Origin of the sequence: Mycolicibacterium arenosum (assembly GCF_024320865.1) — a bacterium.
Taxonomy (GTDB): Bacteria; Actinomycetota; Actinomycetes; order Mycobacteriales; family Mycobacteriaceae; genus Mycobacterium; species Mycobacterium arenosum.
In genome coordinates this window covers 1-115,343 of sequence record NZ_JANDBD010000011.1, presented here as the reverse complement: position 1 = coordinate 115,343, position 115,343 = coordinate 1, and the positions used below count along the sequence as shown (strand labels likewise).

Here is a 115,343-nt window from a genome sequence, read left to right as displayed (position 1 = left end):
ACATCAGGTAGACGCCCGGCAGGACGGGCAGCGTCGTGATGTGGGTCTTCACCGGCCCCTTCTGACCGAGTGACTGCGTGATGACGTTGGTCGGCCTGCCGTCGACACCGAGAACAGCGTCGTCGTGCGAAAGTTGTTGCAGCTGACCGCCGGTGATCGAATACACCCGACTGTCGCCGACGTTGAAGACGATGATCTCGTCGCGGGCCAGGCACACCCCGGCGACCGTGGTGCCCAGGCCCTGGAACTCCGAATCGACGCCGACCGCCCGCACCTGTTCGTTCACGTAGGTAACGGTCGCGGTGACGTCGTCGACGGTGCGCCACTGCGCCGACTTCTCCGCGATCACCGTCAGCGCCAGCCGGCTGGCCACGTTGCCGCCCGCGTGTCCGCCCATCCCGTCGGCGACCGCGCACACGAAGGGGAACGTCGGCTCGAAATCCATTGTGACGAGGTTGCCGTCGTGACTCTGGCAGACCCAGCCGCCCACCATCACCGAGTCCTCGTTGCGCTTGCGCCGCAAGCCGACGTCGGAGAAGGCCCGGACGGTGATGCGCGTCATCGGTCCATCCTCGCCTACTCGGGGGCCTCGTCGCTGCACAACTCTCGCAACACGAAAACGGCGCCCACCCCGAAGGGTGGGCGCCGCTTCAAGCGACGTACCTAGATCACTTGATGATCTTGGTGACGCGACCCGCGCCGACGGTCTTGCCGCCCTCGCGGATGGCGAAGCGCAGACCGTCGTCCATGGCGACCGGCTGAATCAGCTTGACGCTGATGTCGACGTTGTCGCCGGGCATGACCATGTCGGTGCCCTCCGGCAGCGTCACGACGCCGGTCACGTCCGTGGTGCGGAAGTAGAACTGCGGACGGTAGTTCGTGAAGAACGGCTTGTGACGGCCGCCCTCTTCCTTGGACAGGATGTAGACGCTGCCCTCGAACTCGGTGTGCGGCGTGGTGGTGCCGGGCTTGACCACAACCTGGCCACGCTCGACGTCCTCACGCTTCACACCGCGAACCAGCAGACCGACGTTGTCGCCCGCCTGGCCCTCGTCGAGCAGCTTGCGGAACATCTCGACACCGGTGACGGTCGTCTTGGTGGTGGTCGGACGGATGCCGACGATCTCGACGTCCTCGTTGACCTTGATGATGCCGCGCTCGACACGGCCGGTGACGACGGTGCCACGACCGGTGATCGTGAAGACGTCCTCGACGGGCATGAGGAACGGCTTCTCGGTCTCGCGAACCGGATCCGGGATCGACTCGTCGACCGCGTCCATCAGGTCCTCGACGGACTTGACCCACTTCTCGTCACCCTCGAGCGCCTTGAGCGCCGACACCTGGATGACCGGGGCGTCCTCGTCGAACTCCTGGGCGGCCAGCAGCTCGCGAACCTCGAGCTCGACGAGCTCCAGCAGCTCCGGATCGTCGACCGCGTCCGACTTGTTCAGCGCGACCAGGATGTAGGGCACGCCGACCTGACGAGCGAGCAGCACGTGCTCACGCGTCTGCGGCATCGGGCCGTCGGTGGCGGCGACCACGAGGATGGCGCCGTCCATCTGGGCCGCACCGGTGATCATGTTCTTGATGTAGTCGGCGTGGCCGGGGGCGTCGACGTGTGCGTAGTGACGCTTCTCGGTCTGGTACTCGACGTGCGAGATGTTGATCGTGATGCCGCGCTCACGCTCTTCGGGAGCGTTGTCGATCTGATCGAACGCACGCGACTCGTTCAACGCGGGGTACTTGTCGTGCAGAACCTTGGTGATCGCGGCCGTGAGCGTGGTCTTGCCATGGTCGACGTGACCGATGGTGCCGATGTTCACGTGCGGCTTGGTCCGCTCGAACTTCTCCTTCGCCACTTCTATGTCCTCCTGGACTGTGTTGGTGCTTCGTGTTTAAAGCAGTGTTGATGTTTTCAGTTGTGTGGTCCCGCCAGGCGACGGGGTCCAGATTATTGACCCGTCGCCTTCGCGATGATCTCCTTCGACACGTTCGCCGGAACTTCGGCATACGAATCGAACACCATGGAGTAGTTCGCCCGGCCCTGAGTCTTCGACCGAAGGTCGCCGACGTAGCCGAACATCTCCGACAACGGCACGACCGCCCTGACGACGCGCGCACCGCTGCGCTCCTCCATGGCCTGAATCTGGCCACGGCGAGAGTTGAGGTCGCCGATCACTTCACCCATGTAATCCTCAGGGGTGGTGACCTCGACGGCCATGACGGGTTCCAGGATGACCGGCTGTGCTTGCGCCGCAGCCTTCTTCAGCACCTGGGAGCCGGCGATCTTGAACGCCATTTCGGACGAGTCGACGTCGTGGTAGGCGCCGTCGAGCAGGATCAGCTTCAGGTTCACCAGCGGGTAGCCGGCGAGCACGCCGTACTGCATGGCGTCCTGGGCTCCGGCGTCCACCGACGGGATGTACTCACGCGGGATGCGGCCACCGGTGACCTTGTTCTCGAACTCGTACGTCGCGCCGTCTTCGCCGCTGAACGGTTCGATGCTGACGAGCACCTTCGCGAACTGGCCCGAGCCACCCGTCTGCTTCTTGTGGGTGAACTCGACCTTGTCGACCGCGCGCTTGATGGTCTCCTTGTAGGCGACCTGCGGCTTGCCGACGTTGGCCTCGACCTTGAACTCGCGACGCATGCGGTCGACCAGGATGTCCAGGTGCAACTCGCCCATACCGCCGATGACGGTCTGGCCGGTCTCGGCATCCTGGTGGACCTTGAACGTCGGGTCCTCTTCGGCGAGCTTCTGGATGGAGAGGCTCAGCTTCTCCTGGTCGCTCTTGGTCTTCGGCTCGATGGCCACCTCGATCACGGGATCGGGGAAGGTCATCGACTCGAGCACGACCTGCTGGTTCGGATCGCTCAGGGTGTCACCCGTGGTGGTGTCCTTGAGACCGATCACCGCGTAGATGTGGCCGGCCGACGCCGTCTCCACCGGGTTCTCCTTGTTGGAGTGCATCTGGAACAGCTTGCCCAGCCGCTCCTTCTTGCCCTTGGTCGCGTTGATGACCTGAGCGCCGGAGTCGACCTTGCCGGAGTAGACCCGGACATAGGTGAGCTTTCCGAAGAACGGGTGCGTGGCGACCTTGAAGGCCAGCGCGGAGAACGGCTCGGTGGTCGAGGGCTTGCGCACGACCTCCTCGTCCTCCTTGCCGGGGGCGTGACCGATCGCGGCCGCGACGTCCAGCGGCGTCGGCAGGTAGTCGATCACCGCGTCGAGCATGGGCTGCACGCCCTTGTTCTTGAACGCGCTGCCGCACAGCACCGGGTAGGCCTCGGAGTTGATCGTCAGCTTGCGGATCGCACCCTTGATCTCCTCGGTCGTGAGCTCCTCGCCACCGAAGTACTTCTCCAGCAGGGCCTCGTCGGTCTCCGCGACGGCCTCGAGCAGCTTGGTGCGGTACTCGTCGGCCTTCTCCTGGAGCTCGGCCGGGATGTCGATGGTCTCGTAGGTCTCACCGAGCTTCGTCTCGCCACGCCAGACCTTGGCCTTCATCTCGACCAGGTCGACGATGCCCTCGAAGCCGCCTTCGGAACCGATCGGCAGCTGGATGGGCAGCGCGTTGGCACCGAGGCGCTCCTCGATGGTGCGCACGGTGAAGTAGAAGTCGGCGCCGACCTTGTCCATCTTGTTGACGAAGCAGATGCGGGGCACGTCGTACTTGTCGGCCTGCCGCCAGACCTGCTCGGACTGGGGCTCGACGCCCTCCTTGCCGTCGAAGACGGCGACGGCGCCATCGAGCACGCGCAGGCTGCGCTCCACCTCGACGGTGAAGTCGACGTGGCCGGGGGTGTCGATGATGTTGATCTGGTTGCCGTCCCAGAAGCAGGTGGTGGCAGCCGAGGTGATCGTGATACCCCGCTCCTGCTCCTGCTCCATCCAGTCCATCGTGGCGGCGCCGTCGTGCACCTCACCGATCTTGTAGCTGATACCGGTGTAGTAGAGGATGCGTTCGGTCGTCGTCGTCTTGCCGGCGTCGATGTGCGCCATGATGCCGATGTTGCGGACCTTCGTGAGGTCGGTGAGCACGTCCTGTGCCACGGCTAGGTTCCCACTCTTTCGCTTGCTGGATTGGTGTTCGGTTGCGTCCCGCGCTCAGCCCTGACCGCTGGACTGGCGATCACCAGCGGTAGTGCGCGAAGGCCCGGTTCGCCTCGGCCATCTTGTGCACGTCTTCGCGACGCTTCACAGCGGCGCCCAGTCCGTTGCTGGCGTCCAGGAGCTCGTTCGCCAGTCGCTCGACCATGGTCTTCTCGCGACGCTGCTTGGAGAAGCCCACCAGCCAGCGCAGGGCCAGGGTGGTGGACCGCTCCGGGCGGACCTCGACGGGCACCTGGTAGGTGGCGCCACCGACGCGGCGGCTACGCACCTCGAGCGAGGGCTTCACGTTGTCCATGGCGCGCTTGAGCGTCACCACCGGATCGGTGCCGGTCTTCTCGCGAGCCTGTTCGAGCGCACCGTAAACAATGCGTTCGGCGAGTGATTTCTTCCCGTCGAGCAGGACTTTGTTGACCAGCTGGGTGACCAGCTGCGACCCGTAGACCGGATCGTTGACCAACGGACGCTTCGGTGCGGGCCCCTTACGCGGCATCAGCTCTTCTCCTTCTTCGCGCCGTAGCGGCTGCGGGCTTGCTTGCGGTTCTTGACGCCCTGGGTGTCGAGCGAGCCGCGGATGATCTTGTAGCGCACACCGGGGAGGTCCTTCACACGACCGCCACGCACGAGCACCATCGAGTGCTCCTGCAGGTTGTGGCCCTCGCCGGGGATGTAGGCGGTGACCTCGACCTGGCTGGTGAGCTTCACGCGCGCCACCTTGCGAAGCGCCGAGTTCGGCTTCTTCGGGGTGGTGGTGTACACACGCGTGCACACACCGCGGCGCTGCGGGCTGCCCTTGAGGGCCGCGGTCTTGACCTTGGTGATCTTGTCGCGGCGACCCTTGCGGACCAGCTGGTTGATCGTTGGCATGTACCGGCTTCCTGTGTTCTTTCTTGTGCTGCTTCTGGTAAAAGTTCTGTCTTCAAGTCTCTGTACTGCGGTTTCCGCTCGCTCGCGTACCCCGCGACCGGGCGTGTCGCACGCGCCCGGAACACCGACCTCGTCGATGCGTCGTGGACATGCGAATTGGCCCGGCGCGCAGGCGTGCTTGCGAGTAAGAATCAACCGCAAGCGCCTTGACCAGGCACGAGCGACCACAATACCCGCCAGCGGGCATGCAGGTCAAAGCGCCCGCATAGGGGCATCACCGCAGGTGGTGGGCCGAGTTCGCGGGATCGTTGTGACCGTACCGTAGCGAAGCTCGGCCGGTTCGGCGCGAAGACCCCGACATTCAGCGTGTCGAACGGCTAGCGCCGACGTCTGCTCTTCGCGCAAGCGCTCATCGCCGCTCCATGCCGGCCGCCAGCCGCACCACCATGTCGGTGAAGACCGCGTCGGTGTCGATGCCGTTCATCACACCCGTCATCTCGAGCAGCACGAATCCGTGCATGGCGGACCAGAACTCGAGCGACGAGTGGAAGGCGTCCTCGCCGCTGAGCCCGTACGACGACAGCACCTCGATCACCGGCGCGGCGGCGGCCCGCGTCGCCTCGGTGTACTCGGGGTCGTCGCCGCCCAGCGGCATCCGCGTGAAGGCCGAGTAGCGGCCGGGGTGGTGGTGGGCGTAGCTGCGGTACGCGGCGGCCATGGTGACGACGGCGTCGTCGCGGGTGCGACCGTCGGCGACGGTGTTGAGCATGCCGATGATGTCGCCGATGACGCGCATCCGGACGGTGCGGCGCAGATCGTCGAGGCTGTCCACGTGGTTGTACAGCGACGGCCCCTTGGTGCCGAGCTGTGTGGCGAGCGCGTTGATCGTCAGCGCGTCCCAGCCCTCGCGGTCCAGGAACGTCAGGGCGGCGTTGACGATGCCGTCGCGACTGAGCTTCGTCGCGCGCTTGGTGACCGCTGGCGCGTTCGGCCTCGCTGCAGTCATGTCGTCGATTCCTTAGTGTCCGGGGCGTTGCCCCAGGGTAGGACCAACTAATGCCTCTAGTTGGCTGACTCTAACCCGGCGCGCCGGATCAGTTGAGCCGGTCCTGGCTGAGTTGCGCGAGCGTCTCGGCCACCGAGCACAGATCGGGCAGCATCGCGGGGTTCACCGTCTGGATCGACCAGGTGATGACGTCGTCACCCTTCGCGACGTAGACGCTGCAGGCGTTCTCGTCGAAGGCCTTGAACCCCTTGTTGCCGTTGACCGTCAGCTCGACGAGTTCGCGGCCCACCTTCAGCTCGAGCGCGCGTTCGGTGTCCAGGTCGCTGCCTCGGTACCACCACGTCGAGATGCCCATCCCGATCCCGAAGGTGCCGATTGCGGTGTTCTCCTGCCAGAAGCAGCCCGCCTCGCTGACGACGACTCTGGTGAAGAGCGTCGACCCGACCGCTGCGGCGACGTCGGCGTCGGTGACCGCGCCGCAGTCAGCGGGTTCGAACGTCGCGGCGGGTCCCGACCCGGCGTCCGGGGTGTCCCGCTCCTCCCCGCCGCACGCGACGAGGGCCGCCGCCGCCATCGCGACCACCGGGATCGCGGCGCGTCTCACATGTCCCCTGACAACGTCGCCGACAGCAGCTTCTCGGCGGCGGCGCACGCGTCCTCGCCGTTCTGCGGGCGGAACTGGACCCACCAGCTGAGCACTCCCGGTCCCGCGGCCGCCGTCGCCGCGCACGCCGCGGGGTTGTCCGGCCGCTGCGCCAGGAACGCGGGGTGCCGCACGATCACCGTGTCCGTGACGTCGGCGCCGCGGCTCTCCACCAGATCGCGTTCCCGCTCCAGGGCACCCGACTCGAACCAGGTGTAGACGACGTCGATGAGACCACCCGGTGTGGACAGGGTGTACTGACAGACCGCACCGCTGTAGGGCCGGGTGACGGTGTCCGCTTCCAGCATCTCCTGGACGGTCTCGTCCTGCAGCAGCCCGCAGCGGTCGTCGACGTAGCCGTAGCTGCGGTCGGGATCCGGTACCGAGGGGCGGGCCCGCTCGGCGTCGCCGCCGACGGTCTGCGTGCACGCGGCGGCGAGCACCGCAACGGTGCCGGCCGTGAAGATCGAGGCCGCTGTTGATCTCCGAGCCCGTCGCACCCGCGTACGCATCGCTGCACACGGTACCCAGCGCCATCCACCGGTGCAGTGTCGGCCGACCCGTCCACGGCGGAACGACCAAGTGCTGTCGCGCGCGGCTGCCAGCAACGTAGGCTCCGTCCAGAACCGTGTCGGAAGGGGACGATCGTGGGTTGGACAACGGCGTGCGCATCCCTCGCCACGTGTGTGCTCGCCGCTCCGGCGGCGCTGGCCATCGGAGTGCCGACGGCGGCGGCCAAGAACGGCGACACCCACATCACCGGGCAGGGCATCACCCAGACCCTCGACTGCAACGAGTCGACGCTGTTCGTGATGGGCACCGGGAACTACATCAACGCCAAGGGCTCGTGCTGGGGCATCGCGGTCCAGGGCGGGTCGAACATCGTGATCGCCGACAACGTCATCAACGACATCGTCGTGTACGGGAACGATCAGACCGTGCTGTACCACAGCGGCGCACCGTCGGTGTGGGACCGCGGCCGTGAACTCGGCATGGTGAACCGCATCGACCTCGTCCCCGCGTAGGCTGGTTTCTCGGCCGTCCCGCCGAGAACCGCCGACGAAGTGAGGGCTCGTGCAGACGCAGTGGATGCGACCGATCGCGGCAGCGGGCATCGGGTGCGCGGTGCTGGCGGTGGCCGGGTGCGGCGGCGACTCCCCCACGGTGAAGGCGAGCGATTCCGCCGTTCAGGTCGAGATCAGCAACACCATCAACTACGGGTCCACCGGCACCACCACGACGTTGGACTGCGCCGACGGTAAATCCCTGACCATCGGCGGCTCGAACAACACCGTCACGGTCACGGGCAGGTGCGCGTCGGTCAACGTCGGCGGCGCGGACAACAAGGTCACCCTCGACGCCGTCTCCGGCGACATCACCACCGTCGGGCTGAACAACTCCGTCGTCTATCGCGACGGCGAGCCGACGATCAACGACGTCGGCACCGACAACTCGATCACCAAGGGCTGACGCGTCATTCGCTCGCGCCGTGCCTGCCCGCTCCGTCGGCGAACCGCTTGGCGCCCGCCAGCGACTCCGCCGCGACGCGGCTGAGGCTGGCGAACTCGACGTCGATCGCCTCGGCCTCCGACATGCCCCACTGCTCGAGCGCGGACAACCGGTCCGAGCGCAGGCACAGTTGCGGTAGCGCCGCGAGTTCGGCGGCGAGTTGTTCGGCGGCCCCGCGCGCCTCGCCCTTGGGCACCACCCGGTTCGCCAGCCCGATCGCCAGCGCCTCCTGCGCGTCCACGGCGCGACCGGTGAGGATCAGGTCCATCGCGCGACTGTGCCCGATGAGCCGTGGCAGCCGCACCGTGCCGCCGTCGATCAGCGGGACGCCCCAGCGCCGACAGAACACCCCGAAGACGGCGTCCTCCTCGGCGACGCGCATGTCGCACCACAGGGCCAGTTCGATGCCGCCCGCCACCGCGTAGCCGCTCACCGCGGCGATCACCGGCTTGGACAGCACCATTCGCGTGGGCCCCATCGGACCCGGCCCGGTGCGGTGGGCGGGATTCATGTCGGGGGTGCCGAACGCCTTGAGATCGGCTCCGGCGCAGAAGGTTCCGTTGTCCCCCCAGAGCACCGCCACCGACGCCGACTCGTCCTTGTCGAACTCGTCGAACGCGGCGTACAGCTCGGCGGCGGCGGGACCGTTGACGGCGTTGCGCGCCGCGGGACGATCCATGATCACGGTGGTCACGGGTCCGTTGCGCTCGACCCGCACGCCGCCCTTCGTTGCAGTCATCTCGTCTCCATCATCTCGGTGTCGTCGCGTCGCGCCACCAGTTCGGCGGCGAAATCCTGATAGGCCCTGCGCAGTTCATCGCCCGGCCAGGCGTCGGGCAGCAGGTCGTCGGGCAGCATCGGGTCGGTCAGCAGGTGGCGGACGATCCCCGCGGCGGCGGTGAAGCGGCCCGGCACATCGGGGGCCCGCGCCATGTCGGTCAGCAGATCGCGTCCGACGTCAGCCCAGCCGGGTAGGTCCCACAACCTGCCCGCCAGTCCCACCGGATCGTCGTCGCGCGCCGAGAGCACCCGCACTCGGCCCCGGACGTCGACGGGCAGGTCCACCTCCAGGTTGGCGGGCCGCATCCAGACGCCCTCGCGAAGCTCCCCGAAACGCTTGTCGTGCAATGTCGTTCGCATCGACGCGCGGCTGCGGGCGTCGACCCCGACTGAGGTGATCACCAGCGTCGTCCACTCGCCGGTCCAGCGACGCACCCGAGGGTCGATGGCGCCGTCCTGGCGTCGCTGTCTGGCCAGCAGGCGGTCCGACAGCCGGTAGCCGTCGGCGGAGCGCACCAGGTCGCCCGCCGCCACCATGCGGGTCAGCGCCACCCGCAGCGTCGGCTCGCGAATGTCGAAATCTGCTGTCAGCCGGATGAGTTCGGCCGCCGACGCCCACGCGGGGTGGGCGCCGAGGAGCACGCTCAGGACGACCGACCGCGCGGTCATCCGGCGGATCATCGGGCTAGACCCCGGACGTCTTGCGGCCAGCGTCGCCGTACGGCTCGTCACGATTCCGGACCGCCTCCCGGAAGCCGTGTTCGCGAGCCTCGGCGACGAAGGCGTGACCCTCCGGCGTGTGGCGCGCGACGCCGTCGAACACGGTGCTGACCATGCGACTCGTCGCCACCCCCTGTTGCAGCAGCGCGGTGTTGCACGCCAGCTTCGCCATGATGAGCTGGTTCACCGGCATCGCCGCGATGCGATCGACGAGCCGCTCGGTGCGGTCGTCGAGGTCGGCGGGCTCCGGCGCCTCGACCGCCAGCCCCCAGTCGGCCGCCTGCGCACCGCTGATGCAATCCCCGGTGAAGAGAAGGCGTTTCGCGCGCTGATCGCCCAGCCGGTGCGCCCAGAGCCCCGCCGCGGGCACGCCCCACACCCGCATCGGCGGGTAGCCGATCTTGGCGTCGGAGGCGGCGATCACCTGGTCCGCGTGCAGCGCGATGTCGGTGCCGCCCGCCACGCAGTAGCCGTGGATCTTCACGACGGTCGGCTTGTCGCAGTGCATCAGGCTCGAGAAGCCGCGCACGAACCTGCTCATCATCTGGTAGTCGATCATCGGGTCCCACGGCCTGTCCGGCAGGTGGTTGACGCCCTGTGTTCTACCGGACAGGACCGTGTCCTGGTACGGGCTGCCCCCGCCCGCGGACGACGAACCCTCCGCGTAGGCCGACAGGTCGAAGCCAGCGCAGAAGCCCTCGCCCCGGCCGGCGACCAGGATGACGTGAACGTTCGGATCGAGGTCGGCGCGTTCGACGAGTGCCGAGAGTTCCAGCGGCGTGTCCGCGACGATCGCGTTGCCCTTCTCAGGGCGGTTGAACGTTATTCGCGCGACCCGGTCGGTGACCTCGTAGGTCATCGTCTTGAGGTCCCCGAAGTCGACGGGCCTGATCGCGTGCGTCATGCGGTCGTCCCCTTCCCCCGCGAGCGTGCGTGTCTGCACGCAACACGCCGGTCGCGGGTGGCATTCTGCGCACGCTCGCGAGACGAGATCATCCCTTCACCAACGCGCGCTCGATGATCGGCGCCAGGTCCAGGCCGACGGGCAGCGTGCCGAAGGCCCCGCCCCACTGACCGCCCAGCCTGCTGGCGAGGAAGGCCTCGGCGACGGCGGGGTGGCCGTGGCGCACAAGCAGCGAGCCCTGCAGCGCCAGCGAGATGTCCTCGGCGATCTTGCGCCCGCGGTACTGGATGGTCTCGAGGTCGTCCAGTTGCGGCCGCAGCGCCGAGACGTGCGCATCCAGCCGGGGGTCGTGCCCGGCCGTCCGGCTCAGTTCGTCGAACAGCACCTCGATGCACTCGGGCCGAGTCGCCATGGCGCGCAACGCATCCAGAGCGCTTACGTTGCCGGAACCCTCCCAGATGCCCATCAGCGGCGCCTCGCGGTACAGCCGCGGCATGCCCGATTCCTCGACGTAGCCGTTTCCGCCGAGGCACTCCATGGCCTCGGCGGCATGCGGGGTGGCGCGCTTGCAGACCCAGTACTTGGCGGCGGCCAACCCGATCCGGCGCAGCAACGTCTCACGCTCGTCGCCGCGCACCGCCTTGTCGGTGGCGCCGGCCATCCGCATGGCCAGAATCGTCGCGGCCTCCGCCTCGACCGCCAGGTCGGCCAGCACGTTTCGCATCAGCGGCTGGTCGATCAGGTAGGCGCCGAACGCCTTTCGGTGCTGGGCGTGGTGAATCGCACGGCTCAGCCCGGTGCGCATGCTCGTCGCACTACCCAGCGTGCAGTCCAGCCGCGTCAGGTTGACCATCTCGATGATGGTCGGGACCCCGCGACCCTCCTCGCCGACGAGCCACGCGGTGGCGCCGTCGTACTCCACCTCGCTGGACGCATTGGCGTGGTTGCCGAGCTTGTCCTTCAAGCGCTGCAGGAACATTCGATTGCGGGTGCCGTCGGGCAGCACGCGCGGCAGGAAGAAGCAGCTCAGTCCGCCCGACCCTCCCCCGTCGCTTCGCTCGCCCCCACGCGCCTGCGCCAGCACCAGGAACACGTCGCACATGGGCGCGGACGTGAACCACTTGTGGCCGCGCAGCGAGTACGTGCCGTCCCCGTTCGGCGTCGCCTCCGTGGTGCCCGCGCGCACGTCGGAGCCGCCCTGCTTCTCGGTCATCGACATGCCCGCCGTGATGCCGGCCTTCGTGGTGGGCACCTTCAGCTCGGGGTCGTACACGCGGCTGGTCAGCAGCGGCTCGTAGACGGCGGCCAACTCCGGGTTGTGCCGCAGCGCGGGCACGACGGCGTAGGTCATCGAGATCGGACACACGTGCCCGGCCTCCGGGGTCCACACCGATTCCTTGGCGGCGCGGACGACGTGGGCGCCGGGCCGGTCGTCCGCCCAGGGTGCGGCGTGCACCCCGTGGCCGATCGCGATCGTCATCAGTTCGTGGTAGGCGGGGTCGTACTCGACCTCGTCGATGCGGTGCCCGTACCGGTCGTGAGTGCGCAGTACCGGTTGATTCCGGTCGGCCAACTCCCCCCAGCGCTGCGCCTGCTCCGAGCCGGCTAGTGCTCCCAACTCGGTCACCTCGTCCACGCCCCACTCCCCGCCCTCGCGGATCAGGGCCTCGGCGAGCACCGGCGATGTGGCGGGGTTGTAGTCCTCCAGCGGAGGAACCTGATTGGTGACGACGTGCGTATCCGGCATGCGTCCACTGTTACAGAATCACGACAATCGCACAAGAGTCGTAATACGTCAGCCCGCAGCGGGATGGGCGGCGAAGAACGCCCACAGGGTCTGCGTCGCATCCACCGCCCCCGACGGCGGGTCGGCACCCTCGCGGACGGGTTGGCTCCCCGGCCACTGATGGCCGGCGCCGGCCACCGAGATCAGCGTGACGCCCCGGCCCTCGGCGCAGTCGGCCGCCGACGTGGTCACCGGCGGCGCGACGTCGACGACGGGAGCGTCGCACGCGTCGACCCGACGCCAGAACGCGTCGACGTCGGCGACCGGCGGTCCGTCGACGCGGGCGATGCCCGCACCGGGCGCACCGTCGGCCCGCACCGACTGGTCGGCCTCGCCGTGAATCGCGACCACCGCTGTCGGACGCGGCGAACCACAGTCGCTCACCTGCGTCGCCGCGACCGGGCCGATCGCCGCGAAGACATCCGAGCCGCACGCCAGCGCGTAGGCCATCATGCCGCCGTTGCTCATCCCGGCGGCGAACACGCGACGGCGATCCACCGGGAGCCGAGCCGCGACGTCGTCGACAACCGCACCGACGAAGCCGACGTCGTCGACGCCGTCTCTGGCCGGACGCCCGCAGCAGCCGCCCGCATTCCACGCCCGGCCCACCCCGTCGGGGTAGGCGACGACGAACCCCTCGCGGTCGGCGAGCGCGTTCCAGCCGTAGGTCCGCTCGGCCTGCTCGGCGCTGCCGAACCCGCCGTGCAGCATGACGACCAGCGGCGCGGGCGCCTGCACGCCGACGGGCGTGTACAGCCGGTAGTCGCGCTCGAGACCCGCGATCGCCAGCGTGTGCCGCGATGATCCGTCGGCCACAGCCCTGCCGGGCGCACACGCACCCGCGAGCACCAGCACCACAGCCAAGATCAGACGGGCCACGTGGGCGACGATAGAGCCGACGCCGTTGGTTCGGCGTTTGTCCGCATACTGATGCGATGCAGCCGAACTCCGTCGTCCACGCCGTCGCGCTCGATCTCGAGCACGAGCCCGTCCCCGCGGCTCAGTCGGGCGCGGGCGATCCGACGACGGGCGCGGTGTCCGTAGACGACTTCGCGGGACTCGACGTCGGCGTCTGGGAGATGAGCGTCGGCGTGATGACCGACGTCGAGGCCGACGAGCTGTTCGTCGTGCTATCCGGTTCAGCGACTGTCGAGTTCGCCGACGACAGCCCGGCGATCAGCATCCGCGCGGGCGACGTCGTTCGGCTCGCCGAAGGCGCCGAGACGGTCTGGACCGTCACCGAGACTCTCCGGAAGGTCTATCTCACCCGCGCGTGACGGTCGTGAGCGCCAGACGTCGTAGCGGTGGAAGCCGTAGATCACGACGGCGGCGAACGCCCAGCCGAGCAGGATGTCGATGACGTAGTGCTCGGCGGTGTACACCAGCGTGAAGGCCATGATGAGCACGTAGGCCACCAGCAGCGGCCGCCACCGTCGGTCGATTCGGTGCCACAGGAACGCGGCCAGCGCCGCCGACATGCCCGCGTGCAGCGAGGGGATCGCGGCGACGAGGTTGACGCTCGCCTGGCCCTGGTCGAGCAACGCGCTGGCGGAGTGCAGGTTCAACTTGCCCCAGCCCCGCGTGACGATGCGCTCGACCCAGTCGTTGGCGCCGTCCTGCGTCTGCTGCATGGCGCCCAGGATTCCGCCGTCGGGTACGTCCCGCGCCGATCGGAACATGCACCGCGGACCCGAGGGCCCGTCGGCCACGTCGGTCGCCGTGCAGCGCGCCGCCGCCCACGGTGGGGCCGCCGGCACCAGCGCGTAGACGACGAGGGCCGCGAACGACAATCCGACGAAGAGTCGGACGAAGCGCTTCCACTCGTCGCGGTTGCGCAGCCACAACACCCCGGCGATGACGTACGGGAGGATGAAGAACGACATGTAGACGGTGCTGATGCCCACCTCCCACCAGGGGGCGCGCGGCATCTTCAAGCGCTCCTGCAGCCATACCGTCGGCATGTCCCCGCCGAACAACCAGCGATCGGCGTCGGCCTGCCAGTGCCACAGCGTCGGTCTGCCGACGAAGTCCGCCGCCCCCCTGCTCAGGTCGTAGGCGATCAGCACCAGCGCGAACGGGAGCCAGTCGCGGATGACGTAGAGCATGCGGCGGCCCTGGCCGATGCTGGCCGCGAGGAGTCCGGTGGAGATGTAGAGCAGCAGCAGTTCGCGATTGAAGGCGAATCCGTCAGTGGCCGTGCGGTAGACGATGACCGAGGCCCACACGACGACGGCGATCCACCGCAGGACGAACAGCACGCGCTCGCGGGGCCACAGGCGGACGCCTAGAAGGGCGCGCGGCACGTCGTCTACAGCGGACATTCAGGTGAGAGTAATTCACCGCGGCGTCACCGACAGTTCGGAAATCGTTAAGTGACCGCACCGTGATCAGCGCGTTGAGGCCCCTCGCCGGGGTTAGCACCATTCGGCATTCGCAAACCGCGTTGGACGCGGCGGCCAGCTGGAAAATCAAGATCACGCACCCGCCGGAGGGGTAAACCGTCAAAAAGTATGTTTGCCCGTCGTAATTATTCGCTTCACACGGAAAACTGAGTTCACACCTCAGCAAACGATTTCAGACACTGACTGTGAACTTCCTGAATACCCCCTTGATCTGGTCTTTCGCACTCGAAATGCGACCTCAGCAAATATATACGAATATTTGTCAGCAACGACTAATCCGCGCTAAACTAACGCTGATGTCAATGAACTGAGAACGTAACCGGATGCCTCGCCACGCTCACTTGCGCGCGCGGGATATTCCCTCTGTGCAATTGGGGTCGTGGACAATGAAATACAGCAAATTCATCGGTCGTATCGGCGCGCTGGCAGTCGCGCTCGGCGTGGGATCGGCCATCGGGCTCCCTGCGGGCGTGGCGTGGGCCGACCCGGAAACCACCGCTGACGCGTCGTCCTCCGCTGGAGCAGAGGGAGCCGCAGGCGCCGCAGAACCCGAGGCCGGCTCGCCCGATTCCGATTCCACCGGTGCGTCCGACGCCCCCGACAGCGGATCCACCGGCGCGACAACGGCTACCACAACGAGTGGCACCGCCGATCCCGCATCGGGATCGGCGGTATCGGTACAGGTAGCGCCCGGCGTGACGATCTCCCACTCGGGCGGCGTCGACTCGTCGACGCACAGCACCGTGCAGGACCCGGACGTCATCGACGCCACCGACGACGTCGACCCCGAACCCGAGCCGGCGCAGGACACGCCCGCACCGACGACGGCGGACAGCAAGAACAGCGAAGCCACGGGGACCGACTCCTCGGCTCCCACGCCACCGAAGTCCGTCACCTCGGCGCAGGCCGTGACCGGCAGCATCTCGGCGGAACCATCGGCCGGCGAATCGACGTCGACGGCCGGCGACGGGTCAAGCGCATCGGCAACGGCCGCGACGACGACGTCGGCACTGACGCTGTCGGTCACCGCACCGCCGAGCACGCCCCCGCCCACCATCCAGGCAGCGGTCTCGTCGGTATTGCGAAGCCTGTTCTCGCCGATACTGTCGGTTCTGTTCGCCGCGGCTCAGCAGGGCGGCGCAGCATCGCCGTTGGCCTGGATGTTCGCGGCCGCCGCCCGCCGCGACCTCGACCCCGCGGCAGCGCCCACGACGGACACGACGGCCAGGCTGGCGACGCCGCAGGCGGTCGCCGCCGCGAACGAACCGCCGACGGTCGGGGCCACGTTCACCACTCCCGATCCGAAGACGGGAGCCGTCACCGGAAAACTCGTCGGCACGGACCCCGAGGGCACGAAGGTCACCATCAGCCTGGCCGCGAAGCCCACGACCGGGACGTTCACCTACAACTCCACCACCGCCACGTTCACCTACACGCCCACCATGTCGCAGCGCATCCTGGCCGGTGCCACCCCGGGGGCCGACACCATCGCGATGACGGTGACCGCCTCGGACGGCGTCAACAAGGTGCCCGTCCAGATCGACATCCCCATCGGCGCCATTCCGATCGCCGTCCGCACCGACGTCACCGGCGTCGCCGGCGGCGCGGTCGCCGCCACCAACACCCGCCTCTACGTGACCAACCGGACCGCGGGCACCGTTGCCGTCGTCGACACGATCACCGGCACGGTGATCGGCACCTACGCCGCCGGCATCGCCCCCGACGGCATCGCGGTCAAGAAGGACGGCACCCGGCTGTACGTCTCCAGTTCGACCGGCAACACGGTGACGGTGCTCGACGCGGCGACCGGGGTTGTGAAGGCGACGATCGCCGTCTCCAGCCCGACGTCCGTCACGATGAGCCCCAGTGACGGAGTCGTGTACGCCACCAGTTACGCCACCGCGACCGTCACCCGGATCAGCACGTCCACCAACAGGGTCAACGCGACCATCAAACTCCCTGCCGGCTCTCGTCCGACCGGCCTCGCGGTGAGCCCGGATACCAACAGGATCTACGTCGCCAGCACCACGGCGGCGGGCACCTCGAGTGTGCTGGTGTTCTCGTCGACCAGTACAGTCGCCACCACTCTGGCCCAACTATCCTCCGCACCAACGAGTTTGACGGTCACTCCGAACAACGCCAAGCTGTACGCCGCCACGGCGGACGGCTCCGTCACCGTGTTCGACACCAGGACCCGAGCCGTCGTCGGAACCATCGCCGTGGGTGGCGCAGCGACGGCTATGACCGTCAGCAAGGACGGCACCGCACTGGTGGTGACCGACGCCGGCGGGCGGGTGCAGGTGTTCGACGCCGTCCGCGGCGGCCTCCTCGACGACCTCTCCACCTGGGCGACTCCGGGCGGCCAGACCGCTGCTGCGGTGACGAGTCCGGACGGAACCGAGGTGTACGTCACCGATGCCACCGCGGGCGTCGTGCACGTAGTCGCGCTGACACCGCCCAACGCCCGGCCCACGGTGGGCACCCCGACCCTGGGGACTCCCAACGCCACCACCGGTGCGGTGACGGGCAGCGTCGGAGTGACGGACTCCGACGGAGATCCGTTGTCCTACAGCGTGTCCGGCGCGCCCACCAAGGGTAAGGTCGTCGTCAACGCGAACGGCACGTTCACCTACACCCCGACTGCGGCGGCCAGGCACGCCGCCGCGGCGGACGACGCATCGAAGACCGACACGTTCACCGTCACGGTGTCCGACGGCAGGCGCGGCGTCGTCACCGCCACGATCCAGGTGACCATCAGCACCACCAACAGGGTTCCGACGGTCACCACGACGGTCGGCACCCCGAGCACGACCACCGGGGTGGTGACCGGCAGCGTCAAGGGCACCGACGGCGACTACGATCGGCTCGAGTACTCGATCGCCACCGGGCCCACCAAGGGCACGGTGACCCTCACTGCCACAGGTGGTTTCACCTACACGCCCACCGCCACGGCACGGCACGCGGCGGCACGGATCGGCGCCACGACGACCGACAAACAGGACACCTTCACCGTGACGGTCGACGACGGCCACGGGGGTTCGGTCACCGCGACGGTCACGGTGAAGATCAGCCCGGCGAATGCCAAGCCCAACGGCGCGAGCGGGTCCGTCACCGGGACGGATCCGCAAACCGGCACTGTCACAGGCGCACTCACCGCGGTCGATACCGACGCGGACGCTCTCACGTACACCGCGGTCGCGCCGACGAAGGGCGCACTCGTCATCGGCGCCAACGGCACCTTCACCTACACGCCGACGACGGCGGCCCGCGTCGCGGCCTCGGCGCCGAACGCCACCGCCGCCGCGAAGGCCGAGACCATCACCTTCTCGGTGGCCGACGGTTACGGCGGAGTCGCGTCGTTCACCCTCTCGGTGCCGATCACCCCGTACAGCGCGGGCAACCAGGCTCCGACCGACGCGCGCGGCACCGTGACGAACTCGTCGTCGGCCATCGGCACCGTGACGGGAACCGTCACGGCGTTCGATCCCAACGGCGATCCCCTGACCTACACGGTCACCGGCGGACCGACCAAGGGCGTCCTGAAGTTCAACGCCGCCACCGGCGCGTTCAGTTACACCCCGAACGTCGACGCCCGGTACACCGCTCTCGTCACCCCCGGAGTCGACGTCGACACGTTCACGGTCTCCATCACCGACGGCCGAGGCGGACTGACGACCACCACCGTCACGGTGACCGTCGTGCCGCCGACGGCCAACCAGGTGGATCAACGCGCGACCAGCGTCGCGGTGCACGCGCCGGATCTGCTGTTCTACAGCCAGGCACAACTCAACACCGCATTCGATGCACTACAGGGCACGGGGATCGACACCGTCCGCATCATGATTCCGTGGGCCGCCGTCGAACCCCTACCCGGCTGGTACGACTGGAGCGCCATCGATCGGGTGGTGAACACCGCAGCCGCGCGCAACATCAAGGTGCTCGGCGTGCTCAATTCGACGCCACTGTGGGCGGCGGTGCCCGATACCCTGCCGTTGGCCGGAATGCCCAAGGACAACGCACAATTCGCAAACTTTGCGAGGATCGTCGCGACCCGCTACAAGGGCAAGGTGGCCAGCTACGAGGTGTGGAACGAGCCGAACGGAATTCAGTTCTGGCAGCCCTCGCCCAACGCGGCGCAGTACACCGAACTGCTGAAGGCGGCGTACACGGCCATCAAGACCGCCGACCCGAACGCGGTGGTGGTGGCAGCAGCGGTCGGTGCCGTCATCGACTTCGGCATTCTCACGGTGAACCCGGTGCGGTTCATCAGCGAGATGTACGCCGCAGGCGCAGCCGGCTACTTCGACGCGCTCTCGTTCCACCCGTATCTGTACAACAACCCCTTCTCCCAGGGCACCCCGTACTACGACTCGCCGCTGAATCAGGCCAAGCGGATCTACAACCTCATGGTCGCCAACGGCGATGGCAACAAGAAGCTCTGGAACACGGAGTACGGTCAGCCGGCCTCGGTGGTGTCGGAGGCCAATCAGGCGGCGTATCTCGGCGACTTCCTGCGCACCTGGCGCGACCTGCCGTTCGCGGGGCCGTCGTTCATCCACTCACTGGTCGACAACACCGGCGCCGACCCGGTGGAGGCGTCGTTCGGGCTCTTCTACACCGACTGGACCGCGAAGCCCTCCTTGACGACGGTTGAGCAGGTGATCGTGGAGAACGACGCGATCGAGGCGGCGAAGTACGGGCTCTAGAGGTTGTCGCGCAGGAACGCGATGTCGTCCTTGCGTCCCTCCTCGGCGGTCTCGCAGATGACGGGAGCGTCGGCTGCGGTCACGACCGCGACGAGCAGCTGCGGGTCGATCTGCCCGGTGCCGAAGTTCGCGTGCCGGTCGGCGCCCGATCCGGCGGCGTCCCGCGAGTCGTTGCAGTGGACCAGGTCGATGCGACCCGTGATCGCCTTGATCCGCTCGACGGCGTCGATCAGCGCTTCGCCGGCGGCCCAGGCGTGGCAGGTGTCCAGGCAGAAGCCGATGCCCTTGTCGCCGATGTGATCCCACAACCGGGCGATGGTGTCGAAGTGGCGGGCCATCGCGTGGTCCCCGCCGGCGGTGTTCTCCAGGTACACCGGCACGTCGGTGGTGAGGCTGTCGAGCGCCTTCACCCACCGCTCGAAGCCGGCCTCGAGGTCCTTGTCGTCGGCGTGACCGCCGTGCACGATCACCGCGGTGGCGCCGATCTCGGCGGCCGCATCGCACGTGTCCTGCAGGATCTTTCGCGACGGGATACGCACCCGGTTGTTCGCCGACGCGACGTTGATCAGATACGGCGCGTGCACGTAAAGCGGCGTCGCCGAGGCCCGCAGCACGTCGGCGTCCTCGCGGGGTTTGGGCTTCTTCCAGCTCTGCGGGTCTCCGAGGAAGAACTGCACCACGTCGGCCCCGTCGGTGCCGGCCGCCGCGAGCGGGTCGGTGTTGTCTACATGCGAACCAATGAGCACGCGGCCCATTTTATCTCCGCGAACAGACGTGAAATCCCCTCATTCCGGTCGGTTCAGGGGATTTCACGTCTGCTCACGGGGCCAGAGAGCAACCGCTCGATACGACTGGCCAGGCGTTCAGGGTGAACTCGCACGTCGTCGACCACCATCGGCACCGTCGTCCAGCCCCGTTCCTCGAGTCGCCCGATCTTGATGCGGTCGCGTCTCCAAATCTTCGGATTCGCATGCCAATCCTCGCTGTCGTACTCGGCGACCACCTTCGCATCAGGCCACGCGAAATCGACACGCCATCGCGCGCCGTAGCGATCGACGATCCAATACTGGAGTTCCGCTTCGGGCAGGCCGTGGTCGATGAAGACGAGCCGTGCTTCGCTCTCCATCGGCGACTCGGCCCGACCGTCGGCGTACTCGAGCAATTCGCGGACCCGCACGATTCCCCGCCGCCCAGCGTGCTCTTTCACGACGACACGCATATCGCCGACGGTGCATGCCCCGACGTGCAACGCCGCATCCAACGTTGCCAACGCCCTTGGGCGCGTTAAGGTGCGCGCTACCTCGACGGCAGTCCAGTCCGGCGCCGTGCACAGCCGGCCGTCCACCCGTTCGATGAGTGCGCCGACCCGCTGATGGACCATCACACCTTTCGTCGGCCGAACTCGAACGCCGGGGGCCAGTATGTGGAGGCGACCATCATCCTCGGTGTCGAACCCATGCAGCTCCGCCGCGGTCCCCAAGCAGGCGACCAGCGACTCGCCGACCATCAGATCCAACGCCGCGAGTCGCCCGGCTACGTCCGGTGCTGACGCCGCGTAGACGCCGTGGCAGACCCGTACGATCTCGCGCTTCCGGACGTGGGTTTGGAGCGACTTGCGCGACATGAACGTCAGGAGCTGTTCCGTCGTCGCCAGTCCGCCCGCCGCGTCGATGAAATCGTGGATGTACATGACGCCGAGGCTGCCGCGGTCGGCCATCACATGCCAGTGCGGACCTCCGATCTGTGGATGGAGGCCGCACTGTGCACAGCCCAACAGACACAAAATCCCCTCAATCGCGGGGATTGAGGGGATTTTGGTGGAGCCGGAGGCGGGCCCGCTTGCGGGTCCGCCTCCGGACTGCTCGCGCAACTAGCGGTAGTCGCTGAATCCGTAATCGTCCAGCGGCACAGCAGCACCGGAGGCCTGGCCGAAGTCCGGGCTGTAGTACTGATCCTCGTAGGACGGGATCGTGTACGCCGCAGCACGCGCCTCTTCGGTCGGCTGCACCTGGATGTTCCGGTAGCGGTTGATACCCGTACCGGCCGGGATCAGCTTGCCGATGATGACGTTCTCCTTCAGACCCTGCAGCTTGTCGCTGCGGCAGTTGATCGCCGCATCGGTGAGCACGCGAGTGGTCTCCTGGAACGACGCCGCCGACAGCCACGAATCCGTGGCCAGCGAGGCCTTCGTGATGCCCATGAGCACCGGACGACCGGCCGCGGGCTCGCCACCCTCGGCCACGACGCGACGGTTCTCGGTCTCGAACTCAGCACGCTCGGTGAGCGCACCGGGCAGGAACTCCGTCGAACCCGAGTCGATGATGGTCACGCGGCGCAGCATCTGCCGCACGATCACCTCGATGTGCTTGTCGTGAATCGACACACCCTGAGCGCGGTACACCTCCTGGACCTCCTTGACGAGGTGGATCTGCACCTCGCGGGGACCCTGGACGCGGAGCACCTCGTGCGGGTTCGCCGAGCCCTCCATGAGCTGCTGGCCCACGATGACGTGGTCACCGTCGGAGAGCAGACGCTCGGAGCCGTCGTCGTGCTTGAACACCTTGCGGCGCTGGCGCTTCGACAGCTTGTCGTAGACGACTTCCTCGCCACCGTCGTCGGGGACGATGGTGATCTTGTAGAAGCGGTCGTTCGAGTCGTCCAGCTGCACACGTCCGGTGACGTCCGCGATCGGAGCGGTGTTGCGGGGCACGCGGGCCTCGAACAGCTCCTGCACGCGGGGCAGACCACCGGTGATGTCCTCGCCGACTCCACCTTCCTGCTTGAACGTACGCATGGTCAGCTGCGTGCCGGGCTCGCCGATGGACTGCGCGGCGACGATGCCGACGGCCTCGCCGATGTCGACGAGCTTGCCCGTCGCCATCGAGCGGCCGTAGCACATGGCGCACACGCCGGTGCCCGTCGTGCAGGTCAGCACCGAGCGGACCTTGACCTCGCTGATGCCGGCCGCCAACAGGGCGTCGATGGCCGGATCACCGATGTCGTGGCCGCGCTCGACGACGACGTTGCCGTCGGCGTCGACCGCATCGCTGGCGAGCGTGCGCGCGAACGCACTGGTCTCGACGTGCGCATCGCGGATCAGCGTGCCGTCGGCCGCCCGTTCCGCGATCGGCACGATGACACCGCGCTCGGTCTCGCAGTCGTGCTCGCGGACGATGACGTCCTGGCTCACGTCCACCAGACGACGGGTCAGGTAACCCGAGTCGGCGGTGCGAAGTGCCGTGTCCGCCAAGCCCTTACGAGCACCGTGGGTGTTGATGAAGTACTCCAACACCGTCAGGCCCTCGCGGAACGACGACTTGATGGGCCGCGGGATGAACTCACCCTTCGGGTTCGTCACCAGGCCCTTCATGCCGGCCAGGGTTCGCGTCTGGTTGAACGTACCGGTCGCGCCCGAGTCGATCAGCGTGATGATCGGGTTGTCCGACGGGTAGTGGTCGCGCAGGGCGTTACCCACCTCTTCGGTGGCGTCCTTCCAGATGGTCACCAGGGCGTCGGTCCGCTCCTCGCGGGTCAGACCACCACGCTGGTACTTCTTCTCGATGACGTCGGCCTTCTCCTCGTAACCGTCGAGGATCTCCGCCTTGTTCGGCGGCACCAGCACGTCGGCCATCGAGACCGTGACACCCGAACGCGTGGCCCAGTAGAAGCCGGCGTCCTTGAGCTTGTCGACGGTCTGAGCGACCACGATCATCGGGTAGCGCTCGGCGAGATCGTTGATGATCGACGCCTGCACCTTCTTGTGCATCTGCTTGTTGATGAAGGGGTAGCCCTTCGGCAGCAGCTCGTTGAAGAGCACGCGACCCAGCGTCGTCTCGGCGGTCCAGGCGTCGCCCTGCTTCCACCCGTTCTCGAACAACTCGGCCTCGACCTCGGCGGGCGGACGCAGGTGCGTCAACCGAACCTTGATGCGAGCCCGCACCGACAGCGTCTTCAGGTCGTAGGCCATCAGCGCCTCGGCGGGCGAGCTGTACACGCCGGTCTCCGGGGTGTCCGTCGCCGCCGGGGTGTACTCGCCGGTGTCACCGGGGATCTCGGTGGTCAGGAAGTACAGCCCGGTCACCATGTCCAGACGCGGCATGGCCAGCGGGCGGCCCGACGCGGGAGACAGGATGTTGTTCGACGACAGCATCAGGATGCGTGCCTCGGCCTGCGCCTCCGCGGACAGCGGAAGGTGCACGGCCATCTGGTCACCGTCGAAGTCGGCGTTGAACGCCTCACACACCAGCGGGTGCAGCTGGATGGCCTTGCCCTCCACCAGCTGCGGCTCGAAGGCCTGAATGCCGAGGCGGTGCAGCGTGGGTGCGCGGTTCAGCAGCACCGGGTGCTCGGCGATGACCTCTTCGAGGACATCCCACACCTGGGGACGCTGACGCTCCACCATGCGCTTGGCGCTCTTGATGTTCTGCGCGTGGTTCAGGTCGACCAGTCGCTTCATCACGAACGGCTTGAACAGCTCGAGAGCCATCAGCTTCGGCAGGCCGCACTGGTGCAGCTTGAGCTGCGGGCCGACCACGATGACCGAACGGCCCGAGTAGTCGACGCGCTTGCCGAGCAGGTTCTGACGGAACCGGCCCTGCTTGCCCTTCAGCAGATCGGACAGCGACTTGAGCGGACGGTTGCCCGGTCCGGTGACCGGACGGCCGCGGCGGCCGTTGTCGAACAGTGCGTCGACCGACTCCTGAAGCATGCGCTTCTCGTTGTTGACGATGATCTCGGGCGCGCCGAGGTCGATCAGTCGCTTGAGCCGGTTGTTGCGGTTGATGACGCGGCGGTACAGGTCGTTGAGGTCGGAGGTCGCGAAGCGGCCACCGTCCAGCTGGACCATCGGGCGCAGCTCCGGCGGGATCACCGGAACGGCGTCGAGCACCATGCCCATGGGCGAGTTGCGGTTCATCTGGAACGCCGCGACGACCTTCAGACGCTTGAGGGCGCGAAGCTTCTTCTGGCCCTTGCCGTTCTTGATGGTGTCGCGCAGCGACTCGGCCTCGGCGTCGATGTCGAAGGTCTCGATGAGCTTCTTGATCGACTCGGCACCCATGGCGCCCTCGAAGTACTCGCCGTAGCGATCCTGCAGCTCGCGGTAGAGCAGCTCGTCGACGATCAGCTGCTTGGGAGCCAGCTTGGTGAACGTCGTCCAGATCTCGTCGAGCCGGTCGAGCTCGCGCTGCGCGCGGTCACGGAGCTGACGCATCTCGCGCTCGCCACCGTCGCGCACCTTGCGGCGGACGTCGGACTTGGCGCCCTCCTTCTCGAGCTCGGCCAGGTCGTTCTCGAGCTTCTGGCTGCGCTCGGCGAGGTCGAGGTCACGCTGATCCTCGACGGCCTTGCGCTCGACGACCATCTCGGCCTCGAGCGTCGACAGCTCGTTGTGGCGCATGTCGTTGTCCACGGCGGTGATGACGTAGGCCGCGAAGTAGATGATCTTCTCGAGATCCTTCGGCGCCAGGTCGAGCAGGTAGCCGAGGCGGCTGGGCACACCCTTGAAGTACCAGATGTGCGTGACCGGAGCGGCGAGCTCGATGTGGCCCATGCGCTCACGACGCACCTTGGCGCGAGTGACCTCGACGCCGCAGCGCTCGCAGACGATGCCCTTGAAGCGGACGCGCTTGTACTTACCGCAGTAGCACTCCCAGTCGCGAGTAGGTCCGAAGATCTTCTCGCAGAACAGGCCGTCCTTCTCGGGCTTCAGCGTTCGGTAGTTGATGGTCTCCGGCTTCTTGACCTCACCGAAGGACCAGTTGCGGATGTCGTCCGCGGTCGCGAGACCGATGCGGAGTTCATCGAAGAAGTTGACGTCGAGCACGTAACTCCCTTTCCCCTTGCGGGTTTTCGAATCTAATGACTACTAATGGCTGGACGGAGGTCTTAAGCAAGATCCTCGACCGACGGAGATTCGTTGCGGGACAGGTTGATTCCCAGGTTCGCAGCAGCACGCTCCAGGTCCTCGTCGTCCGTGTCGCGCATTTCGATCGCAGTGCCCTCGCTGGACAGCACCTCGACGTTGAGGCACAGCGACTGCAGCTCCTTGAGAAGCACCTTGAACGACTCGGGAATGCCCGGCTCGGGGATGTTCTCGCCCTTGACGATCGCCTCGTAGACCTTGACGCGGCCGACGGTGTCGTCGGACTTGATCGTCAAGAGCTCCTGCAGCGTGTACGCCGCGCCGTAGGCCTGCATGGCCCAGCACTCCATCTCACCGAATCGCTGACCACCGAACTGCGCCTTACCACCCAGCGGCTGCTGCGTGATCATCGAGTACGGGCCGGTCGAACGCGCGTGGATCTTGTCGTCGACCAGGTGGTGCAGCTTCAGGATGTACATGTAGCCGACCGTCACCGGGTACGGGAACGGTTCACCACTGCGGCCGTCGAACAACTCCGACTTGCCGTCGGCGTTGACCATGACCTCGCCGTCGCGGTTCGGCAGCGTGGACCCGAGCAGACCGGCCAGCTCGTTCTCGCGGGCACCGTCGAACACCGGCGTCGAGACGATGCTGTCGGCCGGTGCCGACAGCAGCTCCTCGGGCAGGTTGGCGGCCCAGTCGGGCGTGCCTCCGGCCACGTCGATGTTCCAGCCGGCCTTGGCGACCCAGCCGAGGTGCGTCTCGAGAATCTGACCGATGTTCATCCGTCGCGGCACACCGTGCGTGTTCAGGATGATGTCGACCGGCGTGCCGTCCGGCATGAACGGCATGTCCTCGACGGGCAGGATCTTGCCGATGACGCCCTTGTTGCCGTGGCGTCCGGCGAGCTTGTCGCCGTCGGAGATCTTGCGCTTCTGGGCCACGTAGACGCGGACCAGTTCGTTGACGCCTGCGGGCAGCTCGTCGTCGTCTTCGCGCGAGAACACGCGGATGCCGATGACCTTGCCGGACTCGCCGTGCGGCACCTTCAGCGAGGTGTCGCGGACTTCGCGGGCCTTCTCACCGAAGATGGCGCGCAGCAGGCGCTCCTCCGGGGTCAGCTCCGTCTCGCCCTTCGGCGTGACCTTGCCGACCAGGATGTCGCCGTCGCGGACCTCGGCGCCGATGCGGATGATGCCGCGCTCGTCGAGATCGGCCAGCACCTCATCGGAGACGTTCGGGATGTCCCGCGTGATCTCCTCGGCGCCCAGCTTCGTGTCGCGGGCGTCGATCTCGTGCTCCTCGATGTGGATGGACGTCAGGACGTCCTCCTCAACCAGGCGCTGCGAGAGGATGATCGCGTCCTCGTAGTTGTGGCCCTCCCACGGCATGACGGCGACGAGCAGGTTCTTGCCCAGTGCCATCTCACCGTTCTCGGTGCACGGACCGTCGGCGAGCACCTGGCCCGACTCGACGCGCTGCCCGGCGTCCACGATCGGACGCTGGTTGGCGCACGTGCCGTGGTTGGAGCGGGCGAACTTGCGCATCCGGTAGGTGTGCCTGCTGCCGTCGTCGGCCATGACGGTGATGTAGTCGGCGGAGACCTCCTCGACCACACCCGTCTTGTCGCTGACGATGACGTCACCGGCGTCGATGGCGGCACGCAGTTCCATGCCGGTGCCGACCAGCGGGGCCTCGCTGCGCACCAGCGGAACCGCCTGGCGCTGCATGTTGGCGCCCATCAGCGCGCGGTTGGCGTCGTCGTGCTCGAGGAACGGGATCATGGCCGTCGCGACCGACACCATCTGGCGCGGCGACACGTCCATGAAGTCGACCTCTTCGGACGACACGTACTCGACCTCGTCGCCCTTGTCGCCCTTGCGGCGAACCAGGACGCGCGGCTCGGTGAACCTGCCGTCGGCGTCGGTCGGCGAGTTGGCCTGCGCCACGACGTGGCGGTCCTCCTCGTCGGCCGTCAGGTAGACGATCTCGTCGGTGACCTTGCCGGCGTCGACCTTGCGGTACGGCGTCTCGATGAAGCCAAACGGGTTGACCCGCGCGTACACCGACAGCGAGCCGATGAGGCCGATGTTCGGGCCTTCCGGTGTCTCGATCGGGCACATGCGGCCGTAGTGCGACGGGTGGACGTCGCGGACCTCGAGGCCGGCACGCTCACGGGACAGACCGCCGGGGCCCAGCGCCGACAGGCGGCGCTTGTGGGTCAGACCCGACAGCGGGTTGTTCTGGTCCATGAACTGCGACAGCTGCGACGTTCCGAAGAACTCCTTGATCGCCGCCACGACGGGACGGATGTTGATCAGGGTCTGCGGGGTGATCGCCTCGACGTCCTGGGTCGTCATGCGCTCACGCACGACGCGCTCCATGCGGGAGAGGCCGACGCGGATCTGATTCTGGATCAGTTCGCCGACGGTCCGCAGACGACGGTTGCCGAAGTGGTCGATGTCGTCGACCTCGACGGGAACCTCGGAGCCGCCGGGGGCGGTCATCGTCTTGTCGCCGTCGTGCAGGCGCACCAGGTACTCGATGGTGGCGACGATGTCCTCTTCGGCCAACGTCGAGCTGGTGATCGGCTGGCCGACGTTCAGGCCCAGCTTCTTGTTGACCTTGTAGCGGCCCACGCGAGCCAGGTCGTAGCGCTTCTCCTTGAAGAACAGGTTCTCCAGCAGGGTCTGCGCGGATTCCTTGGTCGGGGGCTCGCCCGGACGCAGCTTGCGGTAGATGTCGAGCAGCGCCTCGTCGGTGCCCGCGGTGTTGTCCTTCTCCAGCGTGCCCATCATGATCTCGCTGAAGCCGAACCGCTCGACGATCTGCTCGTTGGTCCAGCCGAGCGCCTTCAGCAGCACCGTGACGGGCTGACGACGCTTGCGGTCGATGCGGACGCCGACGGTGTCGCGCTTGTCGACGTCGAACTCCAGCCACGCACCGCGGCCGGGGATCACCTTGACGCTGTGCAGCGTCTTCTCGGTGGACTTGTCGATGGTCTCGTCGAAGTACACACCGGGCGAGCGGACGAGCTGCGACACGACGACGCGCTCGGTTCCGTTGATGATGAAGGTGCCCTTCTCGGTCATCATCGGGAAGTCGCCCATGAAGACCGTCTGGCTCTTGATCTCGCCGGTGGTGTTGTTGATGAACTCGGCCGTGACGAACAGCGGGGCCGCGTACGTCATGTCCTTGTCTTTGCACTCGTCGACGGGCGCCTTCACCTCGTCGAAGCGCGGATCGGAGAACGAGAGCGACAGCGTGCCCGCGAAATCCTCGATCGGCGACAGTTCCTCGAGGACCTCCTGGAGGCCGCCCTTCGGATCCACGTCGCCGCGATCCACGGCACGCTGGAACCAACCCTCCGCGCCGACCAGCCACTCAAACGAGTCGGTCTGCACATCGAGAAGCCCCGGAACCTCAAGCGGTTCGCGGAGCTTGGCGAAGGAGACTCTGTTTGGTGCTCCCGGAACGGAGTTGTTGGAATCTACTGACTTGATCTGGCCTGAGCCTGCCAAGATGCGGTCCTTCCGGCACCTCACGCAACCGCATCGGGGGCACAAGTGCTGGTCCGCGTGGTCGCTGTTTCTGCTTCGGTTCGGCTGGCGTTCTCAAGTCCGAACCTCGGACACACGGCACGCAGCTAGGTCACTGAGCAGAACTCAGGCTAGGACTACGGTGTCAAGTGCGGGTGAGGGTGGGCAGGATGCAGCCAGCGCAACGTCCAACGATAGCGGACGCGCGCGCATTCCTCAACCACGGCACCTGTGAACTAGTACACGCTGGCTGACGTCTTTAACCGGTGCACACATGCTGACCAACAGATTGGCCCTTTCACGGGTTCTCGTCAAGAGATAGCGCACTGTTTGATGCGAGTGTCGCGAATGGGGCGGATCCGACCAGCGTCGACGCCGGCGTCAGCCGGGCCTGCGAGCGCTGACGGTCTGCGATGCCGCGGTGACCCGGCGTTGCACGTCGACCAGGCCGGCCGCACGCAGCGCCATCGTGATCTCGTGAACGTCGAACAGGCGCAGCGGGGCCAGCTGCGAGGCGGCGACGCTGAGCCGTCGCACGGGTTCGGGTCCGCGCGCGCAGGTCGTGAGCACCGCGATGCGGCCGCCCGGTTTGAGCACGCGGATCATCTCGTGCAGCGACGCGAACGGGTCGTCCATCAGGTAGAGCGCGCCGTAGCAGCTGACCGCGTCGACCGTCGCGTCCGCGAACGGCAGGTCGGCGCCGTCGGCCCGGACGTACGCCACCGGATCGTCTCGGGGAGTCTCCTCGACGGCCTGCGCCAGCATCGTCGCCGAGCTGTCCACGCCGACCGCGAGGCCATCGGCGCCGACATCGCCGACGAGTGAGCGCGTGGTGTTCCCCGGCCCGCAGGCGACGTCGAGGACGGCCTCCCCCGCGCTGATGTCGAGCAGGCGCCGCTTCAGGCGGTCCTCGTCAGCGGTGTTGCGCATCGTGAAGCCGAAGAAGAGCACGGGCCGCCACAGGCGTTCGTAAATCTTCGGCAGCAGCGTGGAACCCATCACGCGCTGCGCGGTACTCTGCGGAACCCGTTCTGCACCAAGCACATCGAGGTACCCGTCGACGAGTGTCGCAGGCTCGGCGAGCAGCGCTCGCACACGTGTTACCGCAGCCGACTCGGTTACGCCGGCCATAGTCGAGGAGCGCAGCTACTTCTGCAGGCTCGGACCGGCGCCGCCCTGCACCGGGATGGTGGCGGTCGGCGAGTCGTCACCGCCGATGACGGCGGTCTGCGCCTCGGCACCTGCCGAGTGTCGCGACACCACGGTGTCGGCGTGACCCGGTTCGTGGCTGGCGTACTTGTGGGTGCCCTCGAGGTCGTCGCGGATGGCTTCCTGCGCGGCGGGCGGCAGGGTGTGCATGATGTCGCGAACACGAGCCTGACGGCGGTCGACGGCTTGGCGGTGCGGCATACCGGGGGTGGCCTGGATCTGCGGCGGCACACCCTCGATCTCCTCGACACCACCGTCGTGGTGACCGGCGTCGGCGAGGGCCTGCTCCTCGGCCATCGTGCCCTCGTCCTTCTCCTCCGACATGCCGATCGGACCGAGACGACGACCGTTCAGGAACTGCTTGACGACCGGCTCATCGGAGGTCAGCAGCACCTCACGCGGGCCGAACATCACCAGGTGCTTGCGGAACAGCATGCCCATGTTGTCGGGCACGGTGCGGGCGATGTTGATGTTGTGCGTCACGATCAGGATCGTGCAGTCGATCTGGGCGTTGATGTCGATCAGCAGCTGCGACAGATAGGCCGTACGGACGGGGTCCAGACCGGAGTCCGGCTCGTCGCAGAGGATGATCTGCGGGTCCAGCACCAGCGAGCGGGCCAACCCGGCGCGCTTGCGCATACCGCCGGAGATCTCACCGGGGAACTTGCCCTCGTCACCGGTCAGACCGACCAGGTCGAGCTTCTCCATCACGATCTGACGGATCTCGGATTCCTTCTTCTTCGTGTGCTCACGAAGCGGGAACGCCGTGTTGTCGTAGATGCTCATCGAGCCGAACAGCGCGCCGTCCTGGAACATCACGCCGAACAGCGTGCGGATCTCGTAGAGCTCCTTGGCCGAGCACTCGATGATGTTGGTGCCGTCGACGATGATCTTGCCGCGCTCGGGGCGCAGCAGGCCGATCAGGGACTTCAGGAAGACCGACTTACCCGTACCGGACGGGCCCAGCAACACGCTGACCTCACCGGCCGGAATGTCGAAGGTGACGTCCTCCCAGATTCGCTGGGAACCGAAGGACTTCGTCAATCCCTCAACCTGAATACCGATGCCCACGCGAGATCCTTCCGCCCAGTGTTCATCCCCGCCGCTGTCAGCGGCCTGTGGCTTGAGTCACTGTAGCCTACGCGGCATATCGGCAACACTTTATGGTCGGTCACAGCTTGGCAATTCAGCGCGGCATATCTCACATTCCGGTTACGCAGCGTGTTTGCCAGCAGTAACGCACCCGGAAACGACTGCGGGGGCCGAGTCGCAGTGCGACCCGACCCCCAGCAGAGGTGGAACTACTTGACGGTGACCTTGGCGCCGGCCTCTTCGAGCTTGGCCTTCGCGGCCTCGGCGGCCTCCTTGTTGACCTTCTCGAGCAGCGGCTTGGGGGCGCTGTCGACGAGGTCCTTGGCCTCCTTGAGGCCCAGGCCCGAGACGATCTCGCGGACGACCTTGATGACGCCGATCTTCTTCTCGCCGGCACCCTCGAGGATGACGTCGAACTCCGACTGCTCCTCGGCGGCCTCGGCCGGGGCGGCTGCGCCACCGGCGGCGGCGACGGCGACCGGAGCGGCCGCGGTGACCTCGAAGACCTCTTCGAACTGCTTCACGAACTCGGAGAGTTCGAGCAGGGTCATTTCCTTGAAGGCATCGAGCAGTTCGTCGGTGCTGAGCTTGGCCATGATTGGTCCTTCCTTACTTACTTATGTGGTGTCGTTGGTGTCGAGCTACTCGGCCGCGTCGGCCGGTGCCTGGTCTTCTGCTGCGGCCGCGGCGGGTGCCTCGGCAGCGGATGCCTCGGAGTCCGCGGCGGGTGCCGGGCTCTCCGTGGCCTTCTTCTCCTGCAGTGCTGCGAACAGTCGTGCCGCCTGAGACGCGGGAGCGTTGAACAGCCCCGCGGCCTTGGCGAGGTTGCCCTTCATCGCGCCGGCCAGCTTGGCCAGCAGCACCTCGCGCGATTCCAGATCGGCGATCCGGTTCACCTCGTCCACGGACAGCGCGGCGCCGTCCATGTAGCCGCCCTTGATGACCAGCGCCTTGTGTTCCTTGGCGAAGGTCTTGATCGCCTTGGCGGCGTCGACCGGTTCTCCGGAGATGAACGCGATCGCCGTCGGTCCGGCGAACAGTTCGTCGAGGCCCTCGATACCGGCCTCGCTCGCGGCCCGCTTCACCAAGGTGTTCTTGGCGACGGTGTAGGTGGCGGATGCGCCGAGCGAGCGACGGAGTTCGGCCAGGTTGGCCACCGAGAGCCCGCGGTACTCGGTGACGACGGTGGCCGTCGCCTCCTTGAACTGTTCGGCGATGTCAGCGACCGCAGTGGCTTTATCAGCCTTGGCCATGCATGCCTCCTCGTAATTGGTGTACGCGTATCCACGTCGACCGGCGAAGAAGGCTTGACATACAAAAACGCCCCGACACAGACAGGTCGGGGCGCACAGAAATACTGTTACCTCGTCCTCCTGCGTGGGCCGCCGGGGGTTAGCCCGGACCTTCAACCGATTTCTCGGTGACCGACGGTCTTCGGTGGAACGTCGCCAAGAGTACCCGACCCCCGCCGATCAGCCCAAATCGCTCGTTCCCCGTGATGTCGGCGCGCTGTTCGGCCCTCAGGTCGGACTAGCGCGCCCAGATCGTTATTCCGCGAGCGTCGCCAGCTTCGCCGCGCCGATCAGGCCGGCGTCGCCACCCAGCACCGCGGGTTCGACGCGCAACTCCTGGATGAAATCCAGCCCGGCGTACCAGGTCAGGGTCTCGCGCAGGGGAAGGAACAGCAGGCCCTTCGATTTAGCCACTCCCCCGCCGATCACCACCAGATCGAGGTCGCACACCGCGGCGACCGACGCGATGGCCGCGGCGATCGCGGTCGCACCGCGGTAGTAGGCGCGCAGCGCGGTGGGGTCGCCGGTCTTGGCCGCGTCGGCGAGTTCCTTGGCGTTGGACTCGGGCGGTGCGTCCCAGCCGTGGTCGCGCGCCCACCGGGCGATGCTCGGCCCGGACGCCACGGTCTCGACGCACCCGTGCCCGCCGCACGTGCACTTGGCCCCGTCGACGTCAACCACCACGTGCCCGACGTGGCCGGCGTTACCCGTGCGGCCGTCGTACGGGGCGCCGTCGAGCACCAGCCCGCCGCCGATACCCGTCGAGACGACCATCCCCAGCATGAACCTGGCGTCCTGCCCGGCGCCGCGCCACTGCTCGCCCAACGCCATGCACAGTCCGTCGCCGCCGAGGCGCACCGGCAGCCCGGTCAACTCCGCGACCCGGTCGACGATCGGGAAGTCGTCCCACGCGTGGATGTTGATCGGACTGACGGTGCCGGTGTGGAGATCGATGGGACCCGCGGAGCCGATCCCGACCCCCGTCAGCTCCCCGGCGGTGCCCTTGGCCTCGGTGAGCAGTCTCTCGACGACGCCCCAGATCGCCTCGCGCTCGTCGGGCGTCTTCTCCTGAGCCCGGTGCATCAGGTCACCGTCGTCGCTGACGACGCCCGCGGCGATCTTCGTGCCGCCGATGTCCAGTGCGAGCGTGGCCATCAGTGGCGGTGGGTGTTGTCGGGCTGGCGGGGATCGCCGGGATGCTCGTAACCGGGCGCCAATTCGACGTCGCTGCTCACCTGCGCGTCGAGCCAGCGGCGGAACTCGCGGCGGCGCGCGGCGGCCAGCAGGTGCCCGGCGACGGCGGCCCGGACGTCGTCCAACGGAGTTGGCGCCGCCGGTCTGTGCCAGCCGCCCGCGACGGTCTGCGCGGGTGCGAAGCGTCGCGGATTGCGCGAATGATATTGCGCGACAGCCGCATCCGACACGGCGACGGCGCTCGTCACGTCGGCGAACAGCGCGCGCGCTCGCGGACTCTCGAGCACGGACGCGGCCACACTGCCGAGTTCCATGCGAGAGACGGTATCCGGCATCAGTTCCTCCTCTGTTGGCGCGTTGTCGGCTGACAGACCGCGCGCCGCCACCTCGGCGGCGACGACGTGCTCGGTCACCAGCAGCTGGGTCAGCCAGCGCCGAAGCTGGCGGCCCTCGCTGGTACCGGGCGACGGCAACGCGGATGCCAACCGCGTCGCCCTCAGACGCTCTTCTCGCTCGTCGACCTCGGCGACGAGAATAGGGGTGCCCGCCACCGTGGCGACGGTGTGCCCGCTCATCGCGGCCCTCGGCTCTTCGGGCAAGCGCTCATCGCACCCTCACCTGTACCGCCGGCGAGTACACCAGGTCGCCCGCACAGCCGACCCGGATGAGCGCCCACCACACCCCGGGTTCCACCCACGGCGGCGGCGACACGTCGAACTGCAGGTCGACGGTGCCGCGCGCAGGCACGTCGGCGCCGATGATGTTGGGGCCCATCCACTCCCACGTTCCCCACGGGGTGATGAGGTGCGCCTCGACCGACAGGTCGGCGTGGCAGTCGGTGCCGACGGTCACCCCGACGGTGGCGGTGCCCCCGGCCGCGACCTCCACCGGTTGCGGCTCGGCAACCAGCCGGAGCACGACGTCGTCGGTGGCCCCGACGGACACGACGCACACGTCCTCCACGGTCTGGCGCCAGGAGCCGGGCAACGCCGTCCCTGTCAGCGCCAGTTCGGCGCGAATCGGGTACAGCCCGGCCGCGGTCCCTTCGGGCATCGTGACGTGGAGGTTCGCCTCGAGGTACTCGCCCGGCGGCAGCATGAACGGCAGGTCGTCGGGTGCAACGGTCCACTCCGGCGGCACAACGAGCCGCACCTTGCCGTGCAGCGGCACGTCACCGTCGCTGGCGGCGGTGAGCTGAAGCTCAACCGGTGCACCGGGATCCACGCCGAGCTGCCGCGGGTGCAGGTGCGCCACGGCGGGCAGCCCGCCGAGGGGCGCCGGTCCCCGATTGTGCAGCCAGTACCTCGCGTACAGCGGTTGGGCGGGCTCGGCGTCGGGTGCGAGCTCGGTGTGGTCGGCGTCGAGCACTCGCGGCAGGTTGAGGTGCGCACGCACGGTGGCGATCTCGTAGCCGTGCAGGTGCAGGTCGCCGGCTGGTTCGGCGAGCGGTCGCTCCAGCAGGTCGAGCCGCTCGGTGTCGACGCTGCGCAGCCCGGAGTGGATCTCCACGTCGACGCCGCTGCGCCCGAGGCTCTCGACCAGACGCAGGACGATGCCGTCCTTCGGGTCGACGTGCGCCGTGCTGCCGTGTGGGGTCGGGTTGCCCAGGGCCTTGAGCGCGCCGAGGGCGACGGCCTTCGCGGGCTCGATCTCCAGCAGCGAACCCCACGGCGGCAGGCCGCCTGATCCCGGATCGTGGTGGCTGACGACGCCCAGTAGAGGTTGACCGAATTCCGCACTGCGCGGTGGCATTTCGGAGGTCCGCCAATCACCGTCGCCGACCGCGATCGCGTAGTCGAACGTGTGCGACCAGTGCTGCAGCTGGAAGTTGGAGCCGTCGGGCGCGGTCCGGCGCGGCGGGTCGATCCAGGTGCCGGACGGCCATCCGGTGCACGACCGCATGAGCGACGTGTGCAGAGTGCCGTCGGAGTCGACCGCGAAACTCGGCACCCCGCGGTTGAACATCGCGACGGTGCGGTCGTCGAACCGGCCGTCCTCGGTGCCGACCACGCGAACGACCTCGATCTCGGCGTCGGCGAGGTCGTCGATCAGGGCTCGCACCGCGGCGTCGAGGCCGTCGGCGGAGCCGACCACCAGTACGGGCAGGGTCCGGATTCCGCGCAGGTCGGCACCGGGCACCCAGACGTCGGCCAGCGGCGCATCGGCCGGAACCCACACGCGCATGTCGCTTTCCGCTCCGGCGAGCACGCCGGCGGTGAAGGTGTTCTCCGCCGAGGAGCCCAGTGATATCCGGACATCGGGGAGGTTCGAATCGACCGCGAGGTCCCCGTACCGGGCGGTCTCGGCGGTGGTGCAGGTCGCGGTCACTCCGGCGCGGGCCAGTGCGACCATCACCTCGCGGGCCAGCGGGTCGGCGTCCGGTCCCGGCGAGACGACCTCGGCCACGGAGATCGCCCTGATCCCGCCGTCGGGAAGTCGTACCCGCACCGTGGATGACAGCCCGAACCAGCCGAACGCCGGATTATCCAGTGTGTAGGGGTGTTTCGCGGTGTCGACGGCCTTGTCGGTGACGCCGTGGCGGTGGGTGAGCCCGAAGCCGCGGCCGATCACGGCGTCGCCGACCTCGCTGACCGGCATCGCCCCCGGTATCGCGCACGGCCAGCGCAGCCGCAGCAGCCGATCCTCCCCGGTGAACTCGTCGACCACGGTGCGGCAGTCGACTCGGTCGACACCCCGCCACAGGGTGATCGTCTGGGTGTAGCTCAGCAACCCCCGCATCCGGCCGGTGACGACGATGCGATCGCCCAGCGGACTGCGCTGCACCGCAACGGATGTGGCGGCCGCACTCGTCGACGACGTGACGGGGCCCTTGGGCAGAAGATGCCACGGCCCCTCGCCCGCCTTGGGATGCGCCGGGTACTCCTTGTAAACGGCGAGTTCGTTGCCGACGCGGCCCGCGGTGATGAGCTCGCGGCCGTTGCGGATCAGGGAATCGACGCCGCCGCCGCGGGCCGCGTCGACGCTCAGCCGGTAGTACTCGTTGTCGATCTCGTGGCCGTCCAGCGATTCCCAACCGACGACGACGCCGGAGCCCTTGCCGAACCGGTACGCGCGCCAACCCAGCGAGGGCACCTCACGCGCCAGCCACGTGACGGTGTGCCCGTCGTGCTCGACGAACACCGGCACCTCGCGGTCGTCGGCGTCGAGCAGCACGCCGGCGAAGGGCTCGTCGAGGTGAACGGTGACGATGTCGGTGCGGCTGTGCGCCAACGGGTTCCAGACGACGACGGATGCGTCGACCGCCGTCGACAACAGCGCCAGGGCGTTGTCGCGCGCGGTGGTCCCCAGCTGCCAGGCATCGCGCCAGCTGGTCAGCAGATCGAGGTAGACCTGATCGGACTCCGACCCGGTGATGGCGTCGTGGTGTGCGCCGTAGGCCAGCTGCACCCACGCCTTGGCCAGCGCCGCTTCGGGGTACGTCGCGCCTGCGAGCAGGCCGGCGAACACCGCGAAGCACTCGGCCTCCAGCACGGCGAATTCGGCGGCGCGATTGGCCTGCTTGGTGTCGATGTAGGAGACGTGGCAGCCCGTGTAGATCGGGTTCATGTCGCGGGTCTGCGGCGACGGGGTGGCGCCTCGCTCGTCGAGTTCGGCACGCACGGCGGCGAAGAACTCGCTCGGCAGCGCGCAGACGAACTTCGGCCAGGTGTAGCGGGCCGCCCAATCACGGTGGATGTCGGTGACCCACTTGTTGGGTGGCGTGTAGTCGGTGCCGACGGGCAGCAGCACGTTGCGGGTGAGCGCGACCTTCTTCAACCCGGCGAACAGTTCGTACGTCTGGCGTTCGGCATCCTCGAGCGACGCCGACGAGTCCATCCACCACCCCGCGGCGTAGTGGGCGGGCATGTAGTGGGTCAGCAGTCCGCGGCCCGACGGCGCCATCCACTCGAACTCGCTGGCGAACTGCATGCGCTCGGGGTCGCCGCCGTCGGCCATCGGACCCCACTGGTGGTGCGGTCCGCGGGCCCACGAACTGGACGTCAGGCCGGCGTCGGCCGCCATGCCGGGGAACTGCGGATCGTGGCCGAACACGTCGAGCTGCCAGGCGGTGGCGGGTGAGGCACCCATGACGTCGCGCTGAAAGCCGATGCCGTGCACGAAGTTCCGGATCGCGGTCTCAGGATGGGTGAGGTTCGTGTTCGGCTCGTTGTAGGTGCCGCCCATGACCTCGACGCGGCCCTCGGCGATCAGCCGCTTCAGGTCGGCGCGATCCTCGGGGTGGGTGTCCCAGTACGGCTTGAGGTAGTCGACCTCGGCGAGCACGAACTTGTACTCGGGTTCGCGCCGCGCCGTCTCCAGGTGCGCGCTGACCAGTTCGAAGCCGTTGGTCTGCCTGCAGCGGCCCGGCGGGTCCTCGGTCCACACGCTGGTGTACGCCGCCTGGGTGTTCCACCACACCGGGTCGTAGTGGAAGTGGCTGACCATGTACATCGTCCAGCCGGGTTCGGCGACGGTGAACTCGAAGCCCACGCTGCTGCGGCCCGCCGTCACGCGGGCGGCCCTGCGCTCGCCGACGCTGCCGTCGGTCACCCGGACCGGCACCTCCACGGTGTGGCCGCGCGGCGTCGCGGTCACCGTGCCGACGGTCTCGAGGCCGGGTCCCTCGACCGTGACGGGCGTCGGCCGGGCGCACAGTCGGTAGGCCACGCGAACGAGCTGCAGCGGCGCATCCTCGGGACCGGTGAACAGCTCCGTCGACTCCGCCGAGGTGACGTGCATCCCGCCACCCTAGCCACTTCCGTCCCCCGCGAACGTTGGTTACCGATACGCGTTTTTCAAAATGGCGTGACGGTAACCAACGTTCGCGCCGAGAGAACGCGGGAATCAGGCGAGGTGCCCGACCACACTCTCGGCCGCTGCGACCACCGCGCCGGACTGCACCAGCTCGACGACGGCCGCGATCTCGGGGGCCAGATACCGGTCCGGACCCGGCCCCTCGACCACCGACCGCACCGCGGCGACCACCGCACCGGTCGCGGGCGACGGGGTCAGCGGGGCGCGCATGTCGAGGGCGCGCGCCGCGGTGAGCACCTCGATGGCCAGCACCCGCGACAGCCCGTCGACGGCGCGCCGGAGCTTGCGGGCGGCCGACCACCCCATCGACACGTGGTCCTCCTGCATGGCGGACGACGGGATCGAGTCGGCACTCGCCGGGACCGCCAGCCGCTTGAGCTCGGAGACGATGCCGGCCTGGGTGTACTGGGCGATCATGTGGCCGCTGTCGACGCCGGGGTCGGCGGCGAGGAACGCGTTCAACCCGTGGTTGCGGGCGACGTCGAGGAAACGGTCGGTGCGCCGCTCGCTGATACCCGCCAGGTCGGCGACGGCGATGGCCAGGAAGTCGAGCACGTAGGCCACCGGCGCGCCGTGGAAGTTGCCGTTGGACTCGACGCGGCCGTCGGGTGTGACGACGGGATTGTCGATGACGCTTGCCAATTCACGCTCGGCAACGGTCCTGGCGTGCGCGGCGGTGTCGCGGCCCGCGCCCGCCACCTGCGGCGAGCAGCGCAGCGAGTACGCGTCCTGCACGCGGGCGCAGTCCGGGCTTCGGTGGCTCGCGACGATGTCGGAGTCGGCGAGCAGCGCCCTGATGTTCGCGGCCGACGCGGCCTGGCCGGGATGCGGGCGCAGCCGCTGCAGGTCGTCGGCGAACACCCGGTCGGTGCCCAGCTGGCCCTCCACGCTCATGGCCGCCGCGACGTCGGCCACCCGGAACAGGTTGTCCAGATCGTTGAGCGCCAGCACCAGTTGCCCGAGCATGCCGTCGGTGCCGTTGATGAGCGCCAGGCCCTCCTTCTCGGCGAACACCACGGGCCGCAGCCCGTGAGCGGCGAGTGCGGACGCCGTGTCGTGTAGCGCCCCGGTTCGATCCCGCACCTGGCCCTCACCCATGATCGCGAGCGCCACGTGTGCCAGCGGGGCGAGATCGCCACTGCAGCCGAGACTTCCGTACTCGTACACCACCGGGGTCAGGCCCGCCGACAGCAGGTTCACGTAGGCCTCGGCCGTCTCGCGGCGCACGCCGGTGCGCCCGCTGGCGAGCGTCGAGAGGCGCAGCAGCATCATCGCGCGCACGACCTCGGCCTCCACCTCGGCGCCCGACCCCGCGGCGTGGGAGCGAATGAGGCTGCGCTGCAACGCCGTACGCATCTCCAGCGGAATGTGCCGAGTGGCAAGCGCCCCGAATCCCGTCGACACCCCGTACACGGGGGTGGGATCGGCGGCCAGCGCCTCGATGTGGCGTCGGCTCGCCTCGACCGCCGCGGCGGCGTCGTCGGCGAGCTGCACGCGGCCGGCGGTCCTGGCGACCGCGACGACGTCGTCGAAGCTCACGGGACCGATGCCGACGGTGACAGTCATGCCGCAAACCTAGAGCCTGACCCGGATCCGGCGAACGGGTCCGAATCACATACCGTCTCGGATCTCAGACTCCGTCGTCGAACCAGCCGTCGGGTTCGCGGCCGGACAACGCCGAGGTCAGCTCGCGTGCCGCCGCGCGCACCGCACGCACCAGCGAGGTGCGCGACGCGCGGGTGCGGTCCTGCCGCCACGTCACGCTGATCGCCGCGGCGGGCCGCCCCGAGTGGTCGAACGCGCACGCGGCCACCGACTGCAGACCCGCGGTGACCAGGCCGACCTCCTCCGACCACCGCTGCCGACGCTCCTCGGCCAGCACCCGTCGCAGCTCGGGTAGGGTGGCCGGCCCCTGCCCCGTGCGGTCGACGAACCCGCGGCTCGACGGGAACAGCGCCCGCACCTGGGCCGCCGACAGGTGCACCAGGATCGATCGCCCGTTGGCGGTGAGGTGAGCGGGCAGTCGCACGCCGACGTCGGTGACCAGGGTGACCGGGATGCGCGCCACCGTCGGCTGCTCCTTGAGCAGGTACAGGCTCTCGGCACCGTGCAGCACGCCGAGGTGCGCGGTTTCGCCCACCTGCGCGACGAGGCGCCGCAGCACCGGTCGCGCCAGCATCTCCAGCGGCTCGTGCCGTAGGTACGCGGATCCGATCTCGAAGGCCGCCATACCCAGCCCGTACGTGCGCTCGTCGGGGAAGTGGACGACGAAGCCGCGCGCGATCAACACGTCGAGCAGGTGATAGGTCGACGAGCGCGGGATCTTCAGGTCGCGTGCCACCGCGGCGCCGGACACCGGGCCGGATTTGCCCGCGAGGTAGAGCAGCACGTCGAGGGCCCGACCGACGGCGGGCGACGTGCTGGACACGCGCACCTCCCTCGGCGACCTGCGTGTGCGAACCCGCGGTCAGCGCGGATTCGCACCCGCAGTTCACGACGTCTCGGATACGAGACACTAGCTGCCGAATGGCCCTGGAGCAACGGCGCCCGGTCGGGTGTGCTGAACGCATGTCACAGGCACGCACAGTTCGCGCACCGCGCGGCACCGAACTCTCCTGCAAGGGCTGGCAGCAGGAAGCCGCTCTGCGGATGCTGATGAACAACCTCGATCCCGAGGTCGCCGAGCACCCCGACGAACTCGTCGTCTACGGCGGTACCGGCAAAGCGGCGCGCAACTGGGAGGCGTTCGACGCGATCGTCGCGACGCTGCGCACGCTCGACGACGACGAGACCATGCTGGTGCAGTCCGGCAAGCCGGTCGGCGTCTTCCGCACCCACGAGTGGTCGCCGCGAGTCCTCATCGCGAACTCGAATCTCGTTGGCGAATGGGCGAACTGGGAGAAGTTCCGCGAGCTCGAGGCCGCCGGGCTGACGATGTACGGCCAGATGACCGCGGGATCGTGGATCTACATCGGCACCCAGGGCATCCTGCAGGGCACCTACGAGACGTTCGGCGCGATCGCGAAGAAGTTCGCGGCCTCCGGTCGGCATGAGCACAGCAACGGATCCCTCGCGGGCACCATCACGCTCACCGGCGGCGTCGGCGGCATGGGCGGCGCCCAACCCCTCGCGGTCACCATGAACGAGGGCGTCGCGATCTGCGTCGACGTCGACGAGAGCCGCATCGACCGCCGCATCGCGAAGCGCTACCTCGACGTCAAGGCCACCGACCTGGACGACGCGCTGGCCAGGGCCGTTGAGGCGCGGGATGCCAAGCGGCCGTTGTCGATCGGCGTCGTCGGCAACGCCGCCGAGATCTTCCCCGCGCTGCTCGACCGGAACGCACCGATCGACATCGTCACCGATCAGACGTCGGCACACGATCCCCTGTCGTACCTGCCTCTCGGCGTCGCACTGGAGGACATGAAGGCGCTGTCGGAGAAGGATCCGGCGTACTTCACCGAGCAGGCACAGGCGTCGATGGCCAAGCACGTCGCCGCGATGGTCGGCTTCCTCGATAAGGGCGCCGAGGTCTTCGACTACGGCAACTCGATCCGCGACGAGGCCCGGAAAGCCGGTTACGACCGGGCATTCGACTTCCCCGGCTTCGTCCCCGCCTACATCCGCCCGCAGTTCGAGGAGGGCCTCGGCCCGTTCCGGTGGGCCGCCCTGTCCGGTGACCCGAAGGACATCGCCGCGACCGACAGGGCGATCCTCGAACTCTTCCCCGACAATCAACACCTCAAGCGCTGGATCACCATGGCGGGTGAGCGCGTCGAGTTCGAGGGCCTGCCCGCCCGCATCTGCTGGCTCGGTTACGGCGAACGTCACCGGGCTGGTTTGAAGTTCAACGAGATGGTCGCCTCCGGTGAACTGTCCGCGCCGATCGTGATCGGCCGCGACCACCTGGACTCCGGTTCGGTCGCGTCGCCCTACCGCGAGACCGAGGCCATGCTGGACGGCTCCGACGCGATCGCCGACTGGCCGCTGCTCAACGCGCTCGTCAACACCGCGTCGGGCGCCTCCTGGGTGTCCATCCACCACGGCGGCGGCGTCGGCATGGGCCGCTCCATCCACGCGGGCCAGGTGTGCGTGGCCGACGGGACGGCGCTGGCGGCGCAGAAGCTGGAGCGGGTGCTGACGAACGACCCCGGCATGGGCGTCATCAGGCACGTCGACGCGGGCTACGAGCACGCCACCCGGGTCGCGGCCGAGCGCGGTGTGCGAATCCCGATGCAGGACCACCGATGACGTTCGACAGACTCTGGGAGTCCATTCTCGACGTCGGGCGCGACCCCGCGGGCGGCTATCGGCGGTTCGCCTGGTCCACGGCCGACCTGACGCTGCGCGAGTGGTTCACCGACGAGGCCGATCGCCGCGGCATGACGGTCGAGGAGGACCGCAACGGCAACGTCTGGGCGTGGTGGATGCCGAGGGGCTGGGTCGGCGATCCAAGAGGTGCGTTCGTCACCGGCTCGCATCTGGACTCCGTGCCCGGCGGCGGGGCATTCGACGGGCCGCTGGGCATCGTGTCGGCGTTCGCGGCCATCGACCTGCTCGTCGCGCGCGGGGTCGGTCCGCGGATTCCGGTGGCGGTCGTCGCCTTCTCGGACGAGGAGGGTGGCCGGTTCGGCGTCGCGTGCGTCGGGTCCCAGTTGTCCACCGGTGCAGTCACTCCCGAGCGCGCCCTGAATCTGCGGGACGCCGACGGCACATCGCTGGCCGACGCGCTGCGGAAGGCGGGCCGCGATCCCGAGCACGTCGGCGTCGATCCCGGCCTCGTCGACCGCGTCGGGGTCTACGTCGAGTTGCACGTCGAGCAGGGCCGCGCGCTGGATCTGGTGGACAAGCCGGTCGCGGTGGCGTCGGCGATCTGGCCGCACGGACGCTGGCGGTTCCGGTTCTGCGGCGAGGGCAATCACGCGGGCACCACCCGGCTCGTCGACCGGCGCGACCCGATGCTGGCGTTCGCGTCCACGGTGCGCGCCGCGCGTGATCGGGCCACCCTGCATCAGGCGGTGGCCACGTTCGGCAAGTTGACCGTCACGCCCAACGGCGCCAACGCCATCCCTTCTCAGCTGGATGCGTGGCTCGACGCGCGCGCCGCCGACGAGGACACGCTGGCGGCGATGGTGGAGGCGATCATGCGGGACGCAACCACATCCGACGACCGTATCGCAGTGACCATCGACATCGAGTCCGTCAGCCCGGCCGTCGTCTTCCCCGACGGACCGCGCGCACGGATCATGCGCACGCTGGGTGAACTGCCGGTGCTGCCGACCCAGGCCGGCCACGACGCGGGCGTGCTGTCCGAGAAGGTGCCGACCGCAATGCTGTTCGTGCGCAACCCGACCGGCGTCTCACACTCCCCCGACGAGTACGCCGAGATCGCCGACTGCAGGCGCGGCGCCGAAGCCCTCGCCGACGTGATGGCGGACTGGGTGAGCGGGTGAGCGACACCTGGTGGTGCGAGCACGCGTGGGTCGGCGGCCACGTCGCCGACGGTGTGCTCGTCACCGCCACCGACGGGGTGATCGACGCCGTGGAGCCGGGCCGTCCCGAGACCGGTACGAGGTTGTCCGGCTTGGTGATCCCCGGTCTGGCGAACGCGCACTCGCACGTCTTCCACCGCGCGCTGCGGTCGCACACCCAGCGCGGCGGCGGGTCGTTCTGGACGTGGCGGGAGACCATGTACCGCGTCGCCGAGCGGCTCACGCCGGATTCGTACCTGGCCCTGGCGCGAGCCACCTACGCCGAGATGGCACTGGCGGGCGTCACCGCGGTCGGCGAGTTCCACTACCTGCACCACGGCCCCGGCGGCGGGTCGTACGACGACCCCAACGCCATGGGGCACGCGCTCGTCGAGGCAGCGGCCGACGCCGGAATCCGGCTCACGCTGCTCGACACCTGCTACCTGACGGCCACCCCGGCCGGAAGCCCCCTCGAGGGTCCGCAGCTGCGATTCGGCGACGGGGACGCCGAGCGCTGGGCGCAGCGAGTCGACGCGCTGACCGTTCCGGGTCACGTGATCGTCGGGGCCGCAGTGCATTCCGTGCGGGCCGTGCCGCCCGTGGAGATGTCGCGGGTTGCGGCGTGGGCCGGCGCGCGCGACGCCCCGCTGCACGTCCACTCCAGCGAGCAGGTCGCCGAGGTCGAGCAGTGCCTGGCCGCGTACGGCTGCACTCCGACGGCGCTGCTGCGCGAGCACGGCGTTCTCGGGCCGCGCACCACAGCCGTGCACGCGACGCACCTGACCGATCAGGACGTCGCCGACATGCGCGCAACCGCCACCGGGACGTGTTTCTGCCCCACCACCGAACGCGACCTCGGCGACGGAATCGGACCTGCCCCAGCGCTACTCGACGGCATGTTCAGTCTCGGCAGCGACAGCCACGCGATGATCGACCTGCTGGAGGAGGCCAGGGCCGTCGAACTCGACGAGCGTCTCGCGAGCCGGCGTCGCGGCGTCGTCTCCGCGACCCGACTGCTCGACGCCGCGACCGTCGACGGTCAGCGTGCGCTCGGCTGGGCGAACGCGGGCCGGATCGCCCCCGGCGCGCGGGCCGACCTGGTCGCCGTCGACCTGGCCTCCGTGCGCACCGCGGGCGGCGGCCCCACTGCGGAGAACGTGGTCTTCGCCGCCTCGGCAGCCGATGTCACGGACGTCGTCGTCGACGGGCGTACCGTCGTCACCGACCGCCGCCACCACTTCGACGTCGGGCGCGCACTCGCCGACGTCATCGGGGAGCTCACCACGTGACCGTGCTGTACGACGACATCGGCGAACTCGTCACCAACGATCCGACCGTGGGTGACGGCAGTCCGCTCGGCGTCATCACCGACGCAGCGCTGCTGGTCGACGGCGACCGCATCGCCTGGGTGGGCCCGAAAGCCGCAGCGCCCGAAGCTGATCGGCGTGTGACGTGCGGGGGCACCGCCGTGTTGCCGGGCTTCGTCGACAGCCACGCCCACCTGGTCTTCGCCGGGGACCGGTCCGCCGAGTTCGCCGCGCGCATGGCGGGTGAGCCCTACGACGGCGGCGGCATCGCCACCACGGTCGCCGCCACCCGCGAAGCCTCCGCCGACGCACTCACCGCCAACCTGGCCAGGCTGGCGGGCGAACTGCGCCGCGGCGGTGTCACCACGTTCGAGACGAAGAGCGGCTACGGCCTGACCACCGTCGACGAGCAGCGAAGCCTGCAGATCGCCAACGCGCTCACCCCCGAGACGACCTACCTCGGCGCGCACGTCGTCCCGCTCGATTTCCGCCACGATCGCGACGCCTACGTCCGGCTGGTCGCGGGCGACATGCTCGCGGCGTGCCGCGACCACGCCCGCTGGATCGACGTCTTCTGCGACCGCGGCGCCTTCGACGTCGACGAGGCGAGGTTCATCCTGCGGGCCGGCATCGACGTGGGCCTACAGCCGCGGCTGCACGCCGGCCAGCTCGGCCCCGGCGACGGCATCCGGCTCGCCGTGGCTCTGAACGCCGCCTCGGTCGACCACTGCACCTACGCCACCGACGCCGACATCGAGGCTCTGGCCGCCGGTGACACCGTCGCCACCCTGCTACCCGGTGCCGAATTCTCCACGCGCGCACCGTGGCCCGATGCTCGCCGGTTCCTGGATACGGGAGTCACCGTCGCGTTGGCCACCGACTGCAACCCCGGCAGTTCGTACACCACGAGCATGGGCTTCTGCATCGCCGTCGCCGTGCGCGACATGGGCTTCACCCCCGCCGAGGCGCTGTGGGCGGCGACGGCCGGCGGCGCGAGGGCGCTCAGACGAGACGACGTCGGCGTGCTCGCCGCCGGTAAGCGCGCCGACTTCATCCGTCTCGACGCGCCGTCGTACGTCCACTTCGCCTACCGGCCCGGCGTCCCGATCGTCGCCGATGTGGTGATCGCCTAGCCCCGCGATACACCCCGCCGAACGTTGGTTACCGCCACGGTGAATCGCAATTCACCGTGGCGGTAACCAACGTTCGCGCATAAGTCTGGTTCTCAGCCCGCCGCTCGCGCCAACCGCTCCGCAACCACTCGCACCGCCTCGACGACCTCCGGCGGGGAGAGCACCTCGAAGTCGCAGCCGGGCAGCGCGAGGTACGGGACCATAACCTCGGCGCTGTCGGCTCCGGCCGTGACGATGCAGGCGTCGTCGCCGTCGGGCTCGATCTGCACGGTCGACGCGGAGAACGTCTGCGCTACAACGTCCTTCGGTGCGAAGTACCGCACCCTCGCGACGTAGCGGTAGGGCGACGACGTGATGGCGCGCTGCACGTAGGTGGCCGCGTCCGGCGCCGCACGCGGTGTGAACGTCGAACCCAGCGCCCGCACGTCGCTCATCCGGTCCAGCCGCAGGCTGCGCCAATCGTCGCGGTCGCGGTCGTAGGCCAGTAGATACCAGCGCCGCCCGGTCGTCACCAACTGATAGGCCTCCAGCCGCCGCTGCGTCACGTTCCCGCGGATGTCGGTGTAGCTCAACGCGACGTGCTCGTGGTCGCGCGACGCCCGCGCCAGCGTCATCAGCACATCCGGTTCGACGAGGTCCTGCTGCTGCCCCGACGTCAGGGTGACCGTCGCCTCGTGCACCGCCGACACCTGGGCGCGCAACCGCGACGGCATCACCTGGTCCAGTTTGGACAACGCGCGCAACGCCGATTCACCGACGCCGGCGACGCTGCCGCCCGCCGCGACGCGCAGACAGACCGCCATCGCGACGGCCTCCTCGGGATCGAGCAGCAGCGGCGGCAGCGCGGCCCCCGCCCCGAGCTGATACCCGCCGCCGTGGCCCTTGCTGGCGTGCACCGGATAGCCGAGGTCGCGCAGCCGGTCGACGTCGCGGCGCACGCTGCGGCCGGTGACGCCGAGCCGGTCGGCCAGTTCCTCGCCCGACCACACCCGGCGGGACTGCAGGAGCCCGAGCAGTTGCAGCACGCGGCTGGTGGTTTCCGACATGACCAGAGTCTGCCGCACTCATAGGACAGAAACTGTCCTAAGCACCTGGCAGGCTGAACCCCGTGAGCAACGAACTGACCCGTTACCTGGCAGAACAGCTCGATTTCCACTGGACGAACCAGCTGCGTCCCCGCCTCGACGGCCTGACCGACGACGAGTACTTCTGGCAGCCGGTACCGGACTGCTGGACCATCCACCCCGACGGAGCGATCGACTTCGCCTACCCGCAGCCCGAGCCCGCCCCCGTCACGACCATCGCGTGGCGGCTGGCGCACGTCATCGTCGGCGTTCTGGCGGTGCGAAACCACTCTCACTTCGGCGGGCCGCCCGCCGACTACGAGTCCTGGGCCTACGCCACCGACGCCGACACCGCACTGACGCAACTCGACGACGCGTACCGGGGCTGGATCTCGGGCGTCCGAAAGCTCGGCGACGCCGATCTCGCCACGCCGTGCGGCCCGGCCGAGGGGCCCTACGCTGACGAGACGATGACGACGCTCGTCCTGCACATCAATCGTGAAGTCATTCACCACGGAGCCGAAATCGCTTTACTCCGTGATCTTTACACCCACACCGAGAAGGAGAGCTGACATGCCCGCCATGCCCCCGCCCATCGCCGACGAGCGCGCCGGACTACGCGACTACCTGCGTCAGCAGCAGTACGCCTTCCATGCGCTGGCGTTCGGGCTCACCGACGAGCAGGCGAGAGCAACGCCGACCGTCAGCGCCCTGTCGATCGGCGGGTTGATCAAGCACGTCACGAACTGCCAAGCCGGCTGGATGGCGCGTGTCGCAGCCGCACCCGAGGCGCCCGCGGCCGACGACCGGCCGATGGAGGTTCGCGAGGCCGAGTACGCCGACGAGTTCGTCATGCGCGACGACCAGACGCTGGCCGACGTGCTGGCCAAGTTCGACGAGAGCAATGCCGAGGCGCTGAGGCTCGTCGAGACCGCGGACCTGGGCGCCGCCGTGCCCGTGCCGGGCGACGCCCCGTGGTTTCCGAAGGACGTGTCGGCGTGGTCGGTGCGCTGGGTGATCTTCCACATGATCGAGGAACTCGCCCGGCACGCCGGTCAGGGCGACATCATCCGCGAGAGCATCGACGGCGCAACGCTGTACGAGTTGCTCGCGGGCGTGGAGGACTGGGAGCCGACGCCGTGGCTCACGCCGTGGGGTAAGCAACCCGTCGGTCAGTAGTCCGCTCGGCCTGCGTGTCGAGACCCGCGCCCACCGCGGGTTTCCACACGCAGGTCGCTCGCGTAGAAAGTACGAGTGCAGACCCGAAGCGGAACGGCGGCGTGCGGGGATGTCGAGCTCTTCTACGAGGACCTCGGCGATCCCGACGCGCCGCCCATCCTCTTGGTCATGGGCGTCGGCGCCCAGCTGCCGATGTGGCCCGACGGCTTCTGTGAGCTTCTGGTCGCCAAGGGTTTTCGCGTCATCCGATACGACCACCGCGACATCGGGTTGTCGACGAAGCTGACCGGCCGCAAAGCGGAGGGTTCGGTGTACGCGCGGGTGGCGCGCTACCTCGTCGGCCGCAGCAGTCCGGTGCCGTACACGCTGATCGACATGGCGCAGGACGCCCTCGGGCTGCTCGATCACCTCGGTATCGAGAAGGCACACGTCGTCGGCGCGTCGATGGGCGGGATGATCTCGCAGATCCTCGCAGCGTCCCACCCGGAAAGAACCGCGTCGCTGGGCCTGTTGATGACGAGCCCCAGCACGTCGCTATCGTCGCTGCCGCGGTGGCGCGTCATCAAGCTGGCGTTCGACCCGCCGGCGAAGGACGCACCCGCGGAGGTCAAGGTCGCCCACGAGGCGCGCAACATCGCGATCATCAACGGTCCGAACTTCCTGCCCACCGACGAGCAGCTGCGCGAGCGGGTCGAGGCGCTCACCGCGCGCAGCGACTATCCGCAGGGAGGCCTGCGGCAGTTCGACGCCATCCTGGGCACCGGCAGCCTGGTCAAGTTCGCCCGCCGAATCACCTCGCCGACGGTGGTGATCCACGGCTCGCACGACCCGATGATCCGAATTCGCAACGGCCGCAACCTCGCTCGCCTCATCCCAGGTGCGCGCTTCGTCGTCGTCGACGGGATGGGGCACGATCTTCCCGCGCCGGTGTGGCGACCGGTGATCGAGGCGCTGATCGAGAACGTCCGGGCCCGCTAGAAGGCCAGCACTCGCTCGAGGGCGAAATCGGTGACGACGTCGACGTCGTCCCCCAGCGCGCCGGCGAGCCACTGCACCACGAGCTCCGTCATCGCGCCGGTGAACAGTGCGGCACCGACCATGTTCGACAGCGGGTCGGCGTCGGGGAACCGGCGGTCGTCCTCCTCGATCGCCGCCCGGTACAGCGCACGCTGGATCATCGTCAGCCGCTCGGCGAGCACCGGGTGGGAACGCGCTTCGGTGAACAGCACCCGGCCCCGTCGGGGATCGGCCGACGTGAACGCCAGGACGGCGCGGATGCCGGCCCTGGTCCGCCTGTCCCGCCGCTCACCCGCGGCCTCGCTGGCCTCGACGACGACGTCGGCGAGTTCACCGACGACGTGGTCGTACACGGCGCCGAGCAGATCGTCGGTGGTCGCGAAGCACTCGTAGAAGTACCGCGAGTTGAGCTTCGCCTCGCGGCAGACCGCCCGGACGGTGACGGCGGCGACGCCGTCGGTCCCGAGCAGTTCGAAGGCGGCGGCCACCAGCAGCACGCGGCGTTCCGCACGCCGATCGCTGAGGGGCACCCCCGCCCATCGAGTCGGACTCGACATTGAGACAGCGTACGAAATGTCGTCCCGAATCTGGTCACGCTCGTGCTCAGAGCGGTAGGGTGACAACACGTGTTGCCAGAGTTCCAGGGAGTCGAGCAGTGTTGTTGATGCCGCACCAGATCGTCGAACGGTCACTGCAGGACCGCTTCGATCAGAACGTCCGCAAGCACTACTTCCGCGGCATGGAGTTCGCCGGGCCGGCGGGTGACCCCGGCTGGTTCGGACCGGGCAGCGCGGTGTGGCACGTGCACTCGCACCTGGAGGCCCTGGTATTCGGGCTGCAGTGCGCGGCGTACATCGAACGCCTCGACCCGTCGATCTACTGGATGGGCATGCACCACTCGCGACTGGTGCAGCGCGACGAGAAGACGGGGGTCGCCCGGCCGTACATCGATCCGGCGGGCGCGGCCGTCCGACTGGGCCACTCCATCGCGTTCTTCATCGGCACCGCGTACGGCTCGACGGCGACGGCGGAGCGGCTGGCGCAGACGGTGCGCGCCATGCACCACACGATCAAGGGCACCCGGCCCGACGGCGCCACCTACGACGCCGACGACCCGGACTGGCTGCGCTGGAACTACGCCACGGTGGTGTGGGGACTGGCCACCGCACACGAGATGTACCACCCGAATCCGTTGCGCGGCAGGAAACTCGACCGCTACTACGGCGAGTTCATCCGCGTCGGTCACGCCCTTGGAGGCACCGACCTGCCGACCACCAAGGCCGAGACGCTGGAGTGCCTGCAGTCCTACCTGCCGCGGCTCGCGGTCACCCACGGCGCGGCGATGGCGACCGGACCCAACCTGCCGATGCCCCAGGCCGCGATCGACTGGGCCATCCGCGACACCATGCCGAAATGGGCCAAGCAGCTCATCCAGCACCGCGATCCGAACATCGTCGAGCGCACGGCCCGCCGCACCGCGGTCTGGTCGGTCATCAACGGCTTGCACACCGCCGCGGGCGCGATCCCCGAGTTCCGGCAGGCCCAGGCTCGGGTGAAGGGCGGCACGACGGTGCCGCACACGCTGCCGACACACGTGCCGGGCACCGACCCGGTACGCACGCGCGACGAGGTGGAGCACAGCTTCGCCTGACGCGCGACTTCCGCCGGAAAGACGACTGTGACCTGTTCCACACGAATTTTCGCCGTTCCAGCCACTTTTGAGACACTGCTTCTATGACTACGACCAAACACCGCGAGGTGGCCAGGATTGACCGGGTGCCTCTGCCCGTCGAGGCCGCTCGCATCGGGGCGACGGGGTGGCAAGTCACCCGTACCGGCGCACGGGTCGTCGCGAACCTGTTCGGCAAGGGCTCGCTCCAGGAGAAAGTCGTCAAGCAGGTCCCGCAGGCGTTCTCCGACCTCGGCCCCACCTACGTCAAGCTCGGCCAGATCATCGCCTCGAGCCCCGGCGCGTTCGGCGAACCCCTGAGCCGCGAGTTCCGCAGCCTGCTCGACCGGGTGCCGCCCGCCAACACCGAGCAGATCCACAAGCTGTTCAAGGAGGAACTCGGCGACGAGCCGGCCAATCTGTTCAAGTCGTTCGAGTACGAGCCGTTCGCCTCGGCGTCGATCGCGCAGGTGCACTACGCGACGCTGCACACCGGCGAGGAGGTCGTCGTCAAGATCCAGCGACCCGGCATCCGCCGCCGCGTCGCCGCCGATCTGCAGATCCTCAAGCGCGGCGCGCAGCTGGTCGAGTTGGTCAAGTTGGGCCGCAGACTGTCAGCGCAGGACGTCGTCGCCGACTTCGCCGACAACCTCGCCGAGGAACTCGACTTCCGGCTCGAGGCGCAGTCGATGGACGCCTGGGTCGCGCACATGCACGCGTCACCGCTGGGTAAGGACATCCGCGTGGCGCAGGTCTACTGGGATCTGACGAGCGCGCGCGTGCTCACCATGGAGCGCATCCAGGGCACCCGCATCGACGACGTCGCCGCCATTCGCAAGAAGGGGTTCGACGGCGAAACCCTGGTCAAGGCACTGCTTTTCAGCCTCTTCGAGGGCGGTCTGAAGCACGGGCTGTTCCACGGCGACCTGCACGCGGGCAACCTGTACGTCGACGACGACGGCAAGATCGTGTTCTTCGACTTCGGCATCATGGGCCGCATCGACCCGCGCACCCGCTGGCTGCTGCGCGAGCTGGTGTACGCGCTGCTGGTCAAGAAGGACCACGCCGCCGCGGGCAAGATCGTCGTGCTGATGGGAGCCGTCGGCACCGTGAAGCCCGAGGCGCAGGCCGCCAAGGACCTGGAGAAGTTCGCGACCCCGCTCACCACCAAGTCGCTGGGCGACCTCGGGTACGCCGAGATCGGCAAGCAGCTCTCCGCGCTGGCCGACGCCTACGACGTGAAGCTGCCGCGCGAGCTGGTGCTCATCGGCAAGCAGTTCCTCTACGTCGAGCGCTACATGAAGCTGCTGGCACCGCGGTGGCAGATGATGAGCGACCCGCAGCTCACCGGCTACTTCGCCAACTTCATGGTGGACATCGGCAAGGAGCACAAGGCCCACGAGGGCGAACTCGACATCTGAGCAGGCGCGCTACAGGGCCACCGCGGCGCCGTAATCGGGCAGTTCGCCGCGATGACGGTGTTCGGCTGCGCGCTCGATGTCTGCGCGCGACGGAGCGTGTGGCGTCATCGCGCGCTCGATGCCGAGCGCGTCGCCGATCTCGTTCCAGCCGACGCCGGCACTGTGGGCCGCGAGCGCTGCGACCTCCACCGCCCGCGTCGCGCGGTGGAGCTCCTTGCTCTTGCGAATCCACTTGGCCTTGCTCCGCGCGCGATCCAGTGCAGCGCGCGCCGTCACGAGATCCAGAAGCGCGAGGCTGTCGACGGATGCCAAGTTCGGCGAATCTGCGGCATCGAGTCGATGCCGGTCACTTATCCCCATAAGTTTGCCGGTCCCCCCAGTCAGTGGACTCATGATGACACCCGGCAGCACGATTCGCAACGGCACCGCGAGGGGCGAATCAGCGCGCGGACGTGCGAGGAAAATAACGTGGCCGACCAATCGACGGACCCCGGCGGCGGCACAAACAGCGCTACATGCGCGCGGGCGAGATGTTCGCCGGAACGGGCACCCGAGTTCGTCGCCCGCCCGATCACCGCGATCGAACGGCACCACTATCCTTGCCGGAGTGGCTAACCGGGGGGCTGGAGGTTGTGATGGAGGTTCGGACGGGTACCGCACGTGCGGGTGACCTGGATATTTACTACGAGGACATCGGCGATCCGAACGATCCCGCCGTCCTGTTGATCATGGGGTTGGGGGCGCAGCTACTGCTGTGGCGCGAAGGGTTCTGCGAGCGGCTGGTTAACCAGGGCCTGCGCGTGATCCGGTTCGACAACCGCGATGTCGGCCTGTCGAGCAAGGTCGAGGGCAAGCACACCGGGGCGCCGCTGCTGCCCAGAATGGTGCGCTCGTATCTGGGCAGGCCGAGCCCCGCGGTGTACACGCTGGAGCACATGGCCGACGACGCCGCCGCGCTGCTCGACCACTTGCAGATCGAGCAGGCGCACATCGTCGGCGGCTCGATGGGCGGCATGATCGCTCAGGTCTTCGCGGCTCGCTATCAGCATCGGACCAAGACCCTCGCGGTCATCTTCTCCAGCAACAACCAGCCGATGCTGCCGCCGCCCGGCCCTCGGCAGCTGCGCGCCGTCACCACCCGGCCCAAGGACACCTCACGCGACGGGATCATCGCCAACGCCGTGAAGGTCACCAGGATCATCGGCAGCCCCGGCTACCCGGTACCCGAGGAGAAGGTGTTGGCGGACGCGGTGGAGGGTTACGACCGGTCCTATTACCCGGCCGGAGTGGCCAGGCACTTCAGCGCCATCATGGGCAGCGGCAGCCTGCTCGGCTACGACAAGCAGATCACCGCACCCACGGTCGTCATCCACGGCAAGGCCGACAAGCTGATGCGTCCGGCCGGCGGGCGCGCGGTAGCCAAGGCGATCCGCAGGGCACGGTTCGTCCTGTTCGACGGAATGGGCCACGACCTGCCCGAACCCCTCTGGGACGACATCGTCGGGGAGCTGAAGACGACCTTCAGCGAAGTTCCGTGACCTGATTCACGAGTTCGGCTTTACCAGTCTCAGGGCGTATCGTCCGGGGGAATTCCATCAGGGCTCGGGGGCGTCACCGGCGACAACCGCCGAGCACCTGATCGCACGAGAGGCGCCACCATGGCGAAAACCGCCCGCAAGAACGTCCTCAAACCGCACTTCGACGACGTGCAGGCACACTACGACCTGTCCGACGACTTCTTCCGGTTGTTCCTCGATCCCTCCCAGACCTACAGCTGCGCGTACTTCGAGCAGGACGACTACACGCTGGAGCAGGCGCAGCTCGCGAAGGTCGACCTGGCGCTCGGCAAGCTGGGCCTCGAACCGGGTATGACGTTGCTGGACATCGGCTGCGGCTGGGGTTCCACGATGCTTCGCGCGCTGGAGAAGTACGACGTCAACGTCATCGGCCTGACGCTCAGCAACAACCAGAAGGCCCACGTCGAGCAGGTGTTCGCCGAATCCGACAGCCCCCGGTCCAAGCAGATTCTGCTGAAGGGCTGGGAGGAGTTCGATCAGCCCGTCGACCGCATCGTCTCGATCGGCGCATTCGAGCACTTCGGCCGGGACCGCTGGGACGACTTCTTCGCGATGGCCTACAAGGCGCTGCCCGACGACGGCGTGATGTTGCTGCACACCATCACCGCGTTGACGCTGCCGCAGATGACCGAGCGCGGGCTCCCGTTGACGTTCTCGATCGCCCGATTCGTGAAGTTCATCCTCACCGAGATCTTCCCCGGCGGATACCTGCCCACCACCGAACTGGCGGGCGAGCACGCGGCGAAGGCCGGGTTCACCCTCACCCGGACGCAGTCGTTGCAGGCGCACTACGCCAAGACGCTGGACCACTGGTCGGCTGCGCTCGAGGCCCGCAGGGACGAGGCCATCGCGATCCAGTCCGAAGAGGTCTACGACCGCTACATGCACTACCTCACGGGCTGCGCGAAGGGCTTCAAGGACGGCTACATCGACGTGTGTCAGTTCACGCTGGTGAAGTAGTTAATCTGGGACCGGTGAGCTACACCAAAGCGGGTATTCCGAACCCCATGCCCGACCTCAAACCGCACTTCGACGACGTGCAGGCCCACTACGACCTGTCCGACGAGTTCTTCGAACTGTTCCTCGATCCGAGCCGCACCTACAGCTGCGCGTACTTCGAGCAGGACGACTACACGCTGGGCCAAGCTCAACAGGCGAAGATCGACCTCTCACTGGGCAAGCTCGGACTGCAGCCCGGTATGACGCTGTTGGACATCGGGTGCGGCTGGGGCTCGACCCTGCTGCGCGCGCTGGACCAGTACGACGTCAACGTCATCGGCCTGACGCTCTCGGCCAACCAGTTCAGCCACGTCCAGAAGTCGTTCGCTGCCTACACCGGCCCGCGCAGCGCGACGGTGCTGCTGCAGGGGTGGGAGCAGTTCGATCAGCCCGTCGACCGGATCGTGTCGATCGGCGCCTTCGAGCACTTCGGCAGCGATCGCTGGTCCGAGTTCTTCACGAAGGCCCACCGGGTGCTGCCCGACGACGGCGTGATGCTGCTGCACACCATCACCAGGCTGACGCTGGCCGAGGTCGAGGCTCGCGGCATTCCGCTGACCATGGAAGCGGGCCGGTTCGCGATGTTCGTCGCCAAGGAGATCTTCCCCGGTGGCCAGCTGCCCGCCATCGAGGCCGTTGAGGAGCACGCGTCCGACGCCGGTTTCACCACGACGCGGATCCAGTCGCTGCAGCTGCACTACGCCCGCACACTCGATCTGTGGGCGGCGGCGCTGTCCGCGCGTCGGGACGAAGCGATTCGGTTGCAATCCGTCGAGGTGTACGACCGGTACATGAAGTACCTGACCGGATGCGCCGACCTGTTCCGCAAGGGCTACATCGACGTCAACCAGTTCACGATGGCGAAGACACGTCATCCGAATTAGGGCCCGGCACCTGCGAAACGCTAGGGTGAACGGCTAGTTGCGCGCGTCGTGCGGGTAAGCCACGCGCGGTCACCAATCAGGAGAAAAATGGCTGACAGCACTGACACGAAGGACATGACTCCTCATTTCGAGGACATCCAGGCCCACTACGACCTGTCCGACGACTTCTTCGGCGTGTTCCAGGACCCGACGCGCAAGTACAGCTGCGCGTTCTTCACGGGCCCGAACGTGACGCTGTCCGAGGCGCAGATCGCCAACGTGGATCAGCATCTGGATCGGTTGGATCTCAAGCCCGGTATGACGCTGCTCGAGGTCGGCTGCGGCTGGGGGCTGACTCTCCAGCGCGCCATGGAGAAGTACGACGTCAACGTCATCGGCCTGACGCTGAGCAAGAACCAGCAGGCGTACTGCAATCAGCTGCTGAGCAAGATCGACTCGCCGCGCACGTTCGACGTCCGACTCGAGGGCTGGGAGCAGTTCCACAGCCCCGTCGACCGCATCGTGTCGATCGAGGCGTTCGAGCACTTCGGCAAGGACCGCTGGGACGACTTCTTCAAGACCTGCTTCGAGATCCTGCCGGACGACGGGCGGATGACCATCCAGAGCAGCGTCGGCTACCACCCGTACGATCTCGCCGAGCGCGGCAAGAAGCTGACGTTCGAACTGGCTCGCTTCGTGAAGTTCATGATCACCGAGATCTTCCCCGGCGGTCGCGTTCCGACCACGCAGATGATGATCGAGCACGGCGAGAAGGCCGGCTTCACGGTGCCCGAGGCGATGTCGCTGCGCAACCACTACATCAAGACCCTCGGCATCTGGGCGAGCCGGCTGGAAGCCGCAAAAGACGAGGCGATCGCGGCCACCGATCTCGAGAACTACGAGCGGTACATGAAGTACCTCACGGGGTGCCAGTACTACTTCATCGACGAGGCGATCGACGTCAGCCTCGTCACCTACCTGAAGCAGAACGCGGCCGCCTGACGTTTCAGTAGTCGAAGGGCCCCGGCACTTTCCGAGTGTCGGGGCCGTTCCCGTCTTGGGTCCAGCTAACAGGCGGAATACATCGGATAAGCCTGTTTTGAGCCGCCGGTATCGCCACAGCCCCCTAGTCGGGGACGTTCGCCGTTGCCGACATGACACCTATCGGACACGAGAAGACCGCCTAACCGGCCCGACCCTGGGTCACGGCTCCGGTCGGGCATCACACGCAGTAGTCAGAACAGTTTGCTGAAGCAGATGCTAAGCATTATTGACGAGTTTGCCAAAAAAGCACCATCGGCGCAGCTGAAGGGCATGTACGGATGAATCCACACGCACTATCAGCCGAGAGCTTGGGTTTTGCTGTCAAGTGGCCGTACACAATGCAAAAATGACGCATGTCTCAAGAATTGGTATGCCGAGCAGGGGAACTGGGCGCGCTAGCCGATTTTCTGACGTCAGCCTCCCTGGGTCCGGCGGGCCTCACGATCGAGGGCGAAGCCGGCATCGGCAAGACGACGCTGTGGAACGCCGCCACTGAGCAGGCACGGGAGCGCGGGTACCGGGTCCTCTTGGCTCAGGCTGGCCAGGCCGAATCGGCGATGAGCTACGCGGCGGTAGCGGATCTGCTGAGCGACGTGGAGTCGTCCCACCTGTTGCGGCTACCGGAGTTGCAACGGACCGCAGTTGACCGAGTGTTGCTGCGCAGCGGCGACGACGGCCCCGAAACCGATCAGCGGATCGTAGCGGCCGCCTTCTTGGCCGTTATCGAGATGTTCGCCGCGGATGCGCCGGTGCTGTTGGCAATCGACGATGTCCATTGGCTCGACGCATCCAGTAGGGCGGTAGTCGTCTTCGCGGCTCGCCGACTCAAAGGACGGGTGGGGGTGCTCGTCACCGAACGCCTTGAACCGACGTGCCCCTCCGCGAGGACCTGGCTCCGTGTGGGCACCAGGAATGTCATCGGTCGAATCCCTCTAGGCCCGTTGAGCCTGAGTGGGCTCTACACGGTCGTCGCGGGACGGTTGGGCAGTACGCCTCCGCGACCCCTGATGGTGCGCATCGCCGAGCTCTCCGAGGGCAATCCCTTCTTCGCCCTCGAGCTGGCGCGCGAGGTGCAGGATCACGGACCATCCGCCGTGCGCGAGCTGCCCCGCACACTGGTGGACGTGGTGCGTTCCCGAATCGGCGAGATCGACGACGAGGTCCGTAACGTGCTGCTCGCGGCGGCGTGCGTCACCGATCCGACCGTGGACCTGCTAGCCGGAGCTACGGGTTTGACCGCCATCGAAACCGTCGAACTCCTCGAAACCGCCGAGAGCAGAGGCCTTGTCGGCATCGAGGGGAACAGGGTGCGGTTCGCCCATCCCCTCCTTGCCCGAGGCCTCTACACCGAGGCCCGTCCGTCGCGCCGCCGCAAGATGCATCGGGCACTGGCCGAAGTCGAGGCTCTACCCGAGGTGAAAGCCCGGCACCTGGCACTTGGCACGACTAGCGAGGACCCGAAAACCCTGGAGGCGCTGGACGCCGCAGCGGAATCCGCGCGAGCGCGAGGCGCGTCGGCTGCGGCCGCCGAGCTGATCGATCTCGCCATCGACCTGGGCGGCGACACCCCTCCTCGCCGGATCGACTCGTCCAGATACCATTTCCACGCCGGCAATTACGGACACGCCCGCGCACTTCTCGAGCCCCTGATTGCGGTCCTGGCACCCGGTCCAGTGCGAGCGACCGCGGTCGGTCTGCTTGCCGAGATCTGCTTGTATCACAACAGTTTCGAACAGGCCGCCGGAATGCTGCAGGATTCGCTGCAGGATGCCGATAGCGACCTCGCCCTGCTCGCGGAGACCTTGATCCTGTTGTCCTTCGCCAGACTCAACACCGCCGAGTACGACAGGTCGTTCCACAACGCGAGTCAGGCGGTGAAACTCACCGACGAGCTCGACCTGCCGGCCCTGAGCAGCCGGGCGTGCGCGATGTGGACGATGGTCAACTTCGTCTGCGGACAGGGTGTCGACGAGCAGAGGCTGGACCGAGCGCTCGAGCTCGAGGACTGCGACGTTGATGCCCCCGGTCCCCTCGACGCGAGCACAGTGAACGCCCTGGTGCTGGCCTGGACCGGCCGACTGGATGACGCGCGCGAGTACGTGTCCGCCGTGCGTAGCCGCTGCATCGAGCGCGGCGAGGACGGCCACGCGATGTTCATCGATCTGCACAGCGCGTTGATCGACGTGTGGCGGGGAGATTTCGCGGCGGCCGCAACCACCGCCACCGATGCGACCGAACGTGCCGAACAGCTCGGCGGTGATCACGCATTGGTCATCGCCGATACCATCGGAGCCGTCGTCGCTGCCTACACGGGACGCGAGCGGGAAGCTCGCGCACAGGCTCGCGCTGCGATCGAGCGGGCCAACCGTTGCGGCTCACCACGTTTGGCAGACCAGGCGATCGCGAGCCTGGGGTTTCTCGAACTCTCGCTGGGCAACAGTGCCGACGCCCTGACGACGTTGCAGCCGCTGGTCGCACGATTCGGCACCCTGCCAGGGATGGAGATCGTGAGCGCCACGTTCTTGCCCGATGCGATCGAGGCCATGATCGCGCGGGGTCAGATCGAGGACGCCGAACCCATGATCGAAGCGTTGGAGCATCACGGCCGACGACTGGACAGAGCCTGGATGCTCGCGATGGCCGCCCGTTGCCGCAGCATGATGTTGGTTGGCCAGGGCGATGTTCCGGCGGCAACTCGCATGGCACACCGGGCGATGGCTGAGCACGATCGGTTGCACATGCCGTTCGAACGCGCCCGTACCCAGCTGCTACTTGGCCAACTCCAGCGCCGTCAGCGCCAAAGAGATTCCGCCACAGCTATATTGACCGAGGCACTGGTCGCGTTCGACGGAATGGAGGCGACTCTGTGGGCCGATCGAGCCCGCACTGAGCTGGCACGCATCGGGGTGAGCGGGCCCCAAACCACACTGCTCACCCCTTCGGAAGCGCGCGTCGCGGAACTGGCGGCTGCCGGGATGACCAACCGCGACATCGGCGCCGAAGTCTTCATCAGCCCGAAAACCGTCGAAGCCAAGTTGGCTCGGATCTACCGCAAGCTCGACATCCACACTCGAGCCGAGCTCGGCCGAGAAATCGGCCGGCAACGGCAACGAACTTCCCGGTGACTTCCGGTGCGGGGGCGGTCGAGACTTCGGATCGACCCGAGCCATAGGGGCGGACGGTGCAAAACGATAGGCAAACACCCGATTCCGACCGCACCGGCCATCACTACCCTTCTTCTATATAGAAGCTGTCGGAGCACCGACGCTCGGGCCCGTTGTCTGCGAATCAGCAGACAAGGTCTGGTGATGTAAGGGGTTTGGGAACGATGATCAAGAGAATTCGGACCGGCACTGCCGCCTGTGTGATCGCCGCCGCTGCCATCATGACACCCGCCGCGGTCGCCAACGCCGAACCCGTCGCGCCCGTGCCAACGAGCGGCATCGGCACATCGGCGGTCCCGGACTGCGTCTTGGACACAGACGAAGCGTGCCCTCCCAACCTCGCCCCGTTCGCCTTCAGCTCTTCCAGCATCACTTCGTTCGACCCCAGCTCGATCTTCCAGAATCCGTTGTGGTGGTTCGGCACGCCCAACCCGACTCCCCCGACGCAGACCACGGTCTTCGAGTTCTATCCGCTAGCGCTGATTCCCGGCTTCCTTCAACCGTTCTTCGGGTGGTTCGGAAGCATCAACTTCGAATTCTGCGTCGCCGGCCTCACCTTGCAGATCGGGCCCTACGGCACGGTATCGGGGTCATACAGCCGAGGCTGCGCCTAGTCCGGTCCGACGCGACCTATCAGCTCGTGCGTCGTCCTGAGCCACGCCGCTTCGTGGCCGCACCCTCGAAGTGGAGATCTCGGCCGAGCACAGGAGACCTCTGAGTGCGCATCTTCTCGCAGCACCCGTTCCGGCGAAAGCAGGAAGACGTCGACGGCGGAGCTCTGGAACCGGCTGACAGCGAGGACATTTCCCAACCTCCGCCAAGGTGGGATCGCCGACGTGCCACGTGGACCGGTGCGCTACTGCTCGTAGCCGGCGTCGGTTTCGGAGGCTGGCTGGGCTTCGAAGCCGTCGAGGCGAAGTCGAACCTCTACCAGGCGCGGGCCAGTGCAGCGGAGGCGAAAGATGCTTTCGCTCAGGGTGATGCGGAGGCTGCAGCGAAATGGGTAGGTGAAGCACAGTCCCATGCCCAGCTCGCACGCGACTCGACTCATTCGCTGCCCTGGAACATCGCGTCACGGGTGCCGTGGCTGGGGAGCCCCTTCGAGACCGGGCAACAGATCTCCGATGTCGTGCTCGGCCTCGTCGACGATGTGCTTCAGCCCTCTCAACAAGTCGGAGCAGCGATCTCACCGGACCGACTGCTCGAGGGCAACCGCTTGAACGTCACGTTGCTCCGCGACGCCGGACCTCAGCTGAGCGACATTTCGGCTGCCGCCGCGAAACTCGACGGCGAAGCACAGGCGATCGCGGAACCGACGTATCTCTCGGCTCTCCGCGACGCTCGCACGCAACTTCAAGCACAGGTCTCCGACATCTTGTCGACGATCCACAATACGGCTCTCGCTGCGCGCCTAGCGCCATCGATGATGGGGGCCGATGGCCCGCGGACCTACTTCATGGGATTTCAAACGAATGCCGAGGCCCGCGGCACCGGGGGATTGCTTGGAGCTTTCGGCATTCTCCACGTCGACAACGGCATCGCAACCGTGGACGACCTCTCGGCGAACGATCAGATCAACGGGCCCTTCACTCCGATCGACCTGGGCGCGGAATACACCGAACAGTACGGGTACACCAACCCGACTACCGATTCCCGCAACAGCAACCAGAGTTCACATTTTCCATATGCCGCGCAGATCTGGAAGTCGATGTGGGCGCAGGAGTCGGGAATGAACGTGGACGGCGCAATCGCCATCGACCCCGTCGCTTTGAGCTACGTGCTCAGAGCAGTCGGCGCCGTGGCGATGCCGGACGGTGAGGTGATCACGAAGGACAACGTGGTCGAACTCACCGAGTCGACGGCTTACAGCAGGTTTCCGACGGACCAGCGAGCTCGCCAGATGTACCTACAGGACATCGCCAATGCGGTCGTCAAGAAGATGACCGGACCCGTCGAATCGCCGCACCACCTCCTCGAAGCGCTGGGGCAGGCGATTCGGGAGCGCCGAATCGCCGTGTGGAGTTCGTCGCCGTCCGAACAGAAGATTCTCGAGGAAACTCCGCTCGCACATGCGATCCCCACCGATCCAGCACCATATGCCGAGATCGTGATCAACAATCTTGGTGGCGATAAACTCGATTACTACCTGAGAAGAGAAATCGAGTACACAGCTGATGGCTGCGACGGCGACACGAGGATGTCGACCGTCACAGTTGGCCTAACCAATATCGCCAAGAATGAACCGCTACCCGATTACGTCGCTAATTCGGCGGGTCTTCTGCCTCAACTTCCAGTTAAAGCGCCGCGCGGCACGATGTTCACGTCAGTTCGCCTTCTCGCGACGAACGGTGCCGAGTTGGTGAGCGTCCTTGCCAACGGCCAGCGCGTCGCCGCGTTCGAAAATGTAGAACGCGGTCATCCGAGCTTCGAAGTGCAGGTCGCAATACCGCCCGGACAGTCAGGTGAACTCAGCTTCCGCCTTTCCGAGCCGACAGCGCCGGGCGCGGCGCGTGTCCCCATTCAACCGTTGCTCGACACCGTCACTCCCACGATATCGGTGCCGGAATGCACGAATTGAACCAATCGTATTCAACGGTGAAGGAGGGGCATTGAGTCTCCAAGATTATGCGAAACTGCTGCGTGCGCGGTGGCTCACCGTGCTCGTTACGACGATCATCGGCGTGCTTGCCGCGGTTTCGATCACGTTGTTTACGACTCCGCTTTACAAAGCCTCGACGGGACTCTTCGTGTCCACGACCTCGAGCGGCTCGGTAGCCGAGATTTATCAGGGAAATCTTTTCTCTCAACAGCGCGTACTGTCGTATACCCAGCTGATCATGGGCGAGAATCTCGCTCAGCGCACCATCGACAAACTCAACCTCGACATGACCCCGGATTCTCTTCAAGCGCGTGTCAAGGCGAGCGCGAGAAGTGACACTGTCCTTATTGATGTAGACGTAGTCGATGAATCACCCGTCCGGGCACGCGATATTGCGAACGCGTTGTCCGACGAGTTCGTCGTCATGATCCACGACTTGGAAACTCCGACCGGCGGTGGTTTGCCCGATTCTCGCGTGGTCGTTGAACAACGCGCGTCGGTTCCCGATGAGCCCGTCACTCCGAGAACCGCGCTCAACATCGTGCTCGGCCTAACCGTAGGCCTCATCTTGGGAATCGGCCTCGCGATTCTCCGCGGCCTGCTCGACAACACGGTCAAAAGCCGTGAGACGATCGAGGAGATCACGGGTGCCAGTCTTGTCGGCAGCATTCCCTACGACAAGGAACGCCGCAAGGAAGCGGCAATAACGTTCGACAGCGACAACTCGCCGATTGCTGAGGAATTTCGGAAGCTCAGGACCAATCTGCAGTTTCTCGCGGTGGATAATCCCCCGCGGGTGATCGTCGTCACCAGTTCGATGCCGGCTGAAGGGAAAACCACCACCGCCATCAACATTGCGCTCGCTCTCGCGGAATCCGAGCACGACGTCGTGCTCGTCGGTGGCGACATGCGACGTCCTAAGCTGGAGGACTACCTCGGCTTAATCGAGGAGGTCGGTTTCAGCACGGTTCTGGCTGGCCGCGCATCCCTCGACGACACCTTGCAGCAGACTCGCTTTCCGCGGCTGACGGTCCTCGCCTCGGGAGCCATCCCGCCCAACCCAAGCGAACTGCTCGGATCGTTGGCGGCGAAGAAGGTTCTCAACGATCTGCGAGCCAAGTTCGACTACGTCGTGATCGATTCGTCGCCACTGCTAGCGGTGACAGACGGCGCCATACTCGCGGCATGTGCCGACGGCGTTCTCGTCGTGGCGCGATTCGGAGCGACCAAACGCGAGCACCTAGCTCAAGCGGTCGGAAGTCTGGACGACGTCGGGGCTCGACTCCTCGGAGCGGTCTTCACGATGACACCTGTTCGCGGGGGAGGGTCCTACAGCTACTACGGCACGTACGGGGAGAAGCAGGCTCCCCGTCCCGTGCCACCCGTTGACTCCACGGCAGCGACCCCATCCCTGCATCGATCGGTCATCATCCCCGAGCCGGCCGCCAACGGGTGCGAGCGTGTGGAGCCGTCGTCGCCGTGACGTCGACTCGTGATGCCGGTGCGTTCGGCGCCGCGCACGCCCTGTTCCGTAGGCTTCCGCCCACTTGGCGAACGGAATTGAAGAGGATTCTCGGAAACCAGGGACATGGACGGAGCGGCTTCGACTGGCTGACGGCCCGCAAGGATGCAACGGGTAAGAAGCGACTTGATCGCGCACTCGAGGGGCTGATTGAGACGCTGGGCCCGGAGACGGCACGAAACCTCGGGGGGAAGGTCTGTATCGACTTCGGCGCGGGGTATGTGCCGACGGATGGAATCGCGCTGTGGCTCCTCGGGGCGAGTGAAGTTCACGGTGTCGACTACAACAACCTCGCCAGGCCGAGGGAGATCGCCAGGGCGGTGAGAGCTGCGGACACTGGTCGGATCGAGAATCAGCTGCGCGCACTTCAACTGGAGTTCGCGTGGTCCGATCGAGTCGACACGGTCAGACGATGGGCGATCAAGGACGTCGACTCGTTTCCCCCCGGTTACACCTATGTCGCACCCGCGGACGTCATCGCTTCGCCCTTTCGCGTTCCGAAATTCGACGTCCTGGTGTCCACGAGCGTGCTGGAGCACATCCCCCCCTCGCTCATGATCTCGATGTTGGACGCGCTCAAGTCACGGGAAAACGAACGCGCGACGCACATCCACCGCGTCGACTTGCGTGATCACCGCGACTTCGACAGCGACCCTTACGGTTTCCTTGATCCATCACGGCAGTTCGACGCCGAGGTGGACGCCGACTCTCGCGGAAACGGTTTGACGCTTCACGACTGGGAGGCCCTACTCGCCGGCCATCCCGAGTTGGGTCTCGAAGTGAGTGGATACGAGGCTGGACGACCGCATCTCATGCCCGCGGCCGCACCGAAGTCGGCTACGCACGTCGTAGCCGACTGTGTCGTTCTGCGGAGTGTGTGACTGCGCCGGGTCTGCGGGCCTCACGATGACTTGCGGAATCTCTGAATGTAGAACGAGCCCGGTTCTCGATCCTGAGTGAGAAAGGGGCATTTCGCACTCAAGTCCTCGTAAAAGTCATGCCGCAGGAAATTGAGCGCACCGATGACCTTCCAATCGGCGTTCGACGTGAGGAACGCTTCCAGCAGATACTGCTCGTTCCAGAACCGAACGTCGTCGACGATCCATTCAGCTGGGTAGTCTCTCGGCGAGAAAATATCGTGTACGTGGACGATCACTCCAACGTCGAGCACGGGAAGGATCTCCAAGTACTCGCAAAGCACGTCACCACGGGGCCTGATGATGTGCGACGAGTCGATGAACAGTATGTCGTCTGCTTGCAGCCTCGTGAACATCTGCTTATCGCATCGCTCGACCTTCTCACGAATTACCGTACAACCCAGTTCGTCGAGCCATTCATGTTCGTACGGTTCGATCAAGATGTGCTCGCACCGGTACTGCGGGTCGTCACGTTCGTTCATCTTCAGCGCTCGTCGTGCCATCCTCGTGGAGAAGCCACTACCGATTTCGATGATCCGCTTCGGCTTCTTGAACCGAATCAGGTTGTACCAGTACTCGGCATCGCCGGACCCGAACGCGTGATTGTCGACGTAGAACTCATATCCACCGGGGTCCTTGCGCGGTAGGCTCGCCAACTCGCCGTTGTACCCGAAAGACCTCAGCAGTTGCAGTTGCGCCTCGACATTCAGGTCGATTCCCGGCAGGTCCCGTTGTGTCGACAAGACCGCACGCAACGGCTCGTTGCGAAATGCCGGTTCGTAGTAGTGATCTCTCACCGGAAAACAGCCAGCGCGAAGGAGCATCTCCCTCGAGTGCGGTAGACGCTTGACTCCCGCCCGCCTTACCAGGCGAAGTATCAGCGCACAGCAATACACCACGGGCGCAAGAAGAACATCGAACGTTGGCATGCTTCTTTGGAGCGCCTGTTTCACTGGAGCACGCAAGTGGACCACTCTTCCTTCTTGGCTCGCAGCCGACCCTGTAATGATCCGACATCTCAATCGCTTGATCATGTCAAACCCAGCAGCCCGGCCGGGCGAATTTGCCGTCAAAAGGGTTGCGAATTCGGAAATTTCGCCGTGAGGTTAGACCTCTCGGCGTTACCATTGATCGTCGGTCGAGCGTGGAGGATGCGAGGTGGATTTTTGCGATCGCAATCTCCGTTGACCCCACCGGAATCGATCATGTCGAATGACTAGAGTTCGCGTGGTCATTCCTTCGTTACTCGGAGACGTATCCCGACTTACGTCCATGTGCGAATGCGCGATTCGCGCAGGTGCGGCGCCGATGGTCATCGCGAACAGCGCTCGCCTACAAGAACAACTCGCCGCCACGGACGTTCCCCACATGACGTCAGGGCGCAACGACGGATTCGCTGCGAGCGTCATCATGGGCGCAGCGGGAGAATGGGATTGGCTGGTAATCCTCAATGACGACCTGGTTTTCGATCCCAGCGACCTCGCAGCCTGCCTATCCGTCGAGCAACTCGGCGCGTTTGATCTTGCAACGATCGTGCATTTCGATAACGAGCCGGCACGGCAGATCCCGACGTGGCTCGACGTCTTTCTCAACGTCTCACTCGTTTCCAACGTGGCCCGAAAGGTCCTCCCGCCGGGGCGTAACCCTCATCCTGATGCCAGCAACTCGTATCGGTCGTTCTCGGCGGTGGCCATTGGACGAGACGCGTGGGACCGGGTGGGCGGGCTGGACGCCAGGTATCCGTTCACATACGAGGACGCCGACTTCGTACGCCGAGCCACGGCGCTTGGCGCGCAGGTCACGGTGATGCGTACGAGCATCGTTCACCTGCACTCACAAACGGGCGGACGGTTCATCACCACCGTCCTGCCCGTCGCTACCTGGTCAGCGCTCGAGTACGTGACCAAGTGGTTCGGCCGTCGTACTCTCCACCGGTGGTTGCTCGTCGTCGCGCTCGGTGTGCGCGCCCCTATCGCGCTGGTGACGATGCCGCGGCCGCGCACACAGATGCGTGCCGTGGCCTACGCGGCGAGGGCGCTGATGGTCGATGAGCGGCCTTCACTGCCCGAGTGGCACAGCGTCTAGAGCGAATTGGGTGCAGTCAAGCCATGAGAGCAGGTACGCCGAGCGGTCCAACATGTAGCGCAGCGCAACCGCGTGTGGAACGTGTTGCGCAGGCGGATACCACGTCAAGCAATCCGTCAGGACGGTCGGGGGCTGCTGCGACGGAACGACCAAGATGGTGAGACGTACCCCCGCTACGCTCTCACCGCGAGCCCACTGGTTGCCTGAAAGTTCTGTCCAGCAACCACTATGGTCGCTCGCCAATCGCCTCTCCGGCGGCGCGGTCGGGCCGCTCCTGAGTTTCGTCGCCCTGTTCGCGCTCCCATTGCTGGGCGCAGTCGTGCTCAGCGCCAGTGAATTCGCGTTCTGGGCATTGCTGTCAACGATCGCCGCCGTCGCGTTATCGCTCGACTTCGGTGGTGTTGCGCTCGTCACCGCGCGCTTCTTTGCCGAGCCTCGGGCGAGGCTCATGATGAAGTCCTCGGCACTGTCGGCCTCCGGCGCGCTGACCGTCGGCGCCTTTGCATGCGTGGTCTGGATTCCATACCGTCACACCGAGTTAGGGCAATCGATTCCCGCTGCGGCGGCAATTGCAGCCATTGTCACGATGTCGTTTGCATCCGCTATCCGCAGCGTCTTGATGGTGGTAGCGCAAGCTGCATTGATCGCAAACCGGCTTGCTCTGAGAAACACAGCCACTGCCGGCCATGCATTCCTCGCCGCCATCGCGACGTCTGTGCTTTTGTTCACGACCCAATCATTCTGGGCGCTCCCGCTCGGATGGCTTGTGTCGGGCATCCTGGTGATGTCCGTGGTTCTCCCCTGGTGGTGGCGAGCGCGCACGCCAGACCTGACGAAAGTCACTGTCACACAACACTTCGAATGGCGGCAATATGCGGGCCTCCGCACACTCAGCACGATCACTTCATCGGCTTGGCTTAACTCCGACCGCTGGATCATCGGCGCACTGGGCGGCCCCGTACTTCTCGCCGCATACGAGGTTGCATGGCGCTTCGCCGCCCTGCCGAGATACCTCCTGGCAATTCTGATGCTGCGCGTCGGGGCCGACGTGGCGGGCCTGGGCCGCTCGGATAAGCAGCAGCTACGTGCCATGCTCGGGGGAGCAACCCTCATCGCTGTCGTCGCCGGTTCGTTGTCGTGTGCGCCCGTCGCGGCAGCGTACTTCGCCTTCGTCTCCCTCACTGGTGCAGAGCCACGCTGGCCGATGTTCTTGGCGATGCTTGCCGCGTTCACCGTCTCGGGTGTTACCGCGCCGCTTTCGATGGCCGGGGCAGCAGTCGGCAATGCCTGGATAGATTTTCCCTACGCCTTCGGCGCGCTGGTCATGAGCGGCGGGGCCGCTGTTATCGCCGCACGATCTGAACTGCCCGACGTATTCATCATCGGCTATCTCACCGCAACAGTGATTTCAGTGCTCTGTTACTTCCTCTATGCACCGGCGCTGGTGCGGAGAGGGCTTGAAACGCGTGAAACGACCGGGCCATCCGAGATATGACGGTAGGCAGAGATGAGAATTAATTCCGTTGTGGCGCTTAGCGCCACACCCGCGCCCATACTGAGACCACGCGAATCGGCTAGGGCGGCCGGATTCGTGGCCGTGAAGTATGACGGGGTCGCAGCGGTAGCAGCCAATCGTTGGCGGGAGCGAGAGATGACCGCGAAAGTTCGAACATTCGACCAGCTGAACGGGACGAACTTGTCGCCGGCGATACGAGTAGAGAATCGAACCGGGCACACCCGGGTACCGAAGGTCTCGATCTGGCCATCGAATGTGCCGAGCGAGGAAAGAGTAGACCCGTGGTGATTTCAGCAACCATTACAGGTCCGCAGAAGCAAGCCGACCCCCGATGGTCGCTCGGTGCTGCACTGGCCGGCTTACCACTAGCGCTCATCGCCGTGGGACCGGCGCTGGTAGCGGGCGTCAACGGACGATCACTGCCTGTGTATGCAAGCCAGATTGCAGTTGCCGTGCTGGTCGTCCACATCGGATTCAGCGTCATCGCTCAACGCAGTTACGGTGAACTGCCGGTCACGATGCGATGGCTTCTCGTCGCTACAGCACTCCTTGCAATCCCACTTATTTGGTCGACCGACCCAGGCGCCGGCGTCCTCGCATATTTCAACTTCGCGTCCGGCACTGTGGGCGGCATAGCCATCGCCCTAGTGTGGAAGAGCATGTCAGAGGGCTACTCCTGGATCGATATCGGCTACATCGCATTCCTGATCGCCGGCACAGCCCAGCTGCTGGTTAGGTATTCAGGAGCCAGCTCGGTGAACTCGCTGCACCAGTCGTCGCCGATGCCCTGGGGTGTTTCCAGTGTGGTTGCAGGGGGTCTCGTCGTCGCAGCCCTAACAGTGATCGCACGGTCGGCCAGCCTCGTTCGGTATCGCAAATTGGTGGTCACGGCGGGATTAGTAGCAATTGCGGTCGCCCTGCTCACGCTTACCCGGGGAGCCATTATTGCTGCAGGTGTCGGCGCCGTCGTCTTTCTGTGGGCGAGATCAGCCAAGCACCGGCCGCGACAACTGCGTCCAGGAAAAGCCCAGCCGAGGAAAAACGACACCAAAGATGGCGTTCGAATCCTCTTGCGAGTGCTGGCACTTTGCGTCCCCGTCGCCGTATTTATAGGAATTGAACGCGCCACCGCACTTCGAGCACAACTCGATCGGCAGGTTCATACCAACATCGACATCCGTTTCGAGATGTATCGACTGGCTTGGGAGGAGTTTCTCAGGAACCCACTGACAGGCACCGGATGGGCATCATTCCGCGAGGTATCGCTGGATGCCACGGGCCAAAGTGAAACCTTCGCCCACAATCTCGTGGTCTCCATGTTTCAGATCGGCGGCCTACTCTCGATTCCATACCTAGTGGCGCTATCGTTCCTGGCGTATCGCGCGATGAGGCACGGTGGTCCGTACACCGCAGCTGTCGCCGCCGCTATCGCCATCAGCATGACCCAGCCGTTCTTCGAATCGACCGTCTGCAATTTGATTGTTCTGCCCATTGCCCTCCTAGCAGGTGTCGCTACTACGACGTCGCCTGAAATCGGTGGTTGCCGCACGGTAGTTCCGCCCACTGGCTCGACCCGAACCCGTCTGCGACCCACTCGGCGCAAGCGGCGCGGGCTGACGTCGTGAACCTTCAGATGCAGACGGCCCGATGTCACACGCGCCAACGCAGACGGTGGAGCACGTTCTTGGCGCGTTCGGCTTCGAACACTGCCTTGGTCCTCGGCGGTGTTGATCGTAAGCCGCTGAGCAAGAACGCTTTACGATTCCGACCGGTGCGTCGTGATGCGCACGTTCCAGACCTAAGTGAAGCGCAGCGAGGTTGGGCACACCAATCTCGAAATGGCAGGCCCGGCTCGACATTCGTTGAAATCAATAGAAATACTCCGCGGTCTCGCACTGATCGCGACACGCAACACGTCTCCGACCGTGATGAGTCTTCCTGCCAAGCGCGCCGCCGGTACGGCTATCGCGTGCAGCGAGCCGCCATCTGTCTCGCGCAGGATCGTAAGCCCGTCAACGCGATTGGTACCCTGCGACCGGAATCGACCCTCCATCCGCATTGCGCGAACTCTGTCGCAGGCGATCGACGCGGTTTGGGGGAAACCGGCCCGTCGCAGTCTCCTCCTGACTATGCTGAGCGGCATTCCGAGACCGAGGGAATGCCATTGTGAAGGTTGAACTGGCTGTGGAGTTCTACAGCACCTCACGCCGAGAACCGCGGCCCTGTCAGAGGATGAGGAACTCGCAGTGAAGCAACGCATCCGCGATCTCTTCGAGAAGGCCAACCTCGCACCCTCACGGAAGGCGCCCTTCCTAAGCCGTCGCTACCCCTACGGCGGCGCGCGGCGGATGCACAGCGCCCTCGGACCTGACTTGGCCGCGCCAACCACGTGGCGAGCAGCAGATACCCCACCGGCCGGCGAGCTAGGCGCAATCTTCATGCACACCGGCGGCGCGAACAAGTGGTTGCACTACCTGCCTGTCTACGAGGCAAACATCGACCGATCCCAGCCGATCCGAATGCTGGAACTGGGCGTTTTCCGCGGAGGATCCCTCCGAATGTGGCGGGAATATCTTCATCCACAGTCGGTCATTGTCGGCATCGACATAGATCCGAACTGTAAGCAGTTCGAAGACCCGGAACACAATGTTCACGTCCGCATCGGCGGGCAGCAGGACGCCACGTTCCTCCAGGAAGTCAACTCCGAATTCGGCCCTTTCGATGTGATCCTCGACGACGGCAGCCACATGACCTCCCACATGGTCGAGTCTTTTCGCAACCTCTTCGCGTCGGCTCTAGCCGAGCCGGGAGCGTACATCGTCGAGGACGTTCACTCGAACTACTGGAAGCCGTACCGAGACAGCTCAATGTCGTTTGTTGACTTCGTCGCCGTACTGGTCGACGCCATGCACGCCCACTACCCCGACGCTGAGTCTGAGGTGAACTTCCGCACCGACGACCCTGCTCGACTCCGTGAGGTCTCCGTCCCCCGGATCACACCGAAACTGGACGGTATCGAGATCCACGATTCGATCGTTGTGGTGCGAAAAGCATCTCGGGATCTACCCCGCAGCGTCTACCAGTGACCAGATCGTCTGTTGGTGAATACCGGCGCACCGAATCACTGCGGGTGAGTTGTTGGTCAGAACACCCGAGATGGCCGATTTCGGCCGTCACGCCTGCCATTCCCAATAACATGGAATACAACTGGGCGAATCGGTGCCAGGAGGGCGAATGGCGACCTTTTTAAGTCAGTTTCGGCTTCAATCGCCGTCCGGCCGCCGGGCGAGGGCCGATCAGACACACCAGCGCCTGGACATCCAAGGGCTGCGGATGGTCGCCGTTGTCACGGTGGTCGCGTTCCACCTGTGCGGCTGGCCGCGTGGCGGCTTCATCGGCGTCGACGTGTTCTTCGTGATCTCCGGATTCTTGATCACCGGAAACCTGTTGCGTATGGCGGAGACTCACGGGAACGTGTCGTTCACGCGGTTCTACTGGAATCGGGTCCGCCGCATCATCCCTGCCGCCACACTGGTGCTGGCCTGCACATATGTTGCGGCAACGCTCGCGTTCCTGCCGTTTCGGGCGAACGAGGTCGGGGTTGACGCGTTCTTCGCATTCATCTTCATGTCGAACTGGTGGTTCGCCGCCCAGGAGACGAACTACTTCGCCGCTGACGACGCAACGTCGCCGCTTCAGCACTACTGGTCGCTGTCGATCGAGGAGCAGTTCTACTTCGTCTGGCCGGTGTTGATCTTCCTCATCGGGCTAGTGGTGGCGCGCAAGGCATGGACCCACGCTCGCCGGATGGGGCTCGCTGCCGCGGTGATGGGATGCGCCGTAGCCAGCTCCCTGGGGTGGGCACTGTACGAGACGGCGACATGGCCGACGTGGGCGTACTTCAACACTTTCGCCAGGGTGTGGGAGTTGGGCGTCGGCGCCCTGTTGGCGACTGCCGTCGGGTTCCTGGCTCGGATACCTGTAGCAGTCAAACCGTGGCTGTCGTGGGCGGGACTCCTGCTCATCGCAGCAGGATTGCTTCTCATCGCAGAGGGGTCAGTCGGTTTCCCCGCTCCTTGGGCGCTGCTGCCGGTGACAGGCGCGGCCCTCGTCATCGCGGCTGGCGTGGGAGGCGAACCAGCACAGCCGTTTCTGCGCAATCGAGCCAGCGTTTACGTGGGAAACATCTCGTACTCGCTGTACCTGGTGCATTGGCCGGTCATCGTCATACTCGGGGCGTTCGTGGCCCGCGATGGCTACTTCTACCTCACGGCGACGGCACTCATACTCGGCTTCGCGGTCGCGTCCTACCACCTCGTTGAGAACCCACTGCGGTACAGCGACTGGCACTCGTCCCGCTCGACGATTCACGAAGTTCGTCGCGGTCGATTCAGGCCGAAGCAGTCGACCCGCTACGCAGCCGTAGCGGTACTGGCGTTGTTGACGTTGGGGCTCACCGCCTTTGCCATGCGGCCAGCAGGACACGCTAACGAGATCCCGCCGCTGGCAGCCGTGCCGCCTCCGGGCACGAGTGAGGTGTCGACCCTCATGGGACTCGGCTCACTGGCGTCGGCGCTGCAGCAGGAGATTGCGACCGCACTGTCTCTCGAGCAATGGCCCGATCTCGAGCCCTCGATGGAGTCGGGCATTAGCGAGAAATGGCCACACGACATCAACCGGTGCGGCCTCACCGCACCCGCAAGTGACGAAGAATGCACGTGGGGTTCACCTTCCGCTTCAACCCGAATCGTGGTGGTGGGCGATTCTGTGGCAATGCATTATGCGACCTCGCTGCGTGAGCTGGCGTTGAACTCCGGGGGCCAGATCCAAGTGCACGTAGAGGCGATGGGGGGCTGTCCCCTCACCGATGACACGATGTTCACCTCGGATAAGACGCTCATCGATGCTTGCCCTGCACGCAAGCAACACGCGGTCGACTACATCAACGCGAACAAGCCAACTGTCGTGATCATCTCGAATCAGTATGTGCCGTACCACCGGGTGGACAGCGACCGGGCGATGATGTCAGACGAATGGATTGACTCGGTGCGCCCGATGGTCGACAAGTTCCGTGACAGCACACCCAAAGTCGTGTGGCTAGCCGCGCCACCCTCGGACAAGGAGATCAAGGAATGTTACAGCAAGCGGTCTAGCGTCCCAGCGGATTGCATCAGCCGCGTCACCAGCCAATGGCTTTCGATGGCGGACACCGAGCAGCGCCTCGCCGAGTCCGTGGGCGGGATCTGGATCGACTCGCGTCCGTGGTTCTGCAATGCGGATGGACTGTGCCCCAGTTTCGTTGGATCGACTCCGACGAAGCACGACAGTGTGCACATGACTCTTGCCTACGAGATGAAGATTCATCCGGTCATCGGCGAATCACTCCGGGCCGCTGGCGTTCTCTGAACACGATCGCTCCGGCGCCGACACCGCCCTGGCGGGCTAGTGCATCTTCCAGTCAGAATGGTAGTCCTGCTGCTTCTCGACCACGAGGGTGACCGACACCAGCGACCGAACGAGCGGGAACCAGAGCGCTTCGACGAACGGGTGTGATACCCGGACGTTTCGCTCAGCGCGCATTGCGTTGAGCACCAACCGCTTCAACAGCCGCGATGAGTGTCGGTAGGAAACTCGAAGATCGTGCCGGTGAAGCTCGTTGACGAGCTCACGCCATGACCTGTACGTCGTGTACGTCCTCGAGTAGTCGGCGTGGGCTGCCGCCGTAGCCGGGTCGGCTAGCTCCCGGTTCGAACCCAGCCCGCATCGGGTCAGCACCCGAATGGCGGCGGCGCGCACATCGTGGCTCCGAATGCGGTGAACCAGGGGTAGGAGCATGTGCAGTTCGATGAGAGTATGCCGGGTCGGGAATACGTGTATCGCGAAACCCCCTGGCCTGAGTACACGTTCGTTCTCAGCACAGAACTGGGTGAAGTCGAATACGTGCTCGATGACCTGATGGGACACCACTACGTCGACGGATTCGTCTTCGAAGGGCCATGACCCGTCGGGCAGAGTGTGCCGTATGTCCGCCCCCACCACCTGGCTGCCGATGAAGCCGGCGTTCTGCAGCCCGTAATCTGCCGAGTCGAAGCCGCAGAGTTCCGCGTCGGTCGACTGCCTGATGGCGTCGAGCAACCGTCCGTCACCGCATCCGGCGTCCAGCACCACTGGCTTGACCATCTCCCGCGCACCGAGTTCGTCGATGAGCACGTCCCGCATGTGCCGATGGCCAACGCCCATGGGAGTCAACTGTAGAGGCTGCGGCGGCCCCTCAAGGCCGCATTGATGTACTGCGCCATCAGGATTCGCATGACTCGGCCTCCAGTACACCGCTCGGGATCGTGGACGACCGGGGGCCCTGCGTCATCCGGATGAGCTCCGCCTCGCATACCTGGCCGAAAACCGTCCAGGAGAAGCGTTTCGCGTGATCGGCCCGCAGCCCAACAGGGACGGAAGGCGCGAGCAGCAGCTGGTTGCCGACCTCGTTCGCGTCACCGGCGGTAACCAGAAGGCCTGCACCGCCGACCACCTCGCGCGCTAACGGGTGATCGGTCGCGATCACCTGACACCCCGCTGAGAGCGCCTCGATGAACGGCAGCCCGAAGCCCTCGTCGGTCCCAAGCATGAGAAAGAACTCCGCGCGCCGGTAGAGCTCGAGCATCTCTTTCTCCGAGACACTGTGAAACCATTCGCACGAAAAGACATTCGTGAGCGTCGCACGCACCTGTTCGCTGACCCCGACCCCGATAACCCCGCGCACCCACGGCGGGCGTGCGAGTGCGAGCGCGGCGGCGGCGAGCTCGTTGCGTTTGTGCACCGCGCTGCCGACCATCATCACCAGTCCGGTGTCGTTCTGCTGAAATGATCCAGGGGGCACGAGGCCGGGACCGAGCCGCTGGACGAGTGCCTTGCCGGAGGCCCGCGAATCGAACTCGATCAGATCGCGGCGGGTGTTCTCGCTCACGCATAGCAATGCGTCGCTGTGCCGCACCGTTCGGCGTAGGTCCCAGGCCCGGTAGGTCGCACCGAGTTTCGACCTGGTCCGGAGCCAGCGCAGGTCGTGCACAACGGTGAGCAGAGGCGCGCGTACCCCACATGGGAGGGGCGGCACGACGGATAGGTAGACGTCCACCGGCCCTCCTGCGGGACGCAAACCCCGTGCAACCCCGCGCATCCTGGCCGCTGGCGAGGGACCAACGTCGCGTGGCTTGCTGAATACCAGCTGGTGTCCCGCCTCGGTGAGGTACGCGTAGAGCTGCTTCTGCACCACGCCGATGCCGGAGCGCTCGGCAACCGGGCCACTGCAACCGATCCTCACCTGCGCACCACCCCGACGGCCTTCCACTCCAGCAGCCGGGTGAGCACGCTCTCCAGCGAGAAGGTCGTGGCGATGTGCTCGCGTGCGGCCGTCCCCATCGCGTCGGCTCTCACCGCGTCCGAGGCGAGCTCGTCAACCGCGTTCGCCAGTTCGGCGACCGTGGGCTCGGCGCACAGCACGACACCGGTGACGCCGTGCTCGATCACCGCCGAACAGCCAGGGTGCCCGGAGACAACCGAGGGTAAGCCGGATGCTCCAGCCTCGATGAGCACTTTCGGAGTGCCCTCCGGATGTCGTGTCGGGAAGACGAACAACGTTGCCTCGGAGAGCACGCGGGCCATGTCCTTGCGGTGGCCCAGGAACTCCACGGCTCCGTCGCGGCGCCAGCGCTCGAGTTCATCAGTCGATACCGTGCTCTCAACCCCTGGATCCGGGTCGCCCGCGGCTACGAAACGCCAGCCGCGGCCGCGCAGCTTCTCTGCGACCTCGACGAACTCGTGGATACCCTTCTCTCGATAGAGCCGCGAAGCGAACAGAATCACCGGACTTCCGAAGTCCCTGCTTCGATCGATCTTCCAGGCGTCCACGTCGATGCCCGTACCGGCGATGACCAGAGACCGCTCCGGAGCGGACAGGAGCCGGAGTCGCGCGAAGGTCTCACGGTCCCGCTCCGTTTGAAACAGCGTGAACACGTTCCCCAGCCGCCCGGCGAGGCCGCCGGAGAGCTGCACAACCCGGCTGGCCCGTGTCGTGAGTACCGCTGGGTCGAGTGCACGGCCGATGCCGCCGGCCACCCGGATGAATCTGGTGCGGCGAAGCACGACCGCTGCTGGCCACCCCAGGGTGTAGGCGACTTGTGCGCTGAGGAACACCACGCTCGGCCTGAGTTTCAGGAGCGTGACCAGTATCAGGGTGGCCGACTTCGTCATGGCTAGGACACCCGACTCCTCCCGGCCGACGTCTACTGCGACGAAGTTGAATCCGAGGCTTCTGATGGCGTGCGCCTCGCCGGTGTCCTTCGCGATCACCGTCACCGTTGCGCCGGCGGCCTGCAGGGCGGCTCCCCAGGTGGCTCGGTGGCTCAGAAAGGATCGGTCGTTGTTGACAACGAATACCACGCATTTGGGTCCGACGAACCTCCGACCGATCCGGGCCGCTTGCGCGACCTCGGACACGGAGGTGTGCGTTACCGAGGTGTCACCCATCCCTGGCAGCCAACCAGTCGTACTCCCGCGCTAGACCTTCCTCGATCCCCATCCGGGGTTCCCACCCCAGCAGTGTCTTCGCCCGTTCAGTGCAGCCGCCCGTACGGAACACGTCGCCGAGCGCCGGCTCGCCCCGGTGTACCCGCAACGGCTCTCCGTGGATCTTCTCCAGCAGGTCGAGCACGTCGTTCACTGAGGTCGCTGTGCCGCCGGATAGGTTGACGACGGTGCCGGGCTCGACGTCGGCGTCGCACGCTCGAACGTTCGCCTCGACGATGTCATCGACGTAGGTGAACTCACGGATCTGGGTGCCGTCGCCGTAGACCGGCAGTGGTCGGTCGTGCCGCGCCCACTCGATGAACCGGTTGAACGCCATGTCCGGCCGCTGCCTCGGCCCGTAAACGGTGAAGTAGCGCAGGCTGATTGCGGGAATTCCGAAGTTGGCAGCGTAGAGGTTCACCAAGTGCTCCCCGGCCAGCTTTGTCACGCCGTAGGGACTGCGCGGCTGCGGTCGGTCGGACTCGGACGTGGGATAACGTTCGGCATTGCCGTATACGGACGAGGACGACGCATAGACGAACCGAGTGAGGCTGGGAGCCGAATTCCGCACTGCCTCAAGAAGTCTCTGCGTCGCGGAGATGTTGGCGTCTGTGTAGTCGGTGAAGTCGGCACCCCACGACTTGCGTACACCGGGCTGGCCGGCGTGGTGGTAGACGACCTCGACGCGGTCGAGCACGGTCCGGAGGTCGGCCGTGTTGAGGTCACCCTCCAGCAGCGTGAACCCGTTAACGTCAGTCAAACGAGCGAGATTCGACTCCTTGATCCTCCGGTCGTAATAGTCACTGAAGCTGTCAATGCCGACGACTTGGTGACCGTCGGAGACGAGCCGCTCCGCCAGGGTGCTCCCGATGAAGCCCGCGACGCCGGTGACGAGAACCTTCATCGGGCCGCCCCTTCCACTGGCCGCCGGGACACCTCTGCTGATTCCACTTCTGCAGTCCCGCTCGATGCCATCGACTGCTTCCTGGCAATGAAGAGGAAATACGACGCCAAGCGAGGGTTGGCGATGGCGTAGCGAAGATAATCAAGACTCAGACCGACGACGAACAACGGCAGAAAGAAACTGTAGTACGACGTGGAAAAGTAACTGGCGTACTCTTCTTCGATCTCGAACCCTGCATCGGTGAGGCTTTGCTTGAACTCGCCGAAGCTCGCGCGATCGTAGTAGGCCTCGAATCCGAGCACTCCTGCCGACCCCGGCACGAGGTGGGTTAGCAGCCAATGCGATATCCGCCGTGGTAGCAACCGATTTAAGATCGCGAATGGCGCATACCTGTTCGCGAACGTCACGATGAGGCGGCCGTCGTCGCGAAGTGCTCGGTGCGCGCTCCTCAGAAACGCTGCGTTGTCATGGAGATGCTCGATGACGGCGCGTCCCATGATCAAGTCCACCGACTGCTCTGGAACGCCGAGATCGATACACGCGTCGCCACAGATTCGTTGGTCGAGCAGCGCGTTCTCCTCCATTTCGTCGCCGTCGATGTCGAAGCCGATCAGCGTCATGTCGGGACTCTTCAACGCAGGGGTGAAATGCCACTTCCTGCCGGCTCCCACATCGAGAACGGTGTGCGGCTCACGCTGGAGAAGATTGGTGCCCTCCTCGTCGTATCGCGTGTAGGCGTGCGTCTTCCCGACCATCGATGGCACGATTCGGCCGCTTATCGACGCATTCGCGTGCACAAAGCGCCGAACTGCGTCGCTCATCAACATGGCATCCACTCGAACACGTTCGCAGGGTTCATCTTTCGCGGTAGAAGAGGACCTCGCGAAATGTCCTCAGAACTATCTTGATGTCCAGCCAGAGCGACCAGTTCTCTATGTAGAAGTTGTCGTGCCGCGCCCGGTCCGCGATCGACGTATCCCCTCTGAGGCCGCTGACCTGGGCGAAACCGGTGAGTCCTACCTGCACCCGGTGACGGTGCGAGTATCTGTCGAACTGGGAGGAGAACTGCTCGACGAAGTGCGGCCGCTCCGGCCTCGGCCCGACCACCGTCATGTCGCCTCGCAGTATGTTCCAGAGCTGAGGCAGCTCGTCGATCGACGTGCAGCGCAGGAATCGACCGACCGGACCGACGCGTTCATCGGTCGATGCACCCCACTTCAGCTGTGCCTCAGGGTCATTTGACGGTCGCATCGATCGGAATTTCAACAGCTCGAAGTGCTTGCCATCGCGCCCAACCCTGACTTGCCGGAAGATGACCCCTGGCCCTCCCTCGATCCGCACCGCCAGCGCCGCCGCAGCCAACACGGGCAGCAAGATGATCAACGCCAGCACCGCGACTACGACGTCGAAACACCGTTTGATCAGCCTTGCCGGCCCGTGCAGATTGGGATTGCGAACCCTCATGATGGGAATGGAGCCGATGTGGTCGGCCATACCGGTCTGGGTGTGGAAATGATGCATGCGCGGAACGACGAATAGGTCCGTGTGTTGACACACCGCAGTGCGCACCGCGTCGATCAGCGCGCGTTCCTCGAAGTTTCCATCGGCCACCAGCAAGGTGTCCGCGCCTGTTGTCATCACCGCAGTGTCCAGATCGGAGAGCCGACCCAGGCGCGGTAGATATTCCGATGCCGGACAGTCGTGCCCGTCATCGACGAAGCCATCCAGGGTGGTTCCGTACTCGCGGTGATGGGCGAGGATTCTGGCCAACTCCGCGGCGAGCGGTCCCCCTCCGATGAGCACGGTGTGATGCCGCGTTATGCCACTTCGGCGACTCAGGGCGATGAGCCGGGTGGTGACGACGCGACCGATGATCACCAACACGACGGCCTGGCAGGCTGTTTGAAGGAAGATCAGCACCTCGCCCCTGGGGTACAGGTAGAGGATCCCGGCGGAGATCGCGGCAACGGCCGCCAGCAGGCGAGTGACGATGATCGGCAGTTCATCCAGGACACTGAGATGCAGGGGTGCGACGTATCGACCCCCTTCGGTCAGAAGAAGTGTCGCGAGCACGGCCATCGCCACTACTGCGTTGACCTGAGGTGGACGCCATGCAAGTGGCGCCACCATCAGTGCGAAGTCGACGACGGGGACGACCATCCACGCGCGGATGTGGCTGAGGAAGCCGGCGTTGACGCGCTTGTGATCGCCGAGACGGCGGGCCGTATCGGTCGCCTTGGGCAACGCCACCTGGTGTCTGTAGCCATCCAGCAGTACGAGGCGGTTCGGCACGCTCGGTGCCATCTTGAGCTGGTCAGCCAATCGCTTCCGGGGAGTAACCGTCGTGGTCGGGTCGATGACTTCGGTCATGACTCGGCCCCAAGCGCGAGTCCCGTTGCCATCGCACGCACACCAAGCTGCAGTGCCGACACCACGTCACCCCCGTAACCGCTCACGAACCACTTTGCCGATGGAATGGAGGTCCCAGCGTCGACCTCGTAATCACCGTGCGGCTGCGTTATCTTGCTGAGCTGGAACACTCATTCCCGTCCTTTATCAACCTGTGATCAGATTATTGACGGCGGCGACGGAGCGGAATCAGGTGATTCCCTATGCTTTTCGCTGCCGTACCCCCTCGTCACCGTCACGCTGCAGGTCAATGCGGCTTTTCGGGTCAGGGCGCTAGTTCACCGGGCTAGCCGAAAAGGGTTGCTGCGGTGTGACTATCGAAACAGACGCCGTTGGCAGTCCGGCCGCGCTGCTTGTGGCCGCGCGTTGGTTCCGACGTACGCCGCCACCGACCAGTCCGCGCAATACCGCTGGCTGTGATCGGATCGTCGCCTGTTCGCAATTTGCTGAAACATAGAAAGGCGGCCGTAGTCGCGTCCGGTGAGGTGCCGCACACGGAACCGCCGCAGTGCGACATCGAATAGCCCGATCGCGGCAGCGCGGCGGCCCGACGGCGATGGCACCCCGCCGAACTCGATCCGCCCCCGCTGCCGGATACTGACAGGCGATCAACTGGTGCGACGCCGCCCTTAGGTCCGAAAGGAGGCATTCACTCTGCACGTGCTATTCGTTTGCACTGGAAACATCTGCCGGTCGCCTCTGGCAGAGCGGCTGGCCGTGGCGTACAGCGCCCGTTCTCCCATTCCCAACTTCACGGTGTCGAGCGCAGGCACACGGGCGATGATCGGGCACCCGATTCACCACGAGGCGGCGGTCGTCCTCGAGGCCCTCGGCGGTCATCCGTCGAACTTCGCAGCACGACAGCTGAATTCGCGAATCGCGTCAGCTGCCGATCTCATTCTCACCATGACGATGGCGCAACGTGGTGCTGCCCTACAACTCGCCCCTCACCAACTACACCGAACCTTCACGCTGAGCGAAGCGGCTGAACTCGCGTCGGACGTCAACGTCCGAAATCTCTCAGACCTGGCGGCACACCGTCCACAAGTGGCCGACCACGAACTGTCCGATGTTCCCGACCCGATCGGCCAGAACTCCGAGTTCTTCGCCACGGTCGGTGTGCAGATCTCCAACCTTCTGCCGCCCGTACTCGAACTCTGCCGCAGGGCCTCGGCTCCCGCGACCGATTAGGAATTGAGTGCACCCCGTCCGAGCGCGTACACCTGCCAGCCGGCTTCCGACCAGAAGTCATAGTCGACGGCGTTTCGGGCGTCGAGCATCCGGGGCTCGCGAACCAGAGACAGGAACAGCCGCGGGTCGATGCTGCGGTACTCATCCCACTCCGTGGCTAGGACGATCAGATCGGTGTTGCGGCAGGCGTCGTCGATCGCGGAGCAATAGGTCAAGGTGGGGAACTGTCTACGTGCGTTGGGGATGGCCTTCGGGTCGTGCACCCGGACACTGGCGCCCTTCAGATGCATGGCGGCGGCAACGTTGAGGGCCGGGGAGTCCCGCACGTCATCGCTGTTGGGCTTGAACGCCGCGCCCAGTACGGCGATGTTCTTGCCCAGGAAGTTGCCGCCGAGCAGGGTGCCGGCGACGGTGACGACTTTGTCGCGCCTGCGCATGTTGATCTTGTCGATCTCACGCAGGAACGTCAGCGCGTCAGACGCCCCCAGCTCGCCCGCCCGCGCACTGAACGCGCGAATGTCCTTGGGCAGGCATCCGCCACCGAACCCGAGGCCGGCGCTGAGGAAGCGACGGCCGATCCGCGCGTCATAGCCCAGTGCCTCGCTGAGCGTTACGACGTCGGCATTGGCCACCTCGCATACCTCGGCCATCGCATTGATGAACGAGATTTTCGTGGCCAGAAAGGAGTTCGCGGCCACCTTGACCAGCTCCGCAGTCGCCAAGTCGGTGGTGATGTACGGCGTGCCGTCGTCGATGATCTTCGCGTAGACCTCCATCAAGGACTTCTCGGCATGCTGCGAGGTCACCCCGAAGACCAGCCGATCGGGATGAAGGTTGTCCCGCACGGCCAGGCCCTCGCGCAGAAACTCTGGGTTCCAGGCCAATTCGAGCCGAGACCCGTCGCGATTCAGCCTGTCGGCCAATCGTTGGGCCGTCCCGACGGGCACGGTCGACTTCCCGACGATCAGCCCGTCGCAGTCCGCCACGTCGGCGACCATCTGTACCGCAGCGTCGACGAAGTGCAGATCGGCGGCATCGGATCCCAACTGCTGCGGCGTCCCGACACAGATGAAATGCACTTTCGCGCCGCGAACGGCCTCCTCGGCGCTGCTGGTGAATCGCAGACGTCCCGTCGCAAGCGCGGATTCCAGCACCGCCCCGAATTCGGGTTCGAAGAAGGGCGAGACCCCACGCGACAACGAGTCCACCTTCGCCGAGTCGGTGTCGTATCCGACGACCTCGTGCCCGAGCCTGGTCATGCATGCGGCGTGGACGGCTCCGAGATAACCCGTCCCGATCACACTAATTCGCATGGATACACGTCGCCTTGACTACACGGCCGAAATGTTGTGATTCATGACTTGTCCCGGCTGATTGTCTCTTCGTCCTCTTCGTCACACTTGGCCTGGCTGGTCAGACCTCACAACGGCCCGTGCTCGCGCAGATTGCCTCGCACCACTCCAGGCGCTTCTCGCTCGTCTGACACCATGCGGGATTCTTGTCAATACTCTCGGCGGCCGTCAGATCCTTCTTCGCCTTGATGCCTTCTGGAGTCATCGCAGAGTTACCAGGCTTGCCCGGCGCGGCGACGTAATTGTTGCAGTTCAAGGAGAGTAGGTAGTCGTTTGGTCGTGTGTTGTCACCGCTCGCATCACGGAACGTCGACTTATGCCAACTGGTGACGATGCAGTCGCCCTTAGCGAGTTGGTTGCCGCTCACCGTGCTGACCACAGGTGTGCCGCGCCACCCGGTGATCTTCGCCGCCGCGTCGTCGTAACTTTGTCCATTCAACGGGTCAGCGGAAGCAACACCCGCCCCCAGCATCGTCACCGAAAGTAGCGCGGCGCCAACAGCACCCAGGATGCGCGTGAGAAAAGCTCCCATCAGGACCGTCCTATCGGCATCTACTGGACCACTAGGCACGTGCCACCGCATACCGCTCTCGGAGCGTCGGCAAGCTCGCGGTACGAATGTAGCCACATAGCGGTCGACCGGTAATCAGGTGATCCCCTACGGTTCTAGCGCTCATCACCCCTATGCCGGCCGCGCGGTGGGGCCGCCGGCGCCGCCACCCGATCCCCGGCATCGCTGGTCACGCAGCAAAAATTGACGTTTTAGATAGTTTAGATCGCGTTTGGGGACCGCCAGGGTTTGCCGAGTGCGATCATGGCGGCGTTGCCCGGGACTCGACAGGTCTGGAGGACAGCTCATGGCTGGAGGACTACTCGCCGAGCGTTCGGCCGAGTTGCGCTCGGTAACCGACTTCCTGACGTCGATCACCGAGCGCCCGTCCGGGCTGGTGATCGACGGCGAGGTGGGCATCGGCAAGACGACGCTGTGGTCGGCGGCGGTGCAGCGGGCTCAGGACCGTCGGTTTCGGGTCCTCACCGCTCGGGCAGGTGATGTCGAGTCGGGGTCGGCGTACGCAGTGATCGCCGAGCTGATCAACGACGTCGACTGCGGACCAGCCGACGCGTTGCCCGCCGTCCAGCGGCGGGCAATGGACCGAATGCGACGGCGGGAGCTGGGACGACGTTCTCCGGCCGAAGATCGGATCGTCGCGACGACGTTCCTGTCAATCCTCCACATCCTTGCGGCCGAATCCCCGGTGCTGGTCGCCATCGACGACGTGCAGTGGTTGGACGCCGCCAGCAAGAGTGTCATCGCGTTCGTCGCAAGACGACTCGACCGACGAATCGGCCTGTTGCTCACGGAGGGCTCTCGGCCCGACACCGGGGAGACGACCGCCTCCTGGCTGCGGCCGGCCGGAGAGGAGACCATCGCGCGACTCCGTCTGGGACCGTTGAGCGTTGGCGGCCTCCATACGCTGCTCTCCGACCGGTTGGGTTACCCCCTTCCTCGCCCGACGACGGTAGAAATCGCCGAACTCTCTCGCGGCAACCTGCACCACGCACTGGAGTTGGCGCGCGCAGCGGACATTCGGTCGCCGAGCAACCACCTGGGCCTGCCTGTCCCGTTGGCTGAACTGGTGCGTCACCGGATGGGACCGCTGCGGGGCGATGTCCGCGATGTATTGCTCGCCGCGGCATGTGCTTCCGACCCGACCGTCGGCCTGCTCGCGCAGGCGACCGGAAGCTCTGTCGAGCACACTGTCGAACTTCTCGAACCGCTCGAGGACAAGGGCATCATCGACATCCAAGGCAATCGGGTGCGATTCAGCCACCCGCTGCTCGCACGCGGTGTCTACGCCGACGCCGATTCGGCGTGTCGGCGCAGCATGCATCGAACGTTGGCCGACATCGAGTCGCAACCCGAACTGAGGGCCAGACATCTGGCGCTGTCGTCCATCGGCTCGGACCCGGCGACGCTGACGGCCTTGGATGCTGCCACGGATACGGCGTGCGCCCGCGGCGCTCCGGCCGCCGCCGCTGAACTGCTCGATCTGGCACGCCAGCTCGGTGGTGACACCCCCCAACGCCGGATCCGGGCGGCCGAATGCCATTTCCAGGTAGGTAATGCCGGACCTGCGCGCGCGATAATCGAGCCCTTGATCAGCCAGCTGCCGCCGAGCCCGCTCCGCGGGACGGTAGCCAACCTACTCGCAGAAATGTGTATGCACGACAACAGCTTTACCGGCGCAGTCGAGTTACTACGAGGCGCCGAGGATGACGCCGCTGCCGATCCGGCAGTGCTGGTGCGGACCTTCCTCCTGCGCTCGTTCGCTGAACTCAACACCGGGGAGTACGCCGATTCACTGCAGCACGCGCTGCATGCCGCCACGCTGGCGGGAGGGCTCGGCTTACCGGTCCTTGCCAGTCAAGCGCGCGCGAACAAGGTGAGCGTCGGTCTCGTATGCGGGCAGGGTGTCGACGAGCCCAGCTTGCAGGTTGCCCTGTCATCGGAAGATCCCGACGTCGACGTTGCACTCCCGTTCAGCGCCAGCGCCGTCAACGCGCTGACACTCGCCTGGACAGGACACCTTGAACAGGCCCGCGCTCAAATGCAGGTCGTAAGGAACCGCTACATCGAACGAAAAGCAAACAGTCACATCATGTTCGTCGATCTCCACAGCACCTTGATCGACGTCTGGCGGGCCGATTTCGCCGCGGCCACGCTTACTGCCGAGGACGCGATCGAGCGTGCCGAGCTGCTCGGTGGTGATCACAGGACGGTCATTGCCCACTCCGCCTCGGCGCTCGTCAGCGCCTACACCGGGCGCGAACGCGACGCCCGCGTCGATGCTCGTGCTGCGATTGATGGTGCGAACCGCTGCGGCTCAACGCGACTCGCGGACACGGCCGTCATGGCGCTCGGATTTCTCGACGTAACGCTCGGCAACTACGCCGAGGCGCTGACGCGTCTACAGCCACTGATCGCAGGGCTCAAGACCCTGCCTGGTCTTGAGCTTGGCACCGCGGCATTCATTCCGGATGCCGTCGAGGCGATGCTCGCACTGGGGAACCGCTCCGAAGCCGAACCACTGATCGACCTACTGGAACACAACGGCCGCCGCCTCGACCGACCGTGGATGCTGGCCGTAGGCGCACGCTGCCGCAGCATGTGGTGGTCCGCTCAGGGTGACGCCGAGGCCGCCACCTCCATGGCCCAGCAGGCCATGGTCGAACACGACCGGCTGCCCATGCCGTTCGAGCGTGCGCGCACCCAGCTGCTACTCGGCCAGCTCCTATACGGCCAGCACCTCGCGGAAGCCGCCACCGTTACCCTCCGCGAAGCGTTGCGGACGTTCGACCAAGCGGGAACGCCGTTATGGGCCAACCGTGCCCGCGAAGAGTTGGACCAACACCTGCGACTCACTCCGTCCGAACAAGGCGTCGCCGAACTGGCCGCGTCAGGCATGACCAACTACGACGTGGCTGCTCTGCTCGACATCAGCCCGAAGACCGTCGAAGCGAACCTGACCCGCATCTACCGCAAACTGGGCATCCGTTCACGCGCCGAACTCGGTAAACGAATGAGCCATTCGCGGCTTCTTTAGGCGGCCTTGTCGGCGCCCGCGGCGTCGCCGTCGGTCGTGCCGTCGGTCGCCGACGTGGTGCCGGTTTCGGTCGGGGTGTCCGTGCCCTCGGCACCCGCCGCCTCCTTGGCGTTGTCGGCCGCTTCCTGGCGCACCTTGTCGGCGGCCTCGGTGACCTTGTCGGCCGCCGCCTTCTCAGCGGCGTCCTTCTCGGCCTGCGCAGCGGCCTTATCGGCGGCCTCCTTCGCCGCAGCGGCTTCCTTCGCTGCAGCGGCCTTGTCGGCGGCCTCCTTCTCCGCAGCGGCCTCCTTCGCTGCAGCGGTGTCAGCGGCGTCCTTGGCGGCTTGCTCAGCGGCAGCCTGCTCGGCTGCAGCCTTGTCCGCGGCCTCCTTCGCAGCGGCCTCGGCCGCGACGTCGACATCGAGGGCCGGGGTGCCGGTGCCGGTCGGCTCCGCACTGAGCGTGGACACCGTCTGGTCCGCGTCCGGTACGTCCCCGAGGACTGCGGGCGCCGAGTCCGACGCCAGGCGGGAGAACGACGCCAGCGCACTGACGGCCTCGGGTGCCTGCGAGTCCGCCACGTCGAGCGACGCGCCGCCGTTCAACGCGTCCTGGACTCCCTGCACGATCGCCTGGACGAACTCCACCGAAAACGAGATCGGATTGAACGTGAACGGGTTGAACGGCAGGATCGAAAGATACTGCGGGATACCGGGATTCGTCACCCGGTCGTAGCCCAGATTCACCAGCAGCTTGGTGACGGGGTTCACCAGCGCGACGAGCGGTTTGACGATCGGGCTGAGCGCGGTGATGCCGAGCAAGGGCTGGAACAGCGGCAGCGCACCCTGCTGCGGAATCAGCACGAACGTCGCGTCCTGGTACGTCCGACGGTTGGCGAGATCGTTGATCGCCGCGGCGAGGCTGTCGTCGTCGTAGCCGTAGGGCATGACCTCGGTCGGCCCGTTGTCGTTGGGCACCAGGTAGTAGCCGTGCACGTACTCGAATGCAGCGACGGCGTTGAGCATCGCGAACGGGTTGCCCCAGTAACTCGGGGCGTCACCGACGGGGTCGTACTCGAACGAGTAGTTGGTGCTCGTGATTCCGATGTCGGTCGGCAGTTGCGGACCGAAGGTGATGTCCAGGAACGGGATCGTCGGCAGGAAGCCCAGCCGCGAGAAGAGCCCGCGCGGGTTGTTGATGTTGCCGATGGTGACGACGGTGATGCGGTCCTTCACGGCCTGGTCGAGGTCCGCGAGGTTGTACATCTCGCGGGTGACGACGGCGCCGCCCTGGGAGTAGCCGAAGACGATGACGTCTTCGGTGTTGGTGGGACTCTTGAACGGCGTCAGCGCACCGTCGAGGTTGGTCACGCCGGTGTCGACCGACACGTTCCACGTGTCGCAGGACAGGCCGGGACACCAGCCGTCGAATATCACGAACGGGAAGAACTCCGCCGGATAGTCGACGCCGTTGATACTGCAACCGTCCGTCGACGTGCATGCGACACCGGCCGGATTGATGAACCGGTTGGCCGCGTTGTTCCGATAGGGGGCGTCGGTCAGCACGTTGTGAGTGCCGGTGCCGGGGACGATCAGGGCCGTAGCCCCGAACGCGAGCGCCGCGGAGAACGCGGCGCCGATCGCGAGGGCCAGTGAGCCGAGAAAAGCGATGAATACGAGGGCTAGCGCCTTTGCTGACTTACGCATCCGTCAACGATCACATAACGGTCGCCGGGCGGTCGGCGGTTCGGTGAACTCGTTTCCTGTGAGTTCCGGCCGCGTGCGACGCCGGGTCGGGCCGGTGGCACGGCTCGAGACCGGCACGCTGCTAACTACCATGCGGCGTGCCCGCCGAGGTGTCCCGCAACCGCACCAAGCAAGTGCTACGGCAGGTCCGGTCCGTTTCGACGCGAATTGGGCAAGCCGCGCGCGGCGCCAGAAGTCGTACCCGCCAAACGATTAGCTAACACAGGTACATTGCGTGGTACGAACAGCCGAAAACCGCATGTCAGAACGTGATTGACGTGCGCGTTAGCAGCGTCTAAATTCTTAGCGGGTAGCTTTCATACTGAAGGCATTTTTCCGGGGGGAAATCACATGGCGAGCTCGAAGCTCAGTTCTGCTCTCATCCAGGCGTTCTTCGGCGGTCAGAACGATCGCACCGCGCTGCTGTCGGACTACGACGACGGCTGCCCGGTGTGCGATCACCCGTTCGGACACATGCCGCACATGTGCCTGTCATCGGGCAGTTCCATCGGTATCGCATCCTGATCGCGTTCCGTCACACGCTAACGACGTACGGGCGAGCCGACGGGGGTCGGCGTGAAGCCCGCCGGGGGGATTCATGTTCGAGGTTTTCACGGTCGTGCTCGCATTCGCAGCGTTCCTGGCGTTCGCCTGTGACTCGCGCGCCGACTCAGGGGTGCAGGAGGATTCCGCGGTCGCGCCACTGGTCGTCATCGACTTTCTCTAGGGCCGTCATCGAGTTCGGGTCGGTTGTCGGATTCAGGCGGCGTCGTTCGTCGAACCGGTAGAGAGTGGGACGCAGGGTCCCGCTCCCCTACCGGAGGTTCCTTCATGCACTACTTCGCGCTGCTGCTCGGACCCGAGGCGACAGGTGAACCCGACGCCGAGACCACCGCTGCAGTCATGACCGCCTACGTGAACTTTCACGCGGGGGCGGGAGCGGCGATCCGGGCGGGCGACGCGCTCGCGCCGGCCGCCACCGCCGTGAAGATCACCGGAGGGCCGGACGCGCCCGTCGTCACCGACGGGCCGTTCGCCGAAGGCGCCGAGGTGGCCGGCGGCTACTACGTCTTCGAAGCCGACGACCTCGACGAGGCTCTGGAGATCGCGCGCCGGATCTCGGCGTGCGCGTCCTGCGGTGTCGAGGTGTGGCCGATGATCCACTGGAGCGCTCCGACGGAGCCGGTCGGCGACGACTGGCTGGCCCTGCTGCTGGAGCCGCCCGAGGGTGCGCACGATCCCGACAGCCCGGAATGGGTCAGCGGCGCGGCCCAGCACGTCGAATTCGGCAAGGCCGCAGGCGATCACATCCTCGCGGGCGCGCCGCTGCACCCACCGAGCTCCGCGACGACGGTACGCGTGCGCGACGGCAAGAAACGCTTGACGCGGCTCTCGCCTCAGTCCTATTGCGGCGACATTGCATCGCTCACAATGTAATCGAGTCCGAGTACGCCTCAAACAAGCCGACCGGCGCGAACGATCCGGATCATGCTCTTACCCGTGACGGAACCAACGAACCAACTTGCTCCGGGCGAGTTGCTTCCGGACACAAGAGCCGGAACCAGATGGGCTACTACCTCATCGTTGACTGTAATTCGATTCGCCGCAATGGTGGCAGTCCAACCTGCCTTTCGGAGCGCGTCGCGCGCCTGCCCTATCATCGTCACACCTGCGACCACACTCGCGACCACGTCCACCGTCGACGTCATCAGTGGTATCCCGTTTACGGCAGTCTCCGCGGAATCGGCACCGACAGCCACAGTTGCGCCAGTCTCAGGTTCATCCCTCGTCATGTTGCACTCCCCCTGCTAGTTGCACGGCACTAGCCGAGGTCGAACCTATGCGATAGGAACTGTGGTCGAATCAGGGATTTCCCTATCTGCTCACGCATTCGCGACGGCAAACCATGTCGTGTGGCAGCCTTCGATTCGGCAGACCAAACCCCTACATCGCTTACTACATCTGTCGCTTTACTCGGCGCAACATGGCGAGGATGCCACGTGATTTTCGGAACCGAGCACATGCACCGTCCGCGCACAGAGAGCACTCTGAGCCGCGGCGAAAGTGTTGGTGGGCCGCCCGACTGTGTCCACATTGGCAGACGGCCGCGCTCACGTTAGAACCGTACGCTACCGCCGACGAAACGTAGGTAATCGCCTCTGCATGCGGCACGCAGTTTACGTGCACCCGCGACACCGCCGCCCAGCGACGCCCGGGTGGCGCACAGGTCCGTTTTGACGATGACCTCGGCAAGTCACCGCCTGCGGCAGCTCCATGAGCTAGCAAACCGGTGAGCCAAACCGTATCCAACCCCGGCATCAGCCGAACACCCATTGGCGTAGAAGCCAAGAACCGATACTCTGCACGTTGTTGAACTCGTTCAGGTGGGTGCCCCGGTGCGTTAGGGAGACGGCGAAGTAGGGGTACCAAGCCTGGACTGCTGGGGGGAGCAATTCTTGTGTTTAGCGTTGTCGCCATGTCTGCTCAAGGCCCAAGGCTCATCGATAGCGCTCGCACGCTGTCGTATTACGGCCACTGCTCGCATCGGACTCAGCCATCCGGATGTCGCTAGCGACCATTGTGAATAGGTTGGCCCCAGCGTCGCGACGTCAAGCCGGCGGGGGTGTAGTGTCCCCTCCGCCTCCGAATCGCATTGTGGCGCTGATCGCGCGGGTCCGGTCTGACTCACTTCTTCGCAACAGTGTCTTCATCATGGCGAGCACTATCGCCACATCGGCGCTCGGATATTTGTTCTGGCTGCTTGCGGCGCGCCTGTACGACGCGGCAACCGTTGGCCTGGTCGCAGCCCTCATCTCGGCGAGCACGGCGTTGGTGTTGATGGCGAGCCTCGGCGTCGGCGGCACGCTTATCCAAACACTGCCTGGACTGCCACGGTCGCGATGGACGTCCGCTCTGTGGACCGGAGCTGCCACCACTGCCGCATTCGTCCTTCCGTTGTCCATGGGTGTGGTTCTACTACTACCCCTCGTCTCGGACAACATGGACATACTGCGCAGTGCCCCATTCGCATGCCTCTTCGTAGTCGGCACCTTCTGCTTAGCGATAGGCGCAACCATTGACTACGCCTTTATCGCCGACCGATGCGCAAAGAACATGTTCTGGCGCAACACCTTGGCGGCAGTGTTAAAGGTTGCGCTGCTCGCAGGAGCAGGCTGGTCCGCCGCTCGTGAAGCGCTCAGTCTCACTACGGTATGGGCTCTATCGACACTCGCTGGGCTCATTTTGGGCTTGGCCCTCATTCGCCGCATTCATCGATTCGAAAAACCACCCCGCCCCAAGTCGCTCGCGCGAGTGGCCTTTCGGTTCCGGGCCGCAGTCACCGGACATCAGTTAATCGGCCTGGGTACCGGTGTGGTGCCCTATGCACTACCGGTGATAGTTACGACCAGGTTATCGGCAGTTGACAACGCTTACTTCTATACGACTTGGATGATCGCAGGACTCCTGTTCGTTGTCTCCGATGCCGTGTCGCAGTCGCTTTTCGCCGAGGGAGTGCACCGGAAAGGGACGGTATCGATCTACACATCCGCGGCGAGGCTCATCGGCGTCGTGCTCGCAATCGGGATCGGTTCAGTACTGATATTCGGTGAGCGTGTGCTGTCGACGTTCGGGACCGCTTATGCCTCGAACGGTCTTACCCTGCTGTACATTGCCGTCGCAGCCTCGGTGCCCGATGCCGTGACCAACGTCTACGTTGGCATCCTTCGAGTTCAGCGTCGACTTGCAGCGGCGGCAACGCTCAACCTAGCTATGGGAGCGTTAACCATTGGCATCGCTTGGTTTCTGTTGCCACAACTAGGTATTGAAGCTGTGGGGTGGTCGTTTCTGGCCGGCCAGGCTTTCGGCTGCGCCTATGTGATGATCGACAGTCTCATCCAAAGACGCTCCCAAAGGGCAACTATTGAGGAGAGTTCATGAGCGCCACCCATGACATCGCATCGGTTCTCGGCTCGCGACTACAAGACGACACAGAGTCGGTCCGGTCATCCCCGAAGGTAGACATGCCCCAGATCAATCTGATGCGGCTGCTGCCCATCCTTGCATGCTGCGTGGCGGGCCTTTGGCTACAGACTCTGGCCAACGACTCGAGCAGAGCCGGAAGCGGCAGCGTGCCTGAAGATCTCTTCTTCTGGGCGGGGCTATTACTGATCTTCGTGCCAGTGACGATCCGACTTCTGGCGACACGATTACATCGCATAGAGCGCCTCTGGCTGATCGTATCTCTGGGCATGGCCCTATACCTTGTGAAGGTGCTGTCCTCACCGGAGGCATTTACTGCGTTCGACGAGTTCATTCACGTGCGCAGTACCCAGGACATCCTCGACACGGACAGGCTCTTCGCACCAAACCCGCTGCTGCCGACGGCTTCCTATTATCCGGGCCTCCCCGCCCTCACCGCTGGGCTTGTGGCTCTCACCGGCCTTTCCGTCTTCGCATGTGGCCTAATCGTGATTGGTGTTGCGCGTGCAATCATCAGCTTCGCACTTTTCCTTGTAGCGGAACGTATTACGGGATCAGCACGCGCCGCCTCCGTTGCCAGTCTGCTGTACGCCGCCAATCCGATGTTCCTCTTCTGGAGCTCGCCGTTTGCTTACGAACACCTGGCACTCCCACTTGCCGCCTACGTCATCTGGTGGGTTGGGACGACGCGCGTGCGAACCTCCGCAATCTGCATCCTGTTGGCCGTGCTCGGAGTTGTAGCAGTGACCGTCACGCACCACGTTGTTGGTTTCGCGCTCGCTGCACTGCTTTCGGCGTGGTGGATCGCCGAGTTGATGAGTTCCGACCCCAGCAAGCCAGCTCGCCGACAAGTGGGCGCTTTAGCACTACTCGCGAGTATCGCCACCCCCGTGTGGTTTTTCGCTGTAGCAAGGCCCGCGGCCGACTATCTTCTAGCAGGAAATATGTACCCCGCGCTACGGGAGCTTGGCTTTTTACTTTCCGGAAAGAGTCCACCACGCGAACTCTATAAGAGCGGCGGATTCGCTCCGCCGTGGTGGGAACCGGTCGCTGGTTTCGCGGCGGTTGGAATCGTGGTGCTCGCGCTCATCCCAGCACTTCTCGTCGCCTGGAACTGGCGCCATCGCGCTGCCGTCGTAGTTGCCGCCCTCTTTGCAGCAGCTTTCCCTCTCAGCCTCATCCCGAGATTAACGACTTTCGGCGTGGCAGTATCAGGCCGTACGTCAGAATATCTATACGCCGCGGTCGGATGCGTCATCGGTCTCCTTTTTGCATCAATGCCAGTAAGTTCGAGCGCGCAGAGAGGGGCAGTCCGTCAGTTCACGCTTCGAGCCCGTGAATGGTGGACTGGTCAACAGGGGGCAGTATGGGTAACAGTCGTTTCGCTCATACTTCTCACAGTTGTATTCGTCGGCAATGTCGTGGTGGGAAAGCCGTTCTATCAGCGCCTTCCCGAAGGACCGGTCGTTCAGGGGTACGAGTGGTCAGTGCAACCGGATGTCATCGCCGCAGCACAGTGGGCACGCGACAACCTCGGCGCTAACCAGAAATTTGGCGCAAATGCAATAGATGCCCTCGCGCTGGGGACGTACGGGATGCAGGATGTTGTGGACCGAACACAGATCTGGCACATATTCTTCGCCGAAAACATGAATCGAGACGTCCACGACGACATCAGGAAGTACCAACTCGAGTTCATACTCATCAACTGGCGAATGACCCACGGTGTCCCCTTAACGCCGGGATTCTATTTTGATGCCTATGAGCCAGGCGCGGGCGAATACACACATGCCTTTCCAATTCGAGCTCTCGAGAAGTTCATGACGGACCCATGCGTGCAATCGGTCTACGCATCAGGTGCAGTCCAAATTGTCGACGTAACTAAGATTGAGGACGGTACCTGCTTGTGAACGGCGCTAGACGGCAGAACCGAGATCATCGCCCAAGTGGGGCCATCCTCATCGGCCTAGCATCCATCTCATGCCTAACAGTCCTGATATCTTTTAGCAGCGGCGGTGCCGAAAACGTCTGGACGGCGGTCGGCTATGCAATCATTGGGCTGCTTATGACTTTCGTAGTCCCAGGTGCAGCAATTATCGAATGTCTGGGACATCCTTCTGATGCCGCTGGCAGGTTGCTAGCAGCAGTAAGCGCAAGTACGGTGATCGCGCTCTGCACAGCAGTTCTTCTGGCGGCTTTACCACTCGGGCTCTCCCGCTTGAGCTTCGGAATCTCCACCGGCGTTATCACGATTGCGATCTGCGTGGCGGGCGCGCTAGTGGCGCGTCGGCCGGCTCAGCACACAACAGGACGTTCATCACGCACATCGCCAGCGCGGTCTTGACTAGATCAACTCGAGTCGACTCAGTCGTCAACGTGATCGAGCACGGCGACCGCGGGGTCGCCTGCGAATACTCCGAAGTTCGGATCTCCGTCGGGCTGTACATATTGCGGCCCGGCCACCCAACACCAAATCAACTCTCCGACAACTCCTGCTGCAGCCTGACCGCTTATCTTCGATCTAAGCATCGCCGCTCGCTCGGGGAGCATCGCATCGCTACTCGCAGAGATTCCGATCTCGGCCACCATTGTAGGTCGACCAATAGAACGGCACGCTTCCATAGCACTCAGCAAATTTGGCGGTTCCGGTCTGCCAAGAGGCCTCTCGGGAAAGCCGTAGTCGTGGTAATCACACACATCGTTGCCGATGGTCGACATCACCTTGCCGTAGTCTTCGTTCTCTGCGCCGCAGTATTGCCGCCCGGTACCGTTGAAGCCAGCAATGACTCCAAGACTAAACAGGTGATTCTTGTCGGCGCCCCGGGCGACCGACCCGATGTCGTTCGAGAACGCAGTCAGTGCCTGAGCGGCCGCGGCCTCGTCGCAACTTCCGTCAGCGCCAGGCGCCTCACCTTCGTTGATGAACTGCCACATAGCAATTGTCGAATTGCTTGCGTAACGTTTGACAACCTCGGAGACGTAGTCGCGGTAGGTATTCAGGTCTCCTGGCCCAACCAACGACCTATACCCCTCGGTGTACCAGGCGAGATCCTTCGCCGGGCCATCGCAGTACGCGTGCTGATTGGCAAGAACAGGTATGACGCGGTGTCCGTAAGCGGCGGCAACGGCAAGCACTCGGTCGAACTCAGTCCAGTCGAATGTATTCCCGTCAACGAAGAAACCCTGGAAAGCCCAGAACCGAATGACACTACCGCGAGGCAGACTGTAGAACGCGCGTTGCAAATCCACAGTTCCGCCGCACGATCCCGCACTCGCCGCCATGTAGACGTTCATGCCGGTGAACCGATAGTCATCTTCGCCGACGACCAGCTTGGTGCCATCTCGGCCAACGAACTGGCGATCGGGTGTTGCGGCGCCCGACGATACGACGAACGCCCCGACGATGAGGCCTGTGGCCAACAGCGCGAACAAAACAATCACGATGTGCCGGCTGATATTGAACTGGCCCGCAGCGGGCGCATGCCGTGGCATGAGCTGGACTCTCCCCCACCCAATCAAAAGATCCCCCGAATAATCGAAGCAATTGTCTCACATGCCAGTTGCGCGATCTCGCTCGAACAGGGTCACGGCAGCGCCGGAGGGACATTATCGTGGTCGCAGTGGCGAAATCGCCTCCACCGGAAAGCAATCGGCGATGCGGCGGTAGGCCGCGATCCCAACTACACCGAGGCCACCGGGGCTGAAGCGTGAGAATCCTTCAAGTCAGCGGGCTCGGATACCCTGCCGGCGGAATCGAGGCCGAGCTTGTGACCATGAGGGAAACCCTTCGCACGATGGGCCATAGCGTCCGCACTATAACCAGCGATGCAGGCCCTCGGCACACCCTGTTTAGCGACGACCTGTTTCCTGCTCCCCGTAACGTGTTTGAACAGGTCGTTGATCGCACGTGGAACGCGAAGTCCTCCAGATTGGTGCGACGAATCTGCAGAGATTTCGCACCTGACATTGTCACTTTCCACTCGATGTACCTTCCGAGTGCCTCAGCCCTCCATGCTGCCAGAGATTTTCGCCAAGTGCTGTTCGTACACGGTCCGGAGTACTACACGAAGTGGCTGCTACCGCGAATCATGCTGCCCTCCCAATACAAGGTGGGTCCCGAGGACCCGTCACAACTTACATTGGCGGGGCACGCGCACTACTTGTATCTGCGCTACTGCATTCGTCCGCTCTTCATGGCCGAAATCAGACGGGTGCCCAACGTGTTGGCCTTTAGTAGGAACACCCAAAAGATGTTGGCCTTGGAGGGTGTGCCTAGCCATCACATTCCGAACGGGGTATTACTCCTCGATCGGAAAGAAAGACGCAAGCCAGGGTGTGCTCTGGGTTTTGTGGGACGTTTGGTCGAAGATAAGGGAATCGACTACATCATTGATGCGTTCGCATTCGCCGCCCGGTCCAACGACGACATCACGCTGTACATCGCAGGTCGTGGCACCCATAGTTACGAGACTCACTTGAACCGTAAGGTATCCGACCTCGGAATCGCGAACCGCGTAGCCTTTGTTGGTCACCTCGATCGGGCGGGACTACGCGACTTCTATGAGAAAGTGGACCTGCTGCTTATGGCCTCCTATCACGAAGCATTTGGAATGGTGGGAGTCGAGGCGTTGAGTACCGGAACTCCCGTGCTTGCACCGTGCGTAGGCGGCATAAGCGAGTGGCTCGAACCCGGAGTGAACGGCGACTTCATCTCACTCGACGACGCGAAGCAGTTGGGACGACAAATCTGTAATCTGCTCGCTGACGGGGAGTCGATGATTCGCATGAGCGGCGCTGCGGTGTCAAGCGCCCGCAAGTTCGATATGACATCTCATGTCAGAGAGATAGCCAGCTACCTCGAGAACATCGTTCGAGAACGATGACTAAACAGCCGATCGATCAGCAACATCGTGATAAACACGTAGAAGCGCTTCTGCGCATTCGTCCCAGGTTGTTAAAAAACTTCCCTGCGGGGGCGACATCTCTGCAACTGCGATCACCGCGTCCGCCGTCGCCTCGGGCGATGATCGGAGTGGAATCGTCGATGCCAAACCGACCCGTCCCAGCTCCGAGAGTCCGGACGTATCGGCGACGAGCGCGTTCGTTCCAGCGCCGACGGCTTCCATCACGGAAACTGGATGCGCTTCGTACTCACTCAGTAGACACATGACGTTGGCGTCTGAAATCAGCTTGCCCATCTGCGGCCGGCGGTCGGGACCGAAAGCACAAACGGATACCCGATCGTCGACGCCGAGTTCTGTCGCCAATTCGCGTAAGGCCGATTCGTATTGCCCACTGCCGACCAACACAAGCCGCGCATTCGGCCGACGCTGCAGAATTGCTGGCATCGCCGCAAGTACTCGGTGGTGACCCTTATATCGTTCCAGCCTGCCAACGGACACCATCAGTGGATCCCCAGACGGCGATTGCCATGCAGAGTCCACAGGCAAGGGGTCCGCTCCGTTCCGAATGAGCCGTATAGATTCTGGCGCTCTGTTCAATACTGAAGCGAATGCGGCTCTCTCGAAATCAGACACGGCGATCAAAGCATCAGCGCGATTCAATAGGGGCGCGAAACACCTCCACTGCATACTTCGCAGGCGCCCTCTCAGCTTATTGGAGTGTCCCCCGCTGTGAAAGGTAAGCAGAGTAGGTACGCCTGCTCTCTGGGCAACAGCCAATGCAACCGGCGGAACAAGGGTATGGACGCCTTGCACGTGGACAAGGTCGAATTCTTCCGGCCTAAAGCCCCGCGCGAGCGCCGGTGAAATATAGTAGTCGCGCTTCGGCGGATATGCCCTGTACCGCTCTACGCGATATCCATCGGCGGTATCGCGCGCTGGCAGCGCATTCGACCTATCCGTCGTCACGACCGTTACTTCGGTACCATCGTCCACGATGCGTCGAGCGACTTCGTGGATATGCGTCTCAACTCCCCCGAGAGATGGTCGTGCGTATGCTGAAACCATCGCGACCCGGAGTTTCGACCGACTCATGAGACCGCTTCCGCCATCGAGTCCGAGGTCTTCCATATCGACTCTAAAGTTCGCTTCAGCAACTTTCTGTCCCCGTTGACATCGACGAGAACTGCGTTCTCCCTTGGAATTCCGGCCGCCGTTGCAGCTTTCATATCTGTCATCTGATCGCCAATCAGAATTGACTGGGACAGATCGAGCTTCAGATCCGCTGCGGCTGCAACAATCAATCCTGGTGCTGGCTTCCGACACTTACACGATCGCTGCGAAGATTCGATTGCGGCCGGATGATGTGGACATGTGTAGATCGCGTCGAGGTGGACTCCTTGGCTGGCTAGAGCGTCCATAAGCACGGCGTGCACCGCGAGGACGTCTGCTTCAGTCGCGAGCCCTCGGCCAATCGCGCCTTGGTTGGTAACAACGACAAGTGCAGCTCCTGTTGACTGCGCCCATCGCGCAGCATCAAGCGTGACGTTCAGGAGCTCGAAATCGCGTGGATCGGTTACGTATCCGTCGACCGCCCTGCGGTTCAAAACTCCATCGCGATCAAGAAAGAGCCCTCGGCGGACCGACGCGATGAGATCTGCGCCAATGTAACGGATCATGTTGTGCGACTGGCAGTCAGATCGCTCGAATCGATGTCTCTCGTCATCAACCGGTCGAAGAACTCGAAATACTCTGTAGCATTGGCATCCCAACCATGTGGGTTGTGGAATCGCGAGCCGACCATCCCCATTGCTCGCTTCATTACGGCGCGCAGATCGTCGGGATCCTCGACCGCGGCGAAAAGTACGCCACGGTAGTCGCGACAGGCTTCCTCCAATGCCGGCACCCTAGTCGTGACCAGCGGCAGGCCTGCTTCCATCGTCAGATTGACCGGACCAGAAGCGGACGCCCGTCGGTACGGAGCCACAACTATGTCAGTGGACTCGAACAACTGAGTGACTTCCTCGTCGGGTATATAGCCCGAAACAATTCGGTAGTGTCGACTCTCGACTTTCCTAATGACGGAAAGCGCCGCCTCCGCGTCAGCCCACGCTTCGCCTGCGACAGTCAGATGCACTGCCTCGCCATCGTCGACAAGCGATGTGAATGCGGCGGCGAGCTCGTCAATTCCCTTGTAAGACCTTATGATTCCGAAGAACAAGAACCGAGTAATTTCTGACCCGGTGCCACCGCCTTCGACTGTGCTGGTTACGTGCTCCCGGTGCTCCGAATGCTTCAGAGGTCCAGGGAACACCACACTCACAGGAAGTTGTGCCAACGTCGGATATGCCGTCTGCATTGTCCCGATGTCGGTATTCGAATGCACCACCACACCATTGGTCAATCGAGCTATCAGTCGCATCATCCCCTTGGCGTATGCCGAAACAAAGGGAATGGACGCTTCGCCGACGTCGGTGATCTCATGCATCTCGATGACGACACTGGCACCCTGGAGTCGGCCCAAGAGCGCGAGAAGCAGATAGGTGTGTGCGGTTACCGCAGTCCACCATTGGAGGATCACCACCCTCGGCCTTCGTGATCGGAGGAAAGCGATCGACCTAAGAATGGAGGGCCCCCAGTACCAGTCCAAGCTCTCGGAGATAGGGACCTCCGCCAACCGGAGAACATCAATTCCGTGGTTACCAATGCGATCCCGACCTGGATAGAGCCACCGTGGGCACAGATCACGGATGAGCAGTGCGCTTACACTGTGACCGCACTTGGCGAATGCATTCACCATCGACGCGGTGTGATAGCCAATGCCCGAGAGGAACCGCGCACCAGGACCGACGACCATTACGTCATCGTCATACTTGCCGTAGTCCGACGGCAGGCTGAGCGAGTCGATGCTGTTCAACGAAGTCCTCTCGTGTCGAGTTGATCTGCTGCTTTCGGTGCCCACAGTGAGTTACCGCGACTAGCGTTCGGAACGGCGGCCAACGACTCGGTGACGCACTAGGGCGCAGGATCCGCAGGAAAGAGGATACGTTCAACGAGCGCGAAGACGATGTGACCGCATGTGATGTGGAGTTCTTGGATTTTCGCTGTTTCGGTCGCAGGCACCTCCAGCTGAATGTCGGCACAGCCCATGTCCCGTGACTCAGCACCAGTAAAGGCAATCGTCAAAATTCCTCGATCGTGCGCTACCTCGAAAGCCCGCACGATGTTCTGGGAACGTCCTGACGTCGAAATGCCGATCAGCACGTCGCCGTATCGGCCAAGTGCTTCAACCTGTCGGGAGAATACCCTGTCGAACCCGTAATCGTTGCCTATGGCGGTGAGGGCCGAGGTATCAACTGTCAATGCCAATCCTGCCGCGGCAGAGCGATTGTAGTTCTGGCGTCCAACAAGCTCTGCCGCAAGGTGTTGAGCATCCGCCGCCGATCCGCCGTTGCCGCAGAACATAATTTTTCCCCCGGCTGCGATCGAATCAACGATGCGATCTGCAATCGACCTGAGCAACTGCTTGTTTGCGGTCGAATCGAGGGCGTCGATTGCTGCTCGGCTCTTGTCGATTTCCGCCGAGATGAACTTAGCAACATCCAAACTCACCGTAGCGACCACGCGACTGCTCCCTCAGAGACGAAATGAACCGGTTGTACCGAACCAACGTTGAGCTGCTCGAGAGCCCGCGCCACCGCAGGACGTCTCACCGGATCAGTGAGGAAGAGGATGTATCCGCCTCCGCCGGCACCCGAGACTTTGCCTGCGAGAGCACCGGCACCACGCGCGACCGTAAAGCACTCCTCGATGTGACTGTTCGTGATGCCCTCTGCGAGCTTCTTCTTCGCATTCCAACCGCGGTTGAGAACCGTAGCCAGTTGGCCCAGGTCACCACGAAGTAGCGATTCCTTCATTGCGATCGCTTCTTCTTTGAGTTCGTGTGTGGCCTCGATCTGGGCGGTCGAACCAGTGGCGATGTGATGGGTCTGGCGATCGATGATCTTGGCGGACTCGCGCGAAATTCCCGTGTGAAATAGCAGGATTGACGCTTCGAGCTCTCGTTGGGTTGCTTCCTTAATCCGCAGGGGATTAACAATCACGCGTCCGTTCTCGCCGAACTCCATGATGTTGAAGCCGCCGAATGCCGCAGCGTACTGATCTTGGCTGCCACCGGCCTGGCCAAAGTCCAGGCGCTCGATCTCGAACGCGAGGCGTGCGATGTCGTACTCGCTAAGCGGGAGCGAGAAGTACTCACGAAAGGCTTCGACGACTGACACCACGAGGGTCGACGACGATCCGAGGCCCGATCCTGGGGGCGCGTCTGAGACGGTTGTCAGCCGAACTGACGGGCGCCCCAGATCGAACTCTTGTGTCATGCGTTGGTATATGGCCCGATGAAGAAGCAGCGGCGCCGAAGGGCAAACGTCACAGTCCATTTCAAGTCGATCGGTGAGACCGAGATCCGGTGCAACGAACTCGACAGTCTCGCCGATACACTCCTCCAGGGTCGCGTAGCAATAGCGATCGATAGTCGCGTTAAGAACGACCCCACCAAAGACATCGCAGTACGGGGCGACGTCGGTCCCGCCGCCGGCCAGCCCCAGCCTCAACGGTGCGCGCGACCGAACCCGTTTTCGCGAGGCAAGAATCTGCTCCGACGTCACCGAGTTGTCCCGGTCGAGCCAATACGGGGCTGTGACTGTGTGCGCAGGCATCAGGCAGTCGCTTCAGCTTGTGACATCAGCGAGTCACTGATAGGCGAAGCCGAAACGTTGAAGTCGACCGTGACGGGCGGCGCAACGCGGCGCTCACTTGCGCGTGCGTAGGCGTACTCCTGTTTTATCGTGCGCAGGACTCGAAGTCCGTCACTCACCGCGTTCAGATTGCTGACACCGTGTATCCGGCTGCTCTCGAAGCTGCAGACCTCGGCAATCTTCAACCCACTTGCCGCAACCCGCACATTCACAAGTGTTTCGATCTCGAATCCGTCACCCCACTGGGGGGTTTGGGTCTCGACATCCGGTAGGCGCATCTCAATCACGTGCCGGCGCCAGAACGCGTTGTACCCGTAGCAGAGATCTGTGTACTTCGTGCCGAAGAGTACATTCACCAGTTTGTTCAAGGCAGCATTGCCGACTCTGCGGAAACGCGTGATGTCGGAGCTTCCACCGCCCTGGATGAACCGCGACCCCTTCGCGAAGTCGGCACCAGACGTTAAAGCTGCAACGTAGCGCGGGATTTCCTGCGGGTCGGTGCTGCCATCGGCATCAAGCATGACAACGATGTCACCTGTAGCTGCTGCAAAGCCGCACGCAAGTGCGTTGCCCTTTCCTCTTCGAGTTTGTCGAAGATGCTTTGCAGCTGGCCAGAGCGCTCTTGCAACATCAGCGGTCCCATCCACGGAGCCTCCATCAACGAAGACCAATTCATCGACGTCAACGGGCATCCGAGCCGCGACATGCGGTAAGTTTCGTGCCTCATTGAGCGCGGGCACGACGACGGTCACGCTCGGTCGTGTTGTGTCGTGTGGAACGCCGTCCCATATTCCGACCAGTTTGGTCATTCGGTGCGATCTTTCTCGTCTAGATGGATGACAAACTTTGTGTGTATCCAGGGCTAGACGACGCCGACCCAACACCGGTGCACGATGCTGATGCGCGGCTATCCGACCGGCAACGCGAACCCGCGCCCGATCAGTGTGTGAAGTGTCCGCCCCCGTAGACGAAGGCCTGCCAAGGCCTTCCTGCGGCGCCCGATAGACGCCGCTTGATATCCCCCTTGCGCTCCCCCTGGTGTCGCGGTACTCCGATGCTCGGACCCGCACCGCGACAAAAACTTTGCCAGCAGATAGTGACACACAACAATGCCATCTGCAAGCAGAACCATTGTATTGGTACGAAAACGGCCCTAGGTGCACATATGCCGATCTTGAACGCTTCGGGCAATGCTCAGAGCACACAATGGACGGCACAATTCTTTCGTCTCGTCATTTGCCACTTCTGCGGCTCGGGGGCGAGGAATCACCGGCAAACGCGTACGCAAAGCCGGAAGGTCTGCGCCTGCACGTCGCCCGAAGCGCTAAGGCGTCTGACGTCGGCGTTACCACAGCGCAGGCGGTTGACGCAATGCAGGCGGGCCCTTTCGAGCAAATGCTGCCCGCGCGTTCTTTGTTTCAAAACCACTTCACGACAACGGATCCCAGTATCAGTGCGGAGGTTGCTTCGATTCTGCACGTGCTAGTTCGCGACTTGTGTGCCGCCAGCAATGACACGGGGATACTGGAGGCGATCGCTCCGCACTTGACACAAGGGAGATCCCCTGAGCGCCGCACGGCGAGTCACCAGCATCGTGGGTGGCGTCGGTTTACTGCTCATCGCGACGGTCGCGCTTGTCGCACGCTACGCACCCATCCCCGGTCACCGCATGCTCTACGCCGTCATCGCGGCGCCGTACTTGAGCCCCACCGCGCTGGCCGCACTGCTGCTGTTCGTCTGGGGCCGTCGCCCTCCTCATGGCAAGCGTCGCCACGTGTATCGCTCTGGCTCTCGTGGCGCCGCAACTGCCCTGGTACGTCCGCGCCGACGGGGACGCGCCGGGCCCCGCGATCCGCGCGATCACGCTCAACATGCTTTACGGCGGCGCCGATCCCCGTTCGGTCGTGGCGATCGCCTCCGACAACGCCGACGTCCTTATGCTGCAGGAGTTGACCCCCGAGGCGGTGCGGGGTCTGACGGAGGCGGGCATCGACCGCACCTTCCCCTTCAAGGCCGTCGATGCACGGCCGGGCGCTTCGGGTGCCGCCGTCTATAGCCGCTACCCGCTGACGGGGACAGACCACGTCCCCGGCTATCAGATGGCGATGGTGAAGGCGAAGCTCCGTTCCCCGAACACACTCAACGACTTAACTGTCGTATCAATGCATTTCGCCGCACCGTGGCCTCAACCCATCGACACCTGGCACCAGGACGTCGGGCGCTTTCCGCAGACGCTGAACGAACTCGCGACCGAGGCAGGCGACGCACCGATCCTCATCGGCGGCGACTTCAACTCGACCATCGACATGATGCCCTACCGCGCACTGCTAAATAACGGTTACCGCGATGCCGCCGAGCAGTCCGGCGCCGGCCGCGAACTGACTTACCCGTCGAACCGCAAGATCCCGCCGTTGATCGGCATCGACCACTTTTTGACCCGAAACAGTACCGCCGTCTCTACGGACACGGTGGACGTCGCCGGAACCGATCACCGCGCACTCCTCACGACGGTGGTCCTCTCGACGGCCGACTAGCAGTCGATACCGCGCGACGAGTTTGACTGCGGCGAACGCGACGGCTGTTCTACATCGTGAAGGATTGAGTACCCGAATTGCCCGGATTACGAACAGCCGCGCTCGGCCAAGAAAGCGACCGCACGGCGAGCATATAGCCGTGAACCGCATTTGCCGAGCTTGCACGCAGACGACGACAAGCCCGCGTTCGACCCGCGTGTTTTACCAAGCGCAGGCCGTTTTCAAACCCGCGAACATTCAAACGGACCCGCCGCAACAATGTCGACGCAGCCGATGAAACTCTTCGCCGAGGCAAGCGCAGGCTCCGATCATGGACATGATCGCCTAGCACTCAGTTGACGGGCACGTCCAGAATCGGCCGGGGATCGCCCGCGCCCGGTCCGTCGAAGTGCCACCACTCACCGGAGTAGACGGTCAGCCCGCCTGCGGCCATCGCATCGCGCAGCAGCTTGCGATTCGAAACCTGCTGCGCGGTAAGGCCTTCGGTGGCGTTCGCATAGCTGCGCGGCGTGAAGTCGTCGAAGCCGGTGCCCATGTCGGCCAGCCAGCCGTAGTGCGCGTCGGCGTAGGTCACGTCGACCGAACGGCCCGACTCGTGACTCTTCGCGTAGTCCGCCGGTCGTGCCACCCAATTCGGGTTCGGGACGACCTGGAACATCCGCACCTGCACGTCGTGTGGCCGGTAGCAGTCCCAGAACACCAGCACCAGGCCGCGCTCCCGAAGCCGTTGCGCCGCAACGGTCAGACCCGGCGCCAGCGACTCGTGCACCAGGCAGCGGGCGTCGGCCGGGTACAGCTGGACACCGGTGAAGTTGTTCGTCGTCGCGTACCGCAGATCGATCCGCGCGTCGGGCACGACGCTGCGGACGTCGACCAGCCCGGCGGCCGCGGCTTGCGGCGACACCGGCGGGACGTCAGCGGACGCGGTACCGGATGACATCAAGAGCATGATCGCAGTCACTCCGAACACGAACACACGCAAAAGGCTCCGACACGCCGGACGTGACGGAGCCTTCGCGTAGGGCAAGAGGATTACTCCTCGGTGAAGTTCCGCGTGACGGCCGGGTCCACGGGGATGCCGGGGCCGGTGGTCGTCGAGACGACGATCTTCTTGAGGTAGCGGCCCTTCGAGGACGACGGCTTGGCGCGCAGGACCTCGTCGAGCGCGGCGCCGTAGTTCTCGGCCAGCTTCGTGTCGTCGAACGACGCCTTGCCGATCACGAAGTGCAGGTTGGCCTGCTTGTCGACGCGGAAGTTGATCTTGCCGCCCTTGATGTCCTGCACGGCCTTCGCGACGTCGGGCGTCACGGTGCCGGTCTTCGGGTTCGGCATCAGACCGCGCGGGCCGAGCACGCGGGCGATCTTGCCGACCTTGGCCATCTGGTCCGGCGTCGCGATCGCGGCGTCGAAGTCCAGGAAGCCGCCCTGGATCTTCTCGATCAGGTCGTCGCTGCCAACCTCGTCAGCACCCGCGGCCAACGCGGCCTCCGCCTTGTCACCGACCGCGAACACCACGACGCGGGCGGTTTTGCCGGTTCCGTGCGGCAGGTTGACGGTGCCGCGCACCATCTGGTCTGCCTTGCGGGGGTCGACGCCGAGGCGGATGGCGACCTCAACGGTCGCGTCCTGCTTCTTCGACGCCGTCTCCTTGGCCAGCCGAGCGGCTTCCAGGGGGCTGTACAGATTGTCGCGATCGACCTTCTCGGCGGCTTCGCGGTATGCCTTGCTTGTCTTGCTCATTGGGATTCCAATCGTGTGTTGTTGGAGCCGTGGTTCAGCGGGCCGAAGCGGGCCCTCCCACGCCTTCTGGGTACTGCTACTTGACCGTGATGCCCATCGACCGAGCGGTGCCGGCGATGATCTTCGCCGCCGCATCGATGTCGTTGGCGTTCAGGTCTTCCTTCTTGGTCTCGGCGATCTCGCGCACCTGATCCCACGTCACCGTGGCGACCTTGGTCTTGTGCGGCTCGCCGGAACCCTTCTGCACACCAGCGGCCTTGAGCAGCAGCTTGGCGGCGGGCGGGGTCTTCAGCACGAACGTGAAGCTGCGATCCTCGTAGACCGTGATCTCGACGGGGATCGTGTTGCCGCGCTGATCCTGCGTCGCCTGGTTGTAGGCGTTGCAGAACTCCATGATGTTGACGCCGTGCTGGCCGAGTGCAGGACCGATCGGCGGGGCGGGGTTGGCCTGCCCGGCCTGGATCTGCAGTTTGATCAGCCCGGAGACCTTCTTCTTCGGGGGCATAGCTGTGGTGTTTCCTTTCTTGGCGGGCCGGATGCCCGTTAGATCTTTGCGACCTGCGTGAAGGTCAGTTCGACGGGTGTCTCGCGTCCGAAGATGGACACCAGCACCTTGAGCTTCTGCTGCTCGGCATTGACCTCGCTGATCGACGCGGGCAGCGTGGCGAACGGCCCGTCCATGACGGTGACCGACTCGCCGACCTCGAAATCGACCAGGATTTCGGGACGCTCGAGCGTGGCCTCCGACGACGCGGCAGCCGAGGCCGCCGAGGTCGACTTGGCCGGCTTCTTCGCCGCGGCGGGCGGCAGCAGGAACTTCGTCACGTCGTTCAGCGTCAGCGGCGACGGCCGCGACGTGGCGCCGACGAAGCCGGTGACGCCGGGCGTGTTGCGCACCGCGCCCCACGACTCGTCGTTGAGTTCCATGCGGACCAGGATGTAGCCGGGCAGCACCTTGCGGTTGACCTGCTTGCGCTGGCCGTTCTTGATCTCGGTGACTTCTTCGGTCGGGACCTCGACCTGGAAGATGTAGTCGCCGACGTCGAGGTTCTGCACGCGGGTCTCGAGGTTGGCCTTCACCTTGTTCTCGTAACCGGCGTAGGAGTGGATGACGTACCAGTCGCCGGGCTTGAGCCGCAGTTCCTTCTTCAGCGCCTCAACCGGGTCCAGCTCTTCGGCGGACTCAGTCGACTCGTCCTCAGCCGCGGGCGCCTCGTCGGCGGCCGGCGCATCGTCGGCGGCGGCGTCGGCCTCGGAGTCGGGCGTCGCCTCCTCGACGGCCTCGGCAGCACTCGTCTCCTCGAGGTGCTCGGCCGTCTCGTCGGCGATCACGGTCGTCGGATCCGCGGCTTCAATGCGTGCCTCGGACACAGCCGAGGCGGATTCGCCTTCGAAGCTCGTCACGGTAGTGGTTCCTCTCTAAACATCGGTCAATCGCGCAGTGGCTCGGTCAGCCGAACACCAGCGTGATCAGCTTGGCCAGCCCCAGGTCGACGCCGCCGATCAGCGCCACCATGAACGCCAGGAAGATCAGCACGACGGTGGTGTAGCTGACCATCTGCTTGCGGTTCGGCCAGATCACCTTGCGCAGCTCGGCAACGACCTGCTTCAGGTAGTTGACGACGAACATGATCGGGTTCCGGGACGGCCCGGTCTTCTTCGCGGCCTTCGGCTTCTTCGTGCCGTCGCCGTTCTTCGTCAGCTTGACCTCGGTCGCGGGCGCGGCGTCCGAATCGGCGACCTCCCGGCGGGGTCGCTTACCGGTGGGCCGCTGGGGTCGCGTTACGACCGTCGTCTGCGCACGGTCGTCGCCGGTACCGGGAGTGTCGTCGGTACCCGTGTCGTCGCCTGCGGAGCCGGCACCGTCGCGCTCGTCGCTCACCGCGTGCTCCCTAATCCTTCGTCCGGTGTGGTGGTCACTCTCCAGTGTCCACGCGTGTCGAGTATTCGCCTTCAGCAGGGGCGACAGGACTTGAACCTGCAACCTGCGGTTTTGGAGACCGCTGCTCTGCCAGTTGAGCTACGCCCCTTCGGGTGGGGCTTACACAATTCACGCGCTCCCCGATCGGCCGATGACACACCGACGGACAGCGCGCTGAATTGGGGAAACCCCGAGGACCGAGTGTACAACGGCCCTGGTGTCGGTTACTAATCCGTTCCAGCGGCCGAACCGCCGGCCTTGACCGCCGTTCGCACCACCTGACCGGTTTCCGGATCCCACTTCGCCGAGATCGAGTTATCACCCTCGTGGCCCATCAGCGTGGTGAACGCCTCCATGACGACCGTGCCGTCCTGTTCGGCGCACACGTTGCGGGTGGTGACGATGTCGGCACCGAAGCGCTCGTCGACCGACTCGATGTGCATGGTTCCCGTCAGACGGTCACCGACCCGGATCGGGCGGTGGAAGGTGAACCTCTGGTCGACCTGCACGATCTGCATGGCCTCCAGGCCGATGTCGACGTGCTGGAAGAAGTGGTTCTGGATCATCACCGCGAAGATCGCGGCGAACGTCAACGGCGCGATCGGAGCCTCGTGACCCAGCTCCGCCGCGGCGGCCTCGTCGATGGTCGCCGGATGCGCCGACTTCACGGCCCTGGCGTACTGGCGAACCTGCTCCCTGCCCACGACGAAGACGTCGGGGTACTTCCAGACCATCCCGCGGATGTCAGTCTTGAGTGCCACGCGTCACGCCAGCTTCGCGGTGGCGACGGCGCGGCCGAAGATCTTCTTCCCCCCGGTCGTGGCGGATAGCGCGATCACGACCGACTTGTCTTCCGGGTCAACGGATTTCACGCGACCGTTGAAGACGATTTCAGCACCCACGCCGTCGTTCGGGACCGGCACGACGGCGGTGAACCTGACGTTGTACTCGGTGACCGCGGCCGGGTCGCCGACCCAGGAGGTGACGTAGCCGCCGCCGAGCCCCATCGTCAGCATGCCGTGGGCGATGGCGGTGTCGAGGCCGACCTGCTTGGCGATCTCGTCGTCCCAGTGGATCGGGTTGAGGTCGCCGGACACGCCGGCGTAGTTGACCAGGTCGCCGCGCGTCAGCGGGATCGTCTTCTCGGGAAGCGTGTCACCCACCTTCACCGAATCGAACTCACGCAGTGCCATCGTTGAAACCCTCTTCTCCTTCGCCCGATCGACCCGCCAGGGTGGTGTAACTCTCCTGCACGACGTCGCCGGCCTCGTTCGTGATGATGTTCTTGGTCACGATGATGTCCGTGCCGTGGGCCTGCCGCACCGAGTCGACGTAGACGTCGCAGAACAGCTTGTCCCCGGCGAAGATCGGCCTGACGAACTTCAGGGCCTGGTCGACCTGGACGATCTTCGCGTCCTTGATGCCGATGTTGGCGTTGTCGAAGAACGCGAGCTGCGCCGTGTAACCGAACACCGAGATGAAGGTCAGCGCCGCCGGAAGCGTCGCATGCCCGAGTTCGGCGGCCGCGGCGTCATCGTGCAGGGCGGCGTCGTCGTTCTTGACCGCAACGGCGTACTCACGAAGCTTCTCGCGCCCGACCACGTAGTGATCGGGGTATCGGAAGTGCTTCCCGACGATGTCAGGCGACAGAGCCACAGTCAGTGAACCTACCGTTCACCCCGGGCTGAGCCCGAGGGTGGAACCGCTAGCGCGATTCCTTGTGCGGCTGATGCGTGCCGCAGTTCGGGCAGAACTTCTTGATCTCGAGGCGATCGGGATCGTTGCGGCGGTTCTTCTTGGTGATGTAGTTGCGGTGCTTGCACACCTCGCAGGCCAAGGTGATCTTGGGCCGTACGTCAGTACTTGAGGCCACGTCTTCAGTCCTTCGTCGTTTCTAGTGCTCTGTAGCGGTGGGGGGGCTCGATCCCCCGACCTCACGATTATGAGTCGTGCGCTCTAACCAGCTGAGCTACACCGCCCCGGACGGATCGCACTCAAGTCTTAGCACCGAGCGCGCCCAAACCGAGCCCCCTAACGGAATCGAACCGTTGACCTTTTCCTTACCATGGAAACGCTCTACCGACTGAGCTAAGGGGGCCTTGCCTCGCTGCAGTGCCGCGAGCCTTAAAGAGGGTACATTCTCGGACTCTGCGCAGCCAAACCAGTAAGTGCGCGCTCGGCGAACGGCCGTCACAACGGGACGGACACGCCGGTCGACGCGGGTTCGGTGCGGAGCACGATCGCCCGCGGATCCGCGCCTCTCGGCACGTCGAACACCAACGCCGCCTCGATCGACTCGCGCGGCCCCAGCGCCCGATCGGCGTTGCCGACGTAGTGCCACGCCGCCGGCTCCACCTCGTACTGCGCGGCGCCGTCGGACAGCGTGCTGAAGGCGGCGTGGAAGACCTCCCGGTCGTCCGAGGTGTTGATGACGGTGAGCTTGACGACGACGAAGCGGCCGTCGGCGCTCACGTTGTCCGTCGGGTACTCGGGGTCGGCGATGACGTCGGTGGTCTCGACGCGGTGCACGACGAACGCCAGGTCGCCGGTGCGGGCGTCGACGCTCTCCGCCCCGTGTGCGCGGTCGGCCACCGAGAACGCGACGCCCACCGACACCGCCACCGCGACCAGCACGGCAGCGAGCATCCCGCTTAGGTAGCGCGTGCTCGAAGTCTGCGTTTCGGATGCCGCCACGTTGCCGGTCTTCCTGTGAGCGAGCTGGTCGATTGCTGGTAGTTGAGGCTAGTCCGCTCGGACTCCCGGCGCAGCAGCAGGATCGTCACTGCCTACTCTTGCCCCATGTCAGAACCGGATCGCCTCTACTTCCGTCAGCTGCTGTCGGGCCGCGATTTCGCGGCGAACGACGTGATCGCCCAGCAGATGCGCAACTTCGCCTATCTCATCGGCGACCGCGAGACCGGCGACTGCGTCGTCGTCGATCCGGCGTACGCGGCCAACGACCTCCTCGACATCCTGGAGAACGACGGTCTGCACCTGTCCGGGGTGCTCGTCAGCCACCACCACCCCGACCACGTGGGCGGGTCGATGATGGGCTTCGAGCTCAAGGGCCTCGCCGAACTGCTCGAGCGGGTCAGCGTTCCCGTCCACGTCAACACTCACGAGGCCGACTGGGTTTCGCGAGTCACTGGAATCCCGTTGAGCGACTTGACCTCTCACGAGCACGGCGACAAGGTGGCCGTCGGCGCCGTCGACATCGAGCTGCTGCACACGCCCGGACACACGCCGGGCAGCCAGTGCTTCCTGCTCGACGGACGCCTGGTCGCGGGTGACACGCTGTTCCTCGAGGGCTGCGGCCGCACCGACTTCCCCGGCGGCGACGTCGACGAGATGTTCCGCAGCCTGCAGGCTCTCGCGGCGCTGCCCGGTGACCCGACGGTGTTCCCCGGCCACTGGTATTCGCAGGAGCCCAGCGCGTCGCTGTCCGACGTCCGCAAAACGAATTACGTCTATCGCGCGAGCAATCTGGACCAGTGGCGCATGGTGATGGGCGGCTAATCCACGCGGCGGTTGCTGACCTGCGCTATTGTCCGGTCGCGACGTCTGTGAGGCGCCTGACTGGGAGGACCCTGGGATGACGACACCTGCTGGCTGGTACCCCGACACCGAGGTGCCCGGTGGCCTGCGCTACTGGGACGGAACCCTCTGGACGGAGCACCGCACGCCGCCACCCGGAGCGCCTGCGGAACCGGCGCAGGAGTCGGCCCAGCCGCCCGCCGAGTACAACTTCAGCGAGCAGCCCACGTCGATCGTGAAGCTGCCGCCGCCTGAAGGGGCGACCACGGTGATTCCGATGGTGACGCCGCCGGTCGAGCCGACGCCGGAGGCCGCGCCCGTCGCGGACGCCACCCCGGTTGCGGACGCCCCGGCCGCCGACGCCGCCCCTGCTTCGGACGCTTCCGTCGCCGAGGCCCCGGCCGATCCGGTGTTCCCGTCGTCGTGGGAAACCCCGCCCATGCCGTCGTGGGATTCCCCCGCCGCGGAGGCGCAGCCCTCGTCCGAAACCCAGATGGCGCCCACCTTCGACCCGCCGGTCACACCGTCCTACGAGCCGCCCACCGCCACCTACGAGACGCCGGCCTACCCGGCGTCGACCCCTGCATCGACCCCGCCTGCCGGATACGGCCCGCCCCCGACGACGCCTCCTCCCGGATACGGCCAGCCGTCGAGTCCGCCCGGTGGCGCATCGTATGCGGCGTCCTACCCGCCCCCGCCGGGTCCGCCGGGGGCTCCGCCGGACTACTCGTCCGGCGCGCCCGGCGGTGGAGGCGGCAACAACACCAAGCTGATCCTCATCATCGGTGGCGCGATCGCCGCCGTGGTGTTGATCGCCGCGCTGGTGCTGTCCTACTTCTTCGTCTTCAAGAAGGACGACAAGACGGAATCGGCCAGCACCTCGACCTCGCAGACCAGGGCCAGCGCGTCGGAGACCACCGAGACATCGGAGAGCGAGGCGACCTCGGCGGAGACGACCGCTGCGGCGCCGCCCAGCGGCGAGGTCACCGACGGCCCGTTCACGTTCCGGGTCACGAACGTCGACACCTACGACACCATCGAGTCCTCCGATATCGAGGGCCTTGAGGTCGCCGCCGACGGCGTGTTCCTGATCGTCGAGCTCGACGTCACCAACACATCGGAGTCGTCGTCGTCGTTCCTCCTGACGCAGCAGACGCTCAACGCCAACGGGCAGAGCATCCGCACCGACGACGAGGGCAACTTCTACGCGAACGGCAACGTGGCGTTCGAGATCCAGCCCGGTGAGACGCTGGACGTGGCGGTGGCCTTCGACGTGCCTGACGGAACGACCGCCGACTCGATTCACGTGTACGGCGACATCATGAGCGCCGGCGTGGACCTGCCGCTGTCCTGACCGCACTGGCGTCGTTCGCCAGCAACGGTGCGACCACGTGTTTACGGGATCGCCAGCGAAGCAGTAGTCTGCCTGGCAACACTCGAATCGACCACGTGAGGGCACTGTGGACTGGATTCAAGCTCGACTGGACGATCTGGCGAACCTGGGGTCAGGCGGCTGGCTGGCGATCGCGGCATGGGCGGCACTGACGCTCGGCGTCATCGCGTTGCTGTACATCAACCGTCAGGTCAAGAAGAACCGCCAGCTCAGGGCCGACCAGGTCAGGCCGCAGGTCACGATGTTCATGGAGCCGCACGCGGCCGACTGGCACGTGATCGAGCTCGTCGTGAAGAACTTCGGCAGCACCGCCGCCTACGACATCAAGCTCGACTTCATCAACCATCCGACGGTCGCCGCGTACGAGGACAGCGACTACGACGGACCTCCCGACGTCGCCGAACTCGACCTGCCCAGCGAACTGACGTTCCTAGCCCCCGGCCAGGAATGGCGAACGGTGTGGGACTCGGCGATCAGCCGGGAGGAACTGGGCGGCAACATCCGCTCGCGGTTCGACGGCACCCTGACCTACTTCGACAAGCCGCGCCCCGACCGCGATCCGGGCATGGCCAAGATGTGGAACAAGCGCCAGGAGTTCGAGACCAAGGTGACGCTGGACTGGGCCACGCTGCAACCGGTCCAGCGCCTGGAGTTGATGACGTCGCACGACCTGGCCAAGCGCGAGAAGCAGAAGCTGGAACTGCTGCGGACGGTGCTGACGTACTACCACTTCGCCATCAAGGACTCGCGGCCCGAGGTCTACCGCACGGAGATCGATCGCATGAACCGTGCGATCAAGGAATGCCAGGATCGTTGGCGGACAACGCAGTTCGATCAGACCACCGAGCTGGAATTCCCGTGGATCAAGAACGGCGTGGCGGCCGAACCCGCGCGATCGGGCGCCAGCGGGCGGCACCGCGATCCGGCGTAACGGCGCTCAGTAACATCGGGCCGACTACTGCCTCGAGGAAGAGAGCCCGATGAGCGTCACCTACACGCTGGACGAATCCGTTGCGACGATCGCGCTCGACGACGGCAAGGTGAACGTGCTGTCCCCGGCGATGCAGACCAGCATCAACGAGGCGCTGGATCGCGCCGAGAAGTCCGCGGAAACCGGTGAGGTCAAGGCGATCGTGCTGGCCGGGAACCAGAAGGTGCTGTCGGCGGGCTTCGATCTCGGGGTGTTCAACTCCGGTGACGCGGAGGCGGCGCTGGGCATGCTCTCGGGCGGTTTCGAGCTGTCGATCCGGCTGCTGTCGTTCCCGGTTCCGGTGATCATCGCCGCGACCGGACCGGCGATCGCGATGGGCTCGTTCCTGCTGCTGAGCGGCGACCACCGGGTGGGCTCGCCGCGGACCCGGTGCCAGGCCAACGAGGTGGCGATCGGCATGGTGCTGCCGATCTCGGCGATCGAGATCATGCGACTGCGCTTGACGCGGGCGGCTTTCCAGCGCGGCATCTCGCTGGCCGCGACCTTCGCGGGTGACGCCGCGGTGGCCGGTGGCTGGCTCGACGAGCTGGTCGACGAACCCGAGCAGGTGCTGCCGCGTGCGCAGCAGGTGGCGGCCGAGGCGGCCGCGACACTGCATGTGAAGGCGCACCGGGCCAGCAAGCTGAAGGCCCGCCGCGACGGGATCGCGGCCATCCAGGCCGGGATCGACGGACTGCGCGACGAGTTCTTCAGCGGCACTTAGGGATTTCGGCGTGATTCCGTTCGCTCAGCGACGTGTGGTGTCTCGGGACATCGCGTACACATATGTCTCAGGACATCGCGTACACCGATGATGCCGGTTGAGGCTCGCGGGTGCGGTAGGTCCGGGTGGATTTGTCGCCGCGCTGGTAGTTGCAGG

The 115,343-nt window shown here is 65.3% G+C and carries 95 protein-coding genes, 3 tRNA genes and 2 pseudogenes (1 of these 100 running past the window's edge); 40 read left to right on the top strand and 60 right to left on the bottom strand.

The window, feature by feature from the left end; translation table 11 throughout:
• From NM203_RS24580 to NM203_RS24545, 8 genes are all read right to left on the bottom strand, one after another.
• Positions 1-562, bottom strand: partial view of a PP2C family protein-serine/threonine phosphatase gene (locus NM203_RS24580; protein WP_255063180.1) — the 5' portion only. The gene continues 362 nt to the left of window position 1, outside the view; the window shows 562 of its 924 coding nt (coding positions 1-562); the start codon lies at positions 560-562; its stop codon lies off the left edge, out of view.
• A 106-nt stretch (positions 563-668) separates the two neighbouring features.
• Positions 669-1,859, bottom strand: a complete 1,191-nt coding sequence (gene tuf, locus NM203_RS24575; RefSeq protein ID WP_255063179.1) for an elongation factor Tu — start codon at positions 1,857-1,859, stop codon at positions 669-671.
• 92 nt (positions 1,860-1,951) lie between these two features.
• Entirely contained in the window at positions 1,952-4,003 is a 2,052-nt protein-coding gene (fusA, locus tag NM203_RS24570) for an elongation factor G (RefSeq protein WP_255063367.1), read from the bottom strand.
• 130 nt (positions 4,004-4,133) lie between these two features.
• The gene (gene rpsG / locus NM203_RS24565; protein ID WP_255063178.1) at positions 4,134-4,604 is read right to left on the bottom strand and encodes a 30S ribosomal protein S7; all 471 of its coding nucleotides are present in this window, start codon (positions 4,602-4,604) and stop codon (positions 4,134-4,136) included.
• On the bottom strand, positions 4,604-4,978 hold the full coding sequence (rpsL, locus tag NM203_RS24560; protein WP_193046246.1) for a 30S ribosomal protein S12: 375 nt from the start codon (positions 4,976-4,978) through the stop codon (positions 4,604-4,606). The genes rpsG and rpsL overlap by 1 nt, the downstream gene beginning before the upstream one ends.
• 409 nt (positions 4,979-5,387) lie before the next feature.
• On the bottom strand, positions 5,388-5,984 hold the full coding sequence (locus NM203_RS24555) for a TetR/AcrR family transcriptional regulator (protein WP_255063177.1): 597 nt from the start codon (positions 5,982-5,984) through the stop codon (positions 5,388-5,390).
• Between the two features lie 88 nt (positions 5,985-6,072).
• The gene (locus NM203_RS24550) at positions 6,073-6,558 is read right to left on the bottom strand and encodes a DUF3558 domain-containing protein (protein WP_255063366.1); all 486 of its coding nucleotides are present in this window, start codon (positions 6,556-6,558) and stop codon (positions 6,073-6,075) included.
• Between the two features lie 26 nt (positions 6,559-6,584).
• Complete coding sequence (locus NM203_RS24545; RefSeq protein ID WP_255063176.1) at positions 6,585-7,139, bottom strand: DUF3558 domain-containing protein; 555 nt, start codon at positions 7,137-7,139, stop codon at positions 6,585-6,587.
• A 135-nt stretch (positions 7,140-7,274) separates the two neighbouring features.
• Between NM203_RS24545 and NM203_RS24540 the strand changes: the two genes are divergently transcribed.
• Positions 7,275-7,652 (top strand): DUF3060 domain-containing protein, encoded by a 378-nt coding sequence (locus NM203_RS24540; RefSeq protein WP_255063174.1) that lies wholly within the window; start codon positions 7,275-7,277, stop codon positions 7,650-7,652.
• Positions 7,653-7,716: 64 nt separating this feature from the next.
• Positions 7,717-8,097, top strand: coding sequence for a DUF3060 domain-containing protein (locus NM203_RS24535; RefSeq protein WP_255063365.1), 381 nt, complete (start codon positions 7,717-7,719; stop codon positions 8,095-8,097).
• 4 nt (positions 8,098-8,101) lie between these two features.
• Here NM203_RS24535 and NM203_RS24530 read toward each other — a convergent pair whose 3' ends face one another.
• The 5 genes from NM203_RS24530 to NM203_RS24510 form a co-directional block, all read right to left on the bottom strand.
• Positions 8,102-8,875, bottom strand: a complete 774-nt coding sequence (locus NM203_RS24530) for a crotonase/enoyl-CoA hydratase family protein (protein ID WP_255063172.1) — start codon at positions 8,873-8,875, stop codon at positions 8,102-8,104.
• Positions 8,872-9,585: a PaaX family transcriptional regulator C-terminal domain-containing protein gene (locus NM203_RS24525; protein WP_303625139.1), complete on the bottom strand. Its 714-nt coding sequence runs from the start codon at positions 9,583-9,585 to the stop codon at positions 8,872-8,874. The genes NM203_RS24530 and NM203_RS24525 overlap by 4 nt, the downstream gene beginning before the upstream one ends.
• 16 nt (positions 9,586-9,601) lie before the next feature.
• On the bottom strand, positions 9,602-10,540 hold the full coding sequence (locus NM203_RS24520) for a crotonase/enoyl-CoA hydratase family protein (RefSeq protein ID WP_255063170.1): 939 nt from the start codon (positions 10,538-10,540) through the stop codon (positions 9,602-9,604).
• Between the two features lie 88 nt (positions 10,541-10,628).
• Positions 10,629-12,287, bottom strand: a complete 1,659-nt coding sequence (locus tag NM203_RS24515) for an acyl-CoA dehydrogenase family protein (protein WP_255063168.1) — start codon at positions 12,285-12,287, stop codon at positions 10,629-10,631.
• Positions 12,288-12,335: 48 nt separating this feature from the next.
• The gene (locus tag NM203_RS24510; protein ID WP_255063363.1) at positions 12,336-13,217 is read right to left on the bottom strand and encodes a CE1 family esterase; all 882 of its coding nucleotides are present in this window, start codon (positions 13,215-13,217) and stop codon (positions 12,336-12,338) included.
• Positions 13,218-13,261: 44 nt separating this feature from the next.
• Here NM203_RS24510 and NM203_RS24505 point away from each other — a divergent pair.
• Positions 13,262-13,528: pseudogene (locus NM203_RS24505) on the top strand (cupin domain-containing protein); the annotation flags it as partial.
• Here NM203_RS24505 and NM203_RS24500 read toward each other — a convergent pair.
• Positions 13,466-14,647 (bottom strand): phosphatase PAP2 family protein, encoded by a 1,182-nt coding sequence (locus NM203_RS24500; RefSeq protein ID WP_308212850.1) that lies wholly within the window; start codon positions 14,645-14,647, stop codon positions 13,466-13,468. The pseudogene NM203_RS24505 and the gene NM203_RS24500 sit on opposite strands and share 63 nt — an antisense overlap.
• Before the next feature lie 467 nt (positions 14,648-15,114).
• Here NM203_RS24500 and NM203_RS24495 point away from each other — a divergent pair, with 467 nt between their 5' ends.
• Complete coding sequence (locus tag NM203_RS24495) at positions 15,115-19,434, top strand: cadherin-like domain-containing protein (RefSeq protein ID WP_255063166.1); 4,320 nt, start codon at positions 15,115-15,117, stop codon at positions 19,432-19,434.
• On the opposite strand, the gene NM203_RS24490 is transcribed toward NM203_RS24495, so the two are convergent.
• From NM203_RS24490 to NM203_RS24430, 13 genes are all read right to left on the bottom strand, one after another.
• On the bottom strand, positions 19,431-20,180 hold the full coding sequence (locus tag NM203_RS24490; RefSeq protein WP_255063165.1) for a deoxyribonuclease IV: 750 nt from the start codon (positions 20,178-20,180) through the stop codon (positions 19,431-19,433). The genes NM203_RS24495 and NM203_RS24490 overlap by 4 nt on opposite strands.
• Positions 20,181-20,233: 53 nt before the next feature.
• A complete protein-coding gene (locus tag NM203_RS24485) occupies positions 20,234-21,151 on the bottom strand; it encodes a type IV toxin-antitoxin system AbiEi family antitoxin (protein WP_255063164.1) in 918 nt (305 codons plus the stop codon).
• Positions 21,152-21,304: 153 nt separating this feature from the next.
• Positions 21,305-25,258, bottom strand: coding sequence for a DNA-directed RNA polymerase subunit beta' (locus NM203_RS24480; RefSeq protein ID WP_255063163.1), 3,954 nt, complete (start codon positions 25,256-25,258; stop codon positions 21,305-21,307).
• A 62-nt stretch (positions 25,259-25,320) separates the two neighbouring features.
• On the bottom strand, positions 25,321-28,821 hold the full coding sequence (gene rpoB / locus NM203_RS24475; RefSeq protein WP_255063362.1) for a DNA-directed RNA polymerase subunit beta: 3,501 nt from the start codon (positions 28,819-28,821) through the stop codon (positions 25,321-25,323).
• Positions 28,822-29,217: 396 nt separating this feature from the next.
• Positions 29,218-29,967: a methyltransferase domain-containing protein gene (locus NM203_RS24470; RefSeq protein ID WP_255063162.1), complete on the bottom strand. Its 750-nt coding sequence runs from the start codon at positions 29,965-29,967 to the stop codon at positions 29,218-29,220.
• A 15-nt stretch (positions 29,968-29,982) separates the two neighbouring features.
• Positions 29,983-31,116 carry an ABC transporter ATP-binding protein gene (locus tag NM203_RS24465; protein ID WP_255063160.1) on the bottom strand — a complete coding sequence of 378 codons (1,134 nt, stop codon included), beginning with the start codon at positions 31,114-31,116 and terminating at the stop codon, positions 29,983-29,985.
• A gap of 230 nt (positions 31,117-31,346) precedes the next feature.
• Positions 31,347-31,733: a 50S ribosomal protein L7/L12 gene (gene rplL / locus NM203_RS24460; protein WP_255063157.1), complete on the bottom strand. Its 387-nt coding sequence runs from the start codon at positions 31,731-31,733 to the stop codon at positions 31,347-31,349.
• A 45-nt stretch (positions 31,734-31,778) separates the two neighbouring features.
• The gene (gene rplJ / locus NM203_RS24455) at positions 31,779-32,390 is read right to left on the bottom strand and encodes a 50S ribosomal protein L10 (RefSeq protein WP_255063156.1); all 612 of its coding nucleotides are present in this window, start codon (positions 32,388-32,390) and stop codon (positions 31,779-31,781) included.
• Between the two features lie 294 nt (positions 32,391-32,684).
• A complete protein-coding gene (locus NM203_RS24450) occupies positions 32,685-33,584 on the bottom strand; it encodes an ROK family protein (protein WP_255063154.1) in 900 nt (299 codons plus the stop codon).
• Positions 33,584-34,198 carry a DUF7158 domain-containing protein gene (locus tag NM203_RS24445; protein WP_255063361.1) on the bottom strand — a complete coding sequence of 205 codons (615 nt, stop codon included), beginning with the start codon at positions 34,196-34,198 and terminating at the stop codon, positions 33,584-33,586. Before NM203_RS24445 ends, NM203_RS24450 begins: the two co-directional genes overlap by 1 nt.
• Before the next feature lie 28 nt (positions 34,199-34,226).
• Positions 34,227-38,363: a glycoside hydrolase family 38 N-terminal domain-containing protein gene (locus tag NM203_RS24440; RefSeq protein ID WP_255063153.1), complete on the bottom strand. Its 4,137-nt coding sequence runs from the start codon at positions 38,361-38,363 to the stop codon at positions 34,227-34,229.
• Between the two features lie 105 nt (positions 38,364-38,468).
• Positions 38,469-40,004 carry a histidine ammonia-lyase gene (gene hutH, locus NM203_RS24435; protein WP_255063152.1) on the bottom strand — a complete coding sequence of 512 codons (1,536 nt, stop codon included), beginning with the start codon at positions 40,002-40,004 and terminating at the stop codon, positions 38,469-38,471.
• A gap of 64 nt (positions 40,005-40,068) precedes the next feature.
• Positions 40,069-40,866 carry an IclR family transcriptional regulator gene (locus NM203_RS24430; RefSeq protein ID WP_255063151.1) on the bottom strand — a complete coding sequence of 266 codons (798 nt, stop codon included), beginning with the start codon at positions 40,864-40,866 and terminating at the stop codon, positions 40,069-40,071.
• Between the two features lie 140 nt (positions 40,867-41,006).
• Here NM203_RS24430 and hutU point away from each other — a divergent pair, with 140 nt between their 5' ends.
• The 4 genes from hutU to hutI are packed head-to-tail and all read left to right on the top strand — an operon-like array spanning position 41,007 to position 46,349.
• The gene (hutU, locus tag NM203_RS24425) at positions 41,007-42,689 is read left to right on the top strand and encodes a urocanate hydratase (protein WP_255063150.1); all 1,683 of its coding nucleotides are present in this window, start codon (positions 41,007-41,009) and stop codon (positions 42,687-42,689) included.
• The gene (locus tag NM203_RS24420; RefSeq protein ID WP_255063149.1) at positions 42,686-43,891 is read left to right on the top strand and encodes an allantoate amidohydrolase; all 1,206 of its coding nucleotides are present in this window, start codon (positions 42,686-42,688) and stop codon (positions 43,889-43,891) included. The genes hutU and NM203_RS24420 overlap by 4 nt, the downstream gene beginning before the upstream one ends.
• A complete protein-coding gene (locus tag NM203_RS24415; protein ID WP_255063148.1) occupies positions 43,888-45,198 on the top strand; it encodes a formimidoylglutamate deiminase in 1,311 nt (436 codons plus the stop codon). Before NM203_RS24420 ends, NM203_RS24415 begins: the two co-directional genes overlap by 4 nt.
• Positions 45,195-46,349, top strand: a complete 1,155-nt coding sequence (gene hutI / locus NM203_RS24410; RefSeq protein WP_255063147.1) for an imidazolonepropionase — start codon at positions 45,195-45,197, stop codon at positions 46,347-46,349. Before NM203_RS24415 ends, hutI begins: the two co-directional genes overlap by 4 nt.
• Positions 46,350-46,441: 92 nt before the next feature.
• Here the strand turns inward: hutI and NM203_RS24405 are convergent, their stop codons facing one another.
• Positions 46,442-47,395 carry a helix-turn-helix transcriptional regulator gene (locus NM203_RS24405; RefSeq protein WP_255063145.1) on the bottom strand — a complete coding sequence of 318 codons (954 nt, stop codon included), beginning with the start codon at positions 47,393-47,395 and terminating at the stop codon, positions 46,442-46,444.
• A 62-nt stretch (positions 47,396-47,457) separates the two neighbouring features.
• Here NM203_RS24405 and NM203_RS24400 point away from each other — a divergent pair, with 62 nt between their 5' ends.
• The 3 genes from NM203_RS24400 to NM203_RS24390 all read left to right on the top strand — a co-directional run bounded on the left by NM203_RS24400 (position 47,458) and on the right by NM203_RS24390 (position 49,570).
• Positions 47,458-47,985: a DinB family protein gene (locus tag NM203_RS24400; RefSeq protein WP_255063143.1), complete on the top strand. Its 528-nt coding sequence runs from the start codon at positions 47,458-47,460 to the stop codon at positions 47,983-47,985.
• Between the two features lies 1 nt (position 47,986).
• On the top strand, positions 47,987-48,592 hold the full coding sequence (locus NM203_RS24395) for a DinB family protein (RefSeq protein ID WP_255063141.1): 606 nt from the start codon (positions 47,987-47,989) through the stop codon (positions 48,590-48,592).
• 75 nt (positions 48,593-48,667) lie between these two features.
• Positions 48,668-49,570, top strand: coding sequence for an alpha/beta fold hydrolase (locus NM203_RS24390; protein ID WP_255063140.1), 903 nt, complete (start codon positions 48,668-48,670; stop codon positions 49,568-49,570).
• Here the strand turns inward: NM203_RS24390 and NM203_RS24385 are convergent.
• Positions 49,567-50,166: a TetR/AcrR family transcriptional regulator gene (locus NM203_RS24385; RefSeq protein WP_255063139.1), complete on the bottom strand. Its 600-nt coding sequence runs from the start codon at positions 50,164-50,166 to the stop codon at positions 49,567-49,569. The two genes, NM203_RS24390 and NM203_RS24385, sit on opposite strands and share 4 nt — an antisense overlap.
• 101 nt (positions 50,167-50,267) lie before the next feature.
• Here NM203_RS24385 and NM203_RS24380 point away from each other — a divergent pair, with 101 nt between their 5' ends.
• Complete coding sequence (locus NM203_RS24380) at positions 50,268-51,260, top strand: oxygenase MpaB family protein (RefSeq protein ID WP_255063360.1); 993 nt, start codon at positions 50,268-50,270, stop codon at positions 51,258-51,260.
• A gap of 83 nt (positions 51,261-51,343) precedes the next feature.
• Entirely contained in the window at positions 51,344-52,699 is a 1,356-nt protein-coding gene (locus NM203_RS24375) for an ABC1 kinase family protein (protein ID WP_255063138.1), read from the top strand.
• A 9-nt stretch (positions 52,700-52,708) separates the two neighbouring features.
• On the opposite strand, the gene NM203_RS24370 is transcribed toward NM203_RS24375, so the two are convergent.
• Positions 52,709-53,011 (bottom strand): hypothetical protein, encoded by a 303-nt coding sequence (locus tag NM203_RS24370; protein ID WP_255063137.1) that lies wholly within the window; start codon positions 53,009-53,011, stop codon positions 52,709-52,711.
• 323 nt (positions 53,012-53,334) lie between these two features.
• On the opposite strand from NM203_RS24370, the gene NM203_RS24365 reads away from it, so the two are divergent.
• From NM203_RS24365 to NM203_RS24325, 9 genes are all read left to right on the top strand, one after another.
• Positions 53,335-54,237, top strand: a complete 903-nt coding sequence (locus NM203_RS24365; protein WP_255063136.1) for an alpha/beta fold hydrolase — start codon at positions 53,335-53,337, stop codon at positions 54,235-54,237.
• 120 nt (positions 54,238-54,357) lie between these two features.
• The gene (locus NM203_RS24360; RefSeq protein ID WP_255063135.1) at positions 54,358-55,236 is read left to right on the top strand and encodes a cyclopropane mycolic acid synthase family methyltransferase; all 879 of its coding nucleotides are present in this window, start codon (positions 54,358-54,360) and stop codon (positions 55,234-55,236) included.
• 47 nt (positions 55,237-55,283) lie between these two features.
• The gene (locus NM203_RS24355) at positions 55,284-56,159 is read left to right on the top strand and encodes a cyclopropane mycolic acid synthase family methyltransferase (RefSeq protein ID WP_255063359.1); all 876 of its coding nucleotides are present in this window, start codon (positions 55,284-55,286) and stop codon (positions 56,157-56,159) included.
• 87 nt (positions 56,160-56,246) lie between these two features.
• Positions 56,247-57,140, top strand: coding sequence for a cyclopropane mycolic acid synthase family methyltransferase (locus tag NM203_RS24350; protein ID WP_255063133.1), 894 nt, complete (start codon positions 56,247-56,249; stop codon positions 57,138-57,140).
• Positions 57,141-57,535: 395 nt separating this feature from the next.
• On the top strand, positions 57,536-60,307 hold the full coding sequence (locus NM203_RS24345) for a helix-turn-helix transcriptional regulator (protein ID WP_255063132.1): 2,772 nt from the start codon (positions 57,536-57,538) through the stop codon (positions 60,305-60,307).
• A 203-nt stretch (positions 60,308-60,510) separates the two neighbouring features.
• Positions 60,511-60,960, top strand: a complete 450-nt coding sequence (locus NM203_RS24340; protein WP_255063130.1) for a hypothetical protein — start codon at positions 60,511-60,513, stop codon at positions 60,958-60,960.
• A gap of 104 nt (positions 60,961-61,064) precedes the next feature.
• On the top strand, positions 61,065-62,924 hold the full coding sequence (locus NM203_RS24335) for a DUF4012 domain-containing protein (protein ID WP_408633406.1): 1,860 nt from the start codon (positions 61,065-61,067) through the stop codon (positions 62,922-62,924).
• A 31-nt stretch (positions 62,925-62,955) separates the two neighbouring features.
• A complete protein-coding gene (locus NM203_RS24330) occupies positions 62,956-64,428 on the top strand; it encodes a tyrosine-protein kinase domain-containing protein (RefSeq protein WP_255063129.1) in 1,473 nt (490 codons plus the stop codon).
• Positions 64,425-65,348 (top strand): hypothetical protein, encoded by a 924-nt coding sequence (locus NM203_RS24325; protein ID WP_255063127.1) that lies wholly within the window; start codon positions 64,425-64,427, stop codon positions 65,346-65,348. The genes NM203_RS24330 and NM203_RS24325 overlap by 4 nt, the downstream gene beginning before the upstream one ends.
• Before the next feature lie 20 nt (positions 65,349-65,368).
• Here the strand turns inward: NM203_RS24325 and NM203_RS24320 are convergent, their stop codons facing one another.
• Positions 65,369-66,337 carry a class I SAM-dependent methyltransferase gene (locus tag NM203_RS24320; protein ID WP_255063125.1) on the bottom strand — a complete coding sequence of 323 codons (969 nt, stop codon included), beginning with the start codon at positions 66,335-66,337 and terminating at the stop codon, positions 65,369-65,371.
• Positions 66,338-66,692: 355 nt separating this feature from the next.
• On the opposite strand from NM203_RS24320, the gene NM203_RS24315 reads away from it, so the two are divergent.
• From NM203_RS24315 to NM203_RS24295, 5 genes are all read left to right on the top strand, one after another.
• A complete protein-coding gene (locus tag NM203_RS24315; RefSeq protein WP_255063124.1) occupies positions 66,693-67,469 on the top strand; it encodes a glycosyltransferase family 2 protein in 777 nt (258 codons plus the stop codon).
• A 199-nt stretch (positions 67,470-67,668) separates the two neighbouring features.
• On the top strand, positions 67,669-68,964 hold the full coding sequence (locus tag NM203_RS24310) for an MATE family efflux transporter (protein WP_255063123.1): 1,296 nt from the start codon (positions 67,669-67,671) through the stop codon (positions 68,962-68,964).
• Positions 68,965-69,266: 302 nt separating this feature from the next.
• Positions 69,267-70,610: an O-antigen ligase family protein gene (locus NM203_RS33385; RefSeq protein ID WP_255063121.1), complete on the top strand. Its 1,344-nt coding sequence runs from the start codon at positions 69,267-69,269 to the stop codon at positions 70,608-70,610.
• 723 nt (positions 70,611-71,333) lie between these two features.
• Positions 71,334-72,071: a class I SAM-dependent methyltransferase gene (locus NM203_RS24300; RefSeq protein WP_303625153.1), complete on the top strand. Its 738-nt coding sequence runs from the start codon at positions 71,334-71,336 to the stop codon at positions 72,069-72,071.
• 148 nt (positions 72,072-72,219) lie between these two features.
• The gene (locus tag NM203_RS24295) at positions 72,220-74,391 is read left to right on the top strand and encodes an acyltransferase family protein (RefSeq protein ID WP_255063119.1); all 2,172 of its coding nucleotides are present in this window, start codon (positions 72,220-72,222) and stop codon (positions 74,389-74,391) included.
• A 36-nt stretch (positions 74,392-74,427) separates the two neighbouring features.
• On the opposite strand, the gene NM203_RS24290 is transcribed toward NM203_RS24295, so the two are convergent.
• The 6 genes from NM203_RS24290 to NM203_RS24265 form a co-directional block, all read right to left on the bottom strand.
• Entirely contained in the window at positions 74,428-75,204 is a 777-nt protein-coding gene (locus tag NM203_RS24290; RefSeq protein ID WP_255063118.1) for a class I SAM-dependent methyltransferase, read from the bottom strand.
• 79 nt (positions 75,205-75,283) lie between these two features.
• On the bottom strand, positions 75,284-75,949 hold the full coding sequence (locus NM203_RS24285; protein WP_255063117.1) for a glycosyltransferase: 666 nt from the start codon (positions 75,947-75,949) through the stop codon (positions 75,284-75,286).
• Positions 75,950-76,299: 350 nt separating this feature from the next.
• Positions 76,300-77,421 carry a glycosyltransferase gene (locus tag NM203_RS24280; RefSeq protein ID WP_255063116.1) on the bottom strand — a complete coding sequence of 374 codons (1,122 nt, stop codon included), beginning with the start codon at positions 77,419-77,421 and terminating at the stop codon, positions 76,300-76,302.
• Between the two features lie 79 nt (positions 77,422-77,500).
• Positions 77,501-78,451 carry an NAD-dependent epimerase/dehydratase family protein gene (locus NM203_RS24275; RefSeq protein ID WP_255063115.1) on the bottom strand — a complete coding sequence of 317 codons (951 nt, stop codon included), beginning with the start codon at positions 78,449-78,451 and terminating at the stop codon, positions 77,501-77,503.
• Positions 78,448-79,278 (bottom strand): class I SAM-dependent methyltransferase, encoded by an 831-nt coding sequence (locus NM203_RS24270; RefSeq protein WP_255063357.1) that lies wholly within the window; start codon positions 79,276-79,278, stop codon positions 78,448-78,450. The genes NM203_RS24275 and NM203_RS24270 overlap by 4 nt, the downstream gene beginning before the upstream one ends.
• Before the next feature lie 28 nt (positions 79,279-79,306).
• On the bottom strand, positions 79,307-80,821 hold the full coding sequence (locus NM203_RS24265; RefSeq protein ID WP_255063114.1) for a sugar transferase: 1,515 nt from the start codon (positions 80,819-80,821) through the stop codon (positions 79,307-79,309).
• 699 nt (positions 80,822-81,520) lie between these two features.
• Between NM203_RS24265 and NM203_RS33560 the strand changes: the two are divergent.
• Together NM203_RS33560 and NM203_RS33555 are read left to right on the top strand one after the other, a co-directional pair.
• Positions 81,521-81,829: pseudogene (locus tag NM203_RS33560) on the top strand (arsenate reductase/protein-tyrosine-phosphatase family protein); the annotation flags it as partial.
• A 78-nt stretch (positions 81,830-81,907) separates the two neighbouring features.
• Positions 81,908-82,051, top strand: coding sequence for a hypothetical protein (locus NM203_RS33555; RefSeq protein WP_408633410.1), 144 nt, complete (start codon positions 81,908-81,910; stop codon positions 82,049-82,051).
• On the opposite strand, the gene NM203_RS24255 is transcribed toward NM203_RS33555, so the two are convergent.
• A complete protein-coding gene (locus tag NM203_RS24255; RefSeq protein ID WP_255063113.1) occupies positions 82,048-83,364 on the bottom strand; it encodes a UDP-glucose dehydrogenase family protein in 1,317 nt (438 codons plus the stop codon). The genes NM203_RS33555 and NM203_RS24255 overlap by 4 nt on opposite strands.
• A gap of 100 nt (positions 83,365-83,464) precedes the next feature.
• Positions 83,465-83,935: a hypothetical protein gene (locus tag NM203_RS24250; RefSeq protein WP_255063110.1), complete on the bottom strand. Its 471-nt coding sequence runs from the start codon at positions 83,933-83,935 to the stop codon at positions 83,465-83,467.
• Positions 83,936-84,260: 325 nt separating this feature from the next.
• On the opposite strand from NM203_RS24250, the gene NM203_RS24245 reads away from it, so the two are divergent.
• Positions 84,261-87,008: a helix-turn-helix transcriptional regulator gene (locus NM203_RS24245; protein WP_255063108.1), complete on the top strand. Its 2,748-nt coding sequence runs from the start codon at positions 84,261-84,263 to the stop codon at positions 87,006-87,008.
• On the opposite strand, the gene NM203_RS24240 is transcribed toward NM203_RS24245, so the two are convergent.
• Entirely contained in the window at positions 87,005-88,693 is a 1,689-nt protein-coding gene (locus tag NM203_RS24240; RefSeq protein WP_255063107.1) for a PE-PPE domain-containing protein, read from the bottom strand. The genes NM203_RS24245 and NM203_RS24240 overlap by 4 nt on opposite strands.
• Positions 88,694-89,083: 390 nt before the next feature.
• Between NM203_RS24240 and NM203_RS24235 the strand changes: the two genes are divergently transcribed.
• The 4 genes from NM203_RS24235 to NM203_RS24220 all read left to right on the top strand — a co-directional run bounded on the left by NM203_RS24235 (position 89,084) and on the right by NM203_RS24220 (position 94,623).
• Positions 89,084-89,257 carry a hypothetical protein gene (locus NM203_RS24235; protein ID WP_255063106.1) on the top strand — a complete coding sequence of 58 codons (174 nt, stop codon included), beginning with the start codon at positions 89,084-89,086 and terminating at the stop codon, positions 89,255-89,257.
• 306 nt (positions 89,258-89,563) lie between these two features.
• Positions 89,564-90,169 (top strand): YciI family protein, encoded by a 606-nt coding sequence (locus NM203_RS24230; protein WP_255063104.1) that lies wholly within the window; start codon positions 89,564-89,566, stop codon positions 90,167-90,169.
• Between the two features lie 1,125 nt (positions 90,170-91,294).
• Positions 91,295-92,671: a lipopolysaccharide biosynthesis protein gene (locus NM203_RS24225; protein ID WP_255063102.1), complete on the top strand. Its 1,377-nt coding sequence runs from the start codon at positions 91,295-91,297 to the stop codon at positions 92,669-92,671.
• A complete protein-coding gene (locus NM203_RS24220) occupies positions 92,668-94,623 on the top strand; it encodes a hypothetical protein (protein ID WP_255063100.1) in 1,956 nt (651 codons plus the stop codon). The genes NM203_RS24225 and NM203_RS24220 overlap by 4 nt, the downstream gene beginning before the upstream one ends.
• Before the next feature lie 454 nt (positions 94,624-95,077).
• Here NM203_RS24220 and NM203_RS24215 read toward each other — a convergent pair whose 3' ends face one another.
• Positions 95,078-96,205, bottom strand: coding sequence for an alpha-amylase family protein (locus NM203_RS24215; protein WP_255063098.1), 1,128 nt, complete (start codon positions 96,203-96,205; stop codon positions 95,078-95,080).
• A gap of 215 nt (positions 96,206-96,420) precedes the next feature.
• Here NM203_RS24215 and NM203_RS33380 point away from each other — a divergent pair, with 215 nt between their 5' ends.
• A complete protein-coding gene (locus tag NM203_RS33380) occupies positions 96,421-97,596 on the top strand; it encodes a glycosyltransferase family 4 protein (protein WP_255063096.1) in 1,176 nt (391 codons plus the stop codon).
• Here NM203_RS33380 and NM203_RS24205 read toward each other — a convergent pair whose 3' ends face one another.
• From NM203_RS24205 to NM203_RS24180, 6 genes are all read right to left on the bottom strand, one after another.
• A complete protein-coding gene (locus NM203_RS24205) occupies positions 97,597-98,682 on the bottom strand; it encodes a glycosyltransferase family 4 protein (protein ID WP_255063094.1) in 1,086 nt (361 codons plus the stop codon).
• 23 nt (positions 98,683-98,705) lie between these two features.
• Positions 98,706-99,293: a D-glycero-alpha-D-manno-heptose-1,7-bisphosphate 7-phosphatase gene (locus NM203_RS24200; RefSeq protein ID WP_255063092.1), complete on the bottom strand. Its 588-nt coding sequence runs from the start codon at positions 99,291-99,293 to the stop codon at positions 98,706-98,708.
• The gene (locus tag NM203_RS24195) at positions 99,290-100,531 is read right to left on the bottom strand and encodes a glycosyltransferase family 4 protein (protein ID WP_255063091.1); all 1,242 of its coding nucleotides are present in this window, start codon (positions 100,529-100,531) and stop codon (positions 99,290-99,292) included. The genes NM203_RS24200 and NM203_RS24195 overlap by 4 nt, the downstream gene beginning before the upstream one ends.
• A gap of 98 nt (positions 100,532-100,629) precedes the next feature.
• Positions 100,630-101,238 carry an SIS domain-containing protein gene (locus NM203_RS24190; RefSeq protein ID WP_255063090.1) on the bottom strand — a complete coding sequence of 203 codons (609 nt, stop codon included), beginning with the start codon at positions 101,236-101,238 and terminating at the stop codon, positions 100,630-100,632.
• Complete coding sequence (locus tag NM203_RS24185) at positions 101,223-102,281, bottom strand: GHMP family kinase ATP-binding protein (RefSeq protein WP_255063088.1); 1,059 nt, start codon at positions 102,279-102,281, stop codon at positions 101,223-101,225. Before NM203_RS24185 ends, NM203_RS24190 begins: the two co-directional genes overlap by 16 nt.
• A gap of 50 nt (positions 102,282-102,331) precedes the next feature.
• Positions 102,332-103,180 (bottom strand): glycosyltransferase family 2 protein, encoded by an 849-nt coding sequence (locus tag NM203_RS24180; RefSeq protein ID WP_255063086.1) that lies wholly within the window; start codon positions 103,178-103,180, stop codon positions 102,332-102,334.
• A gap of 984 nt (positions 103,181-104,164) precedes the next feature.
• Here NM203_RS24180 and NM203_RS24175 point away from each other — a divergent pair.
• On the top strand, positions 104,165-104,905 hold the full coding sequence (locus NM203_RS24175) for an endonuclease/exonuclease/phosphatase family protein (RefSeq protein WP_255063084.1): 741 nt from the start codon (positions 104,165-104,167) through the stop codon (positions 104,903-104,905).
• Positions 104,906-105,236: 331 nt separating this feature from the next.
• Here the strand turns inward: NM203_RS24175 and NM203_RS24170 are convergent, their stop codons facing one another.
• From NM203_RS24170 to NM203_RS24110, 13 genes are all read right to left on the bottom strand, one after another.
• Complete coding sequence (locus NM203_RS24170; protein ID WP_255063355.1) at positions 105,237-105,854, bottom strand: M15 family metallopeptidase; 618 nt, start codon at positions 105,852-105,854, stop codon at positions 105,237-105,239.
• A gap of 83 nt (positions 105,855-105,937) precedes the next feature.
• Positions 105,938-106,645: a 50S ribosomal protein L1 gene (gene rplA, locus NM203_RS24165; protein WP_255063083.1), complete on the bottom strand. Its 708-nt coding sequence runs from the start codon at positions 106,643-106,645 to the stop codon at positions 105,938-105,940.
• A 76-nt stretch (positions 106,646-106,721) separates the two neighbouring features.
• Complete coding sequence (rplK, locus tag NM203_RS24160; protein ID WP_255063082.1) at positions 106,722-107,150, bottom strand: 50S ribosomal protein L11; 429 nt, start codon at positions 107,148-107,150, stop codon at positions 106,722-106,724.
• A gap of 38 nt (positions 107,151-107,188) precedes the next feature.
• Positions 107,189-108,049: a transcription termination/antitermination protein NusG gene (gene nusG, locus NM203_RS24155; protein WP_255063080.1), complete on the bottom strand. Its 861-nt coding sequence runs from the start codon at positions 108,047-108,049 to the stop codon at positions 107,189-107,191.
• Between the two features lie 46 nt (positions 108,050-108,095).
• Positions 108,096-108,527, bottom strand: a complete 432-nt coding sequence (secE, locus tag NM203_RS24150; protein WP_255063077.1) for a preprotein translocase subunit SecE — start codon at positions 108,525-108,527, stop codon at positions 108,096-108,098.
• Between the two features lie 75 nt (positions 108,528-108,602).
• Positions 108,603-108,675: transfer RNA gene (locus NM203_RS24145), tRNA-Trp, on the bottom strand.
• Positions 108,676-108,793: 118 nt separating this feature from the next.
• On the bottom strand, positions 108,794-109,327 hold the full coding sequence (gene hadC, locus NM203_RS24140) for a (3R)-hydroxyacyl-ACP dehydratase subunit HadC (RefSeq protein ID WP_255063075.1): 534 nt from the start codon (positions 109,325-109,327) through the stop codon (positions 108,794-108,796).
• 3 nt (positions 109,328-109,330) lie between these two features.
• Positions 109,331-109,759 (bottom strand): (3R)-hydroxyacyl-ACP dehydratase subunit HadB, encoded by a 429-nt coding sequence (gene hadB, locus NM203_RS24135; protein ID WP_255063074.1) that lies wholly within the window; start codon positions 109,757-109,759, stop codon positions 109,331-109,333.
• On the bottom strand, positions 109,746-110,222 hold the full coding sequence (hadA, locus tag NM203_RS24130; RefSeq protein ID WP_255063071.1) for a (3R)-hydroxyacyl-ACP dehydratase subunit HadA: 477 nt from the start codon (positions 110,220-110,222) through the stop codon (positions 109,746-109,748). Before hadA ends, hadB begins: the two co-directional genes overlap by 14 nt.
• Positions 110,223-110,271: 49 nt before the next feature.
• On the bottom strand, positions 110,272-110,439 hold the full coding sequence (gene rpmG, locus NM203_RS24125) for a 50S ribosomal protein L33 (RefSeq protein WP_003881823.1): 168 nt from the start codon (positions 110,437-110,439) through the stop codon (positions 110,272-110,274).
• Between the two features lie 32 nt (positions 110,440-110,471).
• Positions 110,472-110,545 (bottom strand) — tRNA-Met (locus NM203_RS24120).
• Positions 110,546-110,591: 46 nt separating this feature from the next.
• Positions 110,592-110,664, bottom strand: a tRNA-Thr gene (locus NM203_RS24115).
• A gap of 92 nt (positions 110,665-110,756) precedes the next feature.
• Positions 110,757-111,212 (bottom strand): DUF4352 domain-containing protein, encoded by a 456-nt coding sequence (locus NM203_RS24110; RefSeq protein ID WP_255063066.1) that lies wholly within the window; start codon positions 111,210-111,212, stop codon positions 110,757-110,759.
• Between the two features lie 153 nt (positions 111,213-111,365).
• On the opposite strand from NM203_RS24110, the gene NM203_RS24105 reads away from it, so the two are divergent.
• From NM203_RS24105 to NM203_RS24090, 4 genes are all read left to right on the top strand, one after another.
• Positions 111,366-112,082, top strand: a complete 717-nt coding sequence (locus tag NM203_RS24105; RefSeq protein ID WP_255063065.1) for an MBL fold metallo-hydrolase — start codon at positions 111,366-111,368, stop codon at positions 112,080-112,082.
• 76 nt (positions 112,083-112,158) lie between these two features.
• Positions 112,159-113,454, top strand: a complete 1,296-nt coding sequence (locus NM203_RS24100) for a DUF4352 domain-containing protein (RefSeq protein ID WP_255063064.1) — start codon at positions 112,159-112,161, stop codon at positions 113,452-113,454.
• Between the two features lie 106 nt (positions 113,455-113,560).
• The gene (locus tag NM203_RS24095) at positions 113,561-114,424 is read left to right on the top strand and encodes a DUF8453 domain-containing protein (RefSeq protein WP_255063063.1); all 864 of its coding nucleotides are present in this window, start codon (positions 113,561-113,563) and stop codon (positions 114,422-114,424) included.
• A gap of 49 nt (positions 114,425-114,473) precedes the next feature.
• Positions 114,474-115,187 carry a crotonase/enoyl-CoA hydratase family protein gene (locus NM203_RS24090; protein ID WP_255063062.1) on the top strand — a complete coding sequence of 238 codons (714 nt, stop codon included), beginning with the start codon at positions 114,474-114,476 and terminating at the stop codon, positions 115,185-115,187.
• Positions 115,188-115,343: the final 156 nt, after the last annotated feature.

Excerpts from the sequence above, each read along its gene's own strand:
- NM203_RS24275 (WP_255063115.1), bottom strand. The coding sequence starts at position 78,451 with ATGAAGGTTCTCGTCACCGGCGTCGCGGGCTTCATCGGGAGCACCCTG.
- NM203_RS24495 (WP_255063166.1), top strand. The coding sequence starts at position 15,115 with ATGAAATACAGCAAATTCATCGGTCGTATCGGCGCGCTGGCAGTCGCG.
- NM203_RS24355 (WP_255063359.1), top strand. The coding sequence starts at position 55,284 with ATGCCCGACCTCAAACCGCACTTCGACGACGTGCAGGCCCACTACGAC.
- NM203_RS24440 (WP_255063153.1), bottom strand. The coding sequence starts at position 38,363 with ATGCACGTCACCTCGGCGGAGTCGACGGAGCTGTTCACCGGTCCCGAG.
- NM203_RS24345 (WP_255063132.1), top strand. The coding sequence starts at position 57,536 with ATGTCTCAAGAATTGGTATGCCGAGCAGGGGAACTGGGCGCGCTAGCC.
- NM203_RS24090 (WP_255063062.1), top strand. The coding sequence starts at position 114,474 with ATGAGCGTCACCTACACGCTGGACGAATCCGTTGCGACGATCGCGCTC.
- NM203_RS24180 (WP_255063086.1), bottom strand. The coding sequence starts at position 103,180 with ATGACCAAACTGGTCGGAATATGGGACGGCGTTCCACACGACACAACA.
- rpsG (WP_255063178.1), bottom strand. The coding sequence starts at position 4,604 with ATGCCGCGTAAGGGGCCCGCACCGAAGCGTCCGTTGGTCAACGATCCG.
- NM203_RS24250 (WP_255063110.1), bottom strand. The coding sequence starts at position 83,935 with ATGGGAGCTTTTCTCACGCGCATCCTGGGTGCTGTTGGCGCCGCGCTA.
- rplK (WP_255063082.1), bottom strand. The coding sequence starts at position 107,150 with ATGCCCCCGAAGAAGAAGGTCTCCGGGCTGATCAAACTGCAGATCCAG.
- NM203_RS24200 (WP_255063092.1), bottom strand. The coding sequence starts at position 99,293 with ATGATCCGTTACATTGGCGCAGATCTCATCGCGTCGGTCCGCCGAGGG.
- NM203_RS24535 (WP_255063365.1), top strand. The coding sequence starts at position 7,717 with ATGCGACCGATCGCGGCAGCGGGCATCGGGTGCGCGGTGCTGGCGGTG.
- NM203_RS24245 (WP_255063108.1), top strand. The coding sequence starts at position 84,261 with ATGGCTGGAGGACTACTCGCCGAGCGTTCGGCCGAGTTGCGCTCGGTA.
- NM203_RS24385 (WP_255063139.1), bottom strand. The coding sequence starts at position 50,166 with ATGTCGAGTCCGACTCGATGGGCGGGGGTGCCCCTCAGCGATCGGCGT.
- NM203_RS24225 (WP_255063102.1), top strand. The coding sequence starts at position 91,295 with ATGTCGCTAGCGACCATTGTGAATAGGTTGGCCCCAGCGTCGCGACGT.
- NM203_RS24500 (WP_308212850.1), bottom strand. The coding sequence starts at position 14,647 with ATGTCCGCTGTAGACGACGTGCCGCGCGCCCTTCTAGGCGTCCGCCTG.
- NM203_RS24100 (WP_255063064.1), top strand. The coding sequence starts at position 112,159 with ATGACGACACCTGCTGGCTGGTACCCCGACACCGAGGTGCCCGGTGGC.
- NM203_RS24360 (WP_255063135.1), top strand. The coding sequence starts at position 54,358 with ATGGCGAAAACCGCCCGCAAGAACGTCCTCAAACCGCACTTCGACGAC.
- NM203_RS24170 (WP_255063355.1), bottom strand. The coding sequence starts at position 105,854 with ATGCTCTTGATGTCATCCGGTACCGCGTCCGCTGACGTCCCGCCGGTG.
- rplJ (WP_255063156.1), bottom strand. The coding sequence starts at position 32,390 with ATGGCCAAGGCTGATAAAGCCACTGCGGTCGCTGACATCGCCGAACAG.
- rplL (WP_255063157.1), bottom strand. The coding sequence starts at position 31,733 with ATGGCCAAGCTCAGCACCGACGAACTGCTCGATGCCTTCAAGGAAATG.
- NM203_RS24205 (WP_255063094.1), bottom strand. The coding sequence starts at position 98,682 with ATGGTTTCAGCATACGCACGACCATCTCTCGGGGGAGTTGAGACGCAT.
- NM203_RS24265 (WP_255063114.1), bottom strand. The coding sequence starts at position 80,821 with ATGACCGAAGTCATCGACCCGACCACGACGGTTACTCCCCGGAAGCGA.
- NM203_RS24300 (WP_303625153.1), top strand. The coding sequence starts at position 71,334 with ATGCACAGCGCCCTCGGACCTGACTTGGCCGCGCCAACCACGTGGCGA.
- NM203_RS24530 (WP_255063172.1), bottom strand. The coding sequence starts at position 8,875 with ATGACTGCAACGAAGGGCGGCGTGCGGGTCGAGCGCAACGGACCCGTG.
- fusA (WP_255063367.1), bottom strand. The coding sequence starts at position 4,003 with ATGGCGCACATCGACGCCGGCAAGACGACGACGACCGAACGCATCCTC.
- NM203_RS24420 (WP_255063149.1), top strand. The coding sequence starts at position 42,686 with ATGACGTTCGACAGACTCTGGGAGTCCATTCTCGACGTCGGGCGCGAC.
- NM203_RS24550 (WP_255063366.1), bottom strand. The coding sequence starts at position 6,558 with ATGGCGGCGGCGGCCCTCGTCGCGTGCGGCGGGGAGGAGCGGGACACC.
- NM203_RS24545 (WP_255063176.1), bottom strand. The coding sequence starts at position 7,139 with ATGCGTACGCGGGTGCGACGGGCTCGGAGATCAACAGCGGCCTCGATC.
- NM203_RS24555 (WP_255063177.1), bottom strand. The coding sequence starts at position 5,984 with ATGACTGCAGCGAGGCCGAACGCGCCAGCGGTCACCAAGCGCGCGACG.
- NM203_RS24295 (WP_255063119.1), top strand. The coding sequence starts at position 72,220 with ATGGCGACCTTTTTAAGTCAGTTTCGGCTTCAATCGCCGTCCGGCCGC.
- NM203_RS24290 (WP_255063118.1), bottom strand. The coding sequence starts at position 75,204 with ATGCGGGACGTGCTCATCGACGAACTCGGTGCGCGGGAGATGGTCAAG.
- hutU (WP_255063150.1), top strand. The coding sequence starts at position 41,007 with ATGTCACAGGCACGCACAGTTCGCGCACCGCGCGGCACCGAACTCTCC.
- NM203_RS24235 (WP_255063106.1), top strand. The coding sequence starts at position 89,084 with ATGGCGAGCTCGAAGCTCAGTTCTGCTCTCATCCAGGCGTTCTTCGGC.
- NM203_RS24255 (WP_255063113.1), bottom strand. The coding sequence starts at position 83,364 with ATGCGAATTAGTGTGATCGGGACGGGTTATCTCGGAGCCGTCCACGCC.
- NM203_RS24395 (WP_255063141.1), top strand. The coding sequence starts at position 47,987 with ATGCCCGCCATGCCCCCGCCCATCGCCGACGAGCGCGCCGGACTACGC.
- NM203_RS24230 (WP_255063104.1), top strand. The coding sequence starts at position 89,564 with ATGCACTACTTCGCGCTGCTGCTCGGACCCGAGGCGACAGGTGAACCC.
- NM203_RS24270 (WP_255063357.1), bottom strand. The coding sequence starts at position 79,278 with ATGTTGATGAGCGACGCAGTTCGGCGCTTTGTGCACGCGAATGCGTCG.
- NM203_RS24105 (WP_255063065.1), top strand. The coding sequence starts at position 111,366 with ATGTCAGAACCGGATCGCCTCTACTTCCGTCAGCTGCTGTCGGGCCGC.
- NM203_RS24365 (WP_255063136.1), top strand. The coding sequence starts at position 53,335 with ATGGAGGTTCGGACGGGTACCGCACGTGCGGGTGACCTGGATATTTAC.
- hadB (WP_255063074.1), bottom strand. The coding sequence starts at position 109,759 with ATGGCACTGCGTGAGTTCGATTCGGTGAAGGTGGGTGACACGCTTCCC.
- NM203_RS24350 (WP_255063133.1), top strand. The coding sequence starts at position 56,247 with ATGGCTGACAGCACTGACACGAAGGACATGACTCCTCATTTCGAGGAC.
- NM203_RS24215 (WP_255063098.1), bottom strand. The coding sequence starts at position 96,205 with ATGCCACGGCATGCGCCCGCTGCGGGCCAGTTCAATATCAGCCGGCAC.
- NM203_RS24110 (WP_255063066.1), bottom strand. The coding sequence starts at position 111,212 with ATGCTCGCTGCCGTGCTGGTCGCGGTGGCGGTGTCGGTGGGCGTCGCG.
- NM203_RS24340 (WP_255063130.1), top strand. The coding sequence starts at position 60,511 with ATGATCAAGAGAATTCGGACCGGCACTGCCGCCTGTGTGATCGCCGCC.
- hutH (WP_255063152.1), bottom strand. The coding sequence starts at position 40,004 with ATGACTGTCACCGTCGGCATCGGTCCCGTGAGCTTCGACGACGTCGTC.
- NM203_RS24220 (WP_255063100.1), top strand. The coding sequence starts at position 92,668 with ATGAGCGCCACCCATGACATCGCATCGGTTCTCGGCTCGCGACTACAA.
- NM203_RS24520 (WP_255063170.1), bottom strand. The coding sequence starts at position 10,540 with ATGACGCACGCGATCAGGCCCGTCGACTTCGGGGACCTCAAGACGATG.
- NM203_RS24485 (WP_255063164.1), bottom strand. The coding sequence starts at position 21,151 with ATGGCCGACCGCGGCAGCCTCGGCGTCATGTACATCCACGATTTCATC.
- NM203_RS24240 (WP_255063107.1), bottom strand. The coding sequence starts at position 88,693 with ATGCGTAAGTCAGCAAAGGCGCTAGCCCTCGTATTCATCGCTTTTCTC.
- rpsL (WP_193046246.1), bottom strand. The coding sequence starts at position 4,978 with ATGCCAACGATCAACCAGCTGGTCCGCAAGGGTCGCCGCGACAAGATC.
- NM203_RS24405 (WP_255063145.1), bottom strand. The coding sequence starts at position 47,395 with ATGTCGGAAACCACCAGCCGCGTGCTGCAACTGCTCGGGCTCCTGCAG.
- NM203_RS24525 (WP_303625139.1), bottom strand. The coding sequence starts at position 9,585 with ATGACCGCGCGGTCGGTCGTCCTGAGCGTGCTCCTCGGCGCCCACCCC.
- NM203_RS24450 (WP_255063154.1), bottom strand. The coding sequence starts at position 33,584 with ATGGCCACGCTCGCACTGGACATCGGCGGCACGAAGATCGCCGCGGGC.
- NM203_RS24470 (WP_255063162.1), bottom strand. The coding sequence starts at position 29,967 with ATGGCCGGCGTAACCGAGTCGGCTGCGGTAACACGTGTGCGAGCGCTG.
- NM203_RS24515 (WP_255063168.1), bottom strand. The coding sequence starts at position 12,287 with ATGCCGGATACGCACGTCGTCACCAATCAGGTTCCTCCGCTGGAGGAC.
- NM203_RS24445 (WP_255063361.1), bottom strand. The coding sequence starts at position 34,198 with ATGAGCGGGCACACCGTCGCCACGGTGGCGGGCACCCCTATTCTCGTC.
- NM203_RS24375 (WP_255063138.1), top strand. The coding sequence starts at position 51,344 with ATGACTACGACCAAACACCGCGAGGTGGCCAGGATTGACCGGGTGCCT.
- rplA (WP_255063083.1), bottom strand. The coding sequence starts at position 106,645 with ATGAGCAAGACAAGCAAGGCATACCGCGAAGCCGCCGAGAAGGTCGAT.
- NM203_RS24315 (WP_255063124.1), top strand. The coding sequence starts at position 66,693 with ATGGTCATCGCGAACAGCGCTCGCCTACAAGAACAACTCGCCGCCACG.